General features: G+C 50.0%; 116 protein-coding genes, 7 tRNA genes and 1 riboswitch (1 of these 124 running past the window's edge). Of the genes, 11 read left to right on the top strand and 112 right to left on the bottom strand.

Annotated features, from left to right (window positions below):
• From ACYVUU_RS02245 to ACYVUU_RS02170, 16 genes are all read right to left on the bottom strand, one after another.
• Nucleotides 1-198: the beginning of a glycosyltransferase family 32 protein gene (locus tag ACYVUU_RS02245; protein WP_484499816.1), read on the bottom strand. Its footprint begins 504 nt before the window's first position; only the first 198 of its 702 coding nucleotides appear in the window; its start codon is at nt 196-198; its stop codon lies off the left edge, out of view.
• A complete protein-coding gene (locus ACYVUU_RS02240) occupies nt 195-1,295 on the bottom strand; it encodes a glycosyltransferase (protein ID WP_484499815.1) in 1,101 nt (366 codons plus the stop codon). Before ACYVUU_RS02240 ends, ACYVUU_RS02245 begins: the two co-directional genes overlap by 4 nt.
• Nucleotides 1,295-2,029: a WecB/TagA/CpsF family glycosyltransferase gene (locus ACYVUU_RS02235; protein WP_484499814.1), complete on the bottom strand. Its 735-nt coding sequence runs from the start codon at nt 2,027-2,029 to the stop codon at nt 1,295-1,297. Before ACYVUU_RS02235 ends, ACYVUU_RS02240 begins: the two co-directional genes overlap by 1 nt.
• A gap of 50 nt (nt 2,030-2,079) precedes the next feature.
• Entirely contained in the window at nt 2,080-3,507 is a 1,428-nt protein-coding gene (locus ACYVUU_RS02230; protein ID WP_484499813.1) for an oligosaccharide flippase family protein, read from the bottom strand.
• A 3-nt stretch (nt 3,508-3,510) separates the two neighbouring features.
• Entirely contained in the window at nt 3,511-4,650 is a 1,140-nt protein-coding gene (locus ACYVUU_RS02225; protein WP_484499812.1) for a CDP-glycerol glycerophosphotransferase family protein, read from the bottom strand.
• A gap of 157 nt (nt 4,651-4,807) precedes the next feature.
• A complete protein-coding gene (locus ACYVUU_RS02220; protein WP_002878105.1) occupies nt 4,808-5,509 on the bottom strand; it encodes a GntR family transcriptional regulator in 702 nt (233 codons plus the stop codon).
• Nucleotides 5,510-5,574: 65 nt separating this feature from the next.
• Nucleotides 5,575-6,642, bottom strand: coding sequence for a hypothetical protein (locus tag ACYVUU_RS02215; RefSeq protein ID WP_484499811.1), 1,068 nt, complete (start codon nt 6,640-6,642; stop codon nt 5,575-5,577).
• Nucleotides 6,643-6,654: 12 nt separating this feature from the next.
• On the bottom strand, nt 6,655-7,767 hold the full coding sequence (locus ACYVUU_RS02210) for a phage tail protein (protein WP_484499810.1): 1,113 nt from the start codon (nt 7,765-7,767) through the stop codon (nt 6,655-6,657).
• Nucleotides 7,768-7,913: 146 nt separating this feature from the next.
• Nucleotides 7,914-9,521, bottom strand: a complete 1,608-nt coding sequence (locus ACYVUU_RS02205) for a peptide ABC transporter substrate-binding protein (RefSeq protein ID WP_439776353.1) — start codon at nt 9,519-9,521, stop codon at nt 7,914-7,916.
• Between the two features lie 288 nt (nt 9,522-9,809).
• Nucleotides 9,810-9,881, bottom strand: a tRNA-Gln gene (locus ACYVUU_RS02200).
• A gap of 5 nt (nt 9,882-9,886) precedes the next feature.
• Nucleotides 9,887-9,968: transfer RNA gene (locus tag ACYVUU_RS02195), tRNA-Tyr, on the bottom strand.
• A 75-nt stretch (nt 9,969-10,043) separates the two neighbouring features.
• Nucleotides 10,044-11,099, bottom strand: coding sequence for a PTS sugar transporter subunit IIC (locus ACYVUU_RS02190; protein ID WP_484499809.1), 1,056 nt, complete (start codon nt 11,097-11,099; stop codon nt 10,044-10,046).
• A complete protein-coding gene (locus tag ACYVUU_RS02185) occupies nt 11,086-12,267 on the bottom strand; it encodes an aminotransferase class I/II-fold pyridoxal phosphate-dependent enzyme (RefSeq protein ID WP_484499808.1) in 1,182 nt (393 codons plus the stop codon). Before ACYVUU_RS02185 ends, ACYVUU_RS02190 begins: the two co-directional genes overlap by 14 nt.
• Nucleotides 12,268-12,592: 325 nt before the next feature.
• Nucleotides 12,593-12,763, bottom strand: coding sequence for a hypothetical protein (locus ACYVUU_RS02180; protein WP_439775501.1), 171 nt, complete (start codon nt 12,761-12,763; stop codon nt 12,593-12,595).
• A 119-nt stretch (nt 12,764-12,882) separates the two neighbouring features.
• A tRNA-Gln gene (locus tag ACYVUU_RS02175) sits at nt 12,883-12,954 on the bottom strand.
• A 100-nt stretch (nt 12,955-13,054) separates the two neighbouring features.
• Nucleotides 13,055-13,546: a YbhB/YbcL family Raf kinase inhibitor-like protein gene (locus ACYVUU_RS02170; protein WP_439775500.1), complete on the bottom strand. Its 492-nt coding sequence runs from the start codon at nt 13,544-13,546 to the stop codon at nt 13,055-13,057.
• A gap of 101 nt (nt 13,547-13,647) precedes the next feature.
• Between ACYVUU_RS02170 and ACYVUU_RS02165 the strand changes: the two genes are divergently transcribed.
• The gene (locus ACYVUU_RS02165) at nt 13,648-14,817 is read left to right on the top strand and encodes an MFS transporter (protein ID WP_439775499.1); all 1,170 of its coding nucleotides are present in this window, start codon (nt 13,648-13,650) and stop codon (nt 14,815-14,817) included.
• 63 nt (nt 14,818-14,880) lie between these two features.
• Here ACYVUU_RS02165 and ACYVUU_RS02160 read toward each other — a convergent pair whose 3' ends face one another.
• From ACYVUU_RS02160 to rpsL, 40 genes are all read right to left on the bottom strand, one after another.
• Nucleotides 14,881-15,504, bottom strand: coding sequence for an NUDIX hydrolase N-terminal domain-containing protein (locus ACYVUU_RS02160; protein ID WP_439775498.1), 624 nt, complete (start codon nt 15,502-15,504; stop codon nt 14,881-14,883).
• 114 nt (nt 15,505-15,618) lie between these two features.
• Complete coding sequence (locus tag ACYVUU_RS02155; RefSeq protein ID WP_484499807.1) at nt 15,619-17,250, bottom strand: peptide ABC transporter substrate-binding protein; 1,632 nt, start codon at nt 17,248-17,250, stop codon at nt 15,619-15,621.
• 294 nt (nt 17,251-17,544) lie between these two features.
• Nucleotides 17,545-17,940: a 30S ribosomal protein S9 gene (gene rpsI / locus ACYVUU_RS02150; RefSeq protein WP_154546862.1), complete on the bottom strand. Its 396-nt coding sequence runs from the start codon at nt 17,938-17,940 to the stop codon at nt 17,545-17,547.
• A 12-nt stretch (nt 17,941-17,952) separates the two neighbouring features.
• Nucleotides 17,953-18,396, bottom strand: a complete 444-nt coding sequence (gene rplM / locus ACYVUU_RS02145) for a 50S ribosomal protein L13 (protein WP_003613334.1) — start codon at nt 18,394-18,396, stop codon at nt 17,953-17,955.
• Between the two features lie 105 nt (nt 18,397-18,501).
• Nucleotides 18,502-19,290: a tRNA pseudouridine(38-40) synthase TruA gene (truA, locus tag ACYVUU_RS02140; RefSeq protein ID WP_439776242.1), complete on the bottom strand. Its 789-nt coding sequence runs from the start codon at nt 19,288-19,290 to the stop codon at nt 18,502-18,504.
• Nucleotides 19,290-20,087, bottom strand: coding sequence for an energy-coupling factor transporter transmembrane component T family protein (locus tag ACYVUU_RS02135; protein WP_484499806.1), 798 nt, complete (start codon nt 20,085-20,087; stop codon nt 19,290-19,292). Before ACYVUU_RS02135 ends, truA begins: the two co-directional genes overlap by 1 nt.
• Nucleotides 20,080-20,943, bottom strand: coding sequence for an energy-coupling factor transporter ATPase (locus ACYVUU_RS02130; protein ID WP_484499805.1), 864 nt, complete (start codon nt 20,941-20,943; stop codon nt 20,080-20,082). Before ACYVUU_RS02130 ends, ACYVUU_RS02135 begins: the two co-directional genes overlap by 8 nt.
• Nucleotides 20,919-21,767 carry an energy-coupling factor ABC transporter ATP-binding protein gene (locus tag ACYVUU_RS02125; RefSeq protein ID WP_484499803.1) on the bottom strand — a complete coding sequence of 283 codons (849 nt, stop codon included), beginning with the start codon at nt 21,765-21,767 and terminating at the stop codon, nt 20,919-20,921. The genes ACYVUU_RS02130 and ACYVUU_RS02125 overlap by 25 nt, the downstream gene beginning before the upstream one ends.
• A gap of 188 nt (nt 21,768-21,955) precedes the next feature.
• Nucleotides 21,956-22,339 carry a 50S ribosomal protein L17 gene (gene rplQ / locus ACYVUU_RS02120; RefSeq protein ID WP_002878136.1) on the bottom strand — a complete coding sequence of 128 codons (384 nt, stop codon included), beginning with the start codon at nt 22,337-22,339 and terminating at the stop codon, nt 21,956-21,958.
• Nucleotides 22,340-22,362: 23 nt separating this feature from the next.
• On the bottom strand, nt 22,363-23,301 hold the full coding sequence (locus ACYVUU_RS02115) for a DNA-directed RNA polymerase subunit alpha (RefSeq protein ID WP_270447288.1): 939 nt from the start codon (nt 23,299-23,301) through the stop codon (nt 22,363-22,365).
• 43 nt (nt 23,302-23,344) lie between these two features.
• Entirely contained in the window at nt 23,345-23,734 is a 390-nt protein-coding gene (rpsK, locus tag ACYVUU_RS02110; RefSeq protein ID WP_201330222.1) for a 30S ribosomal protein S11, read from the bottom strand.
• Nucleotides 23,735-23,763: 29 nt separating this feature from the next.
• Complete coding sequence (gene rpsM, locus ACYVUU_RS02105) at nt 23,764-24,114, bottom strand: 30S ribosomal protein S13 (RefSeq protein WP_003613363.1); 351 nt, start codon at nt 24,112-24,114, stop codon at nt 23,764-23,766.
• Between the two features lie 25 nt (nt 24,115-24,139).
• Nucleotides 24,140-24,256: a 50S ribosomal protein L36 gene (gene rpmJ, locus ACYVUU_RS02100; RefSeq protein ID WP_002878160.1), complete on the bottom strand. Its 117-nt coding sequence runs from the start codon at nt 24,254-24,256 to the stop codon at nt 24,140-24,142.
• A gap of 14 nt (nt 24,257-24,270) precedes the next feature.
• The gene (gene infA, locus ACYVUU_RS02095; protein ID WP_002878178.1) at nt 24,271-24,492 is read right to left on the bottom strand and encodes a translation initiation factor IF-1; all 222 of its coding nucleotides are present in this window, start codon (nt 24,490-24,492) and stop codon (nt 24,271-24,273) included.
• Between the two features lie 75 nt (nt 24,493-24,567).
• Complete coding sequence (locus tag ACYVUU_RS02090; protein WP_002878179.1) at nt 24,568-25,221, bottom strand: adenylate kinase; 654 nt, start codon at nt 25,219-25,221, stop codon at nt 24,568-24,570.
• Between the two features lie 11 nt (nt 25,222-25,232).
• The gene (gene secY, locus ACYVUU_RS02085) at nt 25,233-26,528 is read right to left on the bottom strand and encodes a preprotein translocase subunit SecY (protein WP_003620853.1); all 1,296 of its coding nucleotides are present in this window, start codon (nt 26,526-26,528) and stop codon (nt 25,233-25,235) included.
• Complete coding sequence (rplO, locus tag ACYVUU_RS02080) at nt 26,528-26,968, bottom strand: 50S ribosomal protein L15 (RefSeq protein WP_296227863.1); 441 nt, start codon at nt 26,966-26,968, stop codon at nt 26,528-26,530. Before rplO ends, secY begins: the two co-directional genes overlap by 1 nt.
• Nucleotides 26,969-26,988: 20 nt before the next feature.
• The gene (gene rpmD, locus ACYVUU_RS02075; RefSeq protein ID WP_002878183.1) at nt 26,989-27,174 is read right to left on the bottom strand and encodes a 50S ribosomal protein L30; all 186 of its coding nucleotides are present in this window, start codon (nt 27,172-27,174) and stop codon (nt 26,989-26,991) included.
• An 11-nt stretch (nt 27,175-27,185) separates the two neighbouring features.
• Nucleotides 27,186-27,698: a 30S ribosomal protein S5 gene (gene rpsE / locus ACYVUU_RS02070; protein ID WP_270447286.1), complete on the bottom strand. Its 513-nt coding sequence runs from the start codon at nt 27,696-27,698 to the stop codon at nt 27,186-27,188.
• A 16-nt stretch (nt 27,699-27,714) separates the two neighbouring features.
• Nucleotides 27,715-28,074 carry a 50S ribosomal protein L18 gene (rplR, locus tag ACYVUU_RS02065; RefSeq protein WP_270447284.1) on the bottom strand — a complete coding sequence of 120 codons (360 nt, stop codon included), beginning with the start codon at nt 28,072-28,074 and terminating at the stop codon, nt 27,715-27,717.
• Nucleotides 28,075-28,099: 25 nt separating this feature from the next.
• Complete coding sequence (gene rplF, locus ACYVUU_RS02060) at nt 28,100-28,630, bottom strand: 50S ribosomal protein L6 (RefSeq protein WP_484499263.1); 531 nt, start codon at nt 28,628-28,630, stop codon at nt 28,100-28,102.
• A gap of 24 nt (nt 28,631-28,654) precedes the next feature.
• On the bottom strand, nt 28,655-29,053 hold the full coding sequence (gene rpsH / locus ACYVUU_RS02055) for a 30S ribosomal protein S8 (RefSeq protein WP_270447282.1): 399 nt from the start codon (nt 29,051-29,053) through the stop codon (nt 28,655-28,657).
• Between the two features lie 22 nt (nt 29,054-29,075).
• On the bottom strand, nt 29,076-29,261 hold the full coding sequence (locus tag ACYVUU_RS02050; RefSeq protein ID WP_002878192.1) for a type Z 30S ribosomal protein S14: 186 nt from the start codon (nt 29,259-29,261) through the stop codon (nt 29,076-29,078).
• A gap of 14 nt (nt 29,262-29,275) precedes the next feature.
• Entirely contained in the window at nt 29,276-29,818 is a 543-nt protein-coding gene (gene rplE / locus ACYVUU_RS02045; RefSeq protein WP_003620844.1) for a 50S ribosomal protein L5, read from the bottom strand.
• 19 nt (nt 29,819-29,837) lie between these two features.
• Nucleotides 29,838-30,077, bottom strand: a complete 240-nt coding sequence (gene rplX / locus ACYVUU_RS02040; RefSeq protein ID WP_050889557.1) for a 50S ribosomal protein L24 — start codon at nt 30,075-30,077, stop codon at nt 29,838-29,840.
• Nucleotides 30,078-30,093: 16 nt separating this feature from the next.
• Nucleotides 30,094-30,462 (bottom strand): 50S ribosomal protein L14, encoded by a 369-nt coding sequence (gene rplN, locus ACYVUU_RS02035; RefSeq protein ID WP_002878195.1) that lies wholly within the window; start codon nt 30,460-30,462, stop codon nt 30,094-30,096.
• A gap of 30 nt (nt 30,463-30,492) precedes the next feature.
• The gene (gene rpsQ, locus ACYVUU_RS02030) at nt 30,493-30,759 is read right to left on the bottom strand and encodes a 30S ribosomal protein S17 (protein ID WP_002878196.1); all 267 of its coding nucleotides are present in this window, start codon (nt 30,757-30,759) and stop codon (nt 30,493-30,495) included.
• Nucleotides 30,760-30,777: 18 nt separating this feature from the next.
• On the bottom strand, nt 30,778-30,975 hold the full coding sequence (gene rpmC / locus ACYVUU_RS02025; protein WP_002878201.1) for a 50S ribosomal protein L29: 198 nt from the start codon (nt 30,973-30,975) through the stop codon (nt 30,778-30,780).
• Complete coding sequence (rplP, locus tag ACYVUU_RS02020; RefSeq protein ID WP_002878205.1) at nt 30,965-31,408, bottom strand: 50S ribosomal protein L16; 444 nt, start codon at nt 31,406-31,408, stop codon at nt 30,965-30,967. The genes rpmC and rplP overlap by 11 nt, the downstream gene beginning before the upstream one ends.
• A complete protein-coding gene (rpsC, locus tag ACYVUU_RS02015; RefSeq protein WP_260264692.1) occupies nt 31,408-32,079 on the bottom strand; it encodes a 30S ribosomal protein S3 in 672 nt (223 codons plus the stop codon). The genes rplP and rpsC overlap by 1 nt, the downstream gene beginning before the upstream one ends.
• A gap of 13 nt (nt 32,080-32,092) precedes the next feature.
• Nucleotides 32,093-32,446, bottom strand: a complete 354-nt coding sequence (gene rplV / locus ACYVUU_RS02010; RefSeq protein WP_201330233.1) for a 50S ribosomal protein L22 — start codon at nt 32,444-32,446, stop codon at nt 32,093-32,095.
• Between the two features lie 21 nt (nt 32,447-32,467).
• The gene (gene rpsS, locus ACYVUU_RS02005; RefSeq protein ID WP_003620834.1) at nt 32,468-32,743 is read right to left on the bottom strand and encodes a 30S ribosomal protein S19; all 276 of its coding nucleotides are present in this window, start codon (nt 32,741-32,743) and stop codon (nt 32,468-32,470) included.
• Between the two features lie 17 nt (nt 32,744-32,760).
• On the bottom strand, nt 32,761-33,597 hold the full coding sequence (gene rplB / locus ACYVUU_RS02000) for a 50S ribosomal protein L2 (protein WP_484499264.1): 837 nt from the start codon (nt 33,595-33,597) through the stop codon (nt 32,761-32,763).
• A 25-nt stretch (nt 33,598-33,622) separates the two neighbouring features.
• Nucleotides 33,623-33,919, bottom strand: a complete 297-nt coding sequence (gene rplW, locus ACYVUU_RS01995; protein ID WP_002878211.1) for a 50S ribosomal protein L23 — start codon at nt 33,917-33,919, stop codon at nt 33,623-33,625.
• Complete coding sequence (gene rplD, locus ACYVUU_RS01990; RefSeq protein ID WP_002878213.1) at nt 33,919-34,536, bottom strand: 50S ribosomal protein L4; 618 nt, start codon at nt 34,534-34,536, stop codon at nt 33,919-33,921. Before rplD ends, rplW begins: the two co-directional genes overlap by 1 nt.
• A 14-nt stretch (nt 34,537-34,550) precedes the next feature.
• On the bottom strand, nt 34,551-35,180 hold the full coding sequence (gene rplC, locus ACYVUU_RS01985) for a 50S ribosomal protein L3 (RefSeq protein WP_002878214.1): 630 nt from the start codon (nt 35,178-35,180) through the stop codon (nt 34,551-34,553).
• Between the two features lie 25 nt (nt 35,181-35,205).
• Nucleotides 35,206-35,514, bottom strand: a complete 309-nt coding sequence (gene rpsJ / locus ACYVUU_RS01980) for a 30S ribosomal protein S10 (RefSeq protein ID WP_008460094.1) — start codon at nt 35,512-35,514, stop codon at nt 35,206-35,208.
• Nucleotides 35,515-35,903: 389 nt separating this feature from the next.
• A complete protein-coding gene (gene fusA / locus ACYVUU_RS01975) occupies nt 35,904-37,988 on the bottom strand; it encodes an elongation factor G (protein WP_484499265.1) in 2,085 nt (694 codons plus the stop codon).
• Nucleotides 37,989-38,021: 33 nt separating this feature from the next.
• A complete protein-coding gene (rpsG, locus tag ACYVUU_RS01970) occupies nt 38,022-38,492 on the bottom strand; it encodes a 30S ribosomal protein S7 (RefSeq protein WP_002878218.1) in 471 nt (156 codons plus the stop codon).
• Between the two features lie 15 nt (nt 38,493-38,507).
• Nucleotides 38,508-38,915 carry a 30S ribosomal protein S12 gene (rpsL, locus tag ACYVUU_RS01965; protein ID WP_003613306.1) on the bottom strand — a complete coding sequence of 136 codons (408 nt, stop codon included), beginning with the start codon at nt 38,913-38,915 and terminating at the stop codon, nt 38,508-38,510.
• 262 nt (nt 38,916-39,177) lie between these two features.
• Here rpsL and ACYVUU_RS01960 point away from each other — a divergent pair, with 262 nt between their 5' ends.
• Both ACYVUU_RS01960 and ACYVUU_RS01955 read left to right on the top strand, forming a co-directional pair.
• Nucleotides 39,178-39,993 carry a Cof-type HAD-IIB family hydrolase gene (locus ACYVUU_RS01960; RefSeq protein WP_439774788.1) on the top strand — a complete coding sequence of 272 codons (816 nt, stop codon included), beginning with the start codon at nt 39,178-39,180 and terminating at the stop codon, nt 39,991-39,993.
• Nucleotides 39,994-40,077: 84 nt separating this feature from the next.
• Nucleotides 40,078-40,638, top strand: coding sequence for a hypothetical protein (locus ACYVUU_RS01955; RefSeq protein ID WP_439774789.1), 561 nt, complete (start codon nt 40,078-40,080; stop codon nt 40,636-40,638).
• Nucleotides 40,639-40,702: 64 nt separating this feature from the next.
• On the opposite strand, the gene rpoC is transcribed toward ACYVUU_RS01955, so the two are convergent.
• The 7 genes from rpoC to ACYVUU_RS01920 all read right to left on the bottom strand — a co-directional run bounded on the left by rpoC (nt 40,703) and on the right by ACYVUU_RS01920 (nt 53,952).
• A complete protein-coding gene (gene rpoC / locus ACYVUU_RS01950) occupies nt 40,703-44,368 on the bottom strand; it encodes a DNA-directed RNA polymerase subunit beta' (protein WP_484499802.1) in 3,666 nt (1,221 codons plus the stop codon).
• A gap of 15 nt (nt 44,369-44,383) precedes the next feature.
• A complete protein-coding gene (gene rpoB, locus ACYVUU_RS01945; RefSeq protein WP_439774791.1) occupies nt 44,384-48,049 on the bottom strand; it encodes a DNA-directed RNA polymerase subunit beta in 3,666 nt (1,221 codons plus the stop codon).
• Between the two features lie 201 nt (nt 48,050-48,250).
• Complete coding sequence (locus tag ACYVUU_RS01940) at nt 48,251-48,595, bottom strand: bacteriocin immunity family protein (protein ID WP_484499801.1); 345 nt, start codon at nt 48,593-48,595, stop codon at nt 48,251-48,253.
• Nucleotides 48,596-48,724: 129 nt separating this feature from the next.
• Nucleotides 48,725-51,181, bottom strand: coding sequence for an ATP-dependent Clp protease ATP-binding subunit (locus ACYVUU_RS01935; RefSeq protein WP_484499800.1), 2,457 nt, complete (start codon nt 51,179-51,181; stop codon nt 48,725-48,727).
• 23 nt (nt 51,182-51,204) lie between these two features.
• Nucleotides 51,205-51,666, bottom strand: a complete 462-nt coding sequence (locus ACYVUU_RS01930; RefSeq protein ID WP_439774794.1) for a GAF domain-containing protein — start codon at nt 51,664-51,666, stop codon at nt 51,205-51,207.
• A 657-nt stretch (nt 51,667-52,323) separates the two neighbouring features.
• A complete protein-coding gene (locus tag ACYVUU_RS01925; protein ID WP_484499799.1) occupies nt 52,324-53,649 on the bottom strand; it encodes an RNA-guided endonuclease InsQ/TnpB family protein in 1,326 nt (441 codons plus the stop codon).
• 231 nt (nt 53,650-53,880) lie between these two features.
• Nucleotides 53,881-53,952 (bottom strand) — tRNA-Gly (locus tag ACYVUU_RS01920).
• A gap of 188 nt (nt 53,953-54,140) precedes the next feature.
• On the opposite strand from ACYVUU_RS01920, the gene ACYVUU_RS01915 reads away from it, so the two are divergent.
• Nucleotides 54,141-55,511 carry an ISNCY family transposase gene (locus tag ACYVUU_RS01915; RefSeq protein WP_484499798.1) on the top strand — a complete coding sequence of 457 codons (1,371 nt, stop codon included), beginning with the start codon at nt 54,141-54,143 and terminating at the stop codon, nt 55,509-55,511.
• Nucleotides 55,512-55,647: 136 nt separating this feature from the next.
• Here the strand turns inward: ACYVUU_RS01915 and ACYVUU_RS01910 are convergent.
• The 16 genes from ACYVUU_RS01910 to pth all read right to left on the bottom strand — a co-directional run bounded on the left by ACYVUU_RS01910 (nt 55,648) and on the right by pth (nt 74,342).
• Nucleotides 55,648-55,721, bottom strand: a tRNA-Pro gene (locus ACYVUU_RS01910).
• A gap of 4 nt (nt 55,722-55,725) precedes the next feature.
• Nucleotides 55,726-55,797: transfer RNA gene (locus ACYVUU_RS01905), tRNA-Gly, on the bottom strand.
• Nucleotides 55,798-55,975: 178 nt separating this feature from the next.
• A complete protein-coding gene (locus ACYVUU_RS01900) occupies nt 55,976-57,268 on the bottom strand; it encodes an O-acetylhomoserine aminocarboxypropyltransferase/cysteine synthase family protein (RefSeq protein ID WP_484499797.1) in 1,293 nt (430 codons plus the stop codon).
• A gap of 675 nt (nt 57,269-57,943) precedes the next feature.
• Nucleotides 57,944-58,348, bottom strand: a complete 405-nt coding sequence (locus ACYVUU_RS01895) for a hypothetical protein (RefSeq protein WP_484499796.1) — start codon at nt 58,346-58,348, stop codon at nt 57,944-57,946.
• A 151-nt stretch (nt 58,349-58,499) separates the two neighbouring features.
• Nucleotides 58,500-60,023: a lysine--tRNA ligase gene (gene lysS, locus ACYVUU_RS01890; RefSeq protein WP_484499267.1), complete on the bottom strand. Its 1,524-nt coding sequence runs from the start codon at nt 60,021-60,023 to the stop codon at nt 58,500-58,502.
• Nucleotides 60,024-60,039: 16 nt separating this feature from the next.
• Entirely contained in the window at nt 60,040-61,068 is a 1,029-nt protein-coding gene (dusB, locus tag ACYVUU_RS01885) for a tRNA dihydrouridine synthase DusB (RefSeq protein WP_439774771.1), read from the bottom strand.
• A gap of 119 nt (nt 61,069-61,187) precedes the next feature.
• Nucleotides 61,188-62,474, bottom strand: a complete 1,287-nt coding sequence (gene pepT / locus ACYVUU_RS01880) for a peptidase T (RefSeq protein ID WP_484499795.1) — start codon at nt 62,472-62,474, stop codon at nt 61,188-61,190.
• Nucleotides 62,475-62,483: 9 nt separating this feature from the next.
• On the bottom strand, nt 62,484-64,109 hold the full coding sequence (locus ACYVUU_RS01875) for a peptide ABC transporter substrate-binding protein (RefSeq protein WP_484499794.1): 1,626 nt from the start codon (nt 64,107-64,109) through the stop codon (nt 62,484-62,486).
• 488 nt (nt 64,110-64,597) lie between these two features.
• Nucleotides 64,598-65,479: an Hsp33 family molecular chaperone HslO gene (hslO, locus tag ACYVUU_RS01870; protein ID WP_439775890.1), complete on the bottom strand. Its 882-nt coding sequence runs from the start codon at nt 65,477-65,479 to the stop codon at nt 64,598-64,600.
• A 44-nt stretch (nt 65,480-65,523) separates the two neighbouring features.
• Nucleotides 65,524-67,749: an ATP-dependent zinc metalloprotease FtsH gene (gene ftsH / locus ACYVUU_RS01865; protein ID WP_484499793.1), complete on the bottom strand. Its 2,226-nt coding sequence runs from the start codon at nt 67,747-67,749 to the stop codon at nt 65,524-65,526.
• 70 nt (nt 67,750-67,819) lie between these two features.
• The gene (tilS, locus tag ACYVUU_RS01860; protein WP_484499792.1) at nt 67,820-69,115 is read right to left on the bottom strand and encodes a tRNA lysidine(34) synthetase TilS; all 1,296 of its coding nucleotides are present in this window, start codon (nt 69,113-69,115) and stop codon (nt 67,820-67,822) included.
• 88 nt (nt 69,116-69,203) lie between these two features.
• Nucleotides 69,204-69,557, bottom strand: a complete 354-nt coding sequence (locus ACYVUU_RS01855) for a S1 RNA-binding domain-containing protein (protein ID WP_484499791.1) — start codon at nt 69,555-69,557, stop codon at nt 69,204-69,206.
• Complete coding sequence (locus ACYVUU_RS01850) at nt 69,557-69,937, bottom strand: FtsB family cell division protein (protein WP_439775886.1); 381 nt, start codon at nt 69,935-69,937, stop codon at nt 69,557-69,559. The genes ACYVUU_RS01855 and ACYVUU_RS01850 overlap by 1 nt, the downstream gene beginning before the upstream one ends.
• 66 nt (nt 69,938-70,003) lie before the next feature.
• Entirely contained in the window at nt 70,004-70,246 is a 243-nt protein-coding gene (locus ACYVUU_RS01845; RefSeq protein ID WP_002878680.1) for an RNA-binding S4 domain-containing protein, read from the bottom strand.
• Nucleotides 70,247-70,291: 45 nt separating this feature from the next.
• Nucleotides 70,292-73,768: a transcription-repair coupling factor gene (gene mfd / locus ACYVUU_RS01840; RefSeq protein ID WP_484499790.1), complete on the bottom strand. Its 3,477-nt coding sequence runs from the start codon at nt 73,766-73,768 to the stop codon at nt 70,292-70,294.
• Nucleotides 73,769-73,784: 16 nt separating this feature from the next.
• Nucleotides 73,785-74,342 carry an aminoacyl-tRNA hydrolase gene (gene pth / locus ACYVUU_RS01835; RefSeq protein ID WP_439775884.1) on the bottom strand — a complete coding sequence of 186 codons (558 nt, stop codon included), beginning with the start codon at nt 74,340-74,342 and terminating at the stop codon, nt 73,785-73,787.
• 169 nt (nt 74,343-74,511) lie between these two features.
• Between pth and cbpA the strand changes: the two genes are divergently transcribed.
• Nucleotides 74,512-75,210 (top strand): cyclic di-AMP binding protein CbpA, encoded by a 699-nt coding sequence (gene cbpA / locus ACYVUU_RS01830; RefSeq protein ID WP_439775883.1) that lies wholly within the window; start codon nt 74,512-74,514, stop codon nt 75,208-75,210.
• Nucleotides 75,211-75,263: 53 nt separating this feature from the next.
• Here cbpA and alr read toward each other — a convergent pair whose 3' ends face one another.
• From alr to ACYVUU_RS01785, 9 genes are all read right to left on the bottom strand, one after another.
• Nucleotides 75,264-76,394 carry an alanine racemase gene (alr, locus tag ACYVUU_RS01825; RefSeq protein ID WP_484499789.1) on the bottom strand — a complete coding sequence of 377 codons (1,131 nt, stop codon included), beginning with the start codon at nt 76,392-76,394 and terminating at the stop codon, nt 75,264-75,266.
• Entirely contained in the window at nt 76,391-76,804 is a 414-nt protein-coding gene (acpS, locus tag ACYVUU_RS01820; protein WP_439775881.1) for a holo-ACP synthase, read from the bottom strand. The genes alr and acpS overlap by 4 nt, the downstream gene beginning before the upstream one ends.
• An 84-nt stretch (nt 76,805-76,888) precedes the next feature.
• Nucleotides 76,889-78,334: a degradosome RNA helicase CshA gene (cshA, locus tag ACYVUU_RS01815; protein WP_484499788.1), complete on the bottom strand. Its 1,446-nt coding sequence runs from the start codon at nt 78,332-78,334 to the stop codon at nt 76,889-76,891.
• Between the two features lie 9 nt (nt 78,335-78,343).
• On the bottom strand, nt 78,344-79,711 hold the full coding sequence (locus ACYVUU_RS01810) for a UDP-N-acetylmuramoyl-tripeptide--D-alanyl-D-alanine ligase (protein WP_484499787.1): 1,368 nt from the start codon (nt 79,709-79,711) through the stop codon (nt 78,344-78,346).
• A 113-nt stretch (nt 79,712-79,824) separates the two neighbouring features.
• Entirely contained in the window at nt 79,825-80,076 is a 252-nt protein-coding gene (locus ACYVUU_RS01805; protein ID WP_003612793.1) for a type B 50S ribosomal protein L31, read from the bottom strand.
• A gap of 99 nt (nt 80,077-80,175) precedes the next feature.
• Complete coding sequence (locus tag ACYVUU_RS01800; RefSeq protein ID WP_484499786.1) at nt 80,176-81,447, bottom strand: UDP-N-acetylglucosamine 1-carboxyvinyltransferase; 1,272 nt, start codon at nt 81,445-81,447, stop codon at nt 80,176-80,178.
• 120 nt (nt 81,448-81,567) lie between these two features.
• A complete protein-coding gene (pyrG, locus tag ACYVUU_RS01795) occupies nt 81,568-83,187 on the bottom strand; it encodes a CTP synthase (RefSeq protein WP_439775877.1) in 1,620 nt (539 codons plus the stop codon).
• Nucleotides 83,188-83,303: 116 nt separating this feature from the next.
• Nucleotides 83,304-83,891 carry a DNA-directed RNA polymerase subunit delta gene (gene rpoE / locus ACYVUU_RS01790; RefSeq protein ID WP_439775876.1) on the bottom strand — a complete coding sequence of 196 codons (588 nt, stop codon included), beginning with the start codon at nt 83,889-83,891 and terminating at the stop codon, nt 83,304-83,306.
• A 45-nt stretch (nt 83,892-83,936) separates the two neighbouring features.
• The gene (locus tag ACYVUU_RS01785) at nt 83,937-84,335 is read right to left on the bottom strand and encodes a YwiB family protein (protein ID WP_439775875.1); all 399 of its coding nucleotides are present in this window, start codon (nt 84,333-84,335) and stop codon (nt 83,937-83,939) included.
• Between the two features lie 140 nt (nt 84,336-84,475).
• Between ACYVUU_RS01785 and ACYVUU_RS01780 the strand changes: the two genes are divergently transcribed.
• Nucleotides 84,476-85,789 (top strand): HD domain-containing protein, encoded by a 1,314-nt coding sequence (locus ACYVUU_RS01780; protein ID WP_484499785.1) that lies wholly within the window; start codon nt 84,476-84,478, stop codon nt 85,787-85,789.
• A 72-nt stretch (nt 85,790-85,861) separates the two neighbouring features.
• Here the strand turns inward: ACYVUU_RS01780 and ACYVUU_RS01775 are convergent, their stop codons facing one another.
• The 9 genes from ACYVUU_RS01775 to metG all read right to left on the bottom strand — a co-directional run bounded on the left by ACYVUU_RS01775 (nt 85,862) and on the right by metG (nt 94,860).
• Entirely contained in the window at nt 85,862-86,842 is a 981-nt protein-coding gene (locus ACYVUU_RS01775) for a ribose-phosphate diphosphokinase (protein ID WP_439775873.1), read from the bottom strand.
• Nucleotides 86,843-87,067: 225 nt separating this feature from the next.
• Nucleotides 87,068-87,814 carry a hypothetical protein gene (locus tag ACYVUU_RS01770; protein WP_484499784.1) on the bottom strand — a complete coding sequence of 249 codons (747 nt, stop codon included), beginning with the start codon at nt 87,812-87,814 and terminating at the stop codon, nt 87,068-87,070.
• 167 nt (nt 87,815-87,981) lie between these two features.
• Nucleotides 87,982-89,367 carry a bifunctional UDP-N-acetylglucosamine diphosphorylase/glucosamine-1-phosphate N-acetyltransferase GlmU gene (gene glmU / locus ACYVUU_RS01765; RefSeq protein ID WP_484499783.1) on the bottom strand — a complete coding sequence of 462 codons (1,386 nt, stop codon included), beginning with the start codon at nt 89,365-89,367 and terminating at the stop codon, nt 87,982-87,984.
• 62 nt (nt 89,368-89,429) lie between these two features.
• Entirely contained in the window at nt 89,430-90,260 is an 831-nt protein-coding gene (gene purR / locus ACYVUU_RS01760) for a pur operon repressor (RefSeq protein WP_003612830.1), read from the bottom strand.
• Nucleotides 90,261-90,366: 106 nt separating this feature from the next.
• Nucleotides 90,367-90,618 (bottom strand): Veg family protein, encoded by a 252-nt coding sequence (locus ACYVUU_RS01755; protein WP_439775674.1) that lies wholly within the window; start codon nt 90,616-90,618, stop codon nt 90,367-90,369.
• 59 nt (nt 90,619-90,677) lie between these two features.
• Nucleotides 90,678-91,568, bottom strand: coding sequence for a 16S rRNA (adenine(1518)-N(6)/adenine(1519)-N(6))-dimethyltransferase RsmA (rsmA, locus tag ACYVUU_RS01750; protein WP_439775675.1), 891 nt, complete (start codon nt 91,566-91,568; stop codon nt 90,678-90,680).
• The gene (gene rnmV, locus ACYVUU_RS01745) at nt 91,543-92,115 is read right to left on the bottom strand and encodes a ribonuclease M5 (RefSeq protein WP_484499269.1); all 573 of its coding nucleotides are present in this window, start codon (nt 92,113-92,115) and stop codon (nt 91,543-91,545) included. The genes rsmA and rnmV overlap by 26 nt, the downstream gene beginning before the upstream one ends.
• Nucleotides 92,099-92,878, bottom strand: a complete 780-nt coding sequence (locus tag ACYVUU_RS01740; protein ID WP_484499782.1) for a TatD family hydrolase — start codon at nt 92,876-92,878, stop codon at nt 92,099-92,101. The genes rnmV and ACYVUU_RS01740 overlap by 17 nt, the downstream gene beginning before the upstream one ends.
• Entirely contained in the window at nt 92,878-94,860 is a 1,983-nt protein-coding gene (gene metG, locus ACYVUU_RS01735; protein WP_439774856.1) for a methionine--tRNA ligase, read from the bottom strand. Before metG ends, ACYVUU_RS01740 begins: the two co-directional genes overlap by 1 nt.
• Before the next feature lie 341 nt (nt 94,861-95,201).
• Here metG and ACYVUU_RS01730 point away from each other — a divergent pair, with 341 nt between their 5' ends.
• Complete coding sequence (locus tag ACYVUU_RS01730; protein ID WP_484499781.1) at nt 95,202-96,527, top strand: RNA-guided endonuclease InsQ/TnpB family protein; 1,326 nt, start codon at nt 95,202-95,204, stop codon at nt 96,525-96,527.
• A gap of 526 nt (nt 96,528-97,053) precedes the next feature.
• Here ACYVUU_RS01730 and mgtA read toward each other — a convergent pair.
• The 4 genes from mgtA to trpS form a co-directional block, all read right to left on the bottom strand.
• Nucleotides 97,054-99,744 (bottom strand): magnesium-translocating P-type ATPase, encoded by a 2,691-nt coding sequence (gene mgtA, locus ACYVUU_RS01725; protein ID WP_439776245.1) that lies wholly within the window; start codon nt 99,742-99,744, stop codon nt 97,054-97,056.
• 88 nt (nt 99,745-99,832) lie between these two features.
• A riboswitch (M-box (ykoK) riboswitch) is annotated at nt 99,833-99,996 on the bottom strand.
• A gap of 106 nt (nt 99,997-100,102) precedes the next feature.
• Nucleotides 100,103-100,717: a methanol dehydrogenase gene (locus ACYVUU_RS01720; RefSeq protein ID WP_484500879.1), complete on the bottom strand. Its 615-nt coding sequence runs from the start codon at nt 100,715-100,717 to the stop codon at nt 100,103-100,105.
• Nucleotides 100,698-101,180 (bottom strand): deoxycytidylate deaminase, encoded by a 483-nt coding sequence (locus ACYVUU_RS01715; RefSeq protein WP_003616872.1) that lies wholly within the window; start codon nt 101,178-101,180, stop codon nt 100,698-100,700. Before ACYVUU_RS01715 ends, ACYVUU_RS01720 begins: the two co-directional genes overlap by 20 nt.
• Nucleotide 101,181: 1 nt before the next feature.
• Complete coding sequence (gene trpS / locus ACYVUU_RS01710) at nt 101,182-102,207, bottom strand: tryptophan--tRNA ligase (protein WP_439776244.1); 1,026 nt, start codon at nt 102,205-102,207, stop codon at nt 101,182-101,184.
• Between the two features lie 185 nt (nt 102,208-102,392).
• Here trpS and ACYVUU_RS01705 point away from each other — a divergent pair.
• Nucleotides 102,393-102,463 (top strand) — tRNA-Gly (locus ACYVUU_RS01705).
• Nucleotides 102,464-102,534: 71 nt separating this feature from the next.
• Here ACYVUU_RS01705 and ACYVUU_RS01700 read toward each other — a convergent pair.
• The 8 genes from ACYVUU_RS01700 to ACYVUU_RS01665 all read right to left on the bottom strand — a co-directional run bounded on the left by ACYVUU_RS01700 (nt 102,535) and on the right by ACYVUU_RS01665 (nt 107,658).
• Complete coding sequence (locus ACYVUU_RS01700; protein ID WP_484499271.1) at nt 102,535-103,203, bottom strand: CPBP family intramembrane glutamic endopeptidase; 669 nt, start codon at nt 103,201-103,203, stop codon at nt 102,535-102,537.
• A gap of 199 nt (nt 103,204-103,402) precedes the next feature.
• Nucleotides 103,403-104,746 (bottom strand): IS66-like element short variant transposase, encoded by a 1,344-nt coding sequence (locus ACYVUU_RS01695; protein ID WP_484499780.1) that lies wholly within the window; start codon nt 104,744-104,746, stop codon nt 103,403-103,405.
• On the bottom strand, nt 104,703-104,957 hold the full coding sequence (locus tag ACYVUU_RS01690; protein WP_484499045.1) for a transposase domain-containing protein: 255 nt from the start codon (nt 104,955-104,957) through the stop codon (nt 104,703-104,705). Before ACYVUU_RS01690 ends, ACYVUU_RS01695 begins: the two co-directional genes overlap by 44 nt.
• A 55-nt stretch (nt 104,958-105,012) precedes the next feature.
• Nucleotides 105,013-105,360: an IS66 family insertion sequence element accessory protein TnpB gene (gene tnpB, locus ACYVUU_RS01685; RefSeq protein ID WP_484499044.1), complete on the bottom strand. Its 348-nt coding sequence runs from the start codon at nt 105,358-105,360 to the stop codon at nt 105,013-105,015.
• Nucleotides 105,353-105,535, bottom strand: a complete 183-nt coding sequence (locus ACYVUU_RS01680; RefSeq protein ID WP_484499779.1) for a hypothetical protein — start codon at nt 105,533-105,535, stop codon at nt 105,353-105,355. The genes tnpB and ACYVUU_RS01680 overlap by 8 nt, the downstream gene beginning before the upstream one ends.
• 235 nt (nt 105,536-105,770) lie before the next feature.
• A complete protein-coding gene (locus ACYVUU_RS01675) occupies nt 105,771-107,108 on the bottom strand; it encodes a class III lanthionine synthetase LanKC N-terminal domain-containing protein (RefSeq protein ID WP_484499778.1) in 1,338 nt (445 codons plus the stop codon).
• Complete coding sequence (locus ACYVUU_RS01670) at nt 107,105-107,335, bottom strand: hypothetical protein (RefSeq protein ID WP_484499777.1); 231 nt, start codon at nt 107,333-107,335, stop codon at nt 107,105-107,107. The genes ACYVUU_RS01675 and ACYVUU_RS01670 overlap by 4 nt, the downstream gene beginning before the upstream one ends.
• Before the next feature lie 77 nt (nt 107,336-107,412).
• Nucleotides 107,413-107,658 (bottom strand): arginine deiminase, encoded by a 246-nt coding sequence (locus tag ACYVUU_RS01665; protein ID WP_439776028.1) that lies wholly within the window; start codon nt 107,656-107,658, stop codon nt 107,413-107,415.
• 122 nt (nt 107,659-107,780) lie between these two features.
• Between ACYVUU_RS01665 and ACYVUU_RS01660 the strand changes: the two genes are divergently transcribed.
• The 3 genes from ACYVUU_RS01660 (at nt 107,781) to ACYVUU_RS01650 (ending at nt 109,910) form a co-directional block, all read left to right on the top strand.
• Complete coding sequence (locus tag ACYVUU_RS01660; protein WP_439776027.1) at nt 107,781-108,491, top strand: metal ABC transporter ATP-binding protein; 711 nt, start codon at nt 107,781-107,783, stop codon at nt 108,489-108,491.
• Nucleotides 108,488-109,288 (top strand): ABC transporter permease, encoded by an 801-nt coding sequence (locus ACYVUU_RS01655; protein ID WP_439776026.1) that lies wholly within the window; start codon nt 108,488-108,490, stop codon nt 109,286-109,288. The genes ACYVUU_RS01660 and ACYVUU_RS01655 overlap by 4 nt, the downstream gene beginning before the upstream one ends.
• A 115-nt stretch (nt 109,289-109,403) precedes the next feature.
• Entirely contained in the window at nt 109,404-109,910 is a 507-nt protein-coding gene (locus ACYVUU_RS01650; RefSeq protein WP_484499273.1) for an alpha/beta hydrolase family protein, read from the top strand.
• 135 nt (nt 109,911-110,045) lie between these two features.
• Here ACYVUU_RS01650 and ACYVUU_RS01645 read toward each other — a convergent pair whose 3' ends face one another.
• From ACYVUU_RS01645 to ACYVUU_RS01635, 3 genes are all read right to left on the bottom strand, one after another.
• Nucleotides 110,046-110,297: a hypothetical protein gene (locus ACYVUU_RS01645; protein WP_439776024.1), complete on the bottom strand. Its 252-nt coding sequence runs from the start codon at nt 110,295-110,297 to the stop codon at nt 110,046-110,048.
• Between the two features lie 20 nt (nt 110,298-110,317).
• Nucleotides 110,318-111,052: a hypothetical protein gene (locus ACYVUU_RS01640; RefSeq protein ID WP_439776023.1), complete on the bottom strand. Its 735-nt coding sequence runs from the start codon at nt 111,050-111,052 to the stop codon at nt 110,318-110,320.
• A gap of 204 nt (nt 111,053-111,256) precedes the next feature.
• Complete coding sequence (locus ACYVUU_RS01635; RefSeq protein ID WP_050952047.1) at nt 111,257-111,544, bottom strand: bacteriocin immunity protein; 288 nt, start codon at nt 111,542-111,544, stop codon at nt 111,257-111,259.
• Nucleotides 111,545-111,587: the final 43 nt, after the last annotated feature.

Here is a 111,587-nt window from a genome sequence, read left to right as displayed (position 1 = left end):
GTCGGAAACGAAAGCCCACTTCTTGGCCTGGTAGGCCTGCTTAACGTACCGGTTGGCATCAAGGTCCAGCTTATCTTCGTTCCATTCGATGATTTGGTAGTCCGGCAGGCGCTTTTGCCAAGAGGCCAGACAAGTTTGAATGGTCTTGGACTTAGGATTGCCGCCGACCCAGACATAGTGGATAATTTTGGGAATCATGCTTTTTCTCCTTGCAGGCAGGCCTGGTAGCCGGCCAGAACGTCAGCCAGTTGCCGGTCCAGGGAAAAGTGCTGGCTGGCATAGGCCTTTTCAGTTTGAGCAATGGCCGCTAATTCTTCTTTTGGCAAAGCCGCGATTGCTTTTAACTGATCGGCCATGGCTTTTTCTTCTTTGACCGGCACAACCCAGCCTTTTCCTTCTGGAATCAATTCCCTGGCCCCGCCCACGTCAGTGGATAAAAGCGAGACCAGGTTGTCGGCTGCTTCTAGCAAGACCAGGGGGAAGCTTTCTGAGTAAGAAGACAAGACGGCCAGGTCCATCTTCCGGTAGAGCTGCCTTAATTCTTCCTGGGTCAAAAAGCCGGTAAAGGTTACTTGGTCTGTTAAGGCCAAGTCCTGGCAGAGTTTTTTCAAATCCGCTTCCTGGCTGCCGCTGCCCGCAATATAGAGGTGAGCTTGCGGCAAATCGGCTGCTTTAAAAGCCTTGAGCAAGAGATCTTGCCCCTTGACCTTTTCCAGGCGGCCAACATTGATGATGTTGAAGCCGGCATGGTCTTCCTTGGCCAGTACATTTTTATTGTCCCTAAAGTTGATCCCATTGTAGATGACGTGAATCCGGCTTGGCTTTACTCCGTAATTCAGCAGGATTTTTTCAAAACGGGGGGTGATGGCGAAAACCCCATCGGCCTGCTTGATCGCCCGCAGGTTCAGCTTGGTAAAAATCTTCCCCGCGATTCCCCGCCCTTCAAAATCGATCGCGGGATCTGAGTGGACGGTGATCAGCCAGGGACAAGGCAAGGAAGACTTGATCAAGCTGACAAAAAGGTTGGCCCGAGCTCCGTGACTGTGGACCAGGTCATAATGTCCATCCTTGATTGTCTTTTTCAGCCGCTTGAGCAGGGCCAGGTCGTAGCGGCTGGACCCGCCTAAAACGATGGCCTTGATTCCTTTTTCCCGGGCCGCCTGGGCAACCGGTCCTTCAGCGAAGGTCAAGAGGTCAAAATCCTGCCCAGCTCTTTTGGCCTGGGAGAGCAGGTTCACGATATGGGTCAGCCCGCCCCCGCTTTCCAGGCCGGCGTTGATGTGCAGTACTTTCATTATTGCTTGTCCTGCTTCTTGCTCTTTTTAACTTCCACGACGAATTTTGGCAAAACCATCATCCGGCCGATCCGGCTTGGTTCCTTCAAGAGGCGGTAGAACCATTCCAAGTGGGCGTCCTGGAAGACCTTCGGTGCCCGCTTGACGGCACCGGCGAAAACGTCAAAGCTGCCGCCCACCCCCATCATGCTGGCTGGCAAGTTTTGCTGGCGCAAGATGGCCAGGAGCTTCTCCTGCTTGGGAAAGCCCAGGGCCGCGAAGACCAGGTCGGGCCTGGCTTGGGCGATCCGGCTGGCAATTTCCGGCAGGGCGTCTTTAGAGTAGCCGTCTTCAGCGCCAACTAAGTCGATATTCGGGTAATCCGTGGCGATTTTTTCCTTAACGGCGGCGATCACGGCTGGCTTGGCCCCAATCAGGTAGACCCGCAAGTGGTCTTCATTGGCAATTTGCAGATACCAGCAAAAGAGGTCGTAGCCGGTTACTCTCTCTGGCAATTTCAGCCCCAGCATCTTGGCCCCTTTGATGATGCCGATCCCGTCAGCCGTCACGTAGTCAGCCACATTGTTGATGATTTCCCGGTATTCCGGATCTTCTTTGGCGGCCATGACGATTTCCGGGTTGGCCGTCACTACCAAGGTGGATTCTTTTTTCCGCAAGCGGTCCAAAAAACGGGCTTCAAATTCCGCCAGGCTGTACTTGTCGAAGCCAACGCCCAAAATGTTGATTTTTACCATGCTCACACGCTTTCTTTGTTTATTTTTGCTAATTTCTTCCTTATTAATAGCTATTTTTTCAGCCGCTTTTTGACAATCGTGACCAAGTCTTCGTTCAAATCAAACTTCAAGAGCCAGAGGATGACCAGGTAAAGGGCCATAATGGCCAGGGACTTGACCGTCATGTTGATAAAAGCACTTGGAATCTGCCAAGGCCACAGCATCCCTGCCGCCAGGCTGATCCCCATGGCCAAGAAGCACTTGGGCACATCACTGAAAGTTTCCTTGAAGTCATAGCCGTCCCGCACGATCCAGCAGCGGAGAAACAGAACGACTGCTTCGGTCAAGAGGATCGCCACCATGGCGCCCGCTGCCCCGAAAGGCCGGTCCAAAAAGTAGCTGAAGACCAGCTCCAGGACCGCCCCGATCGTAACCGGAATGGCATAGTCCTTGTCCCGCTTGTTGGCCAGGGCAAACTGGTTGGCGAAGACCCCGCCCATGGGGATCAAGATAATGGTCAAGGTAAAGAAGAACATCAAGGGAGTCATCGGGATATATTTTTTCCCGAAGAAAAAGGGCACGAATTCCTTGGTATTGGCCATGACCACCACGGCAAACATGGTTCCCAGCATAGTCGTGGCTTCTAGGGACTTCTTCAAGACCTTCTTCTGGGTTTCCTTCCCCTGGACCGCCATCTGCGGCATTATTACCAGGGAAATACTGGTGATGACCCCCAGGATCATGTTGGAAATCCGCTGGGAGTTGTCATAATAAGAAACCTGGGCCGTGCTTTGGAAGAGGCCCAAAAGGGGCTTGTCCAAGGAAGTGTATATCTGGGTCGCGATCTGGGGAATCATCAAGGTCATGATGGCCCGGCGGGTTTCCGCGAAATGGTAGAAGTGCTTGACTGGCCGGCCGACATACTTGCCGATGCTGAACCAGAAGACAAAGGAACCCAACATGGTGGAAATGGACATGATCAGGAAATACTTCCACAGGTCAGCCGGACTTTTGATCAAAAGCAAGATAAAGACCACGCTGACGATCTTGACGATAGTGTTTCTAAGAACCACCCGGCCAAAATCAGCCAGGCCCTGGAAGAACCAGGAGATGTCAAACTGAGCCGAAATCAAGTACGGCAGCATCAGCAAGAAGTAGTTCCAGTAGCGGACCTTGAGGACCAGGCAGGTCAAGACAGTTAAAGCGATGGTGACTGCCCCGCCGATAAACTGGAAGTACCACAGGCCCCAGAAGGCCTCGGTCAGTTCCCCGCTCTTGCTTTTGGCCCGGGCTTTAGAGATACTTCTGACCCCGATATTGGATAAAGACAGGACGCAGAAAATCATCAGAAACTGGACCGTGTTGTTGACGCTGGAATAGATCCCGTAGGTCGTCGGGCCCAGGACTCTGGACAGGTAAGGAACCGTGATCAAGGGCACCAGGACCAGGAAGACCTGGTAGACCGCGTTATAGAAGATGTTCAGAAAAGTTTTTTTCAAGGATCAGACCCCGCTTAAGTAATCAAAAATTGTCTGGCAAGCCTGGCCATGGTCGGCCTGGTCGCTCAAATCCAGCCACTTTTTCCGTTCAAGACCATACTTGTCGCCTTCCCCCAGCTGCTTGACCAGGTCAGCCTGGCTGGCCACGCAGGGACCAGGGACGATTTTTTCATAAGGCCCCAGCAAAAATCCCCGGGTCTTTTCATACTGGGCCAGGTAGTTGGTGATGAAAATCAGCGGCTTGTCCAAGTGGAGGTAGTCAAAGTAGATCGAGGAGAAGTCGGTCATTAAGAAGTCGGTGGCTCCCAGGATTTCGTAGAGGTCCAATTTTTTGGCCAAAAGATCGGAATTGTTCAAAAAGGCCACGTGCTTAGCCGCTAAGTGAAAGTCGCTGAAGAGCTTCATTTCCCAAGGGTGGAGCTTGACCAGGAGGTACTGCTTTCTAGCAGCCAGGGCCTGGTCTAAAGCGGCCAGGTCAAAGTCGCTGAAGGCAAAAAAGTTCCCTGCCTTAATCCGCTCCATCACTTCCGGGTCTTCTAATTCATAGCGGAAGGTTGGCACATAAATCCCCACTTGGGCCTCCGGGTCCTGGCAGGAGAAAAAGTCAGCCAGGAGCTGGTCCTTTTTATAAGGGGACTTGAGCAAGGCATCAATTCTGGGAAAACCCAGTTGGACATAGCGGGGACCTTCAATCCCCATGCAGGCGCTCATCAGGCTTTCATAGAGCTCGGAACTGGAGGTGACCAGGTCGGCCGTCTTGTGCCAAAGCTTTTCGTTTCTCTGGTTGTCTCGGCGCTGGGTATTGTTGGCCATGGTCCCCATCCGCTTTAGAGGAATCCCATGCCAAAGGGCCAGGTTGACCTGACTTTTCCGGACCTTGAAGGGCTGGTGGGTGGTCAAGACGTACTTGGCCCGGCCGATTTTTTGCCAGTCCGACCAAGGCAGATGAGAGGAGGGCCAGGGTTCGATCAAGTAGGCCGTGACTTCCGGGTGCTCGCGGCGCAGGTATTGATAAAAGAGGTAGCCATTGGATCCCGACCGGCCGGCCCCGTTCAAGATCACGTATGTGTTGGGATCTTCTTTTTGCCAGCGGGCCAAAAATTTCATGACTGCCAGATACAGGCGGAATAGTATGCTTTTCATAGTGCCTCGTTAATCATTAGCTAATAGTGTCAAGTCCATTTTAGCAAATTCGCCCCCTGCCGCCAAAAGCAAGTTCCATCTTTTGCCCTTTTTTAAAGGAAGGAAAAAGAGGCAGGTTTGATTCCTGCCTCTTTGTCATTCGCTTATTTATAGCTGGCTATTTGCTGAAAGTAAATTCGAAGCGCTCACCCACGTATGAAGCCCGCGTGTATTCAAAGGGCCGGCCATCGGCCAGCTTGGTGACCTGCCGGCGGGTGATCAAGGCCTCGCCCCGGCGGCAGTTGAGCAGGCGGGCCTCCTGCTCATTGGCAACAGCGGCTGAGATGTACTCAGTTGCATCCCCGATCTGGTAGCCCCCCTGCTTTTCCAAGGTCTGGTAAAGGTGGCTTGACACGTCATCCTTGGCAAAAGGCGCGATCAGGTCTTCCGGCACCGTCACGATTTCATGGCAGATCGGCACCTGGTCGGCATAGCGAATCCGCTCCATGCGCAGGACCTTGTCGCTGCCTTCCAGAGCCAGGCGTTCTTTTTCCGACAGGGAAGGCTGGGTGATCTTGTAAGAAACCAGCTTGCTGGACGGAGTCTGCCCGTTGGCCCGGGTAATTTCGGTAAAGGACATGATCCCGGACATTTTTTCCTGAACCTTCTGACTGGCCACATAGGTCCCGCTGCCCAGCCGCCTTTCCAGAATCCCCTCTTCTTCCAGGGTTTTGATGGCCTGGCGCAGGGTCATCCGCGACACCTTGAACTGCTCAGCCAGCTGTCGTTCAGCTGGAATCCGGTCCCCCACCTGGTAGACATGGTTTTCAATATCCCGGCGCAGCTGATTGTGAATTTTGATGTACATTGGTTCTTGCATCGTTTTCCCCCCCACAGAATCATCCAGCTTAGATCTTAATTAAATTTTATAGCAAAAGGCGGTCTTTAGACAAGTTTACATTTAATTCCTGTCAATTTTACCTTGCCCTGGCCAGTCTGCTTGACCAGCAGCTGTTCCTGGTCGCTCTCCAAAACATTGCCCAAGATCCCGGCTTTGTCGGCTAACCGCAAGTGGCTGCCTGCCACGTTTAAGAGGGCATCCTGCAGGCGAACCTGGCTCGCGCCGCTTAAACTAAGCCAAGTGCCTTCGCTGCAGGAAAAGTGTGGCCGGCAAAAAACAGCCTTGCCCTGGCCTTCAATTTCTCCTGCCACCAAGTGACAGTTGGTTAAGTTGCTGCTCCCGCTGACCTGCTTAAATTGCTTAAAAGTGCAGTTTTGGAAAGCGGAGGAATTGGCTTTTTCCAAAAGAGCCGTCCCCTGCAAGTCACAGTTCAAAAGGTCAGCCTGGCCATTTTTCAGAGTTAAAGACATGGTAGATTCGGTGAAGTAAAGACCGTTGTTTTTTCCCAGGCTGGTCACCTGGTCAAAAGCCGTCTGGTCAAAATGGCCTTCATAAGCCGAATTTTCCTCCAGGACAAATTCTCCCTTGATTTGAGACTGGCTGATGGCCAAGGGACCAAAGCCATCGCCGGTAAAAGCAGCCGGAGCTGCCTTGATTTCACTTCCCGAAATCTGGACATGCTGCTCTTCTCCGCCAACCAGGCGGATTTTTCCCCTAACTTGACAGGAGTAAAGTTCCAACCAAACCGGACCCAGAGTCATGAGGGCAGTACTCCCTTCTCCTTCTGGCGCTTCCAGCCGGCAGCCGCGCAGGGTCAAGTAAGGAGCATTTTCGCCTACATAAACTCTAACCAGGGCCCCGGCAATTGCCTTGGTCTTGACGGCCAGGTTTTCCAGGGTCAAATAGCGGCCAGACAGGACGACTTGACCAACCAGGACCGTCATATCTGGCGCTGTCCCCGTCCCCTTGATCACGATGTTGTTCAGCTTTTGCCCAAAAGGAATTTCATAAAAGCCGGGAGCCAGCATGAGCACGTCATCGTCTTCCAGCTGGTCTAAAGCCTGCTCCCAGGACAAGTCCCGGGGGTCCTGGCTTACTTTGATTAAGCGCATGGTGGCTCCTTTCTATTCCTTCCGTTCAGTCCACTTGATCCCCAGCAAAGAGATGTTTTCCGGATGCTCACACTTGATTTCCAGTGGCGCCCCCTGGTAGTAAAGGGCGTTGGCCACAAAGCGGGCATCATTGTCTACCAAAACCGGCCAGTTTTGCGGGTCAAATTGCAGGTTCCGCCCCTTCAATACCGCTTGGTCGACCAGGAAAATAAAGTAAGGGTAGTCGCCATTGCCCGAAAAGGTCACTAAACTCCCCTCCATGAAGCTTTTTCCTTCCAAGTTGGCCGCGGCCGCGATCTGGACATTGGACAAAAAGCTCTGGCTCTCCCCCCGGGCTTGGAAATTGTAGAGCTGACTGTTCTGCATTAGCAAGTGGCAGTGGTCTTCAATCGCCAATTGGCTTGGCATTTGGCTCTCCAGGATGTTCAGCCAGCATTCGCCCCGGGCATAAAGGCTGTAGTCCCGGTTGAGAAAGCGGCAGGCGTAGACATTGACCCAGCTCTTGCCGCCCAAGTTAAGGTTACCGATGGCTGAGTTATTGATGTTCAGTTCGATATTGCTGGAATCAAAGCTGTTGACCGTCCCCCGAATCTCGGAATTATTGATGATGGCCGTCCCGGTTCCTTCCAAAGAGATGGTCCCGAATTTTTCTGACTCATAGTCCAGCAGGCAGTCCGCCATTTCCAGGCGGAAATTAGCTTTTTCAAAAAAGGACAAGGTCCCGTTGAGCAGGCGGCAGGAGTACATCTCCACCGTGTCCTGGCCGTTGATGGAAATCGTGGTCGTCTTGCTGCCGGTCCCGGTCAAGACGCAGCCGCGCAGGATCAGGTAGCTGTTGGTCTCTTCCGGAAGATCCAGGGTGTTTACGTCCCCATAAGGTTCCAGGGTCAAGTTTTCAAAAACCACCCGGGAGCTGTTTTCACCGATGGAGAAAAAGCTGCGGATCCGGGTGTCTTCCGGGCTGGCCCCCAGGCCCTTGATGGTCACGTCTTCTAATAGCCGGCCCTGGGGCCAAACGTAATAGCCGGGCTCCAGCAGCAGATAGTCCCCCGGCTCCATGTCGAGCATGGCCCGGTGCCAGGTCACTTCACCGCCGCCGCTGCCAACTTTGATGTATTTGCTCATATCCGCCTCCTGGTCAAAAAACTAAATACTATTGTACCCGCTATACAGGCAAAATAGTTGAAGAATGCTTCTTTTTTTCGCAAAAAAGCCGTCAGTTTCTTCCTTATTGAAAGAAACTGGCAGCTTTTACCGGTTTAAAACTTGTTTTACTTAATCTTGACGTCCCAGTAGTAGGCAACAGTCCCGTAAGGAGACAGGCGGAAGCCGGTCACCTTGGACTTAAGCAGGTAGGAAACCCCGGCTTGGTAGAGCGGTGCCGCGAAAGCATCCTTTTGGATCAATTGCTTTTCAGCGGCGATCAAGCTGGCCTGCCGCTTGGCCGGCTGAGTGGCGTAAGTGCTCCTTGCCTGCTTGATTTCCTTCCAGAAAGTGCTGTTCTTGTAGTCACTTTCCAGGTTGAAGAGGCCACCGATGGTCAAGTAGTCGATCGGGTCCTGGAAGCTTGGCTGCCAAGTCCCGTATACCATGTCGAAGTTGTGCTTGGTCGTGTCAGCCAGGCGGGACTTCAGCGGAATCGACCGCAATTTAACAGTCAAGCCCGGCAGGTTCTTCATCAAGTTGCTCTGCAGGTATTCGCCCACCCGCTTAGACGCATCCATGTCACTGGTCAACAGTTCGATGGTGATCTTGGACTTGCCCAGCTGCTTTTTAGCCAAGGCCCATTCCTTTTGGGCCTGCTTCAGATTGTAAGTCATCAGCTTGCCAGCACTGGTCCGGTAGTCCTTGCCGTTTTCATCGTAGATGAAGTCGCTGGCGACCAGACCTTGGGCAGCCTTGCCGGAGTGCAGGACCGTCTTCACCAATTCCTGCTTGTTCACGCCCAGGCTGATTGCCCGGCGAACGTGGACATTGCCAGTGGTCTTGCGCTTGGTGTTAAAAACCATGTAGCCGTTGGTCGGCGTGGTCTTGGTGTGGTAGTCAGCATTCTTTTCATACTGCTTGACGTAGTCAGCATCAACTGGCGCGTAATCCAGCTGCCCGCCCTTGTAGAGGTTGAGGCCGGTAGAGGTGGTCTTGATGACCTGGACCTTGACCGCGCTCAAGCTGACTGACTTGGAATTCCAGTATGTCTTGTTCTTCTTCAAAGTCCACTTGAGGCTGGACCCATCCCACTGGCTGACGGTAAACGGCCCGTTGTAGACCAGCTTGCTGGAACTGGTCCCGTAGCTGGACCCGTACTTTTTGACGATCTTCGTGTCCTGCGGGTAGAACTGGGCCCCGGTTAAAAGGTCTGGCAGGTACTGGATCGGGTTTTCCAGGGTGACCTGCAGCTTGTACTTGCCCAAGGCCTTGATGCCCAGACTGGACACCTTCTTCTTGCCGGCTGCTACAGCCGTCCCGTTCTTGATCACTTGGTAGCTGTCGCTGTCCAAAGAATCGTTCTTGGGGTCAACCGTCCGCCGCCAGGCAGTAACGTAGTCCTGGGCAGTCACTGGGTCCCCGTTGGACCACTTGGCGTTTTTTCTAAGAGTAAAAGTATAGACCTTCTGGTCCTTGGACTTGGTCACCTTGACCGCCCCGGCCAGCTGAGCCTGCCCCTTTTTATCGAAGCGGTAGAGCCCTTCCATGGAATTCTGCAGGGTTTCAGAGCTGACGGTATCCCCGTACTTGCTGGAGTCCAGGGTGCTGATTTCGCCAGTTACAGCTGTCTTCATTACCTGCTTGGAACTGGAAGCCTGCTTGTTTTGCCCGCAGGCCGTCAAAAGCGCCGCCGTTGCTAAAAGCGTTACTGACACAATCCTCTTTTTATGCAATTTTTTGCCTCCCGAAATTTTACTTAATCTAGCCAATCTAATCTTACTTGCATTTGTACTTATCAAACTTACTAAAAGTAACCAACAACTTACTTTTCAGTATAGCAAGTTACGCAAAGAAAGTACATCATTACTTATGAAAGAAAAACATTTTCTTGAAAAGTAAGTTTTTTCATCTATTTTTAAGCATTTTCTCTTGGAAAAAATTGCTTTTCTTTTGCTCTGGCAAAAAAGAGCTCCTGACTCAGTCAGAAGCTCTTCTTTCGGGTTGGGTGTTCTTTAGAACAATTGCGTTAGCTGGATTCGAACCAGCGCATGACGGTACCAAAAACCGTTGCCTTACCACTTGGCTATAACGCAATCAATGGAGGAAAGTGGATTCGAACCACCGAACTCAGAGAGAGCGGTTTTACAGACCGCCGCGTTTAGCCACTTCGCTATTCCTCCGTCGAAGTACTCTATTATCTTAACGAAAAAACAGGGTAAGTGCAAGCTTTTTTGGTAATTTTTTTGCTTTTTAGCTTAAACTTCCAGGCGCAAGTCCTCTGCTTGGGCAAAACTCAAGCGGTCGATGAAGAGCCAGCGCATGAAGAAGCCCAAAGCGACCGGGTAAACAACGTAGAGCACCGTCAAAAGGATGATGCTCCCCCAGCCTGGCGTCATCTTTGCGTAAGCCGCCAGAGGCCCGATCAAGCCGCTGAAGCCAAAGCCAGCGGAATTAGGCGTCCCCTGCAGGTTGAAGATGGCGGCCAGAAGACCGGACAGACCAGATGAAAGCAGGACCGGAACAAAAAGCTTCGGCTTTTCCAGCATGTTGGCCATCTGGATCTTTGGCGTCCCGATGAAGTGGGCCAAGGTGGTCCCCATCCCATTGACGCTGTAACTCATGATCCCCAGAGTGTAGGCAGCCCCGGTAATGCCCAGGTTGGCGGCTCCGGAAGCAACCCCGGTCAAGCCAATCGCCACCGCGATCCCAACTGAGGAAATTGGCGACACGATCATGGCCGCAAAGGACATCCCGATCAAAACGCCCATCAGGAGCGGCTGCAGCTTGGTGAAGGCCATGACGATCATGCCAATGAAGGTGGTCACGGTCTTAACGTATGGCAGAATTAGGAGACCAACCCCGCCGCCAACGACCAAGACGATGATTGGCAAAAGAATCGTGGTGTAGGAACCCAGTTTGTTGCCAATCAATTTGATCAAGAGGATGGCCAGGGTGATCGTCAAACCGATGTTGATGACGTCACCAGTCCCGGCCACCATAATCAAGCTGTTTTTAAAAGTAACCGCGCCAGAACCGATCATGGCCGCGGCAGCGACAGAACACATCTGGATCATGTTCATCTGGAAGAGGTAGGCAGCGCAGAAGCCAGCCATGGCGGCCAGCAGGCTCTGGGTAAAAGTCGTGATATTGATGACCGTCTGGGCAAAAGTTGGTGCCACGCCCAAGAGGGCCTTCATCAGTTGGCCTAAAAGCGCGGCCGGCACCAGGGCGGCAATAACCCCGAGCCCGATTCCGTTTAAAATATTCAATGTGCCTTGCTTAAGGCAGTTTGTTTCTTTACTTTCCGTCATTCTTATTTTCCTCGACAAATTTCTTGATTCTGCTTACGCCTTCTTTGATTTCGTCCAGTGCTGTCGCGTAGGAGAAGCGGAGCCAGCCCTGCCCGCCCTTGGCAAACCAGGAACCAGCACAGACCCCGACATGGGCCTGGTCAGCCAACTCGTAAACGAATTCCGTGTCCTTTTGGTTAAGACCGGCCGGAATCTTGGCCCAGATGTAGAAGGCACCCTGCGGCTTGATCACTTCAAAGCCGATTTCCGTTAAAGCCTGGTAGAGGTAGTCCCGGCGCTCTTTGAAGGCCGCCTTCATTTCCCGGGCATCCCGGTCCCCGTTTTTAAAAGCTTCCTCAGCCGCGTCCTGCATTGGGGTCGGTTCAGTCGTGGTGATGAACTGGTGAACCTTGGCCAGCTGGTCAGTAATTTCCTGGGGAGCAGCCATGATCCCGATCCGGTAGCCAGTCATGGCCCAGGACTTGGAGACCCCGTTTAAAACGATGGCCTGGCTTCTAAGGGACTTGGCCATTGATGCGTGCTCTTGCTCGTAATTCAGTTCACTGTAGATTTCGTCGCAGAGGACAAAAGTTGGCCGGTCCTTGATCACTGCCGCCAAAGCATCCAGTTCTTCCTGGCTGTACATGACCCCGGTCGGGTTGGTCGGGTAGTTCATAACCAGAATCCGGAGGCGGTCGCCGTATTCGTCAACGGCTGCCTGCAGCTGGTCTGGCGTCAATTTAAAGCCGGTCTTGGAAGTGTCGATCTGGACAACTTCCGCTTTTTCCAAGGCCGCGTCGGCAATATATAAAGGAAAGATTGGGGTTGGCAGGACCATCACGTCGCCTGGGTTGATGATGGCAGACATGACCGTGTAGATGGCTTCTGTTGCCCCGTTGGTGGCAATGATTTCGCTTGGCTCATAGTGCATGTCGTAATGCCGGGCCAGGAAGTCAGCCGCGGCTTTTCTGAGGCCAGGCGTCCCGTTTGAAGGCGCGTAGTGGGAGTGGTTGTCCACGATCCCCTTGATGGCAGCCGTCTTGATATGGTCTGGGGTGTTGAAGTCCGGTTCACCGACCGTGAACTTGACGATGTCCGGGTACTGACTCGTATATTTAGCAAAATTCAGAATAGCTGAAGACTTTACTTCCGCTACCCCCTGCTTAAAGTGCTTAGTTAAATCAACCATGGTGTCCTCCTTGGCTACCGTAAAAATAAAAAAATCGCGGATCAGATGATCCACGATTACCAAAGTCTGCTAATGCGCGTGTTCTTGAAACCGCCGGATCCTGATTCCTGCCGTTTCAAAAAATGCTGAGAAAACTCTTATTATTGAAACTGCAGATGCATGTTCTTGCTTGAAGACTTGCATCCGCAGATGCAAGCTAGTTCCAGTAATAAAAGCTAAAGAATTTCGCGTTCTTGCTGATTAAAGCGTTCATGATTCTTGTCCTCTCTCAACATTTGATGCTTTAACTATATCTTAAAGATAAATTAAAGTCAAGTACGATGTGTTAATTTTCTTCCCAATTTTCAGGATTGGCCAACAGGTCCTGCATGGCCTGCAGGAGGTCGCGGCCAACCGTGATGGTGCCGGGCTTAAGGAAGTAGCTCAAGGAAATTTCTTCTTCCAGCTGGCCCAGCAGCTTTTGCATTTTCTCCACTTCTTCTTCTTTTCCAGCCATCTGCTGCCTCTTTTCTTAAAAAAATCCGCCTACAAAAGTTCTTTTCCATTTTACCAGATTTTTGCCTTGCATTTTTGAGAGCGCAAAAAAGGCCAAGCCTTCCAGCCTGGCCTAACTTATTGCGTTAGCTGGATTCGAACCAGCGCATGACGGTACCAAAAACCGTTGCCTTACCACTTGGCTATAACGCAATCTTACTTGTGAGCTGATCGCTCAACAAATAATATATTACCTAATTTCCCAGCTTTGGTCAACAGTTTTCGGCAACTTTTTTCTAAAAAAACTTTTTCCTTAAACCCGGGCCGGCAGGTCAAGCTGGCTTTCAGCCAAGACCTTGCCCTCCAAGGCACGCAAGAATTCATTGTAGTAATAAGGCTCTTCCAGGTCCAGCTTCTCGCTTAAAGCGTAAACCCGGAAGCGGTAGTCGTGGTCCTTGTCCGGCGGAGTCGGCCCGATATAGCCCGTATGTACTTCTTCTGGATCATTCAAAAAGCGGGAAACGGTACTGTTGTAGCCCTGGGGAGTATCCGTCGTCCGGCTGAAGTCAGCTGGAATTTCGCTGGCTGCTGGCACATCGCTGGCCAGCCAGTGGATCCAGGCAAAGCCACAGACCGGAATGGAATCATAATCGACCAAGGACCAGGCCAGGTACTTGGTCCCTTCCGGCAAGTCCGTCAGGGTAAACGGAAAAGACACTACCGGGTTGCCAGCTTCTTTAACGCTGGCATACTTGGCATATTCGTCGGGCAAATAGCCCTTGTTCAATTTCACTTGAATTTGCATGGTCAAACCTGCTTTCTTTACTCAAGACTTGTTATTATCATCTTCATTTTAACATTTTTTCTGTTAAACTAATTAACAGTGTCTTTTATAGGAGTTTTAGTATGTCACGTTATAAAATTCAAGCTTTTCTCTTTGTCTTCGTGGCCTTCATGCTCGGCTGCAATGAATATATGATCGTCGGTGTTTTGCCGGATATTTCCCGGGAAATAAATGCCTCACTCAGCAGCTTAGGCTACCTGGTTACCGTATTTGCCCTGGTTTATGCCATCGCTACGCCCATAGTTACTTCCCTAACCAAGTATTTCAAGCGCCACCAGCTCCTCTTCTTTTTGATGGGCGTCTTCTTCATCGGCAACACCTGGACGGCATTGTCCCACAGCTATATCAGCCTGCTTTTGTCCAGAATCCTGTCTGCCACTACGGCCGGGGCAATTATTTCCCTGATCCTGGTTATCGCCAATTTCGTGGCGCCCTTGGAAAAAAGAGCCTCGCTTCTGTCCTGGATTTTTGCCGGCTTCTCGATTGCTTCCATCATCGGCCTGCCGATTGGTACCTTCATCTCAACCACTTTTTCCTGGCATGCCAGTTTCTGGATGATCTCAGTTCTGACACTTGTAACCTTCGTCCTTTTACTGGTATTCGTGCCCCGGGATACCCCGCAGAGCCAGTCCAGCAAGGGCAATAAGCAGTTTGCCATCCTGGGCAACCGGCAGATCCAGCTGACCCTCTTGGCCATCGTCCTGGTCTGCGCGGCCCAGTATACCTACTATACTTATATCAGGTCCTTGATCACCGACTACATGCATTTTCCAAAGAGCTGGCTGAACATCTTGCTCTTGCTGCTGGGCTTGGCCTTTATCGCCGGCAACAAGACTGGGGGCTTTCTGGCCGACCATGGCGGAATCAAGCGCCTGCCATTGGTTTTCGGCATCCAGACCGTCCTGCTCTTCCTCTTGGCGCCGCTTTTGCCGCTGTCCTGGCTGGCCTTCCTATGCATCGTCGGCATCTGCTGCCTCAACAGCATGTACGGGTCTTCCACCCAGGTTTATTTCCTGGACCTGGCCGCGGCTGAATATCCAGAGTCAATTGACTTTGCCTCCAGCTTCAACTCGATTTTTGCCAATATCGGCATTTCCCTGGGCTCCTTTACAGCTGCACAAGCGGCAGGCTTGACTGGTATTTCCAGCACCCCCTACTTTGGCGGTGTCTACAGCTTACTCAGCTGCCTTCTGATGATCCTGGTTTGCCGGCAATTAGCTGCTAAGAAGTAAAGAAAAACAGAATAGAGAATAAAATAGAGATAGAAAACAAAAACTCGCCTCACAGCGAGTTTTTTAGTCGAATAAAGTTTGCCAGTCAGAGTTACGTTGGGCAGCAAAGCACATCTTGACCTGTTCAGTCGAGTTCTTGTTTTCCGCCAGAGGCGGCAGGTCAGCTTCCTTAAACCAAGCTGCCTGGCTGGTTTCGGAGTTGGCTTTGAATTCCCCGCCCAGGGACTGGCAGAGATAATAGATGTCGGTAATTCCGTAAGGGTGGATGGAGCCATGGTGCTTAAAGTGATCTTGAACAGCAATAATTTTGACCGGTTTAACAGTTAAGCCGGACTCTTCCCGGCACTCCTTGACGCAGTTGTCAGCTGGGGACTGGTCGACGTCACACCAGCCGCCGGGCAGGGACCAGTGCCCTTCTTTTTCTTGGACCAGGAGAATCTGGTCATCCTTGAAGATGGCTGCCCTGGTCGCGATCTTCGGAGTCTGATAGCCAATTTCATTGCAAAAGAGCTCCTTGACCTTGTCATAATTGACCTCACTTTTTTCCGCTAGCATTTCCGCGGCAATTTCCCGCAAGCGGCTGTAGCGCTCCGTGTCAAAAACATCCTTGCTGTAGGCCAGGCCGGTCTGCCCGATCGCTTGGATTTCCATGGCCCAGTCAATTAATTTGTCGCCTTTTTTCATCATGCCCTCTTTTCCTTCTGCTGTAATTGTTTCTGCCTTAATTATAGTCAAAGGGAAAAATTTTTGCGCAAAAAAGCAGATCCGGAGATCTGCTTTCTTGACTATCTTTAATCTTGATTATTTGACGTAGGCTTCCTTGAAGTCCCAGTTGCCCCGGTTGTAGACCGCCTTCTTAACACTGGTCCGGACCAGCATGACGCTGGTTGAGTAGTAGAGCGGGCAGATGCCGGCATCGTTTAAGAGGATATCTTCAGCCTTGCTCATGTCGCTCCAGCGCTGGCTAGTAGACGTGGTGGTCTTGGAGTCAGCAATCAGCTTGTCGTATTCGCTGTTTGACCATTGCCCGTCGTTTTGGCTGTTGCCAGTCGTGAACAGGTCCAGGAAGGAGATCGGGTCAGCGAAGTCGGCGATCCAGTCGATCAGCCCCAGCTGGAAGTTGTGGCTGGCCAGGCGGTTCAGCAGGGTCTTAAACGGAACGCTGTTGACTTCCACCTTGACCTGCGGCAGGGTCGCTTCAATGTTGGACTGAATTGATTCAGCCGTCTTCTTGGCACTGTCCGTGTCGCTGGAGATCAAGGTCAGCTTGATCTTGCTCTTGCCCAGTTCAGCCAAGCCCTTGGCCAGGTACTGCTTGGCCAGCTTCTTGTTGCCGTCCTTCGGGTAGAGGCTCTTGGCGCTGCTGGAGATCAAGCTGGTGTAGTCTTTGCCGTTGACCTTGGTCAAGTCCTTGGAAGTCAAGGTGTTGGCCGGCTGGCTGGCCCCGCCGTCGATGGTAGAAACCAGGCCCCCGCGGTCAATTGCCAGTGACAGGGCCTTGCGGATGTTGGCATTCTTAACGTATTCGTTGCCGCTCTTGCCCTGGCCGAATTCCATGTAGTAGGTCCCGCCTTGTGGCAGCAAGGTGAAGGCCTTGTCGCTCTTCAGCTGCTTGATTTGTGAGGAGTCAAGGGAAGTAGCGTCCAGCTTCTTAGCCTGGTAGAGGTTGTAGGAGGTCGTGGTTGACTTCTGCACGCTCCAGTTGATCTGGCTCAGCTTGACCTTGCTCTTGTCCCAGTAGTACTTGTTCTTGACCATCTTCCAAGACAGGTTGGACCCGGTCCAGCCCTTCTGGATGTAAGGACCGTTGTAGACCAGGTACTTGGAAGCTGTCCCGTACTTGGAGCCATACTTCTTGACGGCTTTTTCATTTTGCGGGAAGAAGACCGCGAAGCCCATCAGCTTGTTGAAGTATGGGATCCGCCGTTCCAGGGTCACGACCAGCTTGTACTTGCCAACCGCTTTGATCCCCAGGCTCGTTGCCGGCTTCTTGCCAGCTACGATCTTGTCAGCATTCTTGATGCCTGAGAAAAGGTATGAATATTCTGATTCAGTCTTCGGGTTGACCGTCCGCCGCCAGGAGTAGACAAAGTCCTGGGCCGTCACCGGGTCCCCGTTGGACCACTTGTCGTTCTTTCTCAAGGTGAAGGTGTAAGTTTTACCGTCTTTGGAAACTTTTTCAGAGGTTGCCAGGCCCGGAGTAATTTTTGAGTCCTTGCCCAGGCGGTAGAGGCCTTCAAAGGTGTTGGAGATCTGGGTAAAGGAAACCGAGTCGGTCGCCTTTGACAGGTCCATGGTCGGAATTTCAGCACTAGCTGACCAATTCAGAGTCTTTTTGGCGGATGAACTTGCCTTTGAAGAACCACATGCCGTTAATGCGAGTGCCGCCAGACAGACGCAAGCTGCTTGACCTAAGTTTTTCGGAATTTTCATTGTCTTGTCCCCTGCTTTCACATCTTTATCATCACGGGTCACTTTTTAAGCTTGCATTCATTGTATTTTCATTTTGTAGCATATGCAAGGACTTGTACTTTATTCCGGGAAACTCTTCATTTTGGAAATTTTCTGTCGGGGACTGATTTACTTTATTCAGTTGGTCTAGACTTTTGCTTAATTTTCTTATGTGGATAAGTTGGGGAGAAAAATTGGTCTGCTTATGGGAGAAAAACAAAAAAGCGCCGTTCCCTGCGGAACAACGCTTTTTGAAGGCAAAACGTAATCGTAAGATTAACGCTTTGAGAATTGTGAAGCCTTGCGGGCCTTCTTCAGACCTGGCTTCTTTCTTTCCTTCATTCTTGGGTCACGAGTCAAGAAGCCAGCCTTCTTCAGTGGACCACGGAAGTCTGGGTCTACTTCAAGAAGGGCACGGGCGATACCATGACGGATCGCACCGGCTTGACCTGAGAAACCACCACCGTTAACGTTAACGATAACGTCGTATTGGCCTTCAGTTTCAGTCAAAGTCAAAGGTTGCTTAAGGTCCTTAACCAAGATTGGCAATGGAATGTAGTCAGCAACATCCTTGTTGTTAACAGTGATCTTACCATCGCCTGGTACTAAACGAACGCGAGCTACGGCGTCCTTACGACGACCAGTACCTGCATATGCAGCTTGTTGTGCCATCTAAACTACCTCCTAGATCAAATTGTTAATGTCTAACTTTTCAGGCTTTTGCGCTTCGTGCTTGTGTTCTTCACCAGCATAAACGTGCATCTTCAAGAATTCTTGGTGGCCAAGAGTGTTCTTTGGAAGCATACCCTTAACTGACAATTCAACCAATTTAACAGGGTTCTTGGCAAGCAATTCGCCAGCTGATACAGACTTCAAGCCGCCACGGTATTCTGAGTGGTGGTAGTAGATCTTGTCAGTTGCCTTCTTACCAGTCAGCTTCAACTTAGAAGCGTTAACGATGATGACATTGTCACCAGTGTCAACGTTTGGGGTAAATTGAGGCTTGTTCTTACCTCTAAGGATAGTAGCAACAGCAGTTGAAAGACGACCCAATGAAACATCAGTAGCGTCAATCAAGTACCACTTACGTTCAATTTCACTAGTCTTTGCTAATGGTGTAGTACGCAATGTAAATTCCTCCGTTTAATTCGTAGTTTGAATACAATAAGTTTCCGGGGCCTATCGTGGACAAACATACTCTTATATCATATGTCCTAAATACCAAAATGTCAATTATAAATCAAGGTCGAGCCGATATTTTCTTGGTACTTCCTCGTAAAAGACATGATAGAGGTACAAGCCACTGGCCTGGGCGGTCTGCTGGACCTCCAGCCGGTTCTTGGCCGCGATCACCCGCTTTAAGTCGTGAACCGGCCGGCGACCATTGCCGATCTCCAGCAAGGTGGCCACCAGGATCCGGACCATGTTGTACAAAAAGCCGGTCGCGATAAAGTCCATGATCACTTCGTTGTTTTCTTCATCCAGGGCCACGTTGACATAGTACATGTCCCGGACTTTGTCCTCAATTTGCCCGCCGCTGGCCGCGAAACTGGTAAAATCATGCCGGCCCAGGAGGTCCTTGGCGGCTTCTTGCATCTTATCCACATCCACCGGATATGGATAATGGCCGGTGTAAAAACGCTTGAAGGGGTTCACGAAGCTGTCCAGGCTGACCCGGTAGCGGTACCACTTCCCCTTGACGGAAAAGCGGGAGTGGAAATCTTTATCCACAATTTCACAGTCGGTAAAAACCATATCCATCGGCAGCTGGGAATTTAGGGCCTTGATCATGTTGGCCGCCGGAATTTCCCGGCCTGGATAGTCAAAATGAATTACCTGCCCGACTGAGTGGACTCCGGCATCAGTCCGGCCTGACCCAAAGACCCGGACTTCCTGGCCCTTGGTCATCCGCTTGAGGATCTCCTCTACCGTCCCTTGGATCGTTCTTTGCCCCGGCTGGGACTGGAAACCATGAAAGTCATGGCCGTCATAGGACAATGTCAATTTGTATCTGCTCGTCATCAATGCATCCTTGTCGTGATCATCAAAATTGTCAACAGCAGGCAGTAAACAGCCGGAATTAGGTCCACCTTGCTCCATTCCAGAATCCGGTAGCGGGTCCGGCCATCACTGCCCTTGTAGCCCCGGGATTCCATGGCTGTGGACAAGTCCAGGGCCACTTCCAAAGAATCGATAAAAAGCGGCACCAGCATCGGGACCACTGACTTGGCCCGCTTGACCAGGCCGCCGTCGTTAAAGTCGGCGCCCCGGGACCGCTGGGCATTCATGATCTTGACCGTCTGGTCAAACAAGGTCGGCACGAAGCGCAGGGCGATCGAAATCACCAGACTGATCATGCCCACGTTGACCTTGAAGAGCTTGAGCGGCGTCAGCATCCATTCCATGGCATCCGCGATTTCCAGGGGCTTGGTCGTCACCGTCATCACTGTTGACACCAAAATGATCATGGCAAAACGGATGAAGACGTACAAGCCATTGATCAAGCCTTCGCTGGACAGGGTAAATATCCACCAGTGCCAGTAGACTTTTCCACCGGCCATGAAGAAGGTCTGCAGAAGGGAGGTAAAAACAATCAGCCAGATCATTGGCTTGACCCCGTCCCAAAAGACTCTGGCCTTCAGTCCCGTCGCGAAAACGCAGGCCAGGCCAAAGATGCTGATCACCAGATAGCTGACCCAGTTGTTGGCCAGGAAGATCATGATGATAAAGTAAAAAGTCGTCAGCAACTTGGCCCGCGGGTCTACCCGGTAGACAAAGGTCGTACCCGGCAGGTAGCGGCCGATAATAATCTTACTCATGCTCTCCCCCCTTCAAGCTTTGGCTGATCGCATCCGCTAGTTCCGGCATGGTCAAAGGCTGGCCCGGCAGCTTTAAGCCGGCTGCCTCAAGTTTTGCGGCAAAACGGGCGCTGCGAGGTTCAGCCAGGTGGTGCTTTTGGAGCCATTCACTGTCTTTAAAAACTTCCTTAGGGCTGGCATGCTTGATTAGGCGCCCATGTTCTAAAACCAGGACGTCGTCGGCGTAATCAGCCACGTCATCCATGTTGTGGGTTACCAAAATAACCGTATGACCCGCTGCCTGGTAATCCTTAAACAGCTGCATCATTTCCAGCCGCCCCATTGGATCCAGCCCAGCTGCCGGCTCATCTAAACAGATGATATCCGGCTCGTAGGCCAAAACCCCAGCCAGGGCCACCCGCCGCATCTGCCCGCCAGATAAGTCAAATGGCGAATGATCAATCAAGTCGTCTTTCAGACCCACCTTTTTAAGCCATTTTAAGGCCGCCTCACGGGCCTCATCTTCACTGAAGCCAAAGTTCCTTGGCCCATACTCAACGTCCTTTAGAACCGTGTTTTCGAAGAGTTGAGCCTCAGGGAACTGAAAGGCCAGGCTCACCTTGCGGCGCAGGTCCTTCAAGCCCTTATTGCCAGTCTCGGGGGTAATAGTATAGCCCGCGATTTCGATCTTGCCGCTGGTGGGCTTGAGCAGCGCGTTAAAGTGCTGCATCAAGGTCGACTTGCCGCTGCCCGTGTGGCCGACCAAAGCGATGAACTTCCCCTCTTCCAGGCTGAAATTCAGCTGGTCCAGGCCGATAGCTTCCAGCGGTGAGCCGGGGCTGTAGACGTAACTTACATTTTCGAATTTAATTGCCATAAGCTCTGAACCAACTTTTCCTCATCATCAATTTCATCCGGGAGCTCAATGTCCCGTTCCTTCAACAGCTGCTTGAGCCGGTAGACAAAGGGAATGTCCAGGCCGATCCGCTCCAGCATCTCCACCTTGGAAAAAATTTCCTCCGGCTTGCCCTGGTCCAGCAGCTGGCCATCGTCTAAGACCAAAACCTGGTCAGCCCCTGCTGCTTCTTCCAGGTCGTGGGTGATGGAAATAACCGTCAAGTCATTGTCTTCTTTGATCTTCCGGACCAGGTTCAAGATCTGCTCCTTGCCTTCCGGGTCCAGCATGGAGGTCGATTCATCCAGGATGATGACCTGGGGTTTGACCGCCAGGATGCCGGCGATCGCTACGCGCTGTTTCTGCCCCCCTGAGAGGTTGCTGGGCTCGCTGTCAGCATAATCAGCCATACCGACGTCAGCGACCGCCTGAGCGACGATTTTCAGCATTTCTGGCCGGGGGACAGCCCGGTTTTCCAAGCCAAAAGCGACATCGTCACTGACCGTGGCTCCGACAAACTGATTGTCAGGATTCTGGAAGACGATACCGACCTTTTCTCGAACGTCCCAAACAGTGTCAGCCCCCAGTTTGACCCCGTCAACCATAATGGTGGACTTATCCAAATCATCTGGTGCCAACAGGCCATTGATCAATTTAGAAACCGTCGACTTGCCGCTGCCGTTATGGCCGATCAAAGCCGTCCAGCTTCCCCGCTCAATCGCGAAAGAAAGGTCAGACACCGCTGGCCGCGGGCTGTCCGGGTAAGTAAAAGTCACATGGTCGAAAGAAATAATATTGTCGCTCATCGCGTCACCACCTATTTGCTCATTTCCTTCTATTGTATCAAGTGACGGAAAAAAAGCGAAAAAAAAATCATCCATGAAGAGGGATGATATCGAACCATCTAAGCTAGACTAAGGTTTCCCCATCATCATCGCGCTTATTCTCGCTTTCATGAATAATTTCAAAAAGTATTAAATTTGCAGCTTGAGAATTAAACCAATTCCAAAACTACCATAGGAGCTGCGTCACCCTTACGAGGAACTGCCAGCTTCATGATCCGGGTGTAACCACCGTTACGGTCCTTGTAACGAGGAGCTACGTCGCTGAAGAGCTTTTGAAGTGCTGACTTAACAACTACTTCGTCGCCTTCTTCGTGGATATCAGCGATTTCGTTACGTACAAAAGCAGCAGCCTTTCTTCTTGCAGCCAAGTCACCGCGCTTGCCCAAAGTGATCATCTTTTCAGCAGTGCGACGTACTTCCTTAGCGCGAGCTTCAGTAGTGACGATGCGTTCGTTAATGATCAATTGGGTAGTCATTTCACGGAGCATAGCTTTTCTTTGACTACTGTCCCAACCTAATTTACGGTATGACATTAATGTGCCTCCTTTATTACAGACTAGTCTTCTTGACGAAGTGAAAGACCCAGGTCTGCCAATTTATTCTTAACTTCTTCCAATGATTTACGTCCCAGGTTGCGTACCCGCATCATTTCTGCTTCTGACTTAACAGTCAAGTCTTGCAGGGTGTTGATGCCAGCCCGCTTCAAGCAGTTGTATGAACGAACTGAAAGGTCCAGGTCCTCGATAGTCATTTCGAGCTTCTTTTCCTTTTGGTCGTTCTCCTGTTCTACCATAACTTCGCCGATTTCGGCAGCAGCGTCAGCTGATTCGAAGGCCTTGAAGTGTTCTACCAGAACACGAGCGGCAAAGTTGAGGGCGTCATTCGGAGCGATTGAACCATTTGTCCAAATTTCCAGGGTAAGCTTGTCAAAGTCTTCTCTCTTACCAACCCGGGTTGATTCAACTTGGTAGTTGACCTTTTCGATTGGTGAGAAAAGTGAGTCAACTGGAATGTCGCCGATAGACATTTCAGCAGTCTTGTTTTCGCTGGCTGGTACGTAGCCCCGGCCGTTGCAGACATCAATCCACATGTGCAGGTGGCCACCTTGAGCGATGGTACAAATGTATTGGTCAGGATTCAAGACTTCAACATCAGCATCAGCCTTTAAATCTTCAGCAGTTACCGTAGCTGGACCTTCAACGTCGAGTTCGATCGTCTTTACTTCTTCAGTGTAGGCTCTGAGTTCAAGCTTCTTCAGGTTCAAGATGATCTTGGTTACGTCTTCTTTAACACCGGGAACAGTAGTGAATTCGTGCAAGACACCATCGATCTTCACCTTCACCAAACCGGTCCCTGGAACAGAAGTCAGCAAAACCCGACGCAGTGAATTACCTAAGGTAGTACCAAACCCACGCTCCAGCGGTTCAACGACAAACTTACCGTAACTGTCTTCTTGATCCACGACGGTAATATTTGGTTTTTTAAATTCAATCATTACTGGGCCCCTTTCAAAACGCACGTCTCAAAGTAAGATTTTATTAAACACGACGACGCTTTGGTGGTCTAGAACCGTTGTGAGGTACTGGAGTAACGTCACGGATTGAAGTGATTTCCAGACCAGCAGCTTGCAGAGCACGGATTGCTGATTCACGACCAGAACCTGGGCCCTTAACTGATACTTCGATGTGGTTCATACCTTGGTCAATTGCGCTCTTAGCAGCAGCTTCAGCAGCCATTTGCGCAGCAAATGGAGTAGACTTACGGCTACCCTTGAAACCCAAAGCACCAGCTGAAGACCAGGCAACGGCGTTACCTTGAACGTCAGTAATCATAACTAAAGTGTTGTTAAACGTTGAGTGAATGTGAGCCACGCCACTTTCAACGTGCTTCTTCACACGACGCTTACGAGCAGTTTTCTTTGCAGGCATCAATAAACCTCCTTATATTATTTTTTGGATTAACGGCTTCTCTTAGCACCCTTGCGAGTACGTGCGTTGTTCTTGGTGTTTTGACCACGAACTGGAAGACCGCGACGGTGACGGATACCACGGTATGAACCGATATCAACAAGACGCTTAATGTTCATGCTTACTTCACGACGCAAGTCACCTTCAACACGGTACTTGTCGACTTCTGCACGAAGCTTTTCTTGTTGTTCTGGGGTCAAGTCCTTTGAACGAACGTCTTCAGATACACCGGCTGCTGCACAGATTTCTTGTGCAGTGTGTTCACCGATACCGTAAATGTAAGTTAAAGCGATAACAACTCTTTTATCTCTTGGTAAGTCAACACCAGCGATACGTGCCATAGAATGCACCTCCTACTTTCTAAAATTAACCTTGACGTTGCTTGTGCTTTGGATTTGCAGGGCAAATAACCATAACACGACCATGTCTCTTAATGACCTTGCAATGTTCGCACATTGGCTTAACAGATGGTCTAACCTTCATGTTTGCCTCCGTTTTTATTTAATAAACCGATACGTAATTCTACCTTTAGTCAAGTCGTATGGAGACAGCTCCACAGTAACCCGGTCGCCAGGCAGGATCCGAATGTAGTGCATTCTGATCTTGCCGGAAACGTGGGCCAAAATAGTGGCACCGTTTTCCAATTCGACTTTAAACATAGCATTAGGTAAGGTATCAACTACCTTACCTTCTACTTCAATGACATCATCTTTTGCCAAAGTTGCCCCTCCGCAATCAAAACAGTCATACTTCGAAATTATAACACGTTCGAAAAAAATTGCAAATTCTTTCGGCTAATCCTTGCTCAAGATAGCGTCAATATCTGCAAAAACTTTTTCAGGTGCTTGTTCGCCGTTTACAGTAGCGAGCAAGCCCTTCTTGTCATAGTACTCCTTCAATGGAGCGTTCATCTTTTCGTTAACTTCCAGCCGGTTCTTGACAACTTCAGGCTTGTCGTCTTCACGTTGATAGAACTCGTGGCCGCCGCAGCGGTCGCAAGTCCCTTCGACCTTAGGCTTCTTTGAGAACTTGTTGTAAGTTGCGCCGCAATTCTTGCACATGAACCGTGCAGATAAACGATCGATTAAAGTCTCTTCCTTGACATCGATTGCGATGACGTTGGTCAGCTGCTTGTTCAAGCGGGTAGTGATTTCGTCGAGCAATTCTGCCTGGTTGGTCGTTCTCGGGAAACCGTCAAGAATGAAGCCATTCTTAACGTCGTCTTGACCGAGACGTTCTTCAACCAACTTAGCAGTTACTTCGTCTGGAACCAAATCGCCCTTGTCGATGTAAGACTTGGCTTCCAAGCCTACTGGAGTCTTGTTAGCCATAGCTTCTCTAAACATATCACCGGTTGAAATGTGAGCCAAGTGATACTTGTCAACGATTTGTTCAGATGCAGTACCCTTGCCTGCGCCTGGCAGACCAAGAAGAATCAAATTAATCATGTTTTTTTCACCTATCTAATAAATCCGGCATATTCACGCTTCATCAACAAACCGTTGATTTGCCGTGACAATTCCAGAACAACCCCGATAACGATCAATAAACTGGTCCCACCCAAGCCAATTGAACTTGGCAGGTCCCAGATGTTGGTTGCAAGCTGTGGAAGCAAAGCAACCAAACCCAGATATACGGACCCGACCGTTGAAAGCTTCAGCAACATTGAACTCATATATTTCTCAGTGTCCTTACCTGGCCACACGCTAGGAATATATGCACCCTGCTTTTGTAAGTTTTCCGCCAGCTTCTCAGGATTTACCTGAACGAAGGCATAGAAGAAAGTAAATAGAATGATCAAAAGGGTGTAGATAATTGCCCCAGGAGTCGTCTGCAAGCTAAAGATATTCGATAAGACCTGATACCAAGTCGTGTCGCCGTACTTGCCTTGGAAAGCCATCAAAATCGTGGCTGGCGTAACGATGAACGAACTGGCGAAGATAACTGGAATAACGCCGGAGACGTTAACCTTTAATGGTAGAAAACTTTCTGATCCACTGGTCGTCGCTCTTCTCGTATATTGGATAGGAATACGACGATCAGCTTGTTCAACCCAGGTAACGAATTTCGTTACCAATAAAATTGCGACAATAAGCGCAACGAAGAACGCAACCCCTTGCCAGCGATCACTTGCACTGTTGTTGATCACCTGATCTTGGAAGACTTGGTAAAGTCCGCCTGGCAGGCGGGCAATGATCCCAGCAAAGATAATTACTGAAACCCCATTGCCTAAACCCTTGTCGGTAATTTCATCACCCAGCCAAGTTAACAGGAAGGTACCGGCTGTCATGATCATACCGATTTCGAAGTAGGTTTGCCAAGTTTGAGTCTTAACCAGACCGAAGGAAGACAAGGCGTTAAAACCTAATGTAATCCCCACACTCTGGACAAAAGCAACAAACAGCGTTAAATACCGGGTAACCTGATTGGTTTTGCGCCGGCCAACTTCCCCTTGCTTGCCCCATTCGACAAGCGTTGGTACGATGTCCATCTGCAACAGTTGGATAACGATTTGCGCGGTGATGTATGGCGATACCCCCAAAGAAAAGATGGAGTAGTTGTCCAAGCCACCACCGGAAACCGTATCTAACACGGAAACAAGTCCCGTATTAGCAACAGTCGTCAGAGCCTTCGCATTTATCCCCGGAACTGTAATATTTGCACCGAGTCGGTAAATTACAAGGATAAACAAAGTATAGAAAAGCTTATTTCTAATTTCCTTATCCTTGAAGGCGTTCTTCAAGGTTGAAAACATTAGATCACCTCTACAGTGCCACCAGCTGCTTCGATCGCGCTCTTAGCAGCTTCTGAAACCTTGTTAACCTTTACAGTCAACTTAACGTTCAATTCGCCGTTGCCAAGTACCTTGACACCTGACAATTGCTTCTTAACCAAGCCCTTAGCCTTCAAAGCTTCGAAGTCAACTACGCTGCCTTCTTCGAACTTGTTCAAATCTGCAAGGTTAACGATTGCGTATTCCTTACGGTTGATGTTCTTGAAACCACGCTTAGGCATAGTTCTGAACAATGGCATTTGACCACCTTCAAAACCTAAGCGGGTGTTACCGCCGGAACGTGCGTGTTGACCCTTTTGACCACGACCTGAAGTCTTACCGAAGCCACTTGAAGTACCACGGCCGACACGCTTTCTAGCGTGGCGTGAACCTTCGGATGGGTGTAATTCATTAAGTTTCATTAAATTGGACCCTCCTTGATTTATTTGTTAACTTCTTCAACAGAAATTAAGTGAGCGATTTTCATCAGCGCGCCACGAGTTGCAGCGTTGTCTGGTTGGACAACAGTACTGTTGATCTTGCCTAAGCCGAGAGCTTTAACAACTTTTCTTTGTTCAGGCAGACGGTGGGCAACACTTCTAATTAAAGTAATCTTTAAATCTGTCATCTATAATCTCCCTAATCTTGCAAGCTCTTAGCTGATTCACGAAGCTTCAGAACGTCTTCGCGAGTCTTCAACTTTTGCAGACCATCGATAGTGGCCCGGATAACGTTGATTGGAGTGTTTGAACCCAAAGACTTGGAAGTAACGTCGCCGATACCAGCCATGTCCATAACGATACGTACGGCACCACCAGCTGCAATACCAGAACCGGCTTCAGCTGGCTTAAGCAGAACGTTACCTGAGCCGTAGTGGCCAAGTACTTCGTGAGGAATAGTAGTACCAACAGTTGGAACTGAGATCATGTTCTTCTTGCCGGCTTCGACTGCTTTGCGGATAGCTTCTGGAACTTCAGTTGCCTTACCAGTACCAAAGCCAACGTGACCCTTCTTGTCACCAACGACAACTAAGGCAGCAAATCTTTGACGGCGACCACCCTTAACAACCTTGGTAATCCGGTTGATAGCGACCAGTTGATCTTCGATGTCGTCCTTGTTTCTACGATTTCTTGAATCGTTGCGGTTTGCCATGTGTTAATCTCCTTTCCTAGAATTCTAAGCCGTTTTCACGAGCTGCGTCAGCCAAAGCTTCTACACGACCGTGGTAGATGTAACCACCTCTGTCGAAGACAACTTCAGTGATGCCCTTGGCCTTACCAGCTTCAGCAATGGCCTTGCCAACTGCTTGAGCTTGTTCTACCTTGGTAGCATCCTTTGAAACGGACTTGTCTAAACTTGAGGCACTTGCAAGCGTGACACCCGCTACGTCATCAATCAATTGAGCGTAGATGTTAGTGTTTGAACGGAAAACACTCAAGCGTGGGCGCTCAGCAGTACCAGAAATCTTACCGCGAACACGTCTGTGGCGCTTTAAGCGCAACTTGTTTTTATCTGGTTTTGAAATCACAATTTCACCTCAAAATTATTTTCTATTACTTACCAGTCTTACCTTCCTTGCGGCGAACAACTTCGTCAGCGTAACGGATACCCTTGCCCTTGTAAGGTTCAGGTGAACGTACGGCGCGAATTTCCGCAGCAAATTGGCCGACTACTTGCTTTGAGATACCTTCAACAGTAACGTCAGTTGCTGATGAGGTGGTCACAGTAACGCCTTCTGGGGCCTTCATTTCAACTGGGTGTGAGTAGCCAACGTTCAGAGTCAAGACGTTGTTCTTGGCAACTGCACGGTAACCAACACCGATCAGCTTCAATTCCTTCTTGTAGCCAGTTACGACACCTTCGATCATGTTAGCCAGGTTGGCTCTCATAGTGCCGTGGATAGCCTTGTCATTTTCGTTTGAACGAGTGAAGCGGATTTCACCGTTTTCTTGTTCGAACTTGATGCGTGGGTCGAATTCTCTAGTCAATTCACCCTTTGGGCCCTTAACAGTAATTTCATTACCATTCTTGGTAACAGTGACACTTTCAGGGACTTTAATTACCTTTAAACCAATACGGCTCATTAATTGTTCTCCTTCCTGTCAGAATTACCAAACGTAAGCGATAACTTCGCCGCCGACGTTCTTTTCTCTAGCTTCCTTGTCGGTAAGGATACCAGCTGAAGTTGAAACAATAGCGATACCTAAGCCATTCAAAACCTTTGGCAGGTTGTCAGCTGAAACGTAGTTTCTCAAGCCTGGCTTGGAGATACGCTTCAAACCGGAGATAACACGTTCACCGTTTGGACCGTACTTCAAGGTAACCTTGATTACGCCTTGCTTACCGTCTTCAGTTACTTCGTAGTCACGGATGAAACCTTCTTGCTTCAAGATTTCTGCAAGTGACTTCTTAATGTTTGATGCAGGAATTTCTACTGAATCGTGCTTAGCCATGTTGGCGTTTCTGATTCTAGTCAAAAAGTCTGCGATTGGGTCAGTCAATACCATCTATGCTATCCTCCTTACCGATTTACCAGCTGGCCTTCTTAAGACCAGGAATTTGACCTTTGTGTCCCAATTCCTTCAGGCAAATGCGGCACAAACCAAACTTGCGGTAAACAGAGTGTGGACGCCCACAACGTTCGCAGCGAGTGTATTCACGTGAAGAAAACTTTGCAGGACGGTGATTTCTTACCTTTTGTGATGTCTTAGCCATGTATGTCCTCCAAATTACTTAGCAAATGGCATGCCAAATTGAGTCAAAAGTTCACGAGCTTCTTCATCAGTTTGAGCAGTAGTTACGATAACGATATCCAAACCTCTAGTGCGGTTAACCTTATCGAAGTCGATTTCTGGGAAGATCAATTGTTCCTTAACACCCAGAGTGTAGTTGCCCCGGCCGTCAAATGAACGAGTTGAAACACCACGGAAGTCACGAACACGTGGAAGAGATACGTTGATCAGCTTGCTCAGGAAGTCGTACATTCTGTCACCTCTAAGGGTAACCTTAGCACCGATAGACATACCTTCACGCAAACGGAAGTTGGCGATTGACTTCTTGGCCTTGGTAATCATTGGCTTTTGGCCAGAGATCAGAGTCAATTCTTCAACAGCTTCGTCCAGGTTCTTAGCGTTGGCAACGGCGTCACCAACACCCATGTTCAAAACGATCTTGTCGATCTTTGGTACTTGCATGCTTGAAGTGTAGTTAAACTTCTTAGTCAATGCAGGAACGATTTCTTCGTTGTACTTAGTTGCAAAACTATTAGCCATTAGTGTCCTCCTTCCCTAATTAATCTTTGTTGCTTTCAGCTTTAGCAATAACCTTAACGTTAGAAGCGTGGATTGAGCCTTCAGTTTCAACCACACCGCCGTTGGCATTAGCAGCTGAAGCCTTGGTAGCCTTCTTGATCATGTTAACGCCCTTAACAACAACGCGGTTCTTCTTAACGTTTACAGAAAGGACAGTGCCTTCCTTGCCTTTTTCTGAGCCGGCAATAACTTTTACCTTGTCACCAGTTTTAACGAACATTCGCGCAACTCTCCTTTTACAATACTTCAGGGGCAAGTGAAACGATCTTCATGAAGTCCCCTTCACGGAGTTCACGTGCAACTGGCCCGAAAATACGAGTACCACGAGGGCTCTTGTCAGCGTTGATAATAACAGCTGCGTTTTCGTCAAACTTGATGTATGAACCGTCTTCACGACGAGCGCCTGACTTGGTTCTTACGATAACAGCCTTAACGACGTCACCCTTCTTTACAACACCACCTGGCGTTGCTTGTTTAACAGCTGCGACAACGATGTCACCGATGTTACCGGTCTTGCGCTTTGACCCGCCCATAACGCGGATAACAAGCAATTCACGTGCACCGGAGTTGTCAGCTACCTTCAAACGAGTTTCAGTTTGAATCACTATTAAATCCTCCCTTAGCTAATCCGTAAATTAAACAGATTTCTTAACAATGTCAACTAAACGGAAACGCTTAGTACGTGATAATGGACGGGTTTCCATGATACGAACGATGTCGCCTACCTTGGCTTCGTTATTTTCATCCATAGCGTAGTACTTCTTTGAGTAACGAGTACGCTTGCTGTAAACTGGGTGGTTCTTGTAAGTATCAACTACAACAACGATAGTCTTGTCCATCTTGTCGGAAACGACACGGCCTTGGTAAACGTGGCGGCGGTTTCTTTCGATTGATTCGCTCAAGTTAGTATCTCCCTTCCACTAGTTTTGTTCTAATTCTTTTTCGCTCAAGATAGTCTTGATCCGAGCGATGTTCTTACGGACTTGGCTCAAGCGAGCGGTGTTTTCTAATTGACCGGTAGCTTGTTGGAAACGCAAGTTGAACAATTCTTCCTTGTATTGCTTTTCCTTTGCCAACAATTCATCAGTTGATAATGATCTGATTTCCTTAGTCTTCATTAGTTGCGCCACCTGCTTCCTGGTCTTCTCTCTTCACGAACTTGCACTTAATTGGAAGCTTGCTTGCTGCGAGGCGCATTGCTTCACGAGCAGTTTCTTCTGAAACGCCACCAATTTCGAACATGATCTTTTCTCTCTTAACTACAGCTACCCAACCTGCTGGTGCACCCTTACCGGAACCCATACGTACACCAACACCCTTAGCAGTGTAGGACTTTTGAGGGAAGATTCTGATCCAAACCTTACCACCACGCTTCATGTAACGAGTCATCGCAACACGGGCAGCTTCGATTTGACGGTTGGTAATCCAGTGGGATTCAAGTGCTTCAAGACCGTATTCACCAAATGCTACAGTCTTGCCACCCTTGGCAGCACCACGCATCTTACCACGGAATTCACGACGGTGTTTTACACGCTTTGGTACTAAAGGCATTACTTCTTACCTCCCTTTGAACGCTTTGCAGGTTGATTCTTGCGACCTGGCAAAATTTCGCCACGGTTGATCCAAACCTTAACACCGATTTCGCCGTAGGTAGTAAATGCGTTTACCCATGCGTAGTCGATGTCAGCTCTTAAAGTATGAAGTGGAACACTGCCTTCAGTGTGCCATTCACGGCGAGCCATGTCAGCACCGTTCAAACGGCCTGCAGTTTGTACCTTGATTCCCTTGGCGCCGGCACGCATTGAACGTTGTGCAGCTTGACGGCTGGCACGACGGAAAGCGATACGAGCTTCAAGTTGACGAGCGATGCCGTCAGCAACAAGCTTGGCGTCAAGATCAGGCTTCTTGATTTCAACAATGTTAATGTGAACTTGCTTGTTAGTCAAAGCGTTGATTTCCTTGTTCAAGGCTTCAACTTCAGCGCCGCCCTTACCGATAACCATACCTGGACGAGCAGTGTGGATAGCGATGTTTACACGGTTAGCAGCACGTTCGATTTCAACAGTGGATACGGAGGCATCCTTCAACTTTTCATCGAGGAACTTTCTGATCCGAAGGTCTTCGTTTAAAGTTTCCTTGTAGCCTCTAGCAGCGTACCATTTAGCTTCCCAGTCGCGGTTAACACCAAGACGGAAACCAATTGGGTTAATCTTTGAACCCATTCAAATACCTCCCTTAATCGTTCAATTCTGAAACAACAACAACTACGTGGCTGGTTCTCTTCATGATTGGAGAAGCTGAACCCTTGGCACGTGGACGGAATCTCTTCAAAGTAGCACCTTCGTTTACGTATGCTTCTGATACGTAAAGGTTTGCACTTTCAAGATCGTAGTTGTGTTCTGCGTTGGCAACTGCTGAACGCAAAACCTTTTCAACGATTGGGGAAGCAGCTTTTGGCGTAAACTGTAAAATCGCCAATGCTTCAGCAACGCTCTTACCCCGGATCAAGTCTACAACGAGACGAGCTTTTCTTGGGGCGATACGAACAGTTCTTGCTTCAGCTCTAGCTGAACTAATTTGTTCTGCCATTTAATTGTTTCTCCTTCCTTATTACTTGGATGCCTTGTCGTCAGCCTTGTGGCCGCGGAAGGTTCTAGTAGGTACGAATTCGCCCAGCTTGTGACCAACCATGTCTTCAGTTACGAAAACTGGAACGTGCTTTCTACCGTCGTAAACAGCGATAGTCAACCCTACGAAAGAAGGGAAAATAGTTGAACGACGTGACCAAGTCTTGATAACTTGCTTCTTTTCTGCAGCTTGTTGTTCGTCAACCTTCTTCAAAAGGTGGGCGTCTGCAAAAGGACCCTTTTTAATACTACGGCTCATTTAATTACCCCCTTCTCTTACTTACGACCCTTACGGTGACGGATGATTAACTTTTCACTAGCCTTCTTGCTGTCTCTAGTCTTAACACCACGTGACTTCTTGCCCCATGGAGTCATTGGCTGTGGACGGCCGACAGGTGCCTTACCTTCACCACCACCATGTGGGTGATCGTTAGGGTTCATTACGGAACCACGGGATTGTGGACGCTTGCCCATCCAGCGTGAACGACCAGCCTTACCGATGTTGATCAGGGAGTGTTGTTCGTTGCCGACAGCACCAACAGTAGCACGGCATTCTGAAAGGATTTCACGAACTTCGCCAGATTGCAGACGAACTTGAGTGTACTTGCCGTCAACACCCAAAACTTGAGCTGAAGTACCAGCACTACGTGCGATTTGGCCACCCTTGCCTGGCTTCAGTTCGATGTTGTGAACTTCAGTACCAGTTGGGATGTTCTTCAGTGGCAATGCGTTACCAACCTTGATGTCGGCATCTGCGCCTGATTCTACCCATGAACCTACAGTCAAGCCCTTAGGAGCCAAGATGTAAGCCTTAGTACCATCAGTGTAGTGCAGCAAGGCGATGTTTGCTGAACGGTTTGGATCGTATTCGATTGCGACAACCTTAGCCTTAACGTTGTCCTTAGTACGCTTGAAATCGATGATACGGTATTGTTGCTTGTGACCGCCGCCACGGTGTCTTACAGTAATGTGACCGTATGAGTTACGACCTGCAGTCTTTGACTTAGAAGCAAGCAAAGTCTTTTCAGGCTTTGACTTAGTGATTTCTGCAAAGTCAGAAGAAGTCATATTACGACGACCGTTTGATGTTGGCTTGTAAACTTTAATAGCCAATTGACTGACCTCCTAATTACTTGATTTATTCGTTGTTTTCGTCTTTGAAAATCTTGATGTCGTTTGAATCTTCAGTTAAAGCAACGATAGCCTTTCTGCGACGGGCAGTCTTGCCAGTGTAGCGGCCAACGCGCTTTTCCTTGCCGCGAACGTTCATGATGTTCACGCTCTTAACCTTAACATCGAAGATTTCTTCAATAGCGTCGCGAACTTGAAGCTTGGTAGCAGTTAAGGCCACGTCGAAAGTGTACTTCTTGCTGTCCATCAAGTCGGCTGACTTTTCAGTGATAACAGGTCTTAAGATAATGTCGCGTGCGTCCATTAAGCCAATACCTCCTCAATCTTCTTAACGTCGTCTTGAGTCAAAACGAGCTTGTCGTAGTTAACAGCGTCTTCAACGTTCAAGCCGTTAACTGGAACAACCTTAACCTTTGGCAGGTTCTTAGCTGAAAGTTGTACGTTCTTGTCGTCTGAAACAACCAGAACCTTGCCTTCAAGCTTCAAGCCGTTCAAGATTGCAACGAAGTCCTTAGTCTTAGGAGCGTCCAGAGTCAGCTTGTCCAGAACTACCAAGTTTTGGTCAAGGAGCTTTTGTGACAAGACAGACTTGATAGCCAGACGGCGTTGCTTTCTTGGCATGCTGTAAGCGTAGGAACGTGGAGTAGGCCCAAAGACAACACCACCGCCGCGCCATTGTGGAGCACGGATTGAACCTTGACGAGCACGACCAGTACCCTTTTGTCTCCAAGGCTTCTTACCACCACCGCGAACGGCAGATCTGTTCTTCACCTTAGAGGTACCCTGACGCTTGCCAGCTCTTTGTCTGATGATTGCATCAAAGACAACAGCTTCGTTTGGTTCAACGCTAAATACGTTGTCGTTTAAAGTTACTTCACCAGCGTTGTTGCCGTTTTGATCCATAAGTTTGAAATTAGCCATTTGAGTCCTCCTTCCTACTTGCTAGCCTTTGCAGATGACTTAACAACGATCAATGAGTTCTTGGCACCTGGCACGTTACCCTTGATCATCAAGACGTTCTTGTCTGCAACAACTTTTTCTACTACTAAGTTTTCAATAGTAACAGTCTTCACACCCATGTGACCTGGCAACTTCTTGCCCTTTGGCACGCGGTTGATGATTGAACCCATTGAACCTGGAATTCTGTGGTAACGGGAACCGTGAGTTTCAGGACCACGTGATTGGTGGTGGCGCTTGATGTTACCTTGGTAGCCATGACCTCTTGAAGTACCAGTAACGTTGACAACGTCACCTTCCTTGAACGTCTCCACAGTAACTTCTGAGCCGACTTCGTAGTCACTAAGCTCTACTCCGCGGAGTTCACGAATGAAGCGCTTAGGTGAAGTCTTTGCCTTATCAGCATGACCTTTTTCTGGCTTGTTGCTCAAAACTTCACGCTTGTCTTGGTAGCCCAATTGTACAGCTTCGTAACCGTCGTTTTCTACAGTCTTAACTTGCATAACAACGTTTGGAGTTGCTTCAATAACAGTTACTGGTACAAGAACACCATCTTTAGTGAAGATTTGAGTCATGCCAACTTTTCTTCCTAAGATTCCTTTGGTCATGATTACACCTCTTTCTATCTAAAAATTAAAGCTTGATTTCGATGTCTACGCCGCTTGGCAGATCGAGCTTCATCAATGAGTCAACCGTCTTAGGGGTTGGGTTCAAGATGTCGATCAGGCGCTTGTGGGTCCGCATTTCGAATTGTTCACGTGAGTCCTTGTTCTTGTGTGGTGAACGCAGAACAGTGAACAAAGTTCTTTCAGTTGGAAGCGGAACTGGACCTGAGATTTCAGCGCCAGTTCTCTTCGCAGTGTCCACAATCTTAGCAGCTGATTCATCGAGAATGCTGTGTTCGTAAGACTTTAATCTAATACGAATCTTTTCATTTGCCATCTAATTACCTCCTATACGTCTTCTTTAAAAGATGACTAGCTCGGCGAAAATTCCCTGCACAACCACTGTGGCAATGCAGCCTGGTGTGCCGCAACCTTCCGCGTCGAAGCTAACTACAATTTGTACTCAGAGGGCATCTTCCCTCTCAAAAGCACTTTATCTAGTATAAGGCCTTAAGCCTTAAATAGCAAGGGTTTAGCCCGATTTTTTTAGAAAAAGTTTTCTGGAATTGCTTTCGTTTTGCGGAGAATTTTTTCTTTCCTTTTTAAAATATTTCCAGAAGAGAATTTTTTCTTAAAAAATACAAAAAATCCTAGCAAGGACATAAAATATCTTTGCTAGGATTTCTGTTTTGGTCTAAATCAAGGCTTAGATCATGCTAGGAAGCATTAAGCGTTGCCGCCGCGCTTCTTGATGATTTCAGCTTGGATTGACTTAGGACATGGTGAGTAGTGGTCCATAACCATCGTGAAGGTACCACGGCCTTGAGTGGATGAACGCAGAGTAGTTGCGTAACCAAACATTTCTGACAATGGAACCATCGCGTTGATAACCTTGGCACCTGCCCGGTCTTCCATACCTTCCATTTGGCCACGACGAGCAGTGATTGAGCCCATAACGTCACCAAGGTATTCTTCTGGAGCGATGACTTGAACCTTCATGATTGGTTCAAGGATAACAGCGCCGGCCTTTGCAGCAGCGTTCTTCAAAGCCAATGATGCGGCAACCTTGAAGGCAGCTTCACTTGAGTCGACTTCGTGGTATGAACCGTCGTACAGCTTAGCCTTAACGTCGATCAATGGGTAGCCAGCCAGAACACCGTTCTTCATGGCTTCTTGCAGACCAGCGTCAACTGATGGGATGTATTCACGAGGAACTACACCACCGACAATGGCGTCTTCGAATTCGTAACCCTTGCCTTCGTTTGGAGTAAATTCGATCCAAACGTCACCGTATTGACCCTTACCACCGGACTGACGAACAAACTTACCTTGAGCTTGAGTCGGTACAGTGAAGGTTTCACGGTAGGCAACTTGTGGTTCACCGATGGTTGCTTCAACGTTGAATTCACGCTTCATACGTTCAACCATGATGTCCAGGTGAAGTTCACCCATCCCGGAGATCAAAGTTTCACCAGTTTCTGGGTTGGTTTCAGCCCGGAAAGTTGGGTCTTCTTCAGTCAGCTTTTGCAAAGCGACGTCCATCTTGTCCCGGTCAGCCTTTGACTTAGGTTCAACTGAAACTTGGATAACTGGAGCTGGGATGTCCAGGCTTTCCAGAATCAATGGGTGAGCTGGGTCAGTCAAAGAGTCACCAGTAGTGGTGTTCTTCAAACCGATGGCACCAGCGATGTCACCTGAGAAGACTTCTGGGATTTCAGTACGTGAGTTGGCGTGCATTTGCAGCAAACGACCAACACGTTCACGTTGGTTCTTTGAAGCGTTCAATACGTAAGAACCTGATTCCAATGAACCAGTGTAGACACGGATGAAAGTCAAACGACCAACAAATGGGTCAGTAGCGATCTTGAAGGCCAAAGCTGCGAATGGCTTGTTGTCGTCAGCCAGCAGTTCAACTTCGTTGCCGTCCTTGTCGTGGGCGATGTAAGGCTTAACGTCAAGTGGTGATGGCAGGTAGTCAACAACACCGTCAAGCATCATTTGCACACCCTTGTTCTTGAAGGCTGAACCAGCAAATACTGGGAAGGCCTTCAAATCCAAAGTTGCCCGACGCAAAGCAGCCTTAAGTTCTTCGTTGGTAATTTCTTCACCGCCAAGGAACTTTTCCATGATGTCGTCGTCAACTTCAGCGATCTCTTCGATCATTTCTTCACGACGGCTTTCGGCTTCTTCCTTGTATTCGTCTGGAACTGGAATAGTTTCCCAGTTTGCGCCCAGCTTGTCTTCGTCGTAGACGTCGGCAACCATGTCGAACAAGTCGATAACGCCTTCGAATTGGTCTTCAGCACCGATAGGCATTTGAACGGCGATAGCGTTAGCGTTCAAACGTTCGTGCAGACTCTTAACTGAGAAGTCGAAGTTGGCACCGATCTTGTCCATCTTGTTAACGAAGACGATCCGCGGAACACCGTAGTTTTCAGCTTGACGCCAAACGTTTTCAGTTTGTGGTTCAACACCTGATTGAGCGTCCAGAACAGTTACGGCGCCGTCAAGGACACGCAGGGAACGTTCAACTTCGATAGTGAAGTCGACGTGTCCTGGGGTGTCGATGATGTTGATCCGGTGGTCCTTCCATTGCGCAGTAGTGGCTGCGGAAGTGATCGTGATCCCACGTTCCTTTTCTTCTTCCATCCAGTCCATTTGGGAGTCACCTTCGTGAGTTTCACCAATCTTGTGGATCTTACCAGTGTAGTAAAGGATACGTTCAGTAGTAGTAGTCTTACCGGCGTCGATGTGGGCCATGATACCGATGTTGCGAGTCTTCTCTAATGAGAATTCACGTTTGTTAGCCATAATTTTCTATCTCCTTAGATAACGAGCACTAGATTAGAAACGGTAGTGAGCGAAGGCACGGTTGGCTTCTGCCATACGGTGCACGTCTTCACGCTTCTTAACGGCTGAACCAGTGTTGTTTGAGGCATCGATCAATTCGTTTGCCAAACGTTCATCCATAGTGTGTTCGTTACGCAGGCGGGAGTATGAAACAAGCCAACGCAATGCCAAAGTAGTTTGTCTTTCTGGACGAACTTCTACAGGAACTTGGTAGTTAGAACCACCGATACGGCGAGCCTTAACTTCCAAAACTGGCTTAACGTTGTTCATGGCTTCTTCAAAGACGTCCATTGGTTCCTTGCCAGTCTTGTCCTTGATGATGTCAAAAGCATCGTACAAGATTGATGAAGCTTGAGCTCTCTTACCATCCTTCATCAAGTGGTTGATCAGCTTAGTAACCAGCTTTGAGTTGTAAACTGGGTCTGCTAAAACGTCTCTCTTTGAAACATGACCTTTTCTTGGCATTATTTAAGTCCTCCTTTAACCCTTCTTAGCACCGTACTTGGAACGAGCTTGCTTTCTGCCGTCAACACCAGCAGTGTCAAGGGCACCACGAACGATGTGGTAACGTACACCAGGAAGGTCCTTTACACGGCCCCCACGGATCAGGACAACTGAGTGTTCTTGCAAGTTGTGGCCTTCACCTGGGATGTAGGCAGTAACTTCAGTCAAGTTTGAAAGACGTACACGGGCGTACTTACGCAAAGCTGAGTTAGGCTTCTTTGGCGTCATAGTACCGACACGAGTCGCAACCCCACGCATTTGTGGTGCTGGGTTGAAGACTTGTTCCTTCTTCATGCTGTTGTAGCTGTAGTTCAAGGCTGGTGACTTTGACTTAGTAGTCTTTGAGTGACGGCCTTTTCTAACCAATTGATTAATGGTTGGCATTAACTAGTTCCTCCTAAATTTATATATCATTTTGTTCACATATCCGGGAGTTTCTTTTTTGCCTCGCGGAGTAATCTTCAAAACATACATCTGTTAGTATACTCCATTTGCCAGCCAATGCAAAGCTTTTTTTCAAGAATTTCCTGTCTGGAAAAAGCTGCGCTTCTTCACGCGATGACAGCGTTTTCCATCTATGCTAAGATTGGTTTTAGACGAAAAATATTAATTTGCAGTTAGTAGAAATGAAAAAATGAGGTAAAAAATGATCAAATTAATTGCAATCGATACTGACGGCACCCTGCTCAACTCACAAGGGCAAATCCAGTCCAGCAGCAAAGAAGCCATCTCTAAGGCACTTGAACGCGGCGTTAAGGTCGTCCTTTGCTCCGGCCGGCCAATTGCCGGCTTGGCCCCTTACATGGATGAGCTGGGGATTAAGGGCGAAGACCAGTACGCCGTGACTTTAAACGGGGCAATCAGCCGCAAGGCCAGCGGGGAAATCATGACCAGCGACTTGATCGCCAACTCAGTTTACCGGCAGCTGACGGCCTACGCCCTGTCTTTAAAGCTTCCCTTCAATATCGTTGACTTTGAATCCCGGATCATCACACCTAACCACGACATTGACCCGATGGTTTACCAGCAGGCTTACGAAAACCAGGCCGTCCTTTACGTCAGAAATGTCGAAGACTTCCCGGAAAAGGGCCAGGCTATCGCCAAGGCCTGCTTTGTCGGCAGCGAAGCTCTTTTGGACAGAGTTGAAGACCAGGTCAAGGAAGACTGGGGACAAGACTTCAACGTTCTGCGGACTGACGCCCGCTTCCTTGAATTGCTCAATCCCAAGGTTAATAAAGGCCAAGGACTGAAAGAACTCTGCGGCCGGCTGGAAATCGCGCCAGAAGAAGTCATGGCCATCGGCGATGAGAGAAACGACTTAGACATGTTTGCTTTTGCCGGCACCAGCATAGCCATGGGCAACGGCAATGACTTGGTCAAGCAAGCTGCTGACTATGTGACCGCAAGCAATGATAAAGACGGGATTGCCCAGGCTTTGGAAAAATTCGTGCTGAACAATTAAAACTGATTTTCCCTACCATCTAAATTTTTTGCCTTTTAAAAAAATATTGGCCAAAAAGGTGTAATAGTAATTGGAGGGAAAAATATGCTCAGCAAAATCATATCTTTATCTTGCGGTCTTTTGGCAGCTCTCATTGCCGACCGCTACCGTTATAATACCTTTCTTGAGTGTAAAAGCTGGCCGGCGGATGACCTGCCTTACATCATCCTGGCCGGCAATTTATCGGTTCATACTGACTCCAATTTTGAAGATTTTGGCATTTTCCTACCGTTTCTAATCAACTTATTTTTAATGGTCGTCAGCGACCTGCATGAACAGTCTTTTGATACTTACCTGCTCGTCGTGCCGCTGGTCACCGGGCTGATACAGTTTTTTCAGGCACCAAATACTGAAGGCCTGGGGCAGGCTGCCTTTTTTCTGGCAGTCTTGGTCTGGCTTGCTTTTACAGGGAAAATGGGCAGCGGGGACGTCTGGTTTTATATAATTACGGTCCTAAACTTCTCTGGCCTTGTTGCCCTAAAGAGTTTCTTGCTTGCCTCCCTGCTCGCCATCGCCCACGCGCTTTGGCAAAAGCGGCCAGGTAAAGAACCCTTCGCCTTCCTGCCCTACTTATTCTGGGGCCTCAACCTCCAATTTTTCCTTTAGGGCAAAACAAAAAACGTTCGGATGACTTTGAGCCATTCGAACGTTTTTTGTTAATCAAACTGAATTACTTGCTTTCAGTTTCCTTGTTTTCGTCTTCCATCTTCTTTTCCAGGTCAGCGATTGAGTAAACTGAGTCTGGTTGTTGAACATCGGCCTTTGGCACTTGGTCGCGGTAAATTGGCATACCAGTACCAGCTGGGATGATCTTCCCGATGATGACGTTTTCCTTCAAACCAAGAAGCGGGTCGTTCTTGCCGCGGATTGACGCGTCGGTAAGAACACGGGTGGTTTCCTGGAAGGAAGCAGCTGACAGGAAACTGTTGGTTTCCAAGGCAGCCTTGGTGATACCCAGAATGTCAGCCTGGGCAGTAGCCGGGATCCCGCCACTGATGATGACGTCACGGTTTCTGTCGCGGAATTCAGCGATGTCCATGACTTCACCTGGCAAGATGTCGGTTTCACCTGGGTCAAGAACCCGGACCTTCTGCAGCATCTGTCTGGTCAAGACTTCGGCGTGCTTGTCGGCCAGATCAACACCCTGAGTCCGGTATGACTTCTGGACTTCAGCCAGGATGTATTCTTCAGTCGTCAAGGTGTCAGTTACCTTGATCAATTCCTTAGGGTCGATAGAACCAGGGATCAGCTTGTCACCACGGTGGATTTCATCACCTTCCTGAACTGCTGGCTTAGCAGTGTAAGGAATGGTGTAGACTCTGGTGTCGATCTTGCCCTTAACGGTGATTTCCTGCAAGTGTTCAGCCGCGTTGCTTTCGATCTTGTCAACAACACCGTCAACTTCAGAGATGACCGCGCGACCCTTAGGGTTGCGGGCTTCGAACAATTCTTGCACACGAGGCAGACCTTGAGTGATGTCTTCTGCGCCGGCAACACCACCGGTGTGGAAAGTACGCAGGGTCAGCTGGGTACCTGGTTCACCGATTGACTGAGCGGCAACCGTACCAACTGCTTCACCGATTTCAACTTCTTCGGCAGTGGCCAGGTTCCGGCCGTAACACTTCCGGCAGATACCGTGGGAAGTGTTGCAAGTCAGGATTGACCGGATTTGGACTTCCTGCACGCCAGCGTCAACGATCTTCTGCGCCATTTGTTCATCCATCAGGACGCCCTTAGGGCAGATGACTTCACCGGTTTGCGGGTCACGGACAGTCCGATTGGTAAAGCGGCCTACCAGACGGTCGTAAAGTGATTCGATCAAGCCGGCATCCTTGTCAACGATGGCCTTGGCAGTAATGCCGCGGTCAGTGCCACAGTCGTCTTCACGGATGATAACGTCCTGGGCAACGTCTACCAGACGACGGGTCAGGTAACCAGACTGGGCGGTCTTCAAGGCCGTGTCAGTCATCCCCTTCCGGGCGCCGTGAGTGGACATGAACAGTTCCAGAACGGTCAGACCTTCCTTGAAGTTGGAGATAACCGGGATTTCGAACAATTCACCACTTGGAGTGGCCATCAAACCACGCATACCAGCCAGCTGGGTAAAGTTGGAGATGTTACCACGGGCACCAGACTGCTGCATGACGGAGATTGGGTTCTTTTGGTCCTTGAATTCGGCAATTTCCTGTTGAACGGCATCCTTACAGTCAGTCCAGATCTTGATGATGTTGTCGTGACGTTCCTTGTCGGACAGCTTGCCCCGGCGGAACATCTTGGATACCTGCTTAACCTGCTTGCGGGCTTCAGCAACCAAGGCATCCTTGGTCTTGGTTTCCGGAACGTCGGCCATACCGATAGTCAAGCCGGAGATAGTTGAAGCTGAGTAGCCCATTTCCTTCAAGTCGTCCAGGTATTCAGAAGTTCTTTGTACCCGGTAGCGCTTGTAGATTTCAGAAATAGTGTCACCCAGGAAGCCCTTCTTGAATGGGGTAGCCACCAGGTCCTGGCCAACTTCAGCAATCTTGTCGTGGATATCCTGGCCGTCTTCCAGGAAGTACTTGTCAGCCATTGGCTGCTTCAAGTTGTCCTGGGTTGGTTCGTTGATGTAGAAGTAGTCGTCTGGGAAGAGGGAGTTGAAGACCAAGCGGCCGTAAGTAGTTACGAAAATGCTGTCTTCGTGGCCCGCGCCCCAGTCCTTCTTCGGCATTGAAGCTGCTGACACACCGATGATGGTGTGGTAGTGAATGTCGCCGTTGTTGTAGGCAATGGTTGCTTCTTCTGGAGTAGCAAAGATCATGCCTTCGCCTTCCCGGCCGATTTCAGCCTGGGTCAGCCAGTAGTTACCCAAAACGATGTCCTGGGACGGAGTAACGATTGGCGTACCGTCCTTAGGAGTCAAAATGTGGTGGGCAGCCAGCATCAAGAGGCGGGATTCAGCTACAGCTTCGTCTGACAGCGGCACGTGGATGGCCATCTGGTCACCGTCGAAGTCGGCGTTGTATGCTTCACAAGCCAGTGGGTGCAAACGCAGGGCCTTGCCTGGGACCAAAACTGGTTCAAAGGCCTGGATTGACAGACGGTGCAGGGTAGGTGCCCGGTTCAAAAGAACTGGACGTTCCTTAATGACGTATTCCAATACGTCCCAGATGTCGTCGTCTTCACGGTCGATCTTGCGCTTGGCGTTCTTGATGTTGGAAGCAATACCCCGACGGACAAGTTCCCGCATAACGAATGGCTTGAACAATTCCAGAGCCATTGGACGCGGAACACCGCATTGGTAAAGCTTCAGCTTTGGAGAAACGTCGATAACTGAACGGCCGGAGTAGTCAACACGCTTACCAAGCAAGTTTTGACGGAAACGCCCTTGCTTACCCTTCAGCATGTGTGAGATAGACTTCAGTGGCCGGTTGCCTGGCCCAACAACTGGGCGGCCCCGGCGGCCGTTGTCGATCAAAGCGTCAACTGCTTCTTGCAGCATCCGCTCTTCGTTTTGCACGATCAAGCCAGGAGCGTGCATGTCCAGCAGCTTCTTCAACCGGTTGTTACGGTTGATAACCCGGCGGTAAAGGTCGTTCAAGTCTGAAGTGGCGAAACGGCCACCTTCCAGTTGAACCATTGGCCGCAAGTCCGGCGGAATAACCGGAACAGTTTCCATAACCATCCATTCAGGCTTGTTGCCGCTGTTTCTGAAGGCATCAAGGATGTCCAGCCGGCGGATGGCCCGGGTCCGCTTTTGCCCCTTCAAGGTTTGCAGTTCTGCCTTAAGGGCAGTAACTTCCTTGTCCAGGTCAACCTGCTTAAGCAGGTCGCGGATAGCTTCGGCACCCATCTTGGCTACGAAGCGGTTGCCGTACTTGGCCTTTTCTTCCCGGTATTCAGCTTCAGTCAAGAGCTGCTTGGCTTCCAGGCCAGTGTCACCTGGATCGATGACAATGTAGGCCGCGAAGTAGATGACTTCTTCCAATTGCTTTGGAGATACGTCCAAAACCAGCCCCATTCTTGACGGAATACCCTTGAAGTACCAAATGTGGGTTACAGGAGCAGCCAATTCGATGTGGCCCATCCGTTCCCGGCGCACGTGAGAGGTCGTTACTTCAACCCCGCACCGGTCACAGACGATCCCCTTGTAGCGAACGCCCTTGTACTTGCCACAGGCACAAGCGTAGTCCTTGGTCGGCCCGAAGATCCGTTCATCGAACAGACCGTCTTTTTCTGGCTTCAAAGTCCGGTAGTTGATGGTTTCCGGCTTCTTAACTTCCCCGTAAGACCAACTTCTGATCTTGTTTGGTGAAGCCAAACCAATCTGCATGCTTTCAAACTTATTTACGTCGATCAAAGTTTAACCTCCCAATTACTTTGAAGCCTTGTCGTCGTCAGCAGTTTCAGCTTCATTTGCATCAGCATCTGCTTCAGCTGCATCTGCACCTTCTGCTTCAGCTTCCGCGGCGATTTCGGCCTCTTCTTCGGCCAACTTCTTCTTTTCTTGCGCTTCCGCAAGGCGAGATAAAGTATCGATGTTTACGTGTTCATTTGAGTCTTCGTCCATGTCGCGCAGTTCGACTTCGTTTTCGTCGCTGTCCAAAACGCGCAGATCCAGGCCCAATGATTGCAGTTCCTTGACCAAAACGCGGAATGATTCAGGCACGCCTGGCTTAGGAATTCTTTCGCCCTTGACGATCGCTTCGTAGGCTTTGACACGGCCGACAACGTCGTCAGACTTGTAGGTCAGGATTTCTTGCAGGGTGTAGGCTGCACCGTAGGCTTCCAAAGCCCAGACTTCCATTTCACCGAAACGCTGGCCACCGAATTGCGCCTTACCACCCAAAGGCTGTTGGGTAACAAGTGAGTAAGGCCCGATTGACCGCGCGTGGATCTTGTCGTCGACCATGTGAGTCAGCTTTAGGTAGTACATAACCCCGACTGAAACCCGGTTGTGGAATGGTTCACCGGTCCGGCCATCGTAAAGGACAGTCTTACCGTCTGAGTCAACGCCGGCTTCGCGGACAAAGTCCCAAACGTCATCTTCGCTGGCCCCGTCGAATACTGGAGTAGCCACGTGGATACCCAAGGCGCGGGCTGCCCGGCCCAAGTGGATTTCAAGCAGCTGCCCGATGTTCATACGTGATGGCACACCCATTGGGTTCAAGCAGATGTCGACTGGAGTACCGTCTGGCAGGTAAGGCATGTCTTCAACTGGAGCAACCAAGGCAACCGTACCCTTGTTACCGTGACGACCGGACATCTTGTCCCCGACTTGAATCTTTCTCTTTTGCACGATGTAGACCCGGACCAGGGTGTTGACGCCTGGTGCCAGTTCGTCGCCGGCTTCGCGGGTGAAGACTTGAACGTCTTGAACCACACCGCCACCGCCGTGAGGTACCTTCAATGAAGTATCACGGACTTCACGGGCCTTTTCACCAAAGATGGCGTGCAGCAGTCTTTCTTCAGCGCTCAGTTCAGTGATCCCCTTAGGGGTAACCTTGCCGACCAGGATGTCGCCGTCGTGAACTTCGGCACCGATCCGGATGATCCCGTTTTCGTCCAGGTCCTTCAAGGCATCTTCACCAACGTTAGGGATTTCCCGGGTGATTTCTTCCGGCCCCAGCTTGGTGTCACGGGCTTCTGAGTCGTAGTCTTCAATGTGGATTGAAGTGTAGACGTCTTCCTTAACCAGGCGTTCGCTCAGCATGATGGCGTCTTCGAAGTTGTACATGTTCCAAGTGGTGAAGGCGATAACCGGGTTTTGACCCAGAGCAAGTTCGCCGTCAGCCATTGACGGACCGTTGGCAATTACCTGGCCGTCAACAACCTTGTCGCCGCGCTTGACGTTTGGCGTCTGGTTGTAGTTCTTAGTCGCGTTTGACCGGCGGTACTTTTCAAGGGTGTAAGTATCCAAAGTCTGGTCTTCGCGGCGGACGCGGATTTCGTTTGCGTCCACGTATTCAACTTCACCGTCTGCTTCAGCCAGCAAAGCGTCACCGGAGTCGTGACCTGCCCGGTATTCCATACCAGTAGCCACAAGCGGACCATGCGGGTTGATCAAAGGAACAGCCTGACGTTGGTGGTTGGCCCCCATCAAGGCCCGGTTGGAGTCGTCGTTTTCCAGGAATGGAATACATGCGGAAGTTACGGAAACAACCTGCTTTGGAATAACGTCCATGTAGTCGATCCGGTCTGGACTTACTTCGACGTTGTCTTCCCGGTGCCGGCAAAGAATCACGTCATCAACGAAGGAGCCGTCTTCGTTCAAAGGAGTGTTGGCCCCGGCGATGATGTAGTTGTCTTCTACATCGGCAGTCAAGTAGTCGATCTTGTCGGTAACCTTGTGGGTTGCCCAAGAAACGCGCCGGTATGGAGTTTCCAGGAAGCCGTACTTGTTGATGATGGCGTAAGTGGCCATGGAGTTGATCAAACCGATGTTAGGACCTTCTGGCGTTTCGATTGGGCACAGACGGCCGTAGTGGGTGTAGTGAACGTCACGGACTTCGTAGCCGGCCCGGTCACGGGACAGACCACCAGGCCCCAAGGCGGACATACGCCGCTTGTGGGTCAATTCACCCAGCGGGTTGTTTTGGTCCATGAATTGAGAAAGCTGGGATGAACCGAAGAATTCCTTGATTGAACCAACGATTGGCCGGATGTTGATCAATTGCTGCGGAGTAACCGTAGCCGCGTCTTGAATTGACATACGTTCGCGGACAACCCGTTCCATCCGGGCCAAACCGATCCGCATCTGGTTTTGCAGCAATTCGCCAACCCGGCGAATGCGGCGGTTGCCCAAGTGGTCGATGTCGTCGATGTTGCCGACGCCTTCTTGGAGTTCCAGGAAGTAGTTGACAGCAGCGATGATGTCGGCTGGAGTGATGCACTTAACGTCTTCGTCAATGTGACCGTTGGAGATCAGCTTGATTTCCCGGTCTGGAATTTCACGGGAGAAGACCTTGATTTCCTGAACAGTTACAGGTTCTGGAATCGCGCCTTCGTCAGATGGAGTGTAGGTAACAGTCTTGAAGTCGTCGCGGTCCAGGTAGTCCTTCAGAACGTCCATGACTTCGTTGTTGACAACCGTCCCCTTGGCAGCCAGAACTTCCCCAGTGTCAGGGTCAGCCAGGGTTTCAGCCAAAGTGTAGCCCAAAAGCCGGTTCTTCAAGCTCAGCTTCTTGTTGACCTTGTAGCGGCCAACGGCAGCCAGGTCGTAGCGACGTGGGTCAAAGAAGCGGGAAACCAAAAGGCTCCGGGATGAGTCGGTAGTCTTAGGTTCACCTGGACGCAGACGATCATAGATGTCCTTCAAAGCTTCTGCTACCCGGCTGTCTGCTGGGTTCTTGTGAACATCCTTGTCCAAAGTCAGGTCCAAAGTGTCGCTGTCGCCGAAGATTTCCTTGATTTCACTGTCGGAGCCAAAGCCCAGAGCCCGGACCAGGACAGATAAAGGAAGCTTCCGGGTCCGGTCAACCCGGACGTAGGAAATGTTCTTGGCGTCAGTTTCGAATTCCAACCAAGCCCCGCGGTTAGGGATAACAGTCGTGCCGAAGATTTGCCGGCCGTTCTTGTCGAATTCGCCACTGTAGTAGACACCAGGTGATCTAACCAGCTGGGAAACGATAACTCTTTCTGCCCCGTTAACGATGAAGGAGCCTGACTTGGTCATCAGCGGTAAGTCGCCGAAGAAGACGTCTTGGGTCTTGATTTCGCCAGTTTCGTGGTTGGTCAATTTCAGAGTCACGTGCATTGGAGCGGAGTAAGTCGCGTCATGCTTGCGTGATTCATCGACAGTATACTTAGGTTCTTGCAGCTTGTAGTCGACGTATTCCAGGGTCAAGCGGCCAGAAGTGTCGCTGATTGGCAGAATGTCGTCAAAAACTTCCTTAACGCCTTCGTCAAGGAACCACTTGTATGATTCAGTCTGTACGTCGGTCAAGTTTGGCAGCGGCAGGATTTCCTTAATCCGTGAGAAGCTGCGTCTTGTCCGGTGTTGTCCGTAATTTACTACGTGTCCGTTTAGCAAGGAAAACATCCTTTCTATCCTGTTGAAGAGAGCAAATATTACATTTGTGTTACATTTTAAAAAGGCCGGGATTTTGGGCATAAAAAAGACAAAAACGAACCAGTCGTTTTTGTCTTTATCATTTTACTGGACAATATATCAGTAAAATCCTGAACTTCAGCCTTTTAAATCGCCCAATATTGTACCACTAATTTTAAAGCAAAGCAAGCCCTAGCGGCCGCTAAAAAGCATGGCCGCCTGGCTGGCCAGACCAACCCCAGTGAGCTGGTAGCCGCCAGCCGTGATATTCCAGAAAATCTGCTTGCCTTGCGGGCTGAGCTGGGACTTGATTGCAACCGGCTCTAAAGCGATCCGCAAGTCTCGCATCACCTTGCCCAGGTAGACCTTCTGTTCCAGCTGCTGCTTAGCTTCCAGCAACGCCTCCCGCTCTTCTCTTGGCATTTCGTCGTAAAGAGCGTCGATGATATCGCTGTAAAGCAGAATCCGCCCGTCAGTCTTCTTGCTTGCTTCTTGTTTTGCCTTTGTGGCTGCTTCTTTTTTCTTTTTGCCAAACATAATCTGCCTCCAAAAATAACATAAACAATCTTTTGTTACGCTAAATTATAGGCAGATATTCACATCTGTCAATAAAAAATTCAGTCTTTGCAAATATTTAAAGAATACGTGCAGCCGCTCGCTGCCGGCCTAGCCCTTGACCTTTTCGCCGGACTTGGCCTTGACGATTTCAAAGCGCAGCTTGCCGCCCCGGGCGCCAATCTTGACCGTGTCGCCGGCCTGCAGCTTTTCGCTGACCAGGTCCTGGGCTAATTCGTCTTCAACTTCATCCTGGATGGTCCGCCGCAATGGCCGGGCCCCCATTTCCGGATTGTAGCCGTCCTTGGCCAATTGGTCCAAGGCAGCTGGCGACAGGCGCAAAGTAATGTCTTTTTCCGCCAGCCGCTTGAGCAGTTTCCGGGTCAGAAGCGTCACGATTTCCCGCAGCTGCTTGGCATCCAGCGGCTTGAAGACGATCTTTTCGTCGATCCGGTTCAAAAATTCCGGCCGGAAGAAGTCCTTGGTGGCCTTGGTTACCTTTTCCGTGATCAGCTTGCCCTGGTCTTCCTGGCTGGCAGAGAAGCCCACGTGGCTGTCAGCCTCCAGGCTTCTGGAACCAAGGTTGGAAGTCATGATGATAATCGTGTTTCTGAAGTCGACCTTTCGGCCCAGGGAGTCAGTCATGAAGCCTTCATCCAGCACCCGCAGCAAGACGTTGAAGATTTCCGGATTGGCCTTTTCCACTTCGTCAAAAAGAACGACTGAGTAAGGATGTTCCCGGACCTTGTTGGAAAGCTGGCCCCCTTCTTCGTAGCCAACATAACCAGGCGCTGACCCGATCAGCTTAGAGGAAGATTCCCGGTCCATGTACTCTGACATGTCGACTCTGATGATGTTGTCTTCTGAGCCAAAAACTGCCTCAGCCACGGCCTTGGCCAGTTCAGTCTTGCCGACCCCGGTTGGGCCCAGGAAGAGGAAGGAACCGATTGGCCGGTTCTCATCCTTCAAACCGCTTCTTGACCGGCGGATGGCATTAGCCACGGCCTTGACGGCATCGTCCTGGCCAATGACTCTTTCATGCAGGATCCCTTCCAGGCGGGCCAGGCGCTTGTTTTCACTGGTCTTGAGCTGGGTTACCGGAACCCCGGTCCAGATGGAGACCACCTTGGCCACGTCTTCAGCACCAACGACTGACCGCTTTTCATCCTTGCCGGCCAACTTTTTAGCAATCTCGCTGCGCTTTTGCCGCAAGGCGACTTCCTGGTCGCGCAGCTTGGCCGCTTGGGCAAAGTTTTGCTTGGCTGCTTCATCGTTCTTTTGCTTGAGAGTCCGGCTGATTTCCAAATCGATTTCAGCCAAGTCCTTGTCTTCGCCAGTGTCATTGGCCAGTTTAACCGCCGCACTGGCTTCATCGATCAAGTCGATGGCCTTGTCTGGCTGGTAGCGGTCGGCAATGTAGCGGCTGGACAAGTCAACTGCTGCCTGCAGGGCTTCTTCTGACAAGGCTACCCGGTGGTAGTCCTCGTACTTGTCCTTGATCCCATGCAAAATCTGCAGGGTTTCTTCTTCATTTGGCTCAGCCAGGCGGACCAGCTGGAAGCGGCGGACAAAGGCAGAGTCTTTTTCCATGTGCTTGCGGTATTCTTCAAAAGTCGTGGCCCCGATCAATTGAATATCCCCGCGGGCCAATGCCGGCTTCAAGGTGTTGGAGGCGCTCATCGCCCCTTCCGCGTCCCCGGCCTTGACCAAAGAGTGGATTTCGTCGACAAAAAGAATGACATTCTTGCTGGCAGTAACTTCCTTGATCAAGCGGTCCATCCGCTCTTCAAATTCACCCCGGTAGCGGGTACCGGCCACCATGCTGTTGACGTCCAGCGAAACCACCCGCTTGTCAGCCAGATCCCGGGGAACCTTTTTATCAACGATTGCGCTGGCCAAAGCTTCTGCGACCGCGGTCTTGCCGACCCCAGGCTCACCGACCAAAAGGGGGTTGTTCTTGGTCCGCCGGGAAAGGATCTGAATCACCCGGTCCAGTTCCCGCTGGCGGCCGATCACCGGGTCAATGTCACCTTCTTTAGCCCGCCGGTTCAAGTCGATCCCAAACCGGTCCAAAATCGGCGTCTGTGACTGGCTTGCCCCAGCGGCTGGCCGGCTGGCCTGGCTGCTTTCCCCAGTCACCTGGTTGGCATCATCCAGTTCGTCTTTCAAGTTGTCCAGGTCCACGTCCAGGTTGCGCAGGATCATGGCTGACAAGATCTGCTCGCTGGAAACCAAAGCTTGAAGAATGTCCGTCGTTTCAATTTCCTTGCTGGACCGGAGTTCAGAATTCCGCTTGGCGTAGTCCAGCGCCAAAGTCAGCCGGGGAGAAAACTCCATGTAGCTGGTTGGGGCCGCTGAGCCGTAGCCCGTGTAGCGCTCGATTTCTTCCCTGACCCCGGCCGGCGTCACGTTCATGGTCCGCAGGATCTTGCCAGCCTTGCCGTCAGCTTCGATTACCAGGGCCAAAAGGACATGCTCAGTCCCGATCAGGCGGTGGTGAAACTCCTTGGCTTGTTCCTGGGCAATTTCCAAGACCTGTCTGCTGCTTTTACTGTATGAATTTTGCATATAAAAATCGCCTCACACCGGACCTAGTTGCCTAAAGCTACTGCCGCTATCTGCTCTAAGTACTTCTGGTCCAAATCATCAAAATTGTTCAAATTAGTCGAGTCAAAGTCGTACACGCCCCAGAAATTGCCGCTCCGGTCAAAAATCGGCACGACGATTTCTGAATTGGAGGCACTGTCGCAGGCGATATGGCCTGGGAAGTCATGGACATTGGCCACGATCTGCGTCTTCTTTTCCAAGGCGGCTTTCCCGCAGACCCCCTTGCCCAGCTGGATGTGCACGCAGGCCGGCATCCCCTGGAAGGGCCCCAGGATCAATTCCCCTTTTTCAAAGCGGTAAACCCCGGCAAAATTGACGTTTTTCATTCCTGCTTTCAAAAGGGCCGAAACATTGCCGGTATTGGCGATCCAGTCGCTCTCCCCGGCCGTCAAGGCCTTGGCCTGCTCAAGCAATAACTCGTACTCCGCCTGACTTGCTGCTGCCATGATTTCCTCCTTCGCGTCTGCCAAATAATAGGTAAAAAGGCAAAAATTGCTATGCTTGCAAGCATAACATTTCCCGATCTTTTCGACAAGCCAGGTGCCCTGCAGATCTATTATAAGGCAAAAAGAAAAGACCCGCTAACTAGCGAGTGCTATAAGAAATGTGGAAGAATGTGCGCTTGATACCGGCTGGTTCACATTATGGTCAAGATATTCAGCTTTGCGACTATCACATCATCGATATCTCTACTTCCAGCACCGACATGCCTGGCTGGAACATACCCAGCACATAACATAGGACTCTGCCGGCTTCCATTTCTCTCACGAGCGTTCACTGCCAAGCTTTCGCATTGACAGCGTGGGCGATCTCTGCACTCGATATGCTCACATCACCTGTACGGCTGAAGCCGCAGACAATGCCTTTATCCGAAGATGAGCAACCGAACTGTCTCACGAGTTCTGAACTCGCTTCTCGCATGTTCTTCCATTTGAGGAATTGCATGCGCGGTCGTAGAAACCGATTGCTGCCAAAACAACTTATCGGCTTCCCGTCCGGTGAGCCATCTGCACCGAAACAGCCGCTTACGCAACTGCTCAAGTAACAGATGGCATTCCGGCCATTAGCCTGCCCGCATGGATCCTTGTGGATCCTTCAATTCTTTACAATGCTTTATTGTATCTTGGATGATCAATCAAAAAAGTAAGATTCATCATTGCATTCATGTCCCGATCTACAACCTTATTGTAGTTCGGGCATTTTTTGTTGTAGCACACATATTCATTGTGCTTGGTGCCATGCTTCTTATTGCCAGAAAGAGTAATCTTCTCATCGTCCTTCTTGACGTTGCCGCACGCTGCACAGCGCTGGGTGCTTGGATAAAAGCGATTGGCAATCACCAATTTGACCCCGGCAGACTTGCACTTGTATTCGAGATAGCTGCGAAAGCGTCCAAACAGCGCACGGTGCACGCCTTTTGAAGCGACATGGCTCATAAGCATGCCCTTGACGTCCAGATCCTCAATGCAGATTGCATCATATTCTCTGACAAGGTGAGTCGTGTACTTGTGCATCGCGTCATCCTGCATGCGGTGAGCACGCTCGTAAAGCTTCTGAAGCTTGATTCTCGCTTTTTGATAGCTTTTTGAGCGCTTCCCGGCAATCTGGCCATTTTCTTCCAGCTTTCTTGCCAGAATCCGCTGCTGGTGCTTGATGTTCTCATAGACTCTTGCCAGCTTGACGGCGCCATTGTTTCCTTTGTGCAGAAAATAGTGTTCTCCTTCTGCATCATTGAAATGGCTGACATTGACGTCAATTCCTGTCTTCTTACCCGTATGCTTGTGAATGTATGGTGGCGTCTCATACTTGTAAGGAACCGCCATGTAGTAATGGCCGTGTTCACGGTAAAAGCTTATCGTCCCAAATTCCGCATTTTTGGGGATTTCAGAAAATCTTATGCTATGCCATTCGCCCTTATAAGGTGCTGGGACAGGCAAGGTCAGCTTCCCGTGGTTGCCTTCCTTTGCGAGCACCACGCCTTGATTCAACTTAAAGCCTTGACGTTTGGCTTTCTTGGATTGAAAAACGGGGCGTCCGGCACCTCTTTTAACTTTGAGTGCCTTATCTTTTGCAAACTTCTTGAATGATTTGCCCAAGTCAGCGCATGCTTGCTGCAGGATACGCGAAGAAATCTGCTTTTCCCATGACTGTTTGTTTGCCGTAAGCTTTTTCTGAATCAGTGCTGCGGTTGGGTAGTATCTAGATATAAATAACTTCTGCTCTTCAGTAAATTGCCGTTCTTCTTTTGGCTTCTTGAATTCCATCAGAATCTCTGGACTGACTAACATACGATATTCCGAATAGGTCGCATTCCACAGTTCTAGGGCCTTATTGTAGCAATAACGGCGATAGTCACACCACTGGTCCAAGACGTGAGCCATAGTAGCATCTGGATATAAACGATATACGTGAGTCCTTTTGGTTGTCATTTGTCTTCACCTCTTTTCGACAAGCATATTTTAGCACTTATTCCAACTATTTTCCAAACACACGTTCAAAAAAAGAAGCAAAAAAATGCGTTGCATCTTTTGACTAAAATCATAGGTGCAACACACTTAATTTCTATTAAGATAGAAGTTGTTTTCTTTTGCAAGCACATTACGCTATATTTTTCGATATAGTTCTATATTACTTGTTACTAATTAGCGAGTCTTTGATGAAGCGGAAGACGGGATTCGAACCCGCGACCCCCACCATGGCAAGGTGATGTTCTACCACTGAACTACTTCCGCGATACATTTATTAGTTTACCAAAAAATTTCTCTTTTGCAAGTCTTTTTTGCCCATAAATGAGAAAAAATGTGTTTAACAAGTGATAATGTCTTAAGTATTAACAGAGAAAAATGTCCCAAAAAGGTAAATGTCTGAGATAATCTCCATATATCGGAGGTTACGGACAATGAAGAAAGTTAGGTTAACTATGAAGTACGAAGAACAATACAGAATCATCAAAGAGCTGGTTGATCATGGCGGAAACAAGAAAAGAGCTGCCCTTATCTTGGGGATCTCTGTCAGACAGCTGAACAGAAGAATCAACCAGTATCGAAGCAAAGGAAAAGCGGCCTTTGTTCATGGGAACGCCGGTCGCTTACCTGTTAATTGTCTCACCACAGAAATTAACAAACAAATTGTAACTCTATATCGCACCAAATATCAAGACTGCAACTTGACTCACTTCGTTGAGCTACTTGAAGAAATCGAGCACATCTCTGTTTCTTACACCAAAGTCTATAGCCTGCTTAAGGACAATTACATCCTTTCGCCAAAGCCTTGTAGGCAAACTAAGCGGAAAATGGCCAAAAAGAAGTGGTACCGGGATCACCCAAAGCAGACAACCAAAGTTTCCGAAAAGGTTATCGACCACCAGGTAGCCTTGGAAGACGCACATCCTCGCCACGAGCGCTGTAAGTACTTCGGTGAGGAAATTCAAATGGATGCCTCTTCCCTGCTCTGGTTTGGCGATAAGAAGGCTCACCTGCACCTAGCCATAGACAACGCCACAGGTAACCTGGTCGGCGCCTACTTCGACTGGCAGGAGACTCTGAATGCATACTACCACGTCTATGAGCAGATTCTCGTGGATTACGGTATCCCTCTTAGATTCAAGACCGATAATCGGACTGTTTTCAACTACGAGACGGCTAAGACCAAGGCAGAGCACAAAGATGTACTTACGCAATTTGGTTATGCCTGCAAGACCCTCGGAACAGATATCGTAACCACTAGCGTCTCACAGGCCAAAGGCATGGTAGAACGGGCGAATCAGACCGTACAGAGCCGTTTGAAGCCCGAACTGAGGCTTCACAATATTACTACAATCGAAGATGCCAACAAGTATCTCCGGGAGGTTTTTGTGCCAAAATTCAACGAGAAGTTTGGACAAGATGTAGGCAAATTTGAATCAGCTTTCGACGACAGCCCTGATGGCGAGAAGATCAACTACACGCTGGCAGTACTATCTCCACGCACGTTTGACAGCGGCTCGGCTATCTCCTACAAGAATCACTATTATCAAGCCACAGATGCCTCAAACAAGCTTATTTGCTTTGCCAAAGGCACTAAATGCCTGGTTATCCAAGCGTTAGATGGCCAGTTGTTGGTCACCGTTGACGAGAAAGTGTATGCTTTAACCGAGATTCCGAAGAATGCCAAGGTCTCTCCGGATCTCGACTTTGAGACCAAGAAGAAGAAACCGCGGAAAAAGTATATTCCACCGATGTCCCATCCTTGGAAGCGGGCTTCGTTCATTGAGCAGCAGGAAAAAGCGCACAAGTATCACAGATTCACATAAAAATAGCGGGGAAAATTCCCCGCTAATAATTTAAATTTTACGGGACATTATCCCAAGTTATTGACAGTCTTTTTTGCCCATAAATGAGAAAAAAGCGCCGCTATAAAAAGCAACGCTTTGATCACACATTGGCTAATCGGGAATGCAGGATTTGAACCTGTGACCTCTACGTCCCGAACGTAGCGCTCTACCAAACTGAGCTAATTCCCGAAGAAGCGGAAGACGGGATTCGAACCCGCGACCCCCACCATGGCAAGGTGATGTTCTACCACTGAACTACTTCCGCAACACATCTATTAGGATAATCTAAAAGCCGGGTCTTGGCAAGGGCTTTTTTATAAAAATAGCATTTTTCTCTGCGGCAAGTTCGATTAAACTATATGGAGGCCAGCAAGAAGATGTAGACGCAAAAAACGTTTCCTCTAGCAGGAAACGTTTTTTAACATAAGGAGATTTTTCAAAAATTACAGCTTGGCCAGGGCCTGGTCCAGGTCGGCCAAAAGGTCGTCGATATTTTCCACCCCAACAGAGATTCTGATCAAGTCCGGGGTAATCCCGACGCTGGCCAGTTCTTCGGCATTCAGCTGGGCGTGGGTGGTGGAAGCTGGCTGAATGATCAAGGACTTGGCATCAGCCACGTTGGCCAAAAGGGAGAAGAGCTTCAAGTTGGCAATCAGCTGCTTGCCGGCTTCTTCCCCGCCCTTCAAGCCAAAGGTGAAGATTGAGCCGACCCCCTTCGGGAAGTCCCGTTCAGCCAAGGCATGGTCCGGGCTGTCAACCAGACCCGGGTAGCGGACCCAGGCAACCTTTGGATGCTTGCTTAGGTATTCAGCCACTCTTTGAGCGTTGTAGACGTGGCGTTCAACCCGCAAGGACAAGCTTTCCAGGCCTTGCAAAAGCAGGAAGGCGTTGAATGGGCTGAGGCTGGCCCCGGTGTCACGCAGAACCGTTGCCCGGATCTTGGTCGTAAATGCTTGTGCCCCCAGCTTGGCCCAAGTCACATCCTTGTAAGACGGGTCAGGGTTAGTGAAGCTTGGGTAGCGGCCGGACTTTTCATAGTCGAACTTGCCGCTTTCCACGACTACCCCGCCCATGGTCGTCCCGTGGCCGCCGAAGAACTTGGTAGCTGAGTGGACAACCACGTCGGCCCCATGTTCAAATGGCCGGTAGAGGTAAGGGGTAGCAAAGGTGTTGTCGATAATGACCAAAACGCCGTGCTTGTGAGCCACTTCTGCTACCGCGTCAATGTCGATCAAGTTGGCGTTAGGGTTGCCGATGGTTTCAGCGTAAACCACCTTGGTATGGTCGTTGATTTCTTTTTCAAAATTGGCCGGATCACTTGGGTCAACGAAGTGGGTCTTGATGCCCAATGGCGGCAAAGTCTGGGCAAAAAGGTCGTAGGTCCCGCCGTAAATAGTGGAAGCAGCCACGATTTCGTCGCCCGCCCCAGCTACGTTCAAGATAGCCGCGGTGATCGCTGCCGCCCCCGTTGCCAGGGCCACGCCACCCGTGCCGCCTTCAAGGGCTGCTACCCGGTTTTCAAAAACCGCCGTGGTCGGGTTGGTCAAACGGGTGTAGATGTTGCCGGCATCGGTCAAGGCAAAACGGCCAGCTGCCTGGTCAGCGTCGTCAAAGACATAGGACGTGGTTTGGTAGATTGGCACTGCCCGGGCGCCAGTTTCGTCAATTGGCTGACCGGCGTGGACCTGCAAAGTTTCAAATGACAAACCTTCGTTGCTGATAGCTTCTTTACTCATGTTTTTTTACCTCGCTTGTGTTGTTGCTGTGTAATATTTTTTAGTTGTTGGAAATGATTAGATTGCTGAAATATTGCTGTTAAAAACACAAGCGGCACATGTAGCTGGCCCCAATCGCCGCTCCCCGCCAGAGGATCAGCCAGCGTTTCGTCTGTTGATATCGTTTCCTGCACATGAACCTTACCTCGTAAAAAAGCCGCCCAACTAACCAGTAGTTCAGGCGGCCTTTACTATCTTCAATACAGTAACGATCTTAGGATGGTGAACCACAGGTATTCGTTTCTACGCTAAAAGGCATGCTGTACATCAGCATGTTCATTGACATGACTTGCATTTGACAATTCTTAGCAGCGAATTCCATGGTGGTTCTCCTTTCTTCATTAATCCTTAATTTGCTTTTAAGTATATCAGCTACCAGCTGAAAGTCAATTCTTTTTTGCTAAAAAGTCTGCAAACAAAAACCAGGAAATCATGGCAGTGATTCCCTGGTTGATCGTCCTATTCACCAAACTAAGCCGCTGAAAGCACTTTCCCAGCAAAACTTAATCTGTATTTAAAGTATACGAGCTTTTCGTCCAAAGTCAAGACCGGGCCAGCAAAACATTGCCCCCCGCCCGGCTGAACCCGTAATAATTGATCTTATCCAAATTCATTCTATTTTTTCTTTCGTGAAAACTAAGCTGCCGGGAAAGACATGAACTGGTGGGGCAACATGGTCAAAGCGGCAAAGACCAGGTTCAAGACCAAAGCCAGAGTCAAGGCCCAAGTCTCTTCTTTTTTCAGCAGATAGTTGATCGCCAATAAAGACAGAGCAGCTCCAGCCGCCAGTCCCTCTCCCTGCCAAAAGAGGAGCAGGGCTGACGCCAGCAAGCAGCTATTTAAAATAGCTAATACCCGCTTCCCCGGCCGCCAGAGGAAGTAGGCGCTAAGCCCCTCTAAAAGGCAGAGGACGGCAAAAATCCCCGCCTTGACTGGCTGGCTGGCCAAATAAGCCGCTAAGCCGCTGCTGGCAGCCAAAAAGGCCCCGGCCAAGGCGGAGATGGTGGTTAAAATCGACAATAAGTATCTGTAGATTGGCAAAAATTCACCTTTTCTAAAAGCAACTCTCAAGTTAATTGCCTTTATTCTAGCAAAAATTCCTTAACATTTATATCTTGAAAACGATTCGTTTTATTTTTTCAATAAAAAACTCCCCAGGCCAAGCCCGGAGAGTTAAATTTATTGATCTGGACTACTTGTCCAGCTTAATGTTCTTTTCGTCGTCGACGATCTTTTCCGGCCGCATGGTTGGGAAGAGCAGGACGTCGCGGATTGAAGCCGCGTTGGTCAAAAGCATGACCAGACGGTCGATCCCGATGCCCAGACCACCCGTAGGCGGCATACCATATTCCATGGCCCGCAGGTAGTCTTCGTCGATGATGTCGGCTTCGTCGTTGCCGGCGTCACGTTCAGCCATTTGGGCTTCGAACCGTTCCCGCTGGTCAAGCGGGTCGTTCAGTTCTGAGAAGGCGTTGCCGTATTCATTGCCCATGATGAAGATTTCGAAACGGTCAGTGAAGCGTGGGTCATCCGCGTTCTTCTTGGCCAGCGGTGAAACTTCAACCGGGTGACCGTAAACGAAGGTTGGGTCAACGATTGACTTTTCACCAAATTCTTCGAAGAAGGCGTTGATGATGTGACCAACTTGCCAGTAAGGTTCAACTTCAACATGGTGTTCAGCGGCAACCTTCCGGGCTTCTTCCAGAGTCATTGGCTGCCAGAAGTCAACGCCAGTTAATTCCTTGATCAGGTCAACCATGTGCACCCGACGGAATGGCTTGCCCAAGTCCAAGTCAGTGCCTTGGTAGTTGATCTTGCCATCTTCTGAAACAACCTTGGCAGCTGCCCGGATGATGCCTTCAGCTTCATCCATGACATCGTGGAAGTCGTAGTAAGCAGCGTAAGTTTCCAGTTCAGTAAATTCAGGGTTGTGCTTCAGGTCCATCCCTTCATTTCTGAAGACCCGGCCGATTTCGTAAACCCGTTCCATGTCACCGACGATCAAACGCTTCAGTGGCAATTCCAAAGCGATCCGCATGTAAAGGTTGATGTCCAGGGCGTTGTGGTGGGTAATGAACGGACGAGCTTCAGCCCCGCCTGGGATGTTGTGCAGAACCGGAGTTTCAACTTCCAGGAAGTCCTGCCCGTTCAAGTAGTCACGGATAGCCTGGATGATCTTGGTCCGGTTAACGAAACGCTGGTAGCTTTCGTGATTGGTGATCAAGTCCAGGTAACGCTGGCGGTAAATGGATTCAACGTCCTTAAGGCCGTGGTACTTGTCAGGAAGTGGCCGCAGAGCCTTGGACAGGAAGGTCACGTGCTGGGCCCGGACAGACAGTTCGCCTGAATCAGTCTTGAAGACTTCGCCTTCAACGCCCAGGAAGTCGCCGAGGTCGGCCTTCTTGAAGATCTGGTAGTTTTCTTCACCGACCATGTCCTTGCGGACGTAGATCTGGATCTTGCCGCTACGGTCATAGAGGTCCGCAAAGCCGACCTTGCCCTTGCCCCGCTTGGCCAGCATCCGGCCGGCGATCTTGGTCTTAGGCATATCTGCGTTCAGTTCGTCCTTGTCAAGGCCCAAGTACTTTTCGTCCAGGTCGCGGGCCAGGGCTTCCCGGTCATATTTGCGGCCGAAGGGTTCAATCCCCATCTCCTTAAGTTCTTCAAGCTTTTGCCGACGAACAAGCAATTGGTCGTTAATTTCGTTCTTTGCCAACGTGTTTTTCCTCCATTTACATAGATTGGGTATCAGCAGCGCGGTCACGCTTCTGCCGCGCGCGTTTTTCGTAAGTTTCGACGAATTCGTCAAGCAGGTCATAAACCTCCTGACGCGTCCAGACTTCATTTATTTTAGCACGAGTCCGGGCTGAACGGGGAATTCCCTTCAAATAATATGCTGCCTGCTGGCGAAATTCCGGCACGGCCCGTTTTTCCCCATGCAGCTGAACCAGGCCGTCGAGCTGATGCTTGGCGGTCTCCACCTTTTCCCGGACGGTCTGCTTTGGCAGTTCTTCGCCCGTTGCCAGGTAGTGGGTCATTTCCTTTAAGATCCAAGGATTGCCCAGAGCGGCCCGACCAACCATGACGGCCGTGCAGCCGATCTCGTCCAGGGCCTTCTTGGCCAGCTGCGGAGTCGTAATGTCCCCGTTGGCCACGAAAGGAATGTCCATGACCTGGGCTACTTCATGCAGGGTTTCCCAGTCAGCTTCGCCTTGATACATCTGCTTTCTGGTCCGGCCGTGCATGGCCAGCATGGAAGCACCGGCTTCCTGGGCAGCCAGGGCGTTTTCGACGGCAAAAATGTGCTTGCGGTCCCAGCCGATCCGCATCTTGACGGAAACTGGCTTTTCCACGTTTTGAACAACCTTGTGGACCATCTGGTAGATCTTGTTTGAGTCCAAAAGCCACTTGGAACCCGCGTCAGTCTTGGTCACCTTTGGTACCGGGCAGCCCATGTTGATGTCGATGATGTCGGCATCGGTGTGCTGGTCGATGTACTGGGCCGCCTGCAAAAGGCTGTCTTCCGTCCCCCCGAAGATCTGGATGCTCATCGGGTGCTCGCCCGGGTCGACGTCCAGCATGCTCAAGGTTTTCTTGTTGCCATAAATGATCCCATGGTCGGAAATCATTTCGCAGACAACCATGCCGGCGCCGAATTCCTTGCAGACTTTTCTAAAAGCCATGTTGGAAACGCCGGCCATCGGCGCTACCATTACCCGGTTGGGGATTTCGATTTCGCGTATCTTCCAAGTAGTGTCCATTGCCACCTTTTTCCTTTCAATAACTACAACTTTATATCATAACAAGAATAGGCGTGAAGGACAAATCAAAAGCCCGCGAAAAGAGCATCCCCCGTTAAAAGAGAATGCTCTTCTTATCTTTACCAGTATTTTTCCAGGGGTCGGTCGTCTTGCCCCTCTTTACTCTGGCGGGCATGTTCAGCCGCGATCGTCACTAAGACCTCGGCCAGTTTGTCCATCTGCTCAACCGTCACGTATTCGTAGCGGCCATGGTAGTTGCCGCCGCCATTGAAGAGGTTGGGCGTCGGGATTCCCTTTTTGGTGATGAAATTCCCGTCGGTTCCCCCTCTGAAGGTCTGCACATTTGGCGTAAGGCCCGCTTTTTCATAGCTGTCTAAGGCCAGGTTGACCACATAAGGCCGGTCCTTAACCCCGTTGTAGATGTTCTCGTACTGCCGGCGCAGGTCCAGCTTGAAGCGGTCTGACCCGTATTTTTCCCCTAAGGAAGCGACGAGCTTTTTGACCAGGTCTTCTTTCGCCAAAAATTCATCCCAGTCAAAGTCGCGGATAATCAAGCCGACGTGAGCTGAATCGACGCTGCTCTGGGCATCCGTGACCATGATGAAGCCCTCGTGGCCCCGTGACTTTTCCGGCACCTGGTCTTTGGGCAAAGCCGCCAAAAATTCCGTCATGATCGTCGTGGCGTTGACCATCAGCCCGTAGGCTTCACCCGGGTGGACCACGGTCCCCTTGATCGTCAAATCAGCGGCTGAGGCATTGAAGGTCTCATATTCAAAGTCGCCTGGCCGACCATTGTCCAAAGTATAGGCAAATTCCACTCCTGGAAAATCAGCCGGGTCAAAGCGCTGGCCGCCCAAGCCGATTTCTTCATCCGGGCCAAAAGCCACATAGATGTCGCCATGTTCAACTTCCGGGTGCTCATGGAGGTACTTGAGAGCTGCCAGCAGGCTGGCCACTCCGGCCTTGTCGTCAGTGCCCAGGATGGTTTTCCCGTCGCTGGTGATCAAGGTCTGCCCCTTTAAGTTCAGCAGGTCCGGAAATTCTTCCGGGTCCAGGAAAATCCCGTTTGCCTCATCCAAGGCCAGCTTTTGCCCCTGGTAGTCCCGGTGGACTTGAGGGCGGATAGGGAAGCGGTCATCGTATTCAACCGTGTCGACATGGGCGAAAAAGCCAATTGGGGCAACGCCCTCTGTATTAGCCGCCAAGCGGCCGATTGCAAAGGCAGTTTTTTCATTGTAATAAGACTCCAGGCCATAGTCTTTGACCTGGTCAGCCAGTTCCTTCATCATCTTGACCTGATTAGGCGTGGTCGGGACCTGGTCTTTATTGGCGTATTTGGACTGGGTGTCTTCTTTAGCGTAGTGGATGAAATTTTTTTCTAAAAAATCAAGATCGGAAAAAACCATGCCTGCCTCCTATTTCTTGATGTAAACAAGCTTGAAATCGTAAGGGATGCCCAGCGGGTTGTAGGACACGTTCTTGACGTAGCTTTGCACCAGCTGCGGATGAGCCGTCTGAATCAGCGGGATAGTCCCTTGTTCATTCATCAACAGCTTTTCAGCTGCCACCAGCCGCTTCCAGCGCTGAACCGGCTTGTTGCCGTAGACGTTTTCGGCTTCATTGAGCAGCTGGTCATACTTGCTGCTGGCAAAACCGCTGGTGTTGTAGCTGGAGTCCTTTTCAAAAACGTCTAGGAAGTTGATCGGGTCACCTAAGATAGCCTGCCAGTTCTTGATGGTCAATTGGTAGTTGCCGGCGCTTTGCCGGGCGATCAAGGTCGTGTACGGCAGGGTCGTTACGGTGATCTTCACGCCTGGCAGTTCGCCCAGCTTGCTTTGCAGGAATTCGCCCACCTGCTTGGCAGAATCAGTGTCGCTGACCGTCAAGTTGAGGTTAAGGGACTTGATCCCCAATTCCTTGTAGCCCTTGGCCAGGTACTTCTTGGCTTCCTTCAAGTTGTAGCTGACTGCTTCCTTGACATAGGCTTCCTTGTAAAAAGCTTCCCCGGTCGTTGGGTTGTTCCCCATACCGGATGGGACGAAGCCCTTTGCCGCAACTGACCCATCGCTCAAGACCTTAGCCAGGCTGGTCCGGTCAATGGCCAAGGACAGGGCCCGGCGGATGTTGAAGTTATTAAAAGCCTTGACCTTCTTGCGGTTTAATTCCAGACGCTGGATAGCGGAAGCCGGCCGGTCGTAGAAGGTGGACTTGCCCTTGTTGGCCTTGACTTGTTCACCAGTCAGGTAAGTTTCGTCCAGCTTGCCAGCCTGGTAGAGGTTGTAGGCAGTTGAAGAAGTTTCGCTGATGGTTTCGTTGACCTTGTCCAGCTTCACATTCTTCTTGTCCCAGTAGTTTTGGTTCTTAACCAGGGTAAACTGCTTGTTGGACCCGGTCCACTTGGTCAGCTTGAAAGGACCGGAAGAAATGGTGTATTTAGCGGCCGTGCCGTACTTGCTGCCGGCTTTTTCAATAAACTGCTGGTTTTCCGGGAAGAAAAGCGGAAAGGCCAGCAAAAGCTTAAAGTAAGAGACCGGCCGGACCAGCTTGATCTGCAGCTTGTTTTTGCTCAAGGCCTTGACGCCCAGGCTGGTCACAGACTTCTTGCCGGCATTGATGGCTTCGGCATTTACGATTTGGTAGAGGTAAAAAGCCATGGAAGACTTGGTCTTCGGGTTCAAGGTTCTTCTGAAAGAGTAGACAAAGTCATTGGCCGTGATTGCCTGTCCATTGGACCACTTGGCGTTTCTGAGGACAAAAGTATAGGTCTTGCCCCCGTCAGTAACCTTGGCACTCTTGGCCAGGGCCAGCTGGGCTTTTGTTTTTTTGTCCAAGCGGTAGAGCCCTTCCTGGGTGTTCAAAAGAGCCTGGAAGGAAGTGGAGTCAGTCGTCAGTGACGGGTCCTGGGTTGAGATCTGGGCACTTTCGGTCCAGTTGAGGACTTGCTTGGTTTGGGACTGGGAGCTCTTTTGCTGGCCGCAGGCGGCTAAAACGAGGGCTGAGGCGGTCAAAAGACCGGCAGCGTTAATTTTCTTCAAGGTCATGATTTCCTCCGTTTTTACTAAGAACAACAACTGTTAACATCACAGCTTAGCTCAGCTTAAAAAGAAAAACGCCCCTGAGATCAACTCTCAGGGACGCTAATAGCGTGTTACCACCCATCGTTCAAAGCAAAAAATGCTTCCTCAGCAGATGCTCTGCCAGAAAAAAAGACGCCTCTTGGCCCAGAGGCCAAGGGACGTCTTCGCGCGTTACCACCCTTTATTCAGCCCCGCCTCACGGCCAGGGCCCTTAAAGTCTTCCAGTCAGAAGATCTGAACGCGCTAACGGGCGTTAAGCGGGTCCGGCTTATCAGCGACTCGCCGGGACCATGCCAACACAAGACCATCTTCGCCAGCTTTCGCCCCCTGTTTCTCAGCACCAACAGTTCTCTGTAGAGGCTTCCCCTGACTACTCATCTTCTTAAGCTTTACTTAATTTAACTATAATTAGAGCATAAAGTAATTTTTACTTTTCGTCAAGGGACAAAAACTTATTTTTGCAGCTTTTTGTCCAAAATGGCTTGCAGTTCTGCTTCAGTGAAATTGTACTTGTCCCCGCAGAAGTTGCAGACCAGTTCAGCCCCATGGTCTTCTTCGATCATTTCCTTGAGCTGGCTGCCCTTCAAGGTTTCCAGCATGCCGGCATACTTTTCCTTGGAGCAGTCGCAGTGGTAGGAGACCTCGTCTTTTTCCAAGATCTTGCAGTCATCGCCCAGGATCTTCTTGGACAAGTCTTCTGGCGTCATCCCGTCCAAAAAGGCGGATGAAAGCTGCGGCAAGGCCTTGATCCGGTCTTCCGTTTCCTTCAGCAGTTCTTCGCTGGCCCCTGGCAGTGCCTGGAGCAAAAAGCCGCCCGCGGCCCCAATAGTGTCGTTCGGGTTGACGAAAACTGACAGGCCGACAGCTGACGGGATCTGTTCTGACTTAGCCAGGTAGTAGGTCAAGTCTTCAGCAATTTCCCCAGATACGATCGGCACTTCGCCAGTGTAAGGCTGCTTCAAGCCCAGGTCCTTGGTTACCTGCAGCCAGCCCTTGCCGACAGCCTTCTTAACGTCGATATGGCCGTCTTCTCTGGCCGGCAAGGCCACGTGGTTGTTTTGGACATAGCCCTTAACAGTCAAATCTGACTTGGCCGTAACCACGGTTGCCCCAACCGGGCCATCGCCCAACAGGCGCAAAGTCAGTTCCTGGTCACCTTTTAATTCTGCCCCAGCCAAAAGCAGCGTACCCAAGAGGCTCCGGCCCAAAACAGCTGAAGAAGCTGACCAGGTGTCGTGCCGCTTTTGCGCTTCAGCGACCAGGTCCTTGCCGTTAATGGTCAAAAGACGCAGGTCCTTGCTGGCATTGATTGCTTTGATTAAGTAGTCGTTCATGATTTTCCTCCATAAAAATAGAGCCGTTGCCGGCTCTATTTCTTCTATTCATCCTTGTCTGAATCGTCTGTTTGTTCAGTCTTCTGACTAGGAACGTCATTCTTGTCCTTTTCAGGATCCTTTGACAGGTCGCTTTCGCTTGGCGTCGGCAGAGCATCAGCAGAGTCTTCCTGACTTGCTGAATCATCTGGCTCGGCGAGCTTGGCGGCGTCGGTTTCCGGCTTGACCGCGTCTTCGCTTGGCGTTGCCAGAGCTTGCTTTTCAGCAATGTCTTCTTCCGCCTTCTCCTCAGCCTTTTCTTCTGCCCGCTTCTGAGCAGCTTCCTTGGCTTCTTCATAGCTCAAGGCCTTGGCTTCAGATGGGAATTCTTCGCTGGACTTTTCAGGCATCTTCCCAGTCTTGTAGAGTGAGTAGATCTGCTTTTCATCCAGAGTTTCGTACTTCAGCAGGGCTTCAGCGATGATCCGGTGCTTTTCCCGGTTGTTTTCAACAATTTCAACCGCTTTGGCGTGGGCTTCGTCCAAAATCTTCTTGACTGCTTCGTCGATCTTGGCGGCGGTTGCTTCACTGTAAGGCTTGAAGCCGTAAGGAATGCCTTCGCCTTCCTTTTCCAGTTCAACCATGCCCAGTTCATCGGTCATCCCGTAGTTGACCACCATGCTGTGGGCGATTGCCGTAGCTTGTTCAAAGTCATTTGAGGCCCCAGTTGACTGGTCGCCAACCACGACTTCTTCACCGGCCCGGCCACCCATCAAACCAACGATTTGCTCAAAGAGCTGCTTCTTGGTCAAGATGAATTGGTCGTCCTTAGGCAGCATGATGTTGTAACCGCCTGCCCGGCCACGAGGCACGATGGTAACCTTGCGGACCGTACGGGAATCGCTCAAGACTAGACCACAGATTGAGTGACCGGCTTCGTGGAAGGCCACGCGTTCGCGTTCCTTCTTGGAAATCATCCGGTCCTTCTTGGCAGGACCAGCAATTACCCGGTCTTCAGCTTCATCGATGTCGGCCGCGGTAATCTTGGTCCCGTTGCGGCGGGCGGCTACCAGGGCAGCTTCGTTAAGGACGTTTTCAAGGTCAGCCCCGACAAAACCAGGAGTCTGGCGGGCAACTTCCTTCAAGTCAACATCGTCAGCCAGCGGCTTGTTCTTGGCGTGAACGCGCAGGATGGCTTCACGGCCCTTGACGTCCGGACGGCCAACCAGGACCTTTCGGTCAAAACGGCCTGGCCGGGTCAAAGCCGGGTCGAGGACGTCAGACCGGTTGGTAGCGGCCATGACGATAACGCCTTCGTCACCTTCAAAACCGTCCATTTCAACCAGCAGCTGGTTCAAGGTCTGTTCACGTTCATCGTTGCCGCCGCCTTGGCCATTGCCACGCTGGCGGCCGATGGCATCGATTTCGTCGATGAAGATGATGCTTGGCGCGTTCTTCTTGGCGTTGGTGAACAAGTCACGGACACGGCTGGCCCCGACCCCAACGAACATTTCAACGAAGTCTGAACCAGAGATGGAGAAGAAAGGCACGCCCGCTTCACCGGCTACGGCCTTGGCCAGCAAGGTCTTACCAGTACCCGGAGGCCCCTCAAGCAGGACACCGGACGGGATTCTTGCCCCCAACTTGGTGTATCTTGCCGGATTCTTCAAGAATTCAACAACTTCCACCAGTTCCTGCTTTTCTTCTTCTTCACCAGCTACGTCGTCAAAGCGGACCTTGTTCTTCTTAGGGTCCTGCGGCTTGACGTTGGAGCGGCCGAAGTTCATGATGCCACCGCCTTGGCCGCGGCTGCCGCCTTGGTTCATCATCATGACCATCAAGACAATGAAGAGGACGGTTGGCACCAGCATGATGATCGTTGAGATCCAGTTGCTGGACTGTGATTCACCCTGGGTGCTCATCTTGACGTTCTCAGACTGGGCCAGGTCCTGGACCTTCTTGACGCTGGAGTCGTTTTCCAGCATTGTGGTTGAGAAGCCAGTCACCTTGGAGGAGCTGCTGCCGCCAAAAATATCTGAGCTTGAGGATGACTTAGTTTGACTTGACTTGTAGCTACCGGTTACGGAGTAGACCCCGTTGGACGGCTGCACGTTAAAGTCCTTGATTTCGCCATTGCGCAGCTTCTTCACGAATTCCGTGTAGCTGATGGTTTCAGTTGCTCCGGAATTGCTGCTGCCGCCAAGGGCCCAATTGATTCCCCAGAGGAGAAGCAAAAATACGACTATGTAGAATAGACCATTGCTAAATAGTCGATTCCGATTATTTTTCATAAATGACCTCCGTCAGATCGAAGAATTACTCCCCAAATTTTAACATAAAAGCCGGCAACTATCGAAACTTTTACCTGTCTTTCTTGCATGTTTTCACTTGCTGCAAATACAGCGGCCTTTTTTCTTCTTTGACTGGCTGCTGGTAGCAGCCCTCAACATAAACCGCTTCTTGTCCAGCAAAGAGGCTAAGGCAGTTGCCCCGCAAGGCCAGCGGAATCCCCGCCGCCGCGAAAAGCTTCTTGCTCTTGGCATGGCGGCCGTCTTTTAAAAGCAGGCGCTGGCCAGTCGGCAGACTGCCGGCAAATAATTTCCCGGGAAATGATATTTCCGCCAAGGGACTTTCTGCCTTTTTTTCCTCGCTTAGCAAGTAGCAGCGGCCTCTGAAAAAGAAAGGCTGGCCGACTTCAACTTGCATTAGGGGACTGGGAGCTGGCTGCTCGGCCGGGTAAAGCCAGTAATGCCCCTGGTAAAAGCAGAGGTGGAGCCCCCCTTTTTCCTGGCCTTGCCCTTTCGCCAGTAAAACCCGGTCCAGCTGGACTCTTTTATTGTACTTTTTTTGGATAAAATTCTCCAGGTAGAACTTGAAGAGCTCGGTTTCCGCCTGCCCGGCTGCCTGGGGGATCCGCCAGCCGCCAAAGAGAAATTCCGGCTCAGGCAATTTGCCGGCTGCCTGGGCAAAACAGTCTTCTTCCGCCGTCATTTCCCGGCTGAAGCGCCAGGCATTTTCCAAAAGATCCGGGCTCTCCTTTTTCAAAAGCGGGACTACTTCTTGGCGCAGGCGGTTGCGGACCGTAATGCCCTCAAAGTTGGTCCCGTCTTCGACATATTCCAGTCCTCTTTCCTTGACATAAGCCAACAGATCAGCCTTGCTGGCAGCCAGAAGCGGCCGGGCCAGCTTGACCTTCCCCCGCTGGCTGACGGGTTTGAGGCTGTTCATTTCCCGGGGAATACCTGACCGGACCAGCTTGAGCAGGATATTTTCCAGCAAGTCATCGCCGTGGTGGGCTGTCAGCAGGTAGTCAGCCTTAACCTGCCGGGCCACTTCAAACAAGAAGTCGTAGCGGTAGTCCCGGGCTGCTGCTTCCAGGCCGTTTTCTGGATGAAGGGACTTGGGCCAGACGCTTTCATACAGAGGGAGCCGGTACTTATGACAGTAAGCCCTTAACACCTGGCTTTCTTTTTGGCTGTCTGGCCTGATCTGGTGGTCAAGATGGGCCGCGTAGAGCTTAAAATTTCCCGGCAAGCGCCGCATCAAATCAAGCAGCGCCATTGAGTCCGGACCGCCGCTGGCCGCGACCAGGAAATTTCCTTCCAAAGGCAGGCCTTCTTCGGCGAAAAAGGCTGCCAGTCTTTTTTCAATGTCCATGAGCCATCACTCCCTCTTCTTGGCAAAAAGGAAAGATTCCAGATTAAAAACTACAGATACAAGCAAAAAACGGCCCCTAGGGCCGTTCTTATTTCAAGGCAGCTTCCAGCTGCTTTATTTCTGCTCGCGCCTCTTGGTCAACCTGGTTGAGGACCCGGTCAAAATCTCGGGCCTGCAACTGGCTGAACTGGTTGGCCGGATCGATCAGTTCCGGATCGTTGACCCGGCGGATGGACAAGTCCAGCCGGCCCTTGCGCAGGTTCTGGACCACCACTCTGACCTGGTCGCCCACCTGCCAGCGCTGACGCTCTCTTGGCCAGTCGCTGCCAAAGTCATTGCGGTGAACCAAGCCGCTCTTATGCTTGGGCAGGGTCACGAAGATGCCCAGATCTGTCACATTGTTGATTACACCGTCAAGGCGCTGGCCAACTTTGTAGTTCATCAGTTATCGCCCTTTTCCTTGATGTTGTAGACCCGCTCGCCATCTTTAGTGTACTTGTATTTGTAGCGGATCACCTTGGCCACGTAGTCGCTGTCTTTCATGTCGTCGCGCTCGTTGGTCAGCTTTTCCTTGTTCTTCTTGATCTTGGTCAAAGTTGCCTGGTTCTGGCTGACCTGCTTCTGGATCTTGGCCGTCCGGGCCTTGGTCATGGCCAGCTGGAAGCCCAGCACTGCAAAGACCAGCAGGATCAAAGCCACGATCCGGTTGCGCCGGACCCGGTGCACTTCTCTGAACTTGATTTGCCGCTTCTTCAGGCGGCGGACATCCTGGTCCGGCCGCAGCGGCGTTACGTTTTGCTGATTTCCTCTGTTGTTCCCCATCACTGTCTACCCTTATCCTAAAATCATATAATAGATTTAGTATATCAGCTTTGGTGGAAAAAGTCATTAGTCGACTAATTCGTACAAGTCCCCGGCTTCCGCCTTTTTGGTCGTTTCCCGCAAGTCCAGGACCCGGGCCTTGATCACCCTGGTCCCGTAAGCTACGGCGATCACGTCGCCGACAACCACGTTGTAGCTGGACTTGACAGTCTTGCCGTTCACGCTTACCCGGCCCTGGTCAGCCATTTCCTTTGCCACCGTTCTCCGCTTGACCAGGCGGGAAATTTTCAAAAATTTGTCGATTCTCATATTTGTCTCCTGTCTGTTAATACTTAGCTTTTTACTCTTAAAAAATTACCGCTGGATGATCTCTGCCGCGTCCTTGGCAAAAGTGCCCAGTTCCGCGAACATGGCCCGCCGGGTCAGCTTGTCTGGCAAAAGCAGGGTAACCACCAGGCGCTTTTGGGCCCCAAGAGCGATCCGGGCCTTCCAGGACACGTGTTCCAGGGCCTTGAAGATGTTTGGCCCTTCCATTTCCCGGCTGCCGGAATCGCTGAAAATGACCCGGATCTGGTCCTTTTCCTTGACCAGGGTCAAAATCTGAGCCAAGTCGCAGCTGGCCTTCAAGCTGGCCACATTGAGCAGGTTCTCAACAGCTGCCGGATAGTCGCCAAAGCGGTCCAGGAGCTCGTCTTCGATGTCTTCCCGGTCCTGCAGGCTGCCGATGCCCTTGATCTTCTTGTAAAATTCGATCTTCTGCTCTTGATCGGCGATGTAGTCTTCTGGAATATATGCTTCCAGACCCAGGTCGATCTCGGCATTGCTCTTTTTGACCGGCTTCTTTCCCTGCCGCTCCTTGATGGCGTCAGCCAGCATCTGGGAGTAGAGGTCGTAGCCGACGCTGTCGATGAAGCCGTGCTGCTGGGCCCCCAGCATGTTGCCGGCCCCGCGGATGGACAAGTCCCGCATGGCGATCTTGAAGCCCGCCCCCAGCTCGGTAAAGTCCCGGATGGCGTCCAGTCGCTTTTCCCCCACTTCCGTCAGAACCTTGTTTGGCTGATAGAGGAAGTAGGCGTAAGCCAGGCGGGCTGACCGGCCGATCCGGCCCCGCAATTGGTAGAGCTGGCTTAGGCCGTAGTGGTCGGCATCTTCAATGATCATGGTGTTGACGTTAGGCATGTCAATCCCGGTTTCAATGATGGTCGTGGTGACCAAAATGTCGAATTCCCGGTCCAAAAAGCGGGTCAAAATATCTTCCAATTGGTTTTCGCTCATCTGCCCGTGGGCATAGGCAATCCGGGCCTGGGGCATAAGCTGCTCCAAGCGGGCCACTGTTTCCTCGATGTCGCCAACCCGGTTGTGCAGGTAAAAGACCTGCCCGCCCCGCTGCATTTCCCTTTGGCAGGCCTCCTTGACCGTACCCGGCAACTGCTCCAGGACGTAAGTCTGGATCGGATACCGGTTCTGGGGCGGCGTTTCCATGACTGACAGGTCTCTGATCCCGATCATGGACATGTGCAAAGTCCGCGGAATCGGAGTGGCTGTCAGAGTCAAAACGTCGATATTGGTCTTCAGCTGCTTGAGCTTTTCCTTGTGGGCTACCCCAAAGCGCTGTTCTTCATCGATGATGAGCAGACCCAGGTCCTTGAACTGGACGTCCTTGGACAAAATCCGGTGGGTGCCGACTACCAAGTCAATGCTGCCGTCTTTCAAGCCAGCCACGATCTTCTTGCTTTCGGCCTGGCCTTGGAAACGGGAGAGGCTGGCAATTTCCACCGGAAAGACCTTAAAGCGGTCTTTAATGGTCTGGTAGTGCTGCTGGGCCAGGATGGTCGTCGGCACCAGGAAGGCGACCTGCTTGCCGTCGCAGATGGCTTTAAAAGCAGCCCGCATGGCCACTTCTGTTTTCCCGAAGCCGACATCCCCGACCAAAAGCCGGTCCATCGGCTTGGCCTTTTCCATATCAGCCTTGATTTCCGCAGTGGCCCGCAATTGGTCAGGGGTTGGCTCGTAAGGAAAGGCAGCTTCAAAGGCAGCCTGGTCTGATCCATCCGGGGAAAAGGCAAAGCCCTTTTCCGCTTCTCTTTTTGAGTACAGGTCGATCAAGTCGTCAGCGATGTCCTCGACTCTGGCGGCAACCCGCTTCTTGGTCTTGGCCCACTCGCTGCCGCCCAGCTTGTTGACGTGGGGCTGCTTGCCTTCTGAAGCCACGTACTTTTGCACCAAGCTGAGCTGGTCAGCTGGAACAAAGAGCTGGTCACCTTTTTGGTAAGTGATGGTGATGTAGTCCCGCTTTTTCCCATCGGTCTCCAGGGTCTGGATGCCTTCAAAGCGGCCGATACCATGGTTGACGTGGACCACATAGTCGCCAGGCTTGAGTTCTGTATAGCTGCGCAGACGCTGGGCGTTTTCCAAGGTCTTGATCCGCTTCTTCGGCCGCTTGCTTTGGTTAAAAAGCTCCTTTTCAGTTAGATAGACCAGGTCGCTGTCGGGCAGGACAAAGCCGCTGGCATAGCCACTGATAACCAGCTGGGCCCGGCCTTCTTTTAAGCCGTCTGCTTCCGCCAAAGGCAGGTAGATGTCATAGTCATGGCAGCTCCGGCTGAATTCCTCAGCCTGCCGGCGGCTGGACAATTGCAAGACCACGGTCTGACCCTTTTTGGCATAAGAGTCCAGCTCCGTTTTCAAAAGCTCCATCTGGCTGAAAAACTGCTGCGCTTCCCGGCTGTCCCAGGCCAAATGCTGGCCAAAACGCAGCCGGCCCATGGAGTGGGCCATCAAGCTGACATAGAGACGGTGGTGGCCATCTGCCTTTAGCACCGCCTCAAAGTCAAGGCGCAGCTTCTGCCGGCTGGTCATCATCTTGCTGGCGATCTGGCTGGCCAGGTAGTCATCGTTGATAGCGCCCATATTCTTGACGCTTTCAGCAATCAGCTGCCAGTCGTTGAACAAAAGCAGGCCTTTAGCCGGCAGGTAGTCCAGCAGACTGAAAGATTTAGGCAAAAGGTAGTCCAGGTAGCGGTCATAGTCATCCGGCAATTGCCCGTCAGCTAAGGCCTCCTGGGCCATTTCCAGGCTGGCAGCCGCTTCTTTTGGCAGGTCGCTTGCCAAATCCCGGCCCGCCCGGTCCAAGTCTTCGGCCGTAAAGACGTGGTCACTGGCTGCCGGCACGGTTACTTCCGGCAATTCCTCCAGGCTGCGCTGGCTGGTCAAGTCAAAGGTCTTGATCGTGTCGATTTCGTCGCCGAAAAATTCCAGGCGCAGGGGGCTTTCCCGGTCCAAAGGATAAAGGTCGACGATGTCCCCCCGCATGGCAAACTCGCCCGGCTTAACGACCAGGTTTTCCCGGTGGTAGCCAGCCTGGTTCAGCCACTGGGCCAGGTCGGGCAAGGCAATTTCATCCCCAACGGCAAAATGCTTCTGCCCCTTTTTAAACAGGGCCGGGTCGCTTAAAGGATACTGCAGGCCCTGCGGGGTCGCGATCACGACGCCAGGCCGGCCGCTTAAGAGCAGGTTCAAGCACTGAACCCGGCTGCTTAACTCATCCGGTGAACTGACCGCCGTCTGCGTGGCCAGGTTACCGTCCAGGGCAAAAAGCTCCAGGTCATCATCGGCCAAAAGCCGGCTCAAATCGTTATAGCGCTCCTGGGCCTTGTATTCATTCTCTTCGATCAAGAGCAGGGGCTGGCCCACCTGGGCTAAGTACGCCTGGATGAGGACAGCAAAAGCGCCCCGTTCGACTCCTGTGAGCAGGGAGTTCTTGATCCGGGACGTTTTCGCGATAAAAGCAGTCACTGCTTGATCTTTTTTCAAAAAATCAATTACTTGCATGTTCGTGTGCTTGTCTTTAGTTGTAACGGTTCATTAAGTATTGGGCGTCTTTGCCGGCGATAAAGTCGTCAATGATCTGGTCGACCTTGGCAAAACTGGCCTCTAGTTCTTTTTGCTGGTCGGGGTTAAAGGGGGTCAGGACCCAGGAAACCACGCTCTGCTTGTCTGGGTGGCGGATCCCGATCTTAAGGCGGTTAAACTTCTCAGTCCCCAGGCAGGCAATAATGCTCTTGATCCCATTGTGGCCGCCCGACTTGCCGCCGGCACGAATCCGCAGCTTGGCGATTGGCATGTCCATGTCGTCGTGAATGACCAGAATATCGCTAGGATCAATCTTGAAGAACTTGGCAGCCGCGCCTACGGCCCTGCCGGATTCATTCATATAAGTCTGCGGTTCCATGAAGATCACGTCCTCGCCTGCCACTTTCTCCTTGGCGTAGAGGGCCGTGAACTTGTCGCGGTCCAGGCGCAGGCCCTTTTCTTCTAAGTAGTGGTCCAGGGCCATGAAGCCGGTATTGTGCTTGGTTTTTTCATATTTAAGGCCGGGATTGCCCAAAGCAACGATTAATTTCATCAAAAGTCTCCTCACTTGCTGTATCTTAATAATTTTAGCACAACTGGCAAAGATCTTACGCTTTCCCGCCTTTTAACCTGTCTTTAATTTCTATTTTCTGCATGCTATAATGTGAAAGTATGAGACAAGAAAACATTTACATGTAAAGCTACATAACGGAGGTTCTCCTATGTTAATCAAATCACTGGTCATCAAGAAAGACTACCTGACGACTGTCAACGAACACGCCACCCTGGAAGAAGCCTTGAAGGTACTGGAAAGCTCCGGCTACCGCTGCGTGCCAATCCTGGATGACAGCGGCAAGATCTTCCGCGGCAACATCTACAAGATGCACATTTACCGCCACAAGTCCCAAGGCGGGGACATGAGCCTGCCGGTAACCTACCTCTTGAAGAACGCCACCAAGACCATCAAGATCAACGCGCCATTCTTCCAAGTCTTCTTTACCATCAAGGACTTGCCTTACATTGCCGTTTTGGACACTGACAACACCTTCTACGGCATCTTGACTCACGCCCGCCTCTTGGACATGCTGTCTTCAGCCTGGAACGTCAAGACCGGGGCCTACGTCCTGACTGTCTTGTCAACCAACGACAGCGGCAACTTGACCAAGATGACCAAGATCATCTCCAAGTACGTCAACCTGGCCGGGGCCATGACTCTGGACGCGCCAGCCAGCGAATTTGATGGCAAGTACGTCCGCCGGACCCTCTTCACCCTGCCGCAAGGGACCACGGAAACTGAACTGAAGGCCATCTGCAAGAAGCTCAAGGCCAAGGGATTCCCTGTCGTTGCCGTTGAAGACCTGGCTGCCGGCATGAACATCATGAGCGAAGAAAAGCCAGGCGTCTTCTTGAACGAAGAATAAGCAAAAACATATTAAAAACCTCCGAAGCAAAATTCGGAGGTTTTTTCTTGCTTTTATTCGTTGTCGTAAATCCGGTCCAGACGGTCGTTGAACTGGCAGGCCACTTCATAGTGAATGGTGTCCAGCCAGTCAGCTGCCCGGCGCAGGCTGTTTGGCGCTGCCGGATCAGCTGAGATCAATTCAACTGGCGTGCCAGCCGGCACTTCCTTTGGCAAGAGAACCATGAACTGGTCCATGCAGACCCGGCCGACGATCGGGCAGTAAGTGTCCCCGACCTTGACCTTGAAGCCCTGGAACTTGCGGATCCAGCCGTCAGCGTAGCCAACCGGCACGGTCCCGATCCATTCGTCTTCTTCAGCGATGTGGGTTGACCCGTAGCCGACCCCGTAGCCCTTGTGGATCTGCTTGACATAGGTCAGTTCGCTGGCAAATGACATGGCCGGCTTGAGGGCAAAGGCCGGCTCTAAGTCCTGGCTGCCTGGGGCTGAAGACGGGTTGAGCCCGTAGAGGCCAATCCCAAAACGGACGATGTCGCTGTCCACGTCCTTGTCAAAGAGGCTGGCAGCCGTGTTATCCACATGAATCCACTTCGGCTTGACCGTCAGCAGGCTTTCCATGTGCTTGAAGCGCTTGACCTGGTAGTCAAAGTAGCTGGAATCAGCGGAGTCAGCTGAAGCAAAGTGAGTGAACATCCCTTCCACGAAGAAGGCGTCATTGCCTTGCAGATATTCGTTGACCGCCTTGAAGTCCTCGTCTTCACTAAAGCCGATCCGGCCCATCCCTGAGTCGATGGCCAGGTGGATCTTCAGCTGAAGACCTTCCTTGCGAAGAACTTTTTCCGCCTCCTTGAGCCAGTCCAGGCTGGAGACTGGCAAAGAAATGTCGTTGGCCGCGGCCAGGGCGGCTTCTTCAGCCGGCTGCAGGCCCAAGACCAGAATTGGCTTGACGACTTGCGCCCGGCGCAGTTCCAGCCCTTCATCCAGCATGGCCACGCAGAAGCCGTCTGCTCCGGCTTCTTCCATCACCGGCGCCAGGCGCGCTGCCCCATGCCCGTAGGCATTGGCCTTAACCACGCAAAAGAGCTTCTGGCCCGGCTTCAAGTGAGCCTTGGCCTGGCGGGTGTTTTCCTTGATAGCAGCCACGTTGATGTGCAAGGCTGCTGGTCGATTAACTGCTGTGATCATTTTTTCCTCCCAGATAACAGGTGCGATAGTTTGCCGATCGCGCGGCGCCAGCCGGCCGGCTCTTCAAGCACGACCACGGCGACGATCTCGTGATCATCATGCGCGATGCTGGAAAAAATCCGCCCCGTAAAAATCCGCGACGTCGTTACAGGCGCTCCTGACTCGGTCCTCAAAGTTTCCACGTCTTCAAAGGAAACTGCCTGGCCAATCCCGGTTCCCCAGGCCTTGGAGAAGGCTTCCTTGACGGCGAAGCGGCCGCCCAAGTACTCAATCTTCCGCTTATGGGTCAATTCCTGGTACTGGGCAAATTCCCGGTCGGTCAGAACCTTTCTGGCAAAACCGTCCCCCCGGTCAACGACCTTGGCGATCCGGTCCACCTCAATCTGATCCACGCCGATATTTTTGATCATCTTTCCACCTCACGCTGTTTAAATAATAGCACAGATAGAAAAAGGCCGGGTCAAAAGCCCGGTCTTTTTTACTTTTTTAAAAAATTAGCCTTTCCGGCCGTGGATCTTGAAACCAGGCTTGCGCTTCTTCTTGTCAAAATTACGCTTGCCCTTGAAGTTCTTATTTCCGCCCCGGATGTGGCCATTCCGGCCCCTGCCGCCTGAGTGCTTGCCCCGGTATGGAAGAGGCTTTTCAGGAGTGATGGTAACCTTAACCTCGCTGTCGTTGGACAGTTCCTTCAGCAAAGCAGCAGCGATATCTTCAGCTGAGTAGTTTTCCAGCAGCTTTTCCGCCGCGTCGTCGTACTTGCTCAAATCCCCGCTCAAAAGGTCGTCTACCTTCAAGACCGCCTGCTTCATCTGCCCGGCAAAGGCCTGGGCGTCTGTCGGCGGACGCAGAGGAGACATCTTCTTCTTGGTCAAATCCTCGATGGTCCGCATGTAGCCAATCTCGTTCGGCGTCACGAAGGTCACGCTCATCCCGCTCTTGCCGGCCCGGCCGGTCCGGCCGATTCTGTGGACGTAGGAGTCCGGGTCTTGCGGAATGTCGTAGTTGTAAACGTGGGTAACCCCGGAAATATCCAGGCCCCGGGCAGCCACGTCAGTAGCTACCAGAATGTCCAGCTGCCCTTCCTTGAAGCGCTTGAGCACCTGCATCCGGCGGGCCTGGGTCAGGTCGCCGTGGATGCCGGCCGCGTTGTAGCCCCGGGCAACCAGGCCCCGGGTCAGTTCGTCAACCCGGCGCTTGGTCCGGCCAAAGACCACGGCCAGGTCCGGATTTTCCACGTCGATCAGCCGGCACATGGTGTCGAACTTTTCGTTTTCGCGGACGCGGACGAAGTACTGGTCGATCAAATCAGCTGTCAGTTCCTTGGCCTTGATCTTCACGACCTGCGGATCATGCATGAACTTTTCGCCCAAAGCCTGGATCGGCTTTGGCATGGTCGCGCTGAACAAGAGGGTCTGGTCCCGGTTTTCAGCATAGGTCAAAATGCTTTCGATGTCCTGGATAAAGCCCATGTCCAGCATTTCATCAGCTTCGTCCAAAACAACCGTCTTGACGCCGTCCAGCTTGATGGTCTTGCGCTTTAAGTGGTCCAAAAGCCGTCCCGGTGTCCCGACCAGGATTTCCGGCACCTTCTTCAAGGCCCGGATCTGCCGGCCAATATCAGCCCCGCCGTAAACGACCTGGACCTTGGCCTTTTCATCCCTGCCCAGGCGGAAAAGTTCTTCCTGGGTCTGGATGGCCAGTTCTCTGGTCGGTTCAATTACGATGGCCTGGATAGCGTGGTCCTGCTTGTCCAGCTTTTGCAGGATTGGCAGACCAAAGGCAGCCGTCTTCCCCGTCCCGGTTTGGGCCTGACCGATCACGTCCTGGCCAGCCAGAGCCAAAGGAATGGTCTGGGCCTGGATCGGGGTGGCTTCTTCAAAGCCTGACCGCTTGATTGCCTTTAAGATATTGTCGTTCAATCCTAGTTCAGTAAATTTCAAATTGTTCTCCTATTTCAGTCTGTCGAGGACTCGTTCCAGGTGCATCCCGTGGGACCCCTTCAGCAAAACGATGTCCTGGCTGTGGATGTCGCTCTTTAAATCATCGATTAAATGGCTCATCTCATCTTCTGGGTAGTAGTGCAGATTCTGCTGGTCATACTTGTCCAGCAGGGCTTGGTAAAGGTGGTTCATCTCCGGCCCGTAAAGGTAAAGGACGTTGATCTTTTCCGGGTCCAGGCAGGCAGCCAGGCCCTTGTGTAGGTCGGCTGACCGGCTGCCCAGTTCCAACATGTCGGCCAAAACCGCGATGCGGCGGCCGCCTTCACTTACAGGAACCTGGCCAAAGGAGGCAGTCACGGCCTTAACAGCCGTTGGGTTGGAGTTGTAGATATCGCTCATGATGTCTTCGCCGCAGTCGCCCTTTTCCCATTCCATCCGGTTGGCCGTTGGCACGAAGTTGGCCAGACCGGCGGCGATTTCCTCGTCGCTTTCCCCGAAGTGGCGGCCAACCAGGATAGCGGCCATGGCGTTAGCCACGTTGTGGCGGCCAATCATCGGAATTGAGAATTCCCGGTCAGTCCCGTTGACCTTGAAGAAGGAATGGTGCATGGTGCTGCGGAGGTCACTGGCATGAATGGTGTCAGAGTCAGCAAAGCCAAAGGTGGACTTGTCCTGGGAAAGCTTGGCGGCTCTTTCCGCCAGGAGAGGTTCATCACCGTTGTAGATGAATTCACCGTCTTCTTGCAAAAAGTCCGTGATTTCCATCTTGGCGTCAGCGATCTTGTCCCGACTGCCGAAGAATTCGATGTGGGCTTCCCCAATCATGGTGATCACGGCTACGTCCGGCCGGGCCAATTGGCTCAGTTCATGCAATTGGCCAGCCCGGTCCATCCCCATTTCCAAAACCAAGATCTCAGTGATCGGCTTCATTTCCAAAATGGTCATCGGCACGCCGATTTCATTGTTGAAGTTGGCCTGGGTCTTGTAGACGTTGAAGCGCTTGGCCAAAACCGCCGCCACCATGTCCTTGGTCGTAGTCTTGCCGTTTGAGCCGGTGATACCAACAACAGTCGGGTTGACCTTCTGCAAGTAGTAGCGGGCCAGATCCTGCATGGCCTTCAAAGTGTCGGCAACTTCCAGAACCGCGATGCCTTCCGGCTTGCCCGGGTGGCCTGCCTCCCACAAAGTAGCGCTGGCGCCGGCCGCAATAGCTGAACCCACAAAGTCATGGCCGTCTCTTTCCCCCTTGATCGGGACAAAGAGGGCGCCCTGGCTGATCTTTCTTGAGTCAAAGGCTACTGAGGTAATGACCGTTTCCGCGTCCCCTTCACAACTGGTATTTAAGGCTTGGGCGATTTCTGCCAACTGCATTTTCATTCCAATACTGCTCCTTGAGAATAAATTAACACTTAGTATATTATACGTTGTTTGGCGCTCTTCGCAATAAAAAAAGCAACCCAAGCGGGCTGCTTTTAAAGTAAAGAGAACGATTAGTTCTTCTTGTTGAAGCCGTACTTCTTGTTGAAACGTTCGATTCGACCATCGGCTGCGGCAAACTTTTGCTTGCCAGTGTAGAATGGGTGGGAATCTGATGAGATTTCAACACGGATCAATGGGTAAGTGTTGCCTTCGAATTCAACAGTTTCTGATGACTTCAAAGTTGAGCCGGCAACAAACTTAAAACCAGTTGCTGAGTCCATGAAGCAAACTTCTTGATAATCTGGGTGAATACCTTGTTTCATAATTCTAAAACTCCTTTGCCATAGCCCTCTGCAGGCCATAGATTAATCGATTAACTCTAACATAGTACCACTATCCAGCCCGTTTGACAAGGGCTCAAGTTAATCTTCCACGTCACGGATGACCACGTCAGCTCCCAGCTGGCGCAGCTTTTCTTCCACCCGGTCGTAGCCGCGCAGGATGTTGCCGGCGTTGTTGATTACTGTTTCGCCGTCAACCATCAAGCCAGTAAGCATCAAGCAGGCCCCGGCCCGGATTTCGTCAGCGTGAACCACAGCCCCATGCAGGTGGCTGCCTGGATGAACCAGGATGATGTTGTTAACGACAGTGATGGAAGCCCCCATCTTCTGCAGTTCCGGCACGTGCCGGGTCCGCTTCGGGTAGATCGGGTCGATGATGACCCCTTCACCAGTCTTGGCCGTCAGTAAAAGCGGCGTGATTGGCTGCTGCAGGTCAGTCGCGAAGCCCGGGTAGGTCCCGGTCTTGACTTGAACCATGCGCAGGTCACCAGCCGGGTAAACGAAGAGAGAGTCTTCATCAGTGTCGATCACCACGCCCATTTCTTCCACCTTGGCCAAAAAGGCGTCAAGGTGTTCAGCGATGATATTGTGAATCCGGATCCCGTTGCCGATGCAGGCTGCCATGGAAATGTAGGTCCCGGCTTCGATCCGGTCAGGGATGATCGTGTGCGGCACCTTGGCCTCCAGGCGGTCAACCCCGTCGATTCTGATGGTGTCAGTCCCCGCCCCACGGATCTTGGCCCCCATGTTGTTCAAGAAGGTAGCCAGGTCGATGATTTCCGGCTCCTTGGCCGCGTTCTCGATCACCGTCCGGCCACTGGCCGTGACTGAGGCCATGATGATATTCATCGTTGCCCCAACTGAAGCCATCTTCAGGTGAATCTGGGCCCCTTTCAACCCTTCATCAGGCGCGGTAATTACAATCTGCTCATTTTCATATCTAACGTCGGCGCCGAGGGATTGAAAGCCCATAATGTGCTGGTCAATCGGCCGCGGGCCAATGTCATCGCCACCAGGAAAACCTACAACCGCCTTGCCAAAACGACCGAGCAAAGCGCCCATAAAGTAGTAAGACGCGCGCAAGCTCTTAATCTTCCCAGCTGGCAGGGGACTCATCTTGATGTCGGTCGGGTCAATTTGCAGGGTCGTTTCGCGGAAATCGCAGTGCACGTCCATTTCGCTCAACAAGTCCATCAAATTGTCAACGTCGGCAATCCGCGGAACTGATTCCAGGGTCACCGGCGTTCTCGACAGGATTGAGGCCGGAATCAGCGCTACCGTTGAGTTCTTCGCGCCGCCAATCCAGATGTCGCCTTGCAGGGGTTTCCCTCCGTGAATTATCATTTGCTTCATTTGGGAAAGTAGTCCTTTTCTTTTGTCAAATTATCATAATAATGTTAATAGATCTTCGTCAAAAAAACAAGAGAAGAGGTTTCTCTTCTCTTGTCACTATCTATTATTATCGTACAAAATTTAGAACTTGTCGACCTGCAAACCGCTGGCTGCCCCAATAAAGCCCTTGAAGAGCCCTTCTGGCCGGTTTGGCCGGCTCAAGAATTCTGGGTGGTATTGAGCGGCAACAAAGAACTTCTTGTCCGTGATTTCAACGATTTCCACCAGGTGGTTGTCCGGTGAAACGCCTGAGAAGGTCATGCCGGCCTTTTCAAAGGCTTCCCGGTACTTGTTGTTGAATTCGTAGCGGTGACGGTGACGTTCCTGGATAACTTCCTGGCCGTCGTAGCATTCCCGGGTCTTGGTGCCGGCCTTCAGCATGGCTGGGTACAGGCCCAGACGCAAGGTACCGCCGATCTTTTCCTGGTCACGCTGGTCAGCCATCAAGTCAATGATGTTGTTCTTGCAGTTTGGTTCTGCTTCAGCTGAGTTGGCATCTTCCAAGTGCAGGACATTGCGGGCGAATTCCACGCTGGCCATCTGCATCCCCAGGCAGATCCCCAGGAATGGAATATCGTGTTCGCGGGCGTACTTGATGGAAGTGATCATCCCTTCCAGACCCCGGGTGCCGAAACCGCCTGGCACGATCAAGCCCTGGGTGTCCTTCAAAAGTTCTGCCACATTGTCTTCAGTGATGTCTTCAGCCTGGATCTTTTCAACTTCGATCTTGCTGTTGTACAGGTAACCGGCGTGCTGCAAAGCGTCAGTTACGGAGATGTAGGCATCTTCCAGTTCGACGTACTTGCCAACCAGGGTGATCTTGGTCTTGTACTTCAAGCTCTTGGCCCGTTCGTCCATCCGGCGCCATTCATCCATATCGGCAACCGGCTTCGGGCTGTCGATGTGGAGGAAGTCAACGACCTTCTGGTCAACGCCTTGTTCCTGGTAGGACAGCGGCACGTCAAACAGAGATGGCGCGTCCAAGGATTCCACGATGTAGTCGACTGGAACGTCGGTGAAAGTGGATATCTTGTCCTTCATTTCCTGCGGAACTGGCATTTCTGAGCGGAGAACCAGCATGTTTGGCTGGATCCCGATTGACCGCAGCATGGAAACTGACTGCTGGGTCGGCTTGCTCTTCAATTCCTTGGCTGCCCGCAGGTAAGGAACGAAGGTAACGTGCACGTACATGACGTTTTCTGAGCCGACTTCCCGTCGCATTTGCCGGATGGCTTCCATGAACGGAGTTGATTCCATGTCGCCGACCGTACCGCCGATTTCGGAAATAACCACATCAGTGTCGGTCATTTGCGCTGCCCGCATGACCTTTTCCTTGATCATGTTGGTTACGTGCGGGATCACCTGTACAGTGCCGCCGTGGTAGTCGCCGCGCCGTTCGCGCTGCAGAACTTCCTGGTAGATCTTGCCAGTCGTTACGTTAGAGTACTTGCTGGTTCTAACGTCGACCAATCTTTCATAGTGGCCCAAGTCAAGGTCAGCTTCCGTACCGTCGTCAGTCACGAAAACTTCACCGTGTTGGTAAGGGTTCATCGTGCCGGGGTCGATGTTGATGTATGGGTCGAACTTTTGCATGGTAACTTTCAAGCCGCGGTTCTTCAGCAAGCGACCAATGCTTGATGCAGTAATCCCTTTCCCCAATGATGAAACAACGCCGCCAGTCACAAAGATATATTTGGTCATTGAGCTCTCCTTTGAAAAATAATAAAAAAGCTCCCTAGCAATTAGGGAGCTAAACGCACATAGGGTGCCCAAGCAAAATAATAACGACTTTTCAGCCGCAAGTCAAGGACAAAATCCTATTCTTCGTCTTCATCGTCATCAAGGTCGTCGTCATCCATTTGTGACAGCTGGCCTTCGATCCCGTCTGGCAATGAGTCGTCATCTTCATCGTCTTCATTGTCGTCGTAATCGTCATCGTAGTCGTAATCGTCGCCGGAGTTGTCGTCATCGTCATCTTCGTCAGCGTCACTGTCGTCGGACAAGTCTTCGTCTTCTGGGTCGTCGTTTTCGTAGTCGATCACGTCGTCGCCTTCAGTCGTGGCCAGGAAGGCGTTGACCTTCTTGTGGTGCTTGCGAGTTGATGCTTCGTCGCCGTCGTCTTCTGGGTGGTCGACTTCTTCATCGACAGCTTCGAACTTGAACCAGGTCCGCAGGGCCCAGACATTTTCACCCATGGAAATGAAGCGGCCATCGGTGTTCATGTCCGTGTAAAATTGCGGCAGGCGCTGGCGAATTTCTTCGTCGCTCTTGTTCAAGTACTTTTGCACTTCGTTAACGATATCGGCAAAAGCCATTCTTTCGCCACGGTCTTCCAAAATTGCGTGCGCAACTTCAATCATTGACAATTCGTTGCGATCCACGTCTTTAAAATCAGCTAATCCCACAGTTGAACGTCCTCTCTATTCAATCTTGTCTATTTTACACGTCATTTAAGCAAAAATCAACGAGACGGCATAACTACCAATTAAGTCTACACCACTAAAGAGGTCATATTCAACTTCAAGTTGTTGACCAGCGGCATTTTCTTTCAATTCCAGACGCTTGGTTTCCGACAAAAGATCCAGTTGCCGGCCCTCAACCACGTACTTGCACTGCCCTTTTTCGCCCAAGACGAAATGCATTTGGGAGAAGTTGCTGTGGTCCGTCCCCCGCCGGATCAAGAGTTCCTGTTCTTTTAAGAGCATCTTGACCGGCACCTTTTCTGCCTCGTAAAAAATTCTTTTAACCGCGCCGTCTTCCCGCAATTCGCCTTCTGCCTGCTGGCGGATGGTTTCCGTTTGCTCGCCTTGGGTGATCTTGCTCGTCAAATCGATCTTAATTTTGCTCATCTTTTAAAAAAATAATTCTCCTTACAATGGCCGCAAGCAGCGGCCCCTGGCAACTTTTGCTATAATTTTCTATAGCTAGTCAAGCATATCTTACTATGTTTCGGCAAAAATATAAAACAATAAGAATGGAGGATCTACTTTTGACAAAATTTGACAGTCCTAAACTGGCCCGCGAAGTCGTCGTCCGTGACCCGGTCCACGGCTATATCCACCTGGACACCCAAGTGGCCCTGGAAGTCGTCCGCTCGAAAGAATTCCAGCGGATGCGGCGGATCAAGCAGCTGGGCCCGACAGCCTTCGTCTTCCCCGGCGCCACCCACACCCGCTTTGAGCACAACCTGGGCGTCTATGAACTGGCCCGCCGGATCAGCAACCTTTTTACTGACAAATACCCTAGTCAAAGTACCGGCGACGGGCTCTGGGCCCCCGAAGAGAACCTGCTGGTGCAGATGGCCGGCCTTTTGCATGACATCGGCCACGGCCCGTACTCGCACACCTTTGAGCACCTTTTCGGCACCAACCATGAGCAGATCGGCCAGCAGATCATTCTGGATCCTTCCACTGAGGTCAACCAGGCTTTGAGCAAGGTCGACCCGGACTTCCCAAAGGCGGTGGCCAGCGTGATCGCCAAGACCTACCCTAACCCCCAGGTGGTCAAGCTCATTTCCAGCCAGGCTGACGCTGACCGGATGGACTACCTTTTGCGGGATGCCTACTTTACGGGAGCCTCTTATGGGGAGTTCGACCTGTCCCGGATTTTGCGGGTCATCCGCCCTTATGAAGAAGGGGTTTGCTTTACGGCTAACGGGATGCATGCCGTTGAAGACTATATCGTCTCCCGCTATCAGATGTACCAGCAGATCTACTACCACCGGGTCAACCGGTCCATGGAGGTCATCCTTCACCACCTGCTAAAGCGGGCCCAGTACCTTTACCAGGAAAAAGAATTGCCGGTTACGCCAAGCTTAGCCAGATTTTTGGCGGGGACCTGGGACTTGCAGGACTACTTGAAGATGGATGACGGGGTCATGGAGACCAACTTCAGCATGTGGACTGAGTCCAGCGACTCGGTTTTGGCGGACTTAACCAAGCGTTACCTCTTCCGGCGGCCTTTAGCCAGCGTGAAGATCAACGAAGAAAGCAAGCGGCTTTTGCCGCAATTAAAGGACTTGATCAAAGATGCCGGCTTTGACCCTGACTACTACACCGGGGTGGGGTCAGCTTTTGACGAGCCATATGACGCTTATAAGCCAAGCGGCAAAAACGCCAACAGCCAAATTGAGATCATGCAGGAAGACGGCAGCTTAATCGAGCTGTCCCAGCTCAGCCCCCTGGTCAAGGCCTTAAACGGGACCCTGCAGGGCGATGAGCGCTTCTTCTTCCCGGTCACTATGCTCAAGCAGGCGGATTTTCAGCAGTACTTGAAAAACGGGGAATTGCTCACGAAAAAATAAAAGCAAAATAATAATTTGCAAAAGAAAACAACCGCTGCACATGCAACGGTTGTTTTTCGTATAGTCGAATCCTTACTTGTCCTTGTACTTGTTAGCGTCGTAACGAGTGTCAAAGAGCGGACTCATTGGCTTGTGTTCCATGATCAGCTTGATGGCGTCACCCATCAAAGGCCCAACGGAAACGAGAATCATCTTGTCGAGGTTCTTTTCGGCTGGCTGTTGGATTGAGTCGGTCAAAACCAGGCTCTTGATTACGGAATTGTTCAAGCGGTCAACGGCTGGGCCGGACAAAACGGCGTGGGTAGCGCAGGCGTAGACTTCAGTAGCACCGGCGTCTTTCAAGGCTTGGGCAGCCAAAGTGATAGTGCCGGCAGTGTCGATCATGTCGTCGATCAAGATGGCCCGCTTGCCCTTGACGTCACCGATGATGTTCATGACTTCGGCAACGTTGGCCTTTGGCCGGCGCTTGTCGACGATGGCAATTGAAGTGCCCAGGAATTCAGCTAATTTTCTTGCCCGGGTAACGCCACCGTGGTCTGGAGAAACGACAACAGCGTCTTCTTCCAGGTGATTGCTCAGGAAGTAGTCAGCCAATAAAGGAGCGCCCATCAGGTTGTCGACAGGGATGTCGAAGAAACCTTGAATTTGCGGAGCGTGCAGGTCCAGTGAGAGGACGCGGTCAGCCCCGGCAGCTTGAATCATGTCTGCGACCAGTTTAGCAGTGATTGGCTCTCTGGCCCGGGTCTTCCGGTCTTGACGTGCGTAGCCGTAGTAAGGCAGGACGATGTTTACGGAAGCGGCACTGGCCCGGCGGACAGCGTCGATCATGATCAAAAGTTCCATAAGGTTGTCGTTGACCGGCGCGCTGGTGGATTGGATCAAGAAGACATCCTTGCCACGGACAGAATCGTCGATGTTGACTTGAATTTCACCGTCGCTGAAGCGAACGACGCTTGAAGTTGAAAGCTTTACCCCCATCCGCTTAGCGATCTTTTCTGCCAACGGTTTGTTTGAGTTAAGCGCAAAAAGCTTGATGTTGTCCTTGTAAGACATAATTCCCTCCGAAAAAAACAGCATTTACCAGTTCTATTCTAACAAAATCCGGCATTCTTTTGTTGGAAAAAAGGCATTTGTGTTCAGTTTTTAAGCAAAAAATTCCTGACAGGCATGTTTTAACCTGGTCAAAAAGCAAGAAAGCCTTTTATTTTTTAGTAGATAGAAAAAATCGTCTGTTTTCCAAAGAAAAAAGCTCTGACTTCCGTCAAAGCTTTTTCTTAATTACTTGCTTGCGATTACCTTAACGCCGCTGGCCTTAAGGTAGGCGCTGTTGCCAACGTAGTAGTACTTCTTGTTCTTGATGGTGATGGTCTTTGAAACCTTGTACTTAGTGCCCTTGTAAGCTACAGTGCTCTTCCAACCGTTGTAAACGTATGGGCTCTTCTTAGTGAACTTGGAACCGTCCTTGTGGTAGAAAGGAGTGGTCTTCTTAGTTACTTGAACTTGAGTTACAGTCTTCTTTGAGCTGGACTTCTTGGAAGAAGTGCTTGAGCTTGAAGTTGAGCTGCTTGAAGTAGAACTAGTCTTCTTTGAGCTTGAACTTGAGCTGGTCTTCTTGGAACTAGTCTTGCTTGAAGTAGTGCTTGCCTTCTTTGAGCTTGAAGTTGAGCTGGACTTAACCGTCTTAGTTGCGGTTACCTTGACGTCGCTGGCCTTCAAATAAGCGTCGTTGCCGATGTAGTAGTACTTAGCACCCTTGATGGTTACAGTCTTAACTACGTTGTAGCTGGTGTTCTTGTAAGCTACAGTGCTCTTCCAATCGCCGTAAACGTAAGGCTTCTTCTTGGTGAACTTAGAACCGTCCTTGTGGTAAAAAGGAGTGGTCTTCTTAGTTACCTTAACCTTGGTTGCCTGCTTAACCGTGGTAGTCTTGGCAAAAGCCGCGTTTTGAGTAAGCAGTGCTGCTGGAGTAGCCAGAGTCAAAGCCAATGATGCTGATGCAAAAGCAATTTTCTTAGTAAACTTCATCGATATGCAAACCTTTCTTGCTTCTTTTTGTACATTGCCTAGATTATACACCCTCTGTTTAAAAATTGCTTATTAAAGTTCTCAAAAGAAAGGCAATTTTTCCTTAAGTCAACTGTAAGCGGATGCATTTTGCTTATTAAAAAAGGAGCCTGAGCTCCTTTTCAAAATTATTTCCATTCTTCGTCTTCGGACAAAGGCAGCTTGTGCCAGTAGTCTTCCTTGTTGACCTGCCGGCCCCGGGCGATGGCCATTTCATACTTGCCAACGTCCTTGGTAATGGTTGAGTCAGCCGCGATAAAGGCGTGGTCAGCCACATTAATTGGGGAAACCAAGGTTGACCCGGCCCCGATGAAGGACTTGTCGCCAACCGTCGTGTGGAACTTCTTGACCCCGTCAAAGTTGGAGAAGATGACCCCGCAGCCGACATTGATGTCCTTGCCCAAAGTAGCATCCCCAACGTAAGTCAGGTGACCGACCTTGGTGTTCTCGCCAATTTCCGCCTTCTTGACTTCCACGAAGTTGCCCAGGTGGGCTCCCCGCTTGATCAAAGCCTTTGGCCGCAAGTGGGAATTTGGCCCGATGTCCGTGTTGTCTTCCATGATTGATTCTTCAATCGTGGAAGAAGTTACCGTCACGCCATTGCCGATCTGGCTGTCAACGATTCTTGACCCGGAAGTGATCAAGCAGTCAGACCCGATCACAGTGTGGCCCTTGATCGTCACGCCGCCTTCAATCACCGTGTCATTGCCAATTTCCACGTCAGCATCAATGTAAGCCGTGGCTGGGTCGATAAAGGTAACCCCATCCCGCATGTGCCCTTCATTGATTCTTCTTTGCATGATCCGGGTGGCTTCAGCCAAGGCGATCCGGTCGTTTACCCCCAGGCTTTCGCTGAAGTCAGGCATCTTGTAAGCCCCGACCTTCTTGCCGGCCTTGCGCAAAATTTCCAAAACGTCAGTCAAGTAGTACTCGCCTTGAGAGTTGTCGTTGCCGACTTGCTTCAAAGCAGCCCACAGGTCCTGGTTGTCAAAGCAGAAGACCCCGGTGTTGATTTCCTTGACCTTCAGTTCTTCCGGCTTGCCGTCTTTTTGTTCCACGATCCGCAAAACATTGCCCTGGTCGTCTCTGATGATCCGCCCGTAGCCAAAAGGATCCGGAGCTTCAGCAGTCAAAACCGTGGCCGCGTTGCCTTCTTCTTCATGGTAGGCAAAGAGCTTTTCAAAAGTTTCACTGGTAAAAAGCGGGGTGTCCCCGGTTACAACCAGCGTTGCCCCTTCCAAATTAGCCAGCTGGCCTTCAGCCTGCATAACCGCGTGGCCGGTGCCCAGCTGCTTTTCCTGCATGGCAAATTCAGACTTGCCTGCCAAGACTTTCTCCACGTCTTCTGCCCCATGGCCGACAATAGTCACGATCTTGCTTGGCTTGACCGCTCTGGCCGCGTCAACGACATGTTCAACCATGGCCTTGCCGCAAACCTGGTGCAAAACCTTGTAAAGCTTGGATTTCATTCTGGTGCCCTTGCCGGCAGCCAAAACTACGACATATTTTTCCATCTGTTTTGTAACCTTCTCAATCAAAATAAGCTAGCCTTCCTGGCTAGCTTATATTGTAACATTTAGAAACGGTCGAAGTTAGTTCTAGTCAAAAAGTTGCCCGGCTGAGCCAGGATGATTTCCTTTTCGCTGTCGATCTGGTCAATGTTGACCAGGGAAACGTAGTCCTTGATCTTGCGTTCCTCTTCGTATTCAGTTTCGCAAAGGACGCAGACGCCGGCAACCTGGCAGTCAAATTCCTTGACCAGTTGCCGCATCCCGTCCAGGGTGCCGCCGCCCTTCATGAAGTCATCCACAATCAGAACGTTCGTATCCTTGTCCAGGGCCCGGGTCGGCAATTCCATCTTGGCTACCCGGGAAGTTGATGAGGACATGTAGTTAACGGACACAGTAGCCCCTTCCGTCACCTTGGACCGCTTGCGGGCGGTTACCGCTGGGACGTTCAAGTAGCTGGCCACGGCGTTGGCCAAAGAAATCCCCTTGGTTTCCACCGTCATGACAGCTTCGATATTAGCGTAAGCATAGCGGGTGGCGATCAGCTTGCCGATCATCTCCAAATCATATGGCCCGCCCAAAATGTCTGACAGGTAGACAAAGCCACCCGGCAGAATCCGGCTGGAGTCCTGGATGCGGCCTGCCAGGTCCTTGAGGTACTTCTCAGCCGGCTTCTGGCCCAAAAAAGGGATATAGCGGACCCCGCCGGCTGCCCCGGCAACGGTCTCCAGGATCCCATCCTCGTTGCTGGCCAGGGTGTGCTTCAGAATGGCCAGGTCTTCAGAAATCGATGACTTCGCTGCCCCGTAGCGCTTGGCAAAAAAAGGCAGAGCAATCAAGGTATGCGGGCGCTCCATCAAAAACTTGGTCATGTCTACTAATCTTTCAGAACGTTTCATTCTCTTTCCTTCCTAATGTCTGTTTTTGTACTTATACTAATATACTCTAAAGGGCAAAAAAAATCACTAACATTTTCAAGAAATGTTAGTGCAAAAATTCGTATTTTTACTCTGCATCGCTTTCGTCATCAAATTCCAGCAAGATGTTCTTGGTCAAAACATCAGTGTAGCTGTATGATGCGTGTTCAAAATTATTACTGTCCTGGTCCAGAGCCACTACGAACACGGCAGGAAACGTGTTCTTCAAAACGCCGCGGCGTCTGGTTACCTTCTTGCGACCCGCTTGGGCAACGATTGTCAGCTCTTCGCCTAGGTGGGCATCTAACTTCTGCTTAATGTCTTGAATATTGATTGGCAATTATGACACTCCTTTATCAGAACATTGTAACATAATTTCCTATTCAAATCAAGATTGAATTATTTATTCAGTTCCGCTACCGCCTGGCTGATTCTGATGAAGTCGCCGATGGCCAGTTGTTCCGGCCGCTGGCGCGGGTCCAGATCCAGGTCAGCCAGCAGCTTTTCCCGGTCTTCCTTGTCCGGAACCAAAGCCTTCAAGTTGTTGGCCAGGGTCTTGCGCCGCTGGGCAAAACAGAGCTTAACCACCCGGTTGAACTGCTTGCGGTCGCCAACGTCTGCCGGATTTTCCAGCGGCGTTAAAACAACCACAGCTGAGTCAACCTTTGGCTGGGGCATGAAGGAAGCATGCCCTACTTCCAAGGCCAGGTCCACGCTCATTTGAGTCTGCACGGCAATGGACAAGGGGCCATAGGCCTTAGAGCCCGGCTGGGCAGCCAGGCGCTCAGCGACTTCTTTTTGCATCATCAAGGTCAGGCTGGTGAAGTCCAGGCTGGATTCCAGCAGGTTGAAAATAATCGGCGTGGTGATGTAGTAAGGCAGGTTGGCCACGACTTTGACGGGCTTGCTTAAGTCAAAAAATCCCGCCAGATCATTTGCAAAGTCTGCCTTCAAAACATCCTTCATGATCAGCTTGAAGCGCTGGTCCAGGTCTTCGCCGTCCACCTTTTCCGGCAGTTCGTTAGCCAGGATTTCCGGCAGGCTCTGGTCGACTTCATAAGCCGCCACCTTGCCCCCGGCTAAAAGCAGCTGCTCAGTCAAAGAACCGATCCCCGGGCCGACTTCTACTACCTGGTCGCCGGGCTCAATCCCAGCGGCCCTAACGATCCCCTGGACAGCATCCAGGTCAACCAGGAAGTTCTGGCCCAGGTTCTTCTTGGCGTGCACAAAGTAACGGTTGACGATGGCCGCCGTCCTTACCGGACTAGCGATTGGAATTCTGTTGGTCATTTTCCGCCTCCTCTACTGCCTGCTTGAGTTCAGCTAGACTGATGCCAAAAGTCCGCAGGCGCTGGTAAAAACGCTTGGAATTGGCATAGCCGATCCCCAGCTTGATCCCGACTGCCTCCCGCAATTGGCGGGACTGGCGGCCCATGGCCAGGCCCAAGTCGACATAGTCCCCGTAGTCAAAGTCAGCCTTTTCCGCTTGGACCTCGCGCAAATCGCTCAAGGCCCGCTCCAAAGCTTCCTTTGACGCGTGCTCTACCCCCAGACTGCCCTGTTTCTTAGGCTCGCCTTCCTTGCGGGTAATAAAGGCCTGCTTGGCCGTTGGCACGGCTTCGGTCACTATCCGGCGGATCCGCTCGCCGTTGACGTCAGGATCGGTAAAAACGATAATCTCGCGGCTTTGGGCCAGCTTCTTCAGCTTGGCCAGGACCGCATCAGAAACGGCCGAGCCATTCGTCTCGACCGTCTCAATTCCTGGAAAAAACTGCTTTAAGCGAATCGTATCGTCCTTGCCTTCCACGACAACGACGGCGTTAAAATTCTTCTGCATTTAATCCGTAAATCCTCATTGTATTAGCATAAGTTGCCTCAGCTACTTCGGCCAAGTCCAGCCCCTTCAAGTCCGCGACCGCTTGGGCGACGTAGCGGACATAGCCAGGCTCGTTTTGCCGGCCCCGGTAAGGCACCGGGGTCAAAAATGGTGCGTCAGTTTCAACCAAAAGCCGGTCCAGGGGAACCATCTTGGCTGACTCATGCACTTCAGTGGCCTTCTTGAAGGAAACGACCCCGGAGAAAGAAAAGTTCACGTTCAAGTCCAGGAACTTTTCCGTCCATTCCGGACCCCCGTTGTAGCTGTGCAAAATCGCCCCGTATTCCAAATTGGCTTCTTGCAAGATCTTCCAGCAGTCTTCAAAGGCATCCCTGGTGTGGATGTTTACCGGCAATTTCAAATCGCGGGCAACTTCAATCTGCCGGGCAAAAACTTCCCTTTGCACATCCCGGGGCGACTCGTCCCAGTAGTAGTCCAGGCCGATTTCCCCAATGGCAACTACCTGGCCGCTTTTAGCCTGCTCAACCAGCAAGTCTTCAGCTGCCTGGTCATAGTCTTTGGCCACGTCCGGGCAGTAGCCGATGATAGCCTTGACATTGGCAAAGCGCTTGGCCAATTCCAGGGCGCCCAGGTTCATTTCCGGGTCCTGGCCCACGCAGTTCATTCCAACCACGTCCAAATCCTTGGCCTTTTGAATGTACTCGGCTTCTTTTCCGGCAAAAGGTTTGTCGTTTAAGTGGGTATGGTTGTCGTAGATCTTCATTAGCCCAGTTCAGCCCCCACCGGGTGTTCATCGCCGACCAGGGCCAGCTTGACATCACCGTCAGCTTCACTGGACAGGAGCATGCCCTGGCTTTCGTGGCCCAGCATCTTGCGCGGCTTCAGGTTGGTTACGGCCAGAACCTTCTTGCCCAAAAGGATGCTTTCATCTGGGTAGAACTTGCGGATCCCGCTCAAGATCTGCCGCTCGCCGGTCTTGCCAAAGTCCAGCTTGAACAGCAAGAGCTTGCTTGACCCTTGAACTGGTTCAACAGACAGGATCTTGCCGACCTGGATCTTGACCTTGTCAAAGTCGTCGATCGTGATCTGCTTTTCTTCCTGCTTTTGTTCTCTTCTTGACTGCTTCTTTGGCTTGGCCTTCTTCATTTCTTCCTTGATGTAGGCCACTTCTTCGTCATTCTTCAAGCGTGGGAAGATTGGGGTTGGCTTGGCAACGACGTTCACGTCCCAGGCAAAGCCGCCGAACTTCAAGTCCTTTTGGCTTTCGTCTTCCCAGTCCAGGCCCAGCTGGCTGAACATCTTGGCTGGTGTTTCAGTCATGACTGGAGCGATCATGATGGCTACCAGACGGAGGCTTTCAGCCAGGTTGCTCATGACTCTGGAAAGCTCTTCAGTCTTGCCTTCCTTGTTCAAAACCCATGGGGTAGTTTCATCGATGTACTTGTTGGCCCGGGAAATCAGCTGCCAGACGTTTTCCAAAGCGTTGGAGAAGTGCATCTTGTCCATGTTGTCGTAGTAGTCGCTGATCGCCTTGGCGGCAACGGCAGCCAGGTCTTTGCCGTACTTGTCCTGTTCCTGGTCAACTGGGGCAACCAGGCCCTTTTGGTACTGGTTAATCATGGAAACAGTCCGGTTCAAAAGGTTGCCCAGGTCGTTGGCCAGGTCAAAGTTGGTCCGTTCAACGAAGTCTTCTGGAGTAAAGGAACCGTCAGCCCCAAACGGGATAGCCCGCATCAAGTAGTAGCGGACCGGGTCCAGGCCGTAGCGGGAAATCAAGGATTCCGGATAAACGGCATTACCCTTGGACTTGGACATCTTGTCCTTGTAGATCAAGACCCAGCCGTGGCCGAAGACCTGCTTAGGCAGCGGCAAGTCCAGGGCCATCAGCATGATTGGCCAGTAAATAGTGTGGAAACGGACGATTTCCTTGCCGACCAGGTGGACGTCAGCTGGCCAGTACTTCTTGAAGAGGGAGTCGTCTTCTGACCCGTAGCCCAAGGCAGTGATATAGTTGGCCAAGGCGTCGATCCAAACGTAAACAACGTGCTTCGGGTCGCTTGGCACCGGGATCCCCCAGTCAACCGTGGTCCGGGTAACTGACAAGTCTTCCAGACCAGGCTTGATGAAGTTGTTCACCATTTCCTTTTCCCGGGAGTTTGGCTGGATGAATTCCGGGTGGTCCTTGTAGTACTGGAGAAGCCGGTCAGCGTACTTGCTCATCTTAAAGAAGTAAGATGGTTCCTTAACCAATTGAACTTCGTGGCCAGATGGGGCGATACCGCCGACAACGTTGCCCTTGTCGTCTCTGAAGACTTCCTTAAGCTGGGATTCAGTGAAGTATTCTTCGTCTTCAACTGAGTACCAGCCGGTGTATTCACCCAGGTAGATGTCGCCTGAGGCCTTCAGCTTTTCAAAAATCTTCTGGACAGCCTTGACGTGTTCTTCATCAGTGGTCCGGATGAACTTGTCGTAGTTGATGTCCAGCTTCTTCCACAGTTCCTTGATGTCCTTGACCATGCCGTCCAGGTAGGCCTTAGGCTTCATGCCCAGCTTTTCAGCCTTTTGTTCGATCTTCAGACCGTGTTCGTCAGTCCCGGTCAAGAAGAAGGTGTCATAGCCGCGGGACTTCTTGTAGCGGGCCATGGTGTCCGCTGCTACCGTCGTGTAGGCGTTGCCGATGGTCAAACGGCCAGACGGATAGTAGATTGGCGTGGTAATGTAAAAAGTTTTCTTGTTATCTGCCATAGTGCTTGATCTCCTCAAAAATTCTATACTCTCTATCATACAACAAAAAGCCTTACCTTATAAAGCGGATCGGCGATTTAACGGGCTTTAGAGCAAAAAAGAACGGCCTTTTTACTAAAGAGCTACTAATTAGTAACAAGTAATATAGAACTATATCGAAAAATATAGCTTAATGTGCTTGCGAAAGAAAATCAATTCTATCTTAATAGAAGTTAAGTGTGTTGCGCCTATGATTTTAATCAAAAGATGCAACACATATTTTCGGCTCTTTTTCAAACATATGTTTGGAAAAGAGCTGGGATACGTGCTAAAATATGCTTGTCGAAAAGAGGTGAAGACAAATGGCAACCAAAAGGACTCACGTATATCGTTTATATCCAGATGCTACTATGGCTCACGTCTTGGACCAGTGGTGTGACTATCGCCGTTATTGCTACAATAAGGCCCTAGAACTTTGGAATTCTACCTATTCGGAATATCGTATGCTGGTTAGTCCAGAGATTCTGGCGGAATTCAAGAAGCCAAAAGAAGAACGGCAATTTACTGAAGAGCAGGAGCTGTTTATTTCCAATTACTACCCAACCGCAGCACTGATTCAGAAAAAGCTTACGGCAAGCAAACAGTCATGGGAAAGGCAGATTTCTTCGCGTATCCTGCAGCAAGCATGTGCTGACTTGGGCAAATCGTTCAAGAAGTTTGCCAAAGATAAGGCACTCAAAGTAAAAAATGGTGCCGGGCACCCCGTTTTTCAATCTAAGAAAGCCAAACGTCAAGGCTTTAAGTTGAATCAAGGCGTGGTGCTCGCGAAGGAAGGCAACCACGGAAAGCTGACCTTGCCTGTCCCAGCACCTTATAAGGGTGAGTGGCATAGCATAAGATTTTCTGAAATCCCCAAAAATACCGAATTTGGGACGATAAGCTTTTACCGTGAACACGGCCATTACTACATGGCGGTTCCTTACAAGTATGAGACGCCACCATACATTCACAAGCATACGGGTAAGAAGACAGGAATTGACGTCAATGTCAGCCATTTCAATGATGCAGAAGGAGAACACTATTTTCTGCACAAAGGAAACAATGGCGCCGTCAAGCTGGCAAGAGTCTATGAGAACATCAAGCACCAGCAGCGGATTCTGGCAAGAAAGCTGGAAGAAAATGGCCAGATTGCCGGGAAGCGCTCAAAAAGCTATCAAAAAGCGAGAATCAAGCTTCAGAAGCTTTACGAGCGTGCTCACCGCATGCAGGATGACGCGATGCACAAGTACACGACTCACCTTGTCAGAGAATATGATGCAATCTGCATTGAGGATCTGGACGTCAAGGGCATGCTTATGAGCCATGTCGCTTCAAAAGGCGTGCACCGTGCGCTGTTTGGACGCTTTCGCAGCTATCTCGAATACAAGTGCAAGTCTGCCGGGGTCAAATTGGTGATTGCCAATCGCTTTTATCCAAGCACCCAGCGCTGTGCAGCGTGCGGCAACGTCAAGAAGGACGATGAGAAGATTACTCTTTCTGGCAATAAGAAGCACGGCACCAAGCACAATGAATACGTGTGCTACAACAAAAAATGCCCGAACTACAACAAAGTTGTAGATCGGGACATGAACGCGATGATGAATCTTACTTTTTTGATTGATCATCCAAGATACAATAAAGCATTGTAAAAAATCAAAGGATCCGCAAGGATCCATGCGGGCAGGCTAATGGCCGGAATGCCATCTGTTACTTGAACAGTTGCGTAAGTGGCTGTTTCGGTGCAGATGGCTCACCGGACGGGAAGCCGATAAGTTGTTTTGGCAGCGAATCGGTTTCTACGACCGCGCATGCAATTCCTCAAATGGAAGAACATGCGAGAAGCGAGTTCAGAACTCGTGAGACAGTTCGGTTGCTCATCTTCGGATAAAGGCATTGTCTGCGGCTTCGGCCGTACAGGTGATGTGAGCATATCGAGTGCAGAGATCGCCCACGCTGTCAATGCGAAAGCTTGGCAGTGAACGCTCGTGAGAGAAATGGAAGCCTACAGAGGCTTATATTATGTGCTGGGTATGTTCCAGCCAGGCATGTCGGCGTCGGAAGTAAAGATATCGATGATGCGATAGTCGCAAAATTGAATATCTTGACCATAATGTGAACCAGCCGGTATCAAGCGCACATTCTTCCACATTTCTTATAGCACCGTTCTTTTTTCAGTTAAATCAGGAATTTTTCCTTCTTCATGTAGAAGTGCTTGACGACTGTCGTCAAAAGCAGGTAGCAAACCAAGAGGCCAGCCACAATCCACAGGAATTCTTCGTTCAATTGGCCAAACTTCATGGCCCCGGCCAATTTTGAAAATGGCAGAACCGTGCCGAAGATGGCAGCCCCAAAGGTAGCCAGCATGACTGGGCTGGAAGCCCGTTGCTGGATGAATGGCAGGCGTTCGTCGCGCAGAGCGTGGATGACCATTTCCTGGGTCCAGAGGGATTCCACGAACCAGCCAGTGTGGAAGATGGTCATGAAGGCCAGCTGCCCTGCCGGTCCTAAGGAAGCGTAGCTGCCGCCGGTCAAAGCCGGGCAGATTACAAAGAAGAGGACGGCAAAGGTGATGACGTCAAAAATTGATGATGCCGGTCCAAAGTAGAACATGAACTTCGGCATGTTCTTGGTTGACCATTCCCGCGGCACATGCAGGTAGTCTTCAGACACGCTGTCAAATGGCAGAGCCAGGCAGCTGGTCCCGTAGAGCAGGTCCAAAATCAAGAGCTGCAGCGGCAGCATTGGCAAGAATGGCAGGAAGATCGAGGCGACCATGATGGACAAGATGTTCCCGAAGTTGGAAGACAGGGTGATCTTGATGTACTTCATGGTGTTGGTCAAGGTCTTGCGGCCGATGCGGACGGCATGCTCCAAAACACCCAAGTCCTTTTGCAAGAGGATGATGTCAGCTGATTCCTTGGCCACGTCGACAGCCGAGTCAACAGAGATGGATACGTCCGCCTGCTTCATGGCCGGGGCATCGTTGATCCCGTCACCCATGTAGCCGACCGTGTGGCCATTCTTTTGCAAAGTAGCGATGATCTTGGTCTTCCATTCCGGTGACAGCTTGACGAAGATATCGCATTCTTCAACGATCTTGGCCAGTTCTTCATCACTCTTGCCGATCAAGTCCTTTTGCCCGTAAACCGTGTCGATGTTAAGGCCAACCTTCAAGGCCACGGCCCGGGTAACAGCTTCGTTGTCCCCAGTCAAAATCTTAACGGTAATGCCGTCCCGGTTGAGGCTGGCCAGGGCATTTTTGGCGCTTTCCTTCGGCGGATCAAGGAAGGTCAGGAAGCCGATTACGATCAAGTCGCTTTCATCTTCTACCGTGAATTCACCGACTGGAGACGGGTCAACCTTGTAGGCCAAGACGATAACCCGCATCCCGTCGCTGTTCAAGTCGTCGATGTCTTTAAAAATCTGCTTTTTTCTTTCTTCAGTCAAAGGCAGGGTCTGGCCGCCGATTTCCACCTGGCTGGATACTGCCAGCATTTCTTCGGCCGCCCCCTTGGTAACCAGGAGGTGCTCGCCGTGCTTTTGGTCAGAGTTGGCAACCACCACGCTCATCCGCCGGCGCTGGAAGTCAAAAGGAATTTCATCGATCTTGTGGTAGTCCCGCTGGATTTCGCTGGTGTCCAGGTCGTCGTCAGCCACGTCGATGACTGCCTGGTCAATCAAGTCCTTCATCCCGGTCTGGTAGTAAGAGTTCAGGTAGGCCATCTTCAAAACCCGGTCAGTTTCCCGCATTTCCAGGTTGTAGTGCTTTTCCAGGATGACCTGGCCCTGGGTCAAGGTCCCGGTCTTGTCGGTGCAGAGAATGTCGGCTGAACCGAAGTTCTGGATGGAGTTCATCTTCTTGACGATGGTCTGGTGCTTGCTCATTTCCACGCTGCCCTTGACCAGGTTGGTGGTCACGATGACCGGCAGCATTTCCGGCGTCAGCCCCACCGCCGTAGCGATGGCGAAGATCAAGGCATCAGTCCAGTTGCCCTTGGTCAAGCCGTTAACGATGAAGACCAGGGGCGCGATGATGGCCGTCATGGTCAAAAGCAGCTTGGAGATGTTCTTGATCCCGGTGTCAAAAGTCGTCTCCTTCATTTCGGTGTCGGCAATTTGGGCCGCCATCTTGCCGAACATGGTGTGGCCGCCAGTGGCGAAGACCACCCCGCGGCCTGAGCCGGAAACGATGGTCGTACCTTCAAACAGGATGTTTGGGTAGTCCAGGTAGTTTTCCATCTTGTCTGGGGTTGGGACGAAGTTGGCGTTCTTTTCCGTTGGCGTTGATTCCCCATTCAAGGAACTGGCTGAACAGAACAGGTCGGTACTGGACAAAAGCTTCATGTCAGCTGGAACCATGTCCCCGGCTGAGACGTTGATGATGTCGCCGACCACCACGTCCTTGGTCGGGATTTCCTGGTCCTTGCCGTCCCGGCGCACGTTAGTCGTGACTGAGACCATCTTCAAAAGGGACTGGACGGCGTTGGAAGTGCGGACGTTCTGGACAAAGGAAGTGATCCCGGAAACCAGAACCATGACCACCATGATGATGACGGTGCTGAGATCCTTTTCACTTTGCGGGACGAAGATGTAGTTGGTAAACAAGGACATCGTCGCCAAGATGAGCAGGACCAGGGTAAACGGGGTCAGGAAAGCTTCGGCCAGAAAGTGCAGCTTGCTGGCTTGGTTGTTGCTCGCGATCTCGTTGGTCCCGGTCTTTTCCCGGACATTGGCTGCTTCTTCAGTGCTGAGGCCGTTGCTGTTGGTATGCAGCTGGGCCAAAGTCACGCTCCGCTTTTCCAGGGCAATTCTTGCAACCCGCTTTGCGTCTTCGCTGGCAGCTTTGTTCATTGTCTTGTTGAGCATAATAGTTCTCCCCTCTATGACAACTTCGCAAACGAACAAAAAAGTCCCCCTTACAAACCGTAAGGGGGACCTTGCCAAATAAGGCCACGCTATTGACTAATCGCTCAGCTTTAACACTACGTGACGTAAGCACATGCTAGCTACCTGGAAAGTGCCTTATTTCGACAATTTCTATTTAACCCGTTGGCATCTCTGGATGTTTCTGGGCGATAGCGTGTGTTCACGTAGGAGTCTCACCTAACAGTTCATTTGCTCTCTTTTCAACTTTACATAAAAGACTATACACGCTTAAAGCAAGCTTGTAAACCACTTTTGTGTAAAATTTACCTTGTTATTTAGTTTTTTCTGTGAAAAAGTCTTACTTTCTTGCCTGCCGTCTTATCGTATAGCGGAGGAAAATGATCACGGCCACGATCAAGACCAGCAAGGCGCACATGATCGGGATTCTGAGGTCGGCCGGCTTGATCACTCGGTTCACTTCTTCGCTGGACAGATCAAGGGAGTCCTTTTTAAAGCCAAGGCTCTGGTCAATCAAGGTCACGGAAATCTTGAAGAGCTCCTGCACCCCTTCATTGAAGGCGATCGGGTCATCAGCCGTGATCTTGGAAGCCGTGTGGCTGAGGATGTTGGACCGGACCTGGGCCGTGAACTGGCTGTGCAAGTCGCTGCTGCTGTAAAGGTAGGCCTTCTTGGTCCCGTCTTTTTGCACGTTGATCACGATATAGAGGGTTCTGGTCGCCTTGCTCAGGCCATCTGGCTGGGTCTTTTTTGCATCCTGCAGGGTCTCGACGATCACGATCGGGTGCTGGTCAGACTTTTGGTACTTGGCATTCTTTTGGTCAACCATTTTCCGGGTATCGGAATTGATGATGCCGGCATTGTCCTGGACGAAAAAGCTGCTGGCCCCGGTTACCAGGGGAAAAAGGCAGACTAAGGCCAGGAGCCAGGCCAGCCTAGTCGCTGCCGTCTTCAAGTTTGTGTGCCAGTTCTTCGACGAATTGGCGGTCAAGCTTAATTTGTTCATAAGGTACTCCACTATCACGCAGCAGCTGAATGGCCAAAGGACTGTCGTGATAATCATAGTAATAGTTGATCTTGGTCACCCCGGCCTGCAGCAGGTGCTTGGTGCAGTTATAGCACGGGAAGTGGGTCACGTAGATTTCCGTATTGTCGGTTGAGACCCCGTTTTTCGCGCAGGAAATCAGACTGTTCATCTCAGAGTGAATCGTCCGCACGCAGTGGCCGTCGACCAGCTGGTGACCCACGTCATCGCAGTGGTCCTGGCCGGAAACTGACCCGTTGTAGCCGGTGCTGAGGATCCGCTTGTCCTTGACCAGGACGCTGCCGACCAGGGCCCGGTCACAGGTTGACCGCTGGGCGATGACCAGGGCCTGCATCATAAAGTACTGTTTCCAGGGAATTCGCTTGCGCGTCATATTAGCCTCGGTTCTTGAAGTAGTTGAAGCCGATCGCGTCACGGACTTCCTGCAGGGTCTGGTCAGCCACCTGGTTGGCCTTTTGTGACCCTTGGTAGAGCATGTCGTAAACGGCATCCAGGTTTTCAGCGTACTTTTGACGACGTTCTCTGATTGGAGCCAGTTCAGCTTCCAGGACCTTGTTTAAGTAGCGCTTGATCTTGACGTCACCTAACCCGCCCTTTTGGTAGTCTTCCTTAAGTTGGGCAACGGTGTCCTTGTCCGGGTCAAAAACGTCCAGGTAAGTGAAGACGGTGTTGCCTTCAACCTGGCCTGGGTCTTCCACGTGGATGTGGTTAGGGTCGGTGTACATGGACATAACCTTCTTCTTGACCGTTTCCGCGTCATCAGACAGGTAGATGCAGTTGCCCAGGGACTTGGACATCTTGGCGTTGCCGTCCAAGCCTGGCAGGCGGCCCTGGCCCTTAGGCGGGAAGTAGCCCTTTGGTTCAACCAAGACGTCGACATTGTAGGTCCGGTTGAAGCTGCGGACGATTTCCCGGGTTTGTTCCAGCATTGGTTCCTGGTCATCGCCAACTGGTACCAAAGTAGCCTTGAAGGCAGTGATGTCAGCGGCTTGGGCAACCGGGTAGGTCAAGAAGCCGACTGGCAGGGAGTCGCCAAAGCCCTTTTGCTTGATTTCAGCTTTGACAGTTGGGTTTCTTTCCAGCCGGGACAGGGTTACCAGGTCCATGTAGTCAGTAGTCAGTTCAAACAGAGCCGGGATTTGGGACTGGACAAAGATGGTAGACTTTTCCGGGTCCAGGCCAACAGCCAGGTAGTCCAGGGCAACTTCGATCAAGGAGTTGCGGATCTTTTCAGGGTTACGGGCGTTGTCAGTCAAAGCCTGGGTGTCGGCAATCATAATGTAGGAATCATACTTACCGGTGTTTTGGAGCTTGACCCGGTTCTTCAAGGAGCCGATGTAGTGGCCGATGTGCAGCTTGCCGGTTGGGCGGTCGCCAGTCAAAATAATTTCTTTCGTCATTTTTCGCTTTCCTTTACTAGTACTAGTTTCTTGTTAATTCAATTTATTTCAGCGTTATTATTATCATTCTAGCAAAAATAACAAATAGATTAAACCACTCCCGCCGGGCCGGAAGAATCTTTTTGAAAAAAGTTTCCAAAAAGACTTGGCGAAAGTTTTTTTACATGCTATACTTAAAACATCTTGCGGGTATAGTTTAATGGTAGAACGCTAGCTTCCCAAGCTGGAGATGAGGGTTCGATTCACTCTATCCGCTTTTTTTATACCATAAATTAGCAAAGAAATAAGCGAGGCCACACGGCCCTGCTTATTTTTTACTCTCTTCAGTTAAACGGCGATGGTCACAACCGTCAAGACCCCGTTTAAGGCTGCCAGGTAAAGGGGCAGCCAGATGGTCTGGGTGCTGAGGTAGCTCCAGGCGAAAAGCATGCCAAAGGCAAAGTTGAAGGCAAAGATTGCTGGAGTGAACTGGAAGGTCAAGATGGCGTAAAAGAGGCCAGAGCAGATTATGCCGGCGTAAGCCACGCCCTTTTTCTCAGTCCTGAACCAGTAGTTGAACAAGAAACCCGTGCAGAGGTACTCTTCCAGGATCGGCAGGACCACCCCATTGGCCAGCATCATGAACCAGTATAAGGCACTGGTGGAATGAGAGGCGTAAGTCAGCTGCAGACCAGAAGCCGGGAAGCCCTTGTAGAGCTGCAGGTAGGAGATCCCGATCCGGCCGGCGGCAACTATGAAGCTTAAGAGCAAGGTGAAGTTGAAGCTGCTCAGCCAGGGGATGTTGAAGCGTGAGTCGAAGAAGCGCTGTTCACGGTTGTAGCGGTAAATGTAAAAAAGCAGGCACATGGCCGCCAGAACCAGGAACAGGATCACGTTCCAGATGCTGATAGACGGGCTCTTGATGGCTAGGTTGTCGGCCAGGGCCGTGAAAACAAAAACTACAAAATAAACGAGATAACGGACAAGGTTACCTTCGCGTGATCGTGGCGTATTCATCTTATTCCACTCACTCCTCCGTGAAACATTTGTAATTATCTTATTATACCAAAGAAATTGGGCCCTTTTTGGCCTTTGTATGAATATTTTTGGTTACTTTTGCCTTACAATGTTTCATGCTTTGTAAGCACCCAATAGCAGAGTATATTAAAATCCCATCCTAGCAATGCTAAGATGGGATTAATCAGTTTATGGGACTTTACTTGCAGTGGAGCTGAACATTCTCAGCCCATGGTAAATAGGCTTCCAGACGTTGATTGTCTAATAACGACAGCTCATTGGGCAGCTTGTCTAGAAGATAGTTGATATATTTGAATTGATCCAAGCCATTTTGCTTGGCAGTTTCGAGTATGCTCATAATGATAGCCATGGACTTGGCGCCGGAACTGCTCTGTGAAAAGAGCCAGTTCTTGCGTCCCATGACGATCTCTTTGACTGCTCGTTCTGCTCTGTTGTTGGACAGTTCAAGGCGACCATCTTTTAGAACGTTCATGAACTTGTCCATGTGCTTTATGCAATACTGGAAGGCCGTCCCCAGCTTGCCGGAAGGCAACACGGAGATTGATTTCTTGGAGCACCAGTCGGAAAACTTCTCTAGCAGAGGCTTTAATTCAGACTGACGCTTCTCGTATCTCTCTTCAGCGGAAAGATCTTCCCAAGCGTGCTCCAGGCTAAACATTTGATTACAGTAGTGGATCCCTTGATTAGCCACTGAAGTTGCGTCTGATTCTCTAGCCTTGTCTTTAGGCAAGGAATCATGGAATTTGCGTCTTGCATGAGCCATACAGCCTACAAGAGTCACATCCTGTTGGCTTAATCGTAAATAGCCAGGATATTGATCACAATGAAGGTATCCGCTGAAGCCTGTGAGGAAATCCCACGCTTCGGCACCTTTTCGTGATCCATGGTGATACAGGACAATCGGCTTCTCGGCATGCTTGCCTGATAAGAAGGTCCAGACGTAGTCTTTAGCTCTTTCGCTGTCTAAGACTCGATATGGCGTCTCATCTGCGTGAATGACATCCAGCTTTAGCAGCTCTTTTCTCAAGAGCTCGTAAAGGCTGGAGAGGTAGTACTCGCAGACTTTGATATGCCAATTCGAAACCGTCTTGTGATCAAGCGGAAGGCCCATGCGCCGCAAGTCTTTCTCCTGTCGGTAGGCAGGAACCTTGAGAACATACTTCTGATAGATCGTATCAGCGATCAAAGAAGCTGAGCCAAGACTGTTGGTTAACGGTGCCTTGGGTACAGGAGCTTTGATAATCTTGTCAGCCGGTGCCTCATCACTGCAGTGCTGGCACTTGTAAGAGTGTTGGATGTGATCGATTCTCTTAACTTGGGCTGGAATGTACAGCAGCTCTTGTCTAGCACAGAAGCTGCCGATCTCTTTCAGTTCGTGCTGGCAGTCTGGACAGGTAAGATCATCCAAACGATGATGAACTTCCTCGCCCGGCAGAGAATCTAAGATATCTTTCTTTCTGCCGACTTGCTTGCGTCTCTTATAGGTAATAGTTTCGGTAACGCGAGGGTAAGTCCTCGTCATCTTGAGAGGCGTTGTCTTCCTCAAAAAGGCTCAGCTGATCTGGGTTGACAGCTCTCTTCTCGGAGGACTTGCCATAAAGCTTATTAGTCAAATAAGCAACTTGTTCAGTAAGAAGGGCAACCTGCTTGAGCAATTCTTCGTTATTTGCTTTGAGCGCTTCGATATTAGCTTTAAGCGTTTCAATTAAAGCTAAAGTTTCTTTTTCGGTCATGATCGCTGTCCCTCCTTGATTCATAATCATAAGAATACCAGAAAAGCTCGTGAAATCAATAGAATTCACGAGCTCTTGCGGTATTAATTTTAGGATCAATGGTAAAGCCTTGCATCAAGCGCATGACTTGTTCATCAGACAACTCTCGAACTTCGTCTTCATTGTTTGGCCAGGCCAGCTTCCCGTTCTCAAAGCGTTTATAGAGCAGCCAGAATCCCTGGCCGTCCCAATAAAGTGCTTTGAAGCGATCTCTTCGGCTGCCGCAGAAGAGAAAGACACTTCCAGAGAAGGGATCGAGATGGAAGCTCTTCTTAACTATGTAAGCAAGCGAATCGATTCCCCGGCGCATGTCGGTCTTACCGCAAACAATGAACACTCGACCTAATTCAGCCAGATTAATCATGGCTCAAGAACCTGCCCACGACTTCGAGCATAAGCTCGTTAGTGGCATCACTGTAAAATGACAGCTCAACTCCATTGGACTTCAGATTGAGAACGAGCCTGTTCTTTGGAAGCTTATTCCTAGGTCTGGGTTTGCCCTTCGGCAGCTCGAGCGGTACGATTGGATGTTCAGTCATAATATCGTGTTCCTCCGTATTCAATTGTTAAGAACAGTATATGACTATTGCCCGGGGGTTGATAGATACCGCGCTATTGGGTGCTTACCATGCTTTTTACGTGGAGGGATGAAAAAAGTGCCGCTAAAGCCGGGTGTTTAGGCTTTAGCAGCACTTTGCTTATGATTGTATCTGAATTTAGTCAGATGCTATGATATATTTTTTCTTGTAGTAGACTTTTATATCCAGCAAAAAATTATTGAAAGTGCTGTATTAAATAATTAAGATCCGACTCCTGTATCTTTTCACCTTTGATTAAAAGACGATAAAGTTCAGCAATTCTTTTAGGCAGTTGACACTGCTCAGATTCAGATACATATTCTTTTATTTGCCAGTATGTTGAATCACTATTTATTTTACTCGTATAGTTTAAATATGACTGTGGAAAAACAATGTAATATAAGAATTTTCCTAAGCTATACAGGTCTAACTGCTTTTTACCAATTACCACTTCTGGGTCAAAAAAGCCATAAGTACCTGCAGAATTAAGAGTTAGGCCAGCAAAACTGGAAAGTCCAGAAAGAGAGATTGCATACCCAAAGTCGATAATTTTTATAGTATGATTTGGACATAAAATCACATTACTAAAGGATAAGTCTCTGAAGATTATCAGATTATCATTTAATACATAGATCCCTCTTAAAACATTTCTAAAAATCTCAAGACGTTCTGGCAATGAATATGAGCCAAGTTTCCCACTTTTCGCTAACTCATCAAGATTACAGCCCGAAGCGTACTCCGTAACAACAAAGAAAGCATCGTTCACGTAAAAAGCATCTACTACTGTTTCAAAGAAGTTACTGTTTCGCACAAAATCCTTTTCTAGCAAACTACTGGCGCTTATCAACCGATCTCGTTCATCAATTCCGGCACACTCAACATTATAGTATTTCTCTGCATACCTAATAATTACCTTCACCTTAGTTTGTAAATCAAGTGCTAAAAATACTCCTGAAGGACCGTTTTGCTTTATTACCTTTAAGATAAGATATCTAGTGGGTAGACTATTGTAACGCTCGAGACGATAATCATAAATTCTTTCCACGTTTGAGCTAGGTTTTAATTTTTTATCTCTTTTGTCAATATTCTCAACATCATCAAGCAAAGTTCCATATCTATAATAGACATTAAGGCCTTGTTTATATGAAGTATCTGAGCCCACTCGAATTCCCACATCATCATGAAAATAATAATATAGAAGTTCTAGAGTCTCTGTTACTGCACTTTGATCTGGATATATTGTTATAAATTTGCCAACTTGACTATTCCCAAAATAGCCCATATTTATTTGCTCTAAATACGGTATGGAAGAAATAATTTTAAAATCAAAATGATACTTTTGGTTAAGAGTTAAAAATTTTCGAGCAATTTGGATAGCATTCGTTAGGATAGCACTAATATGAATTTTCCATCCGTAGTTACTCTTTATATGGTGCGGATAATTAGGAAAGGCCCATATACTATCTTCATACCTAGCGACTGAGTATTCTTTGAGCAACAATTCAAATTGAATTGCAATATCTTCTTTATTCATGGCCAAAATTTTTCTTCCTTAGATTGAAGCTGAGCCAACAAGTACATTCCATCTAAATAGCGAACAACTAAATAATTTACTACTGCTTTCTCAAAATTAGCTTGCTTTAATTTTCTAGCTATTTCCGAAATACTATATCTGTTCTCGACAGAGAGTTTATACGACTCAATTATAAACCTTGAATATAAATAATATGATGCTGAACCAATACTGGCGTCTTTTTTCATTAGTATAGCTTTTAATAAAGCGGCTAAAATATTTTTTTAGTCTCTCATCCGGCGATCTCTTGATATAATCTATTTTTTTAACCTCTTGCAGGATGATTAGTTGGGCATCGTTGGCTGTGGGCTCCAGACAAAGCACCTACTGCTTGACCTGTTGTAAGACCTAAGTCATTTAGTGCCTCTACATCTCTAGCAAGGAGGGTCTTCTTTTCTTGATTTGTTAACTTTGTGGACTTTAAAAATTCCTCTGGATCTGCTAAAAAATTACCAATAGTAATTGGATCACTCTGAAGTTTTTGAATTAATTTTTGGAATTCTATTGACATAAGTATGTCTCCTCTCTAAAATGTGCTTTGCATTAGTTTTTCATGAAACAACTTTATCATTTATTAAAAACATAATCAATCTAACTTTGCATAAAATCGGTCTAACTTTAAGGAAATAAACAATGATTAGTGCTAATAATTTAAATATTGGTTATAAAGATAAAGTCGTTGTTCACGATTTATCTTTCTACCTAGATAAAGGAATGTTTATCGCTTTAATTGGAGCTAACGGTGCTGGGAAATCCACCTTGATTAACAGCTTGATTGGCGTCATTCCACCAGTGTCAGGTCAAATTTCATGGAAACTGAAAACTGATCGGGTTAATCCTTTCAACGATGTTGGCTTTAGTCCCCAAAGCCAGCTGATCGATTGGTATACCAGTGTCTATGACAATGTGTATCAAGGACCGCTTCTCGCCGGCTTTAAGCCCAAGGAAGCCCAAAAAGCAACCAAGCAGGCCTTAAAACTCTTGGATATTAGTGATTTAAGTGCTAAGCCGGTTGATCATATTTCTGGTGGCCAGCAGCAACGAGTACAAATCGCCAGAGAAATTGCTCGTGAGCCACAAGTCTATATACTAGATGAGCCCACAACCGGGCTCGATGTGGAAACTTCGGAAAACTTATTTACCTACTTAAAGCAAAAAGTTGATGCCGGAAGTATTGTATTAACTTCTTCACATGACTTAACTCTGCTGGAAAGCTACGCGAGTCACGTTCTTTTCTTAGACGATCATGAACAAAAATACTTTGGTCCACTTACTGATTTTTTGGACAGTGGTACGAGTTTGCGAGAAAAATACCTTAACGAACGGAAGGCGATAGAAAAATGAATCCGCAACATTTTAGAAATATATCTTTAGGATTACGGTCGATCAGAATTGTCGCCAACAATGAGTGGCGGGCTTTCGTGCATAATAAAGGCTTGCTCTTATCAATGTTCATGCAACCGCTTATTACTTACGGCTTGTTGGTCATGGCATTGAATCAAAATTTAGCTTCCGTTCACTACGAATCACTAATTTTGCCCTACAAGCAGTATGCATTGACCGGTGTTTTGAGTTTCTTCATGACCACTCAGATGTCGCAAGCGATGTACCGGGCGACAGTTGATAAAGAATATGGTTTACTAGCTATTAAATTTACGAATGGTGTTCAGCCATGGCACTACTTGACTGGAATGAGCTTCTTCCCAATTGCCGGTCTCATATTTCAAAGCGCTGTATTGATTGTTCTTGGACTTGCTACAGGTGGTGTGTACAATTTAGGATTATTGTTACTATCTCTGCTTGTATTAATCATCTCACTTGAGTTCTGGTCCACTTTGGGAATCGTTATTAGCACGCGGATTTCTTCCTATCAGCAACGCGATATCATTATGACCCTAATCTTTTCACCAGTTGCATATGCCGCGCCAACGCTTTATGTCTTCAGCGATAATTCACCACTGATCATTAAAGTGTTGGCCTATATCAATCCGCTATCCTACCAATTAAAGGCACTTAGAACTGTAGCCTTTGGCATATTTGACATTAAAGATTTATTGATTGCTCTAGCACTTACAATTATAATGATTATTTTTGCCCAGATAATTTTACGTAGAATGCCATTAAGTCTGGCTGAAAGATAGTATGCGAAAAATGGTCGAATATATTTTCTGTCGTGACTGTGAGAAAGTCTATTTTTATCTGCATGGAGGTCCTTTTTTTACCCTTAGGAATTGGCAAGAAGACCCTTTCGCAACAATGCTCTACAATGAACAACGGAATTTTATTTTGCTAAACTACCCCATTATTTATGGCAACGGTGGCATTAGTGATTACCAATTTTTAAAAGAGTATTTTTTGAAGTATAAAAGAGAACATCCAAATACAGAAATGATTTTACTAGGAGAAAGCTACGGCGGGTACCTAGCCAGTCTGTTTGCAGCCGAATATATATTCAGAAAAATTATAGCGATAAGTGCGTTTACCAGTATTGATTATCAAGAGTTGTTTTCATCTGAGCGGTCTTGGCTTAAGGACTATCTTTCAGAAAATGCACTTGATTTTTACGCTCTATGTCGGGACAATAAAATAAATACTCAAACTATTTTTATAAACGGCTCTAGAGATTCAAGAGTTCCCTATCAGCAATTTTTAGTGCTACCATTCATGAAGAAATTCAAAGTTAATGTACTACCTGGATTTACTCACAGAGAATGCGGGACGAGGCTTGAATATGTTATCTCGTTAATCAAACAAGAATTGTAACCTAAATTGACATACCCCCAAAATCATATTTCAATTTTGGGGGTATTATTTATGCCTAAACAAACTATAGATAACAGAAAAAAGTGCCGCCAAAGCCGGATATTTAGGCTTTAGCAGCACTTTTCTTTTTCTATTTTAGTCCATAATCGCGCAGCTCATGGCAAAGTAGACCAGGCTCAGGCAGGAACAGAAAATGATGACTGGCCAGACAGCTTTAGCGACGTTTTTTTGCCGGATGCCACTGACAACCAGATAGATCACCAAGCCAAGCAAGGTTAAAAGGCCTAGAGCCACGATTAAGAGGTGGTGCCACAACCAGATAATCGTGCTGTCACCGACAATATGGAAAACACGTTCCCAAAGTGGAAGTCGTGAAGCTTGGTACATACGTAATCATCTTCCTTTCTTTAACGATACCAACAAGTCTTTGGCCAATTCTTGTGTTTTGGGTCACCAGACCACGAGGAGCAATCTTTAACGCCTTTTCCGCGTCTATCAAGCCCATCGCACTTAGTCATTGTCCCTAGATCTGAACAACCATATTTACTCCAATGGTAATAGCAGTCACTTCTATAGAAATCTGTCCAGGATCGCGGATCTGTCTTCTTCCAATATCTATGGTCACTATTCGGCCCATTAAATCTATTACAATGCACATGTGCACCAGTTTTTACTCGATCACCATTATTTTGGCCCGAATATCCACCACCGCTCGAAGGAACAGCGATAAACATGGTTCCTGATCTGACAGAAGACTGACCATTATCCTTATCCATTGAGCCAATCCAAGACTTAAAGTCTATAACTTTTGGTTTAGGCTGTGATGGTAGTCTGATAAAAGAAGTTGTAAACGGTGTTTTTACCGTTGTCCCATCTTTTCTTATATCCTTGTCGTTCGGAAATAATATTTCCACAGTAACCGTATTCCCTTTTTGTATAAAATCAACAAGACTATCTTCTTTGGCTATTTCTTTCATTTCTTTTAAAGTATCTGCAGGAATCGAAGACAACTCATAGTTTGCAACAACCTCTGTGGAGCTATCAGCATTGGTAGCTGCATTCACTGTTTTACAATTAAGTAAAATCTCAATTAATCCAAAGCTAAATAGTAGTATTTTGCTTACCTTTTTTGTAATAGTCATATTACTTCTCCTCCCATAAGTCTATGAAAAAAGATTACTACAGCTAACACTACGCTGTATCATTTGCGACAATTGTAGCACCAATCATGAGCAAAGCGTAGCTCTTTTTTCACTTTTTGTTCAAAATAAATTAATAAGTGCTGTTGAAGAAGGAATACCAAGCTTCAGCAGCACTTATTTTAATATGATTAAGTTTTCAGTAGATTACTTCAGAACTACGCCATTAGCACCAACTGCAGAGTAGCGGGCCAAGTCCAGTTGCAAGCTAGTAACGGCCTTTGGCAGTTCGTTTTCAGCGAAGTTAGACCGCAATTGAGTGTCCAGGTTAGACGCAATTGAGCGGATTGATTCTGACTTTTCAGCCTTCTTAACAGCTGCTTCAAGTAGCTTGCTCAAAGCCGCGTTTGCCTTGACTGCCGGGTCATTTGCGACAGTTTCCAATTGCTTCTTAAATGCTTCTTCTGCTTCGTTTTCTTTCTTGTTAAAAAACATCGTACAGCCTCTTATAAATGAAAAATCAAACAATTTTTTTCGC

This window comes from Lactobacillus sp. WILCCON 0058 (assembly GCF_057198005.1).
Note: the sequence above shows the minus strand (reverse complement) of the source record. Positions and strands in the feature narration are given on the sequence as shown.

What these genes read in the sequence shown, in the direction of transcription:
- ACYVUU_RS02240 (WP_484499815.1), bottom strand. Translation starts at nt 1,295, where the DNA reads ATGAAAGTACTGCACATCAACGCCGGCCTGGAAAGCGGGGGCGGGCTG.
- ACYVUU_RS02235 (WP_484499814.1), bottom strand. Translation starts at nt 2,029, where the DNA reads ATGGTAAAAATCAACATTTTGGGCGTTGGCTTCGACAAGTACAGCCTG.
- ACYVUU_RS02225 (WP_484499812.1), bottom strand. Translation starts at nt 4,650, where the DNA reads ATGAAAAGCATACTATTCCGCCTGTATCTGGCAGTCATGAAATTTTTG.
- ACYVUU_RS02220 (WP_002878105.1), bottom strand. Translation starts at nt 5,509, where the DNA reads ATGCAAGAACCAATGTACATCAAAATTCACAATCAGCTGCGCCGGGAT.
- ACYVUU_RS02215 (WP_484499811.1), bottom strand. Translation starts at nt 6,642, where the DNA reads ATGCGCTTAATCAAAGTAAGCCAGGACCCCCGGGACTTGTCCTGGGAG.
- ACYVUU_RS02210 (WP_484499810.1), bottom strand. Translation starts at nt 7,767, where the DNA reads ATGAGCAAATACATCAAAGTTGGCAGCGGCGGCGGTGAAGTGACCTGG.
- ACYVUU_RS02190 (WP_484499809.1), bottom strand. Translation starts at nt 11,099, where the DNA reads ATGACGGAAAGTAAAGAAACAAACTGCCTTAAGCAAGGCACATTGAAT.
- ACYVUU_RS02185 (WP_484499808.1), bottom strand. Translation starts at nt 12,267, where the DNA reads ATGGTTGATTTAACTAAGCACTTTAAGCAGGGGGTAGCGGAAGTAAAG.
- ACYVUU_RS02180 (WP_439775501.1), bottom strand. Translation starts at nt 12,763, where the DNA reads ATGGCTGGAAAAGAAGAAGAAGTGGAGAAAATGCAAAAGCTGCTGGGC.
- ACYVUU_RS02170 (WP_439775500.1), bottom strand. Translation starts at nt 13,546, where the DNA reads ATGCAAATTCAAGTGAAATTGAACAAGGGCTATTTGCCCGACGAATAT.
- ACYVUU_RS02165 (WP_439775499.1), top strand. Translation starts at nt 13,648, where the DNA reads ATGTCACGTTATAAAATTCAAGCTTTTCTCTTTGTCTTCGTGGCCTTC.
- ACYVUU_RS02160 (WP_439775498.1), bottom strand. Translation starts at nt 15,504, where the DNA reads ATGATGAAAAAAGGCGACAAATTAATTGACTGGGCCATGGAAATCCAA.
- ACYVUU_RS02155 (WP_484499807.1), bottom strand. Translation starts at nt 17,250, where the DNA reads ATGAAAATTCCGAAAAACTTAGGTCAAGCAGCTTGCGTCTGTCTGGCG.
- rpsI (WP_154546862.1), bottom strand. Translation starts at nt 17,940, where the DNA reads ATGGCACAACAAGCTGCATATGCAGGTACTGGTCGTCGTAAGGACGCC.
- truA (WP_439776242.1), bottom strand. Translation starts at nt 19,290, where the DNA reads ATGACGAGCAGATACAAATTGACATTGTCCTATGACGGCCATGACTTT.
- ACYVUU_RS02135 (WP_484499806.1), bottom strand. Translation starts at nt 20,087, where the DNA reads ATGAGTAAGATTATTATCGGCCGCTACCTGCCGGGTACGACCTTTGTC.
- ACYVUU_RS02130 (WP_484499805.1), bottom strand. Translation starts at nt 20,943, where the DNA reads ATGGCAATTAAATTCGAAAATGTAAGTTACGTCTACAGCCCCGGCTCA.
- ACYVUU_RS02125 (WP_484499803.1), bottom strand. Translation starts at nt 21,767, where the DNA reads ATGAGCGACAATATTATTTCTTTCGACCATGTGACTTTTACTTACCCG.
- rplQ (WP_002878136.1), bottom strand. Translation starts at nt 22,339, where the DNA reads ATGTCATACCGTAAATTAGGTTGGGACAGTAGTCAAAGAAAAGCTATG.
- ACYVUU_RS02115 (WP_270447288.1), bottom strand. Translation starts at nt 23,301, where the DNA reads ATGATTGAATTTAAAAAACCAAATATTACCGTCGTGGATCAAGAAGAC.
- rpsK (WP_201330222.1), bottom strand. Translation starts at nt 23,734, where the DNA reads ATGCCTGCAAAGAAAACTGCTCGTAAGCGTCGTGTGAAGAAGCACGTT.
- rpsM (WP_003613363.1), bottom strand. Translation starts at nt 24,114, where the DNA reads ATGGCACGTATCGCTGGTGTTGACTTACCAAGAGATAAAAGAGTTGTT.
- rpmJ (WP_002878160.1), bottom strand. Translation starts at nt 24,256, where the DNA reads ATGAAGGTTAGACCATCTGTTAAGCCAATGTGCGAACATTGCAAGGTC.
- ACYVUU_RS02090 (WP_002878179.1), bottom strand. Translation starts at nt 25,221, where the DNA reads ATGATTAATTTGATTCTTCTTGGTCTGCCAGGCGCAGGCAAGGGTACT.
- secY (WP_003620853.1), bottom strand. Translation starts at nt 26,528, where the DNA reads ATGTTTTCAACCTTGAAGAACGCCTTCAAGGATAAGGAAATTAGAAAT.
- rplO (WP_296227863.1), bottom strand. Translation starts at nt 26,968, where the DNA reads ATGAAACTTAATGAATTACACCCATCCGAAGGTTCACGCCACGCTAGA.
- rpmD (WP_002878183.1), bottom strand. Translation starts at nt 27,174, where the DNA reads ATGACAGATTTAAAGATTACTTTAATTAGAAGTGTTGCCCACCGTCTG.
- rpsE (WP_270447286.1), bottom strand. Translation starts at nt 27,698, where the DNA reads ATGGCAAACCGCAACGATTCAAGAAATCGTAGAAACAAGGACGACATC.
- rplF (WP_484499263.1), bottom strand. Translation starts at nt 28,630, where the DNA reads ATGAGCCGTATTGGTTTAAAGGTAATTAAAGTCCCTGAAAGTGTCACT.
- rpsH (WP_270447282.1), bottom strand. Translation starts at nt 29,053, where the DNA reads ATGGTATTGACTGACCCAATCGCAGACTTTTTGACTAGAATCAGAAAC.
- ACYVUU_RS02050 (WP_002878192.1), bottom strand. Translation starts at nt 29,261, where the DNA reads ATGGCTAAGACATCACAAAAGGTAAGAAATCACCGTCCTGCAAAGTTT.
- rplE (WP_003620844.1), bottom strand. Translation starts at nt 29,818, where the DNA reads ATGGCTAATAGTTTTGCAACTAAGTACAACGAAGAAATCGTTCCTGCA.
- rplX (WP_050889557.1), bottom strand. Translation starts at nt 30,077, where the DNA reads ATGTTCGTTAAAACTGGTGACAAGGTAAAAGTTATTGCCGGCTCAGAA.
- rpmC (WP_002878201.1), bottom strand. Translation starts at nt 30,975, where the DNA reads ATGAAGACTAAGGAAATCAGATCATTATCAACTGATGAATTGTTGGCA.
- rplP (WP_002878205.1), bottom strand. Translation starts at nt 31,408, where the DNA reads ATGCCTTTAGTACCAAAGCGTGTAAAACACCGTCGTGAATTCCGTGGT.
- rpsC (WP_260264692.1), bottom strand. Translation starts at nt 32,079, where the DNA reads ATGGGTTCAAAGATTAACCCAATTGGTTTCCGTCTTGGTGTTAACCGC.
- rplV (WP_201330233.1), bottom strand. Translation starts at nt 32,446, where the DNA reads ATGGCAGAACAAATTAGTTCAGCTAGAGCTGAAGCAAGAACTGTTCGT.
- rpsS (WP_003620834.1), bottom strand. Translation starts at nt 32,743, where the DNA reads ATGAGCCGTAGTATTAAAAAGGGTCCTTTTGCAGACGCCCACCTTTTG.
- rplW (WP_002878211.1), bottom strand. Translation starts at nt 33,919, where the DNA reads ATGGACGCACGCGACATTATCTTAAGACCTGTTATCACTGAAAAGTCA.
- rplD (WP_002878213.1), bottom strand. Translation starts at nt 34,536, where the DNA reads ATGGCTAATTTCAAACTTATGGATCAAAACGGCAACAACGCTGGTGAA.
- rplC (WP_002878214.1), bottom strand. Translation starts at nt 35,180, where the DNA reads ATGACCAAAGGAATCTTAGGAAGAAAAGTTGGCATGACTCAAATCTTC.
- rpsJ (WP_008460094.1), bottom strand. Translation starts at nt 35,514, where the DNA reads ATGGCAAATGAAAAGATTCGTATTAGATTAAAGTCTTACGAACACAGC.
- fusA (WP_484499265.1), bottom strand. Translation starts at nt 37,988, where the DNA reads ATGGCTAACAAACGTGAATTCTCATTAGAGAAGACTCGCAACATCGGT.
- rpsG (WP_002878218.1), bottom strand. Translation starts at nt 38,492, where the DNA reads ATGCCAAGAAAAGGTCATGTTTCAAAGAGAGACGTTTTAGCAGACCCA.
- rpsL (WP_003613306.1), bottom strand. Translation starts at nt 38,915, where the DNA reads ATGCCAACCATTAATCAATTGGTTAGAAAAGGCCGTCACTCAAAGACT.
- ACYVUU_RS01960 (WP_439774788.1), top strand. Translation starts at nt 39,178, where the DNA reads ATGATCAAATTAATTGCAATCGATACTGACGGCACCCTGCTCAACTCA.
- ACYVUU_RS01955 (WP_439774789.1), top strand. Translation starts at nt 40,078, where the DNA reads ATGCTCAGCAAAATCATATCTTTATCTTGCGGTCTTTTGGCAGCTCTC.
- rpoB (WP_439774791.1), bottom strand. Translation starts at nt 48,049, where the DNA reads ATGTTTTCCTTGCTAAACGGACACGTAGTAAATTACGGACAACACCGG.
- ACYVUU_RS01940 (WP_484499801.1), bottom strand. Translation starts at nt 48,595, where the DNA reads ATGTTTGGCAAAAAGAAAAAAGAAGCAGCCACAAAGGCAAAACAAGAA.
- ACYVUU_RS01935 (WP_484499800.1), bottom strand. Translation starts at nt 51,181, where the DNA reads ATGCAAAATTCATACAGTAAAAGCAGCAGACAGGTCTTGGAAATTGCC.
- ACYVUU_RS01930 (WP_439774794.1), bottom strand. Translation starts at nt 51,666, where the DNA reads ATGGCAGCAGCAAGTCAGGCGGAGTACGAGTTATTGCTTGAGCAGGCC.
- ACYVUU_RS01925 (WP_484499799.1), bottom strand. Translation starts at nt 53,649, where the DNA reads ATGACAACCAAAAGGACTCACGTATATCGTTTATATCCAGATGCTACT.
- ACYVUU_RS01915 (WP_484499798.1), top strand. Translation starts at nt 54,141, where the DNA reads ATGAAGTACGAAGAACAATACAGAATCATCAAAGAGCTGGTTGATCAT.
- ACYVUU_RS01900 (WP_484499797.1), bottom strand. Translation starts at nt 57,268, where the DNA reads ATGAGTAAAGAAGCTATCAGCAACGAAGGTTTGTCATTTGAAACTTTG.
- dusB (WP_439774771.1), bottom strand. Translation starts at nt 61,068, where the DNA reads ATGGACACTACTTGGAAGATACGCGAAATCGAAATCCCCAACCGGGTA.
- pepT (WP_484499795.1), bottom strand. Translation starts at nt 62,474, where the DNA reads ATGGTTTTTTCCGATCTTGATTTTTTAGAAAAAAATTTCATCCACTAC.
- ACYVUU_RS01875 (WP_484499794.1), bottom strand. Translation starts at nt 64,109, where the DNA reads ATGACCTTGAAGAAAATTAACGCTGCCGGTCTTTTGACCGCCTCAGCC.
- hslO (WP_439775890.1), bottom strand. Translation starts at nt 65,479, where the DNA reads ATGAACGACTACTTAATCAAAGCAATCAATGCCAGCAAGGACCTGCGT.
- ftsH (WP_484499793.1), bottom strand. Translation starts at nt 67,749, where the DNA reads ATGAAAAATAATCGGAATCGACTATTTAGCAATGGTCTATTCTACATA.
- tilS (WP_484499792.1), bottom strand. Translation starts at nt 69,115, where the DNA reads ATGGACATTGAAAAAAGACTGGCAGCCTTTTTCGCCGAAGAAGGCCTG.
- ACYVUU_RS01855 (WP_484499791.1), bottom strand. Translation starts at nt 69,557, where the DNA reads ATGAACTACAAAGTTGGCCAGCGCCTTGACGGTGTAATCAACAATGTG.
- ACYVUU_RS01850 (WP_439775886.1), bottom strand. Translation starts at nt 69,937, where the DNA reads ATGGGGAACAACAGAGGAAATCAGCAAAACGTAACGCCGCTGCGGCCG.
- ACYVUU_RS01845 (WP_002878680.1), bottom strand. Translation starts at nt 70,246, where the DNA reads ATGAGAATCGACAAATTTTTGAAAATTTCCCGCCTGGTCAAGCGGAGA.
- mfd (WP_484499790.1), bottom strand. Translation starts at nt 73,768, where the DNA reads ATGCAAGTAATTGATTTTTTGAAAAAAGATCAAGCAGTGACTGCTTTT.
- pth (WP_439775884.1), bottom strand. Translation starts at nt 74,342, where the DNA reads ATGAAATTAATCGTTGCTTTGGGCAATCCCGGCCTTAAATATGAAAAA.
- cbpA (WP_439775883.1), top strand. Translation starts at nt 74,512, where the DNA reads ATGTTAATCAAATCACTGGTCATCAAGAAAGACTACCTGACGACTGTC.
- alr (WP_484499789.1), bottom strand. Translation starts at nt 76,394, where the DNA reads ATGATCACAGCAGTTAATCGACCAGCAGCCTTGCACATCAACGTGGCT.
- acpS (WP_439775881.1), bottom strand. Translation starts at nt 76,804, where the DNA reads ATGATCAAAAATATCGGCGTGGATCAGATTGAGGTGGACCGGATCGCC.
- ACYVUU_RS01810 (WP_484499787.1), bottom strand. Translation starts at nt 79,711, where the DNA reads ATGAAAATGCAGTTGGCAGAAATCGCCCAAGCCTTAAATACCAGTTGT.
- ACYVUU_RS01805 (WP_003612793.1), bottom strand. Translation starts at nt 80,076, where the DNA reads ATGAAACAAGGTATTCACCCAGATTATCAAGAAGTTTGCTTCATGGAC.
- ACYVUU_RS01800 (WP_484499786.1), bottom strand. Translation starts at nt 81,447, where the DNA reads ATGAAGCAAATGATAATTCACGGAGGGAAACCCCTGCAAGGCGACATC.
- pyrG (WP_439775877.1), bottom strand. Translation starts at nt 83,187, where the DNA reads ATGACCAAATATATCTTTGTGACTGGCGGCGTTGTTTCATCATTGGGG.
- ACYVUU_RS01785 (WP_439775875.1), bottom strand. Translation starts at nt 84,335, where the DNA reads ATGAGCAAAATTAAGATCGATTTGACGAGCAAGATCACCCAAGGCGAG.
- ACYVUU_RS01775 (WP_439775873.1), bottom strand. Translation starts at nt 86,842, where the DNA reads ATGTCTTACAAGGACAACATCAAGCTTTTTGCGCTTAACTCAAACAAA.
- ACYVUU_RS01770 (WP_484499784.1), bottom strand. Translation starts at nt 87,814, where the DNA reads ATGAAGTTTACTAAGAAAATTGCTTTTGCATCAGCATCATTGGCTTTG.
- glmU (WP_484499783.1), bottom strand. Translation starts at nt 89,367, where the DNA reads ATGGAAAAATATGTCGTAGTTTTGGCTGCCGGCAAGGGCACCAGAATG.
- purR (WP_003612830.1), bottom strand. Translation starts at nt 90,260, where the DNA reads ATGAAACGTTCTGAAAGATTAGTAGACATGACCAAGTTTTTGATGGAG.
- rsmA (WP_439775675.1), bottom strand. Translation starts at nt 91,568, where the DNA reads ATGACCAACAGAATTCCAATCGCTAGTCCGGTAAGGACGGCGGCCATC.
- rnmV (WP_484499269.1), bottom strand. Translation starts at nt 92,115, where the DNA reads ATGCAGAAGAATTTTAACGCCGTCGTTGTCGTGGAAGGCAAGGACGAT.
- ACYVUU_RS01740 (WP_484499782.1), bottom strand. Translation starts at nt 92,878, where the DNA reads ATGAAGATCTACGACAACCATACCCACTTAAACGACAAACCTTTTGCC.
- metG (WP_439774856.1), bottom strand. Translation starts at nt 94,860, where the DNA reads ATGGCAGATAACAAGAAAACTTTTTACATTACCACGCCAATCTACTAT.
- ACYVUU_RS01730 (WP_484499781.1), top strand. Translation starts at nt 95,202, where the DNA reads ATGGCAACCAAAAGGACTCACGTATATCGTTTATATCCAGATGCTACT.
- mgtA (WP_439776245.1), bottom strand. Translation starts at nt 99,744, where the DNA reads ATGCTCAACAAGACAATGAACAAAGCTGCCAGCGAAGACGCAAAGCGG.
- ACYVUU_RS01715 (WP_003616872.1), bottom strand. Translation starts at nt 101,180, where the DNA reads ATGACGCGCAAGCGAATTCCCTGGAAACAGTACTTTATGATGCAGGCC.
- trpS (WP_439776244.1), bottom strand. Translation starts at nt 102,207, where the DNA reads ATGACGAAAGAAATTATTTTGACTGGCGACCGCCCAACCGGCAAGCTG.
- ACYVUU_RS01700 (WP_484499271.1), bottom strand. Translation starts at nt 103,203, where the DNA reads ATGAATACGCCACGATCACGCGAAGGTAACCTTGTCCGTTATCTCGTT.
- ACYVUU_RS01695 (WP_484499780.1), bottom strand. Translation starts at nt 104,746, where the DNA reads ATGACGAGGACTTACCCTCGCGTTACCGAAACTATTACCTATAAGAGA.
- ACYVUU_RS01690 (WP_484499045.1), bottom strand. Translation starts at nt 104,957, where the DNA reads ATGACCGAAAAAGAAACTTTAGCTTTAATTGAAACGCTTAAAGCTAAT.
- tnpB (WP_484499044.1), bottom strand. Translation starts at nt 105,360, where the DNA reads ATGATTAATCTGGCTGAATTAGGTCGAGTGTTCATTGTTTGCGGTAAG.
- ACYVUU_RS01680 (WP_484499779.1), bottom strand. Translation starts at nt 105,535, where the DNA reads ATGACTGAACATCCAATCGTACCGCTCGAGCTGCCGAAGGGCAAACCC.
- ACYVUU_RS01675 (WP_484499778.1), bottom strand. Translation starts at nt 107,108, where the DNA reads ATGAATAAAGAAGATATTGCAATTCAATTTGAATTGTTGCTCAAAGAA.
- ACYVUU_RS01670 (WP_484499777.1), bottom strand. Translation starts at nt 107,335, where the DNA reads ATGAAAAAAGACGCCAGTATTGGTTCAGCATCATATTATTTATATTCA.
- ACYVUU_RS01665 (WP_439776028.1), bottom strand. Translation starts at nt 107,658, where the DNA reads ATGTCAATAGAATTCCAAAAATTAATTCAAAAACTTCAGAGTGATCCA.
- ACYVUU_RS01660 (WP_439776027.1), top strand. Translation starts at nt 107,781, where the DNA reads ATGATTAGTGCTAATAATTTAAATATTGGTTATAAAGATAAAGTCGTT.
- ACYVUU_RS01655 (WP_439776026.1), top strand. Translation starts at nt 108,488, where the DNA reads ATGAATCCGCAACATTTTAGAAATATATCTTTAGGATTACGGTCGATC.
- ACYVUU_RS01650 (WP_484499273.1), top strand. Translation starts at nt 109,404, where the DNA reads ATGCTCTACAATGAACAACGGAATTTTATTTTGCTAAACTACCCCATT.
- ACYVUU_RS01645 (WP_439776024.1), bottom strand. Translation starts at nt 110,297, where the DNA reads ATGTACCAAGCTTCACGACTTCCACTTTGGGAACGTGTTTTCCATATT.
- ACYVUU_RS01640 (WP_439776023.1), bottom strand. Translation starts at nt 111,052, where the DNA reads ATGACTATTACAAAAAAGGTAAGCAAAATACTACTATTTAGCTTTGGA.
- ACYVUU_RS01635 (WP_050952047.1), bottom strand. Translation starts at nt 111,544, where the DNA reads ATGTTTTTTAACAAGAAAGAAAACGAAGCAGAAGAAGCATTTAAGAAG.